At 36.1% G+C, this 115,343-nt stretch carries 106 protein-coding genes, 3 tRNA genes and 1 rRNA gene; 91 read left to right on the plus strand and 19 right to left on the minus strand.

Annotation, left to right across the window (positions count from 1 at the left end; translation table 11 throughout):
* From I5677_RS07230 to I5677_RS07280, 11 genes are all read left to right on the plus strand, one after another.
* Positions 1–111: ribosomal RNA gene (locus I5677_RS07230) — 23S ribosomal RNA — on the plus strand; the annotation flags it as partial.
* A gap of 213 nt (positions 112–324) precedes the next feature.
* Positions 325–396: transfer RNA gene (locus tag I5677_RS07235), tRNA-Asn, on the plus strand.
* Between the two features lie 96 nt (positions 397–492).
* Positions 493–563: transfer RNA gene (locus tag I5677_RS07240), tRNA-Cys, on the plus strand.
* Between the two features lie 217 nt (positions 564–780).
* Entirely contained in the window at positions 781–1,044 is a 264-nt protein-coding gene (locus tag I5677_RS07245) for a CD3324 family protein (RefSeq protein WP_197660909.1), read from the plus strand.
* Between the two features lie 135 nt (positions 1,045–1,179).
* A complete protein-coding gene (locus I5677_RS07250; RefSeq protein WP_197660910.1) occupies positions 1,180–1,638 on the plus strand; it encodes a GNAT family N-acetyltransferase in 459 nt (152 codons plus the stop codon).
* A 393-nt stretch (positions 1,639–2,031) separates the two neighbouring features.
* The gene (locus tag I5677_RS07255) at positions 2,032–2,820 is read left to right on the plus strand and encodes a helix-turn-helix domain-containing protein (protein WP_197660911.1); all 789 of its coding nucleotides are present in this window, start codon (positions 2,032–2,034) and stop codon (positions 2,818–2,820) included.
* A gap of 199 nt (positions 2,821–3,019) precedes the next feature.
* Positions 3,020–3,544 (plus strand): cysteine hydrolase family protein, encoded by a 525-nt coding sequence (locus I5677_RS07260; protein WP_197660912.1) that lies wholly within the window; start codon positions 3,020–3,022, stop codon positions 3,542–3,544.
* 211 nt (positions 3,545–3,755) lie between these two features.
* Positions 3,756–4,295 (plus strand): inorganic diphosphatase, encoded by a 540-nt coding sequence (locus I5677_RS07265; protein ID WP_197660913.1) that lies wholly within the window; start codon positions 3,756–3,758, stop codon positions 4,293–4,295.
* A gap of 101 nt (positions 4,296–4,396) precedes the next feature.
* Positions 4,397–5,254, plus strand: coding sequence for an AraC family transcriptional regulator (locus I5677_RS07270; protein WP_197660914.1), 858 nt, complete (start codon positions 4,397–4,399; stop codon positions 5,252–5,254).
* 478 nt (positions 5,255–5,732) lie between these two features.
* Complete coding sequence (locus tag I5677_RS07275; RefSeq protein WP_197660915.1) at positions 5,733–6,641, plus strand: diacylglycerol/lipid kinase family protein; 909 nt, start codon at positions 5,733–5,735, stop codon at positions 6,639–6,641.
* Between the two features lie 42 nt (positions 6,642–6,683).
* Positions 6,684–7,220: a GNAT family N-acetyltransferase gene (locus tag I5677_RS07280; RefSeq protein WP_197660916.1), complete on the plus strand. Its 537-nt coding sequence runs from the start codon at positions 6,684–6,686 to the stop codon at positions 7,218–7,220.
* A gap of 164 nt (positions 7,221–7,384) precedes the next feature.
* On the opposite strand, the gene I5677_RS07285 is transcribed toward I5677_RS07280, so the two are convergent.
* Both I5677_RS07285 and I5677_RS07290 read right to left on the minus strand, forming a co-directional pair.
* Entirely contained in the window at positions 7,385–8,356 is a 972-nt protein-coding gene (locus I5677_RS07285; protein ID WP_197660917.1) for a permease prefix domain 1-containing protein, read from the minus strand.
* Positions 8,357–8,686 carry a PadR family transcriptional regulator gene (locus I5677_RS07290; protein ID WP_197660918.1) on the minus strand — a complete coding sequence of 110 codons (330 nt, stop codon included), beginning with the start codon at positions 8,684–8,686 and terminating at the stop codon, positions 8,357–8,359.
* 229 nt (positions 8,687–8,915) lie between these two features.
* On the opposite strand from I5677_RS07290, the gene I5677_RS07295 reads away from it, so the two are divergent.
* Genes I5677_RS07295 through I5677_RS07305 form a run of 3 tightly spaced genes read left to right on the plus strand, consistent with a single transcriptional unit; the run spans position 8,916 to position 10,882 of the window.
* Complete coding sequence (locus I5677_RS07295) at positions 8,916–9,284, plus strand: GntR family transcriptional regulator (RefSeq protein ID WP_197660919.1); 369 nt, start codon at positions 8,916–8,918, stop codon at positions 9,282–9,284.
* Entirely contained in the window at positions 9,281–10,129 is an 849-nt protein-coding gene (locus tag I5677_RS07300; RefSeq protein ID WP_197660920.1) for an ABC transporter ATP-binding protein, read from the plus strand. Before I5677_RS07295 ends, I5677_RS07300 begins: the two co-directional genes overlap by 4 nt.
* 18 nt (positions 10,130–10,147) lie before the next feature.
* Positions 10,148–10,882 (plus strand): hypothetical protein, encoded by a 735-nt coding sequence (locus I5677_RS07305; RefSeq protein ID WP_197660921.1) that lies wholly within the window; start codon positions 10,148–10,150, stop codon positions 10,880–10,882.
* 84 nt (positions 10,883–10,966) lie between these two features.
* Here I5677_RS07305 and I5677_RS07310 read toward each other — a convergent pair whose 3' ends face one another.
* Positions 10,967–12,496: a GH39 family glycosyl hydrolase gene (locus tag I5677_RS07310; protein ID WP_197660922.1), complete on the minus strand. Its 1,530-nt coding sequence runs from the start codon at positions 12,494–12,496 to the stop codon at positions 10,967–10,969.
* A 312-nt stretch (positions 12,497–12,808) separates the two neighbouring features.
* Here I5677_RS07310 and I5677_RS07315 point away from each other — a divergent pair, with 312 nt between their 5' ends.
* The 4 genes from I5677_RS07315 (at position 12,809) to rpsR (ending at position 14,666) form a co-directional block, all read left to right on the plus strand.
* Positions 12,809–13,330 carry an STM3941 family protein gene (locus I5677_RS07315; protein WP_197660923.1) on the plus strand — a complete coding sequence of 174 codons (522 nt, stop codon included), beginning with the start codon at positions 12,809–12,811 and terminating at the stop codon, positions 13,328–13,330.
* 228 nt (positions 13,331–13,558) lie between these two features.
* Complete coding sequence (gene rpsF, locus I5677_RS07320; protein ID WP_197660924.1) at positions 13,559–13,846, plus strand: 30S ribosomal protein S6; 288 nt, start codon at positions 13,559–13,561, stop codon at positions 13,844–13,846.
* A 46-nt stretch (positions 13,847–13,892) separates the two neighbouring features.
* A complete protein-coding gene (locus I5677_RS07325) occupies positions 13,893–14,345 on the plus strand; it encodes a single-stranded DNA-binding protein (protein WP_197660925.1) in 453 nt (150 codons plus the stop codon).
* Between the two features lie 51 nt (positions 14,346–14,396).
* A complete protein-coding gene (gene rpsR / locus I5677_RS07330) occupies positions 14,397–14,666 on the plus strand; it encodes a 30S ribosomal protein S18 (protein ID WP_197660926.1) in 270 nt (89 codons plus the stop codon).
* A 115-nt stretch (positions 14,667–14,781) separates the two neighbouring features.
* Here the strand turns inward: rpsR and I5677_RS17515 are convergent, their stop codons facing one another.
* On the minus strand, positions 14,782–14,958 hold the full coding sequence (locus tag I5677_RS17515; RefSeq protein ID WP_197661069.1) for a LytTR family transcriptional regulator DNA-binding domain-containing protein: 177 nt from the start codon (positions 14,956–14,958) through the stop codon (positions 14,782–14,784).
* Here I5677_RS17515 and I5677_RS07340 point away from each other — a divergent pair.
* Entirely contained in the window at positions 14,876–15,202 is a 327-nt protein-coding gene (locus tag I5677_RS07340; RefSeq protein WP_197660927.1) for a hypothetical protein, read from the plus strand. The genes I5677_RS17515 and I5677_RS07340 overlap by 83 nt on opposite strands.
* 102 nt (positions 15,203–15,304) lie before the next feature.
* Here the strand turns inward: I5677_RS07340 and I5677_RS07345 are convergent, their stop codons facing one another.
* On the minus strand, positions 15,305–15,451 hold the full coding sequence (locus tag I5677_RS07345) for a hypothetical protein (RefSeq protein ID WP_197660928.1): 147 nt from the start codon (positions 15,449–15,451) through the stop codon (positions 15,305–15,307).
* A gap of 406 nt (positions 15,452–15,857) precedes the next feature.
* Between I5677_RS07345 and I5677_RS07350 the strand changes: the two genes are divergently transcribed.
* The 4 genes from I5677_RS07350 (at position 15,858) to I5677_RS07365 (ending at position 20,719) form a co-directional block, all read left to right on the plus strand.
* The gene (locus I5677_RS07350) at positions 15,858–17,921 is read left to right on the plus strand and encodes a DHH family phosphoesterase (RefSeq protein ID WP_197660929.1); all 2,064 of its coding nucleotides are present in this window, start codon (positions 15,858–15,860) and stop codon (positions 17,919–17,921) included.
* 32 nt (positions 17,922–17,953) lie between these two features.
* Complete coding sequence (gene rplI, locus I5677_RS07355; RefSeq protein ID WP_197660930.1) at positions 17,954–18,400, plus strand: 50S ribosomal protein L9; 447 nt, start codon at positions 17,954–17,956, stop codon at positions 18,398–18,400.
* Between the two features lie 104 nt (positions 18,401–18,504).
* Entirely contained in the window at positions 18,505–19,833 is a 1,329-nt protein-coding gene (gene dnaB, locus I5677_RS07360; protein WP_197660931.1) for a replicative DNA helicase, read from the plus strand.
* Positions 19,834–20,047: 214 nt separating this feature from the next.
* On the plus strand, positions 20,048–20,719 hold the full coding sequence (locus I5677_RS07365; RefSeq protein ID WP_197660932.1) for a helix-turn-helix domain-containing protein: 672 nt from the start codon (positions 20,048–20,050) through the stop codon (positions 20,717–20,719).
* Positions 20,720–20,792: 73 nt separating this feature from the next.
* Here I5677_RS07365 and I5677_RS07370 read toward each other — a convergent pair whose 3' ends face one another.
* Positions 20,793–20,960, minus strand: a complete 168-nt coding sequence (locus tag I5677_RS07370; protein ID WP_197660933.1) for a DUF362 domain-containing protein — start codon at positions 20,958–20,960, stop codon at positions 20,793–20,795.
* A 349-nt stretch (positions 20,961–21,309) separates the two neighbouring features.
* Here I5677_RS07370 and I5677_RS07375 point away from each other — a divergent pair, with 349 nt between their 5' ends.
* A complete protein-coding gene (locus I5677_RS07375) occupies positions 21,310–21,510 on the plus strand; it encodes a DUF1858 domain-containing protein (protein WP_197660934.1) in 201 nt (66 codons plus the stop codon).
* Positions 21,511–21,599: 89 nt separating this feature from the next.
* Here I5677_RS07375 and I5677_RS07380 read toward each other — a convergent pair whose 3' ends face one another.
* Entirely contained in the window at positions 21,600–22,364 is a 765-nt protein-coding gene (locus tag I5677_RS07380; protein ID WP_197660935.1) for an adaptor protein MecA, read from the minus strand.
* Between the two features lie 315 nt (positions 22,365–22,679).
* On the opposite strand from I5677_RS07380, the gene I5677_RS07385 reads away from it, so the two are divergent.
* From I5677_RS07385 to rpiB, 8 genes are all read left to right on the plus strand, one after another.
* Positions 22,680–24,035, plus strand: a complete 1,356-nt coding sequence (locus tag I5677_RS07385) for a serine/threonine-protein kinase (RefSeq protein WP_197660936.1) — start codon at positions 22,680–22,682, stop codon at positions 24,033–24,035.
* A gap of 15 nt (positions 24,036–24,050) precedes the next feature.
* Entirely contained in the window at positions 24,051–24,674 is a 624-nt protein-coding gene (locus tag I5677_RS07390) for a hypothetical protein (RefSeq protein WP_197660937.1), read from the plus strand.
* Between the two features lie 625 nt (positions 24,675–25,299).
* Positions 25,300–27,006 (plus strand): glycosyl hydrolase family 18 protein, encoded by a 1,707-nt coding sequence (locus tag I5677_RS07395; protein WP_197660938.1) that lies wholly within the window; start codon positions 25,300–25,302, stop codon positions 27,004–27,006.
* Positions 27,007–27,051: 45 nt separating this feature from the next.
* Entirely contained in the window at positions 27,052–27,210 is a 159-nt protein-coding gene (locus I5677_RS17185) for a hypothetical protein (RefSeq protein ID WP_243456521.1), read from the plus strand.
* Complete coding sequence (locus I5677_RS07400) at positions 27,203–27,838, plus strand: N-acetylmuramoyl-L-alanine amidase (RefSeq protein WP_243456522.1); 636 nt, start codon at positions 27,203–27,205, stop codon at positions 27,836–27,838. Before I5677_RS17185 ends, I5677_RS07400 begins: the two co-directional genes overlap by 8 nt.
* Positions 27,839–27,963: 125 nt before the next feature.
* Positions 27,964–29,025, plus strand: a complete 1,062-nt coding sequence (locus I5677_RS07405) for an L-threonylcarbamoyladenylate synthase (RefSeq protein ID WP_197660939.1) — start codon at positions 27,964–27,966, stop codon at positions 29,023–29,025.
* Positions 29,026–29,052: 27 nt separating this feature from the next.
* Positions 29,053–29,505 carry a low molecular weight protein arginine phosphatase gene (locus tag I5677_RS07410; RefSeq protein WP_197660940.1) on the plus strand — a complete coding sequence of 151 codons (453 nt, stop codon included), beginning with the start codon at positions 29,053–29,055 and terminating at the stop codon, positions 29,503–29,505.
* A 14-nt stretch (positions 29,506–29,519) separates the two neighbouring features.
* Positions 29,520–29,948 (plus strand): ribose 5-phosphate isomerase B, encoded by a 429-nt coding sequence (gene rpiB / locus I5677_RS07415; protein WP_197660941.1) that lies wholly within the window; start codon positions 29,520–29,522, stop codon positions 29,946–29,948.
* Here the strand turns inward: rpiB and I5677_RS07420 are convergent.
* Positions 29,930–30,430, minus strand: coding sequence for a DUF402 domain-containing protein (locus I5677_RS07420; RefSeq protein WP_197660942.1), 501 nt, complete (start codon positions 30,428–30,430; stop codon positions 29,930–29,932). The two genes, rpiB and I5677_RS07420, sit on opposite strands and share 19 nt — an antisense overlap.
* Positions 30,431–30,660: 230 nt before the next feature.
* On the opposite strand from I5677_RS07420, the gene I5677_RS07425 reads away from it, so the two are divergent.
* Positions 30,661–31,473 carry a YwmB family TATA-box binding protein gene (locus tag I5677_RS07425; protein WP_197660943.1) on the plus strand — a complete coding sequence of 271 codons (813 nt, stop codon included), beginning with the start codon at positions 30,661–30,663 and terminating at the stop codon, positions 31,471–31,473.
* 208 nt (positions 31,474–31,681) lie between these two features.
* On the opposite strand, the gene I5677_RS07430 is transcribed toward I5677_RS07425, so the two are convergent.
* Positions 31,682–33,217 carry a hypothetical protein gene (locus I5677_RS07430; protein WP_197660944.1) on the minus strand — a complete coding sequence of 512 codons (1,536 nt, stop codon included), beginning with the start codon at positions 33,215–33,217 and terminating at the stop codon, positions 31,682–31,684.
* Positions 33,218–33,861: 644 nt separating this feature from the next.
* Between I5677_RS07430 and I5677_RS07435 the strand changes: the two genes are divergently transcribed.
* The 4 genes from I5677_RS07435 (at position 33,862) to I5677_RS07450 (ending at position 39,841) form a co-directional block, all read left to right on the plus strand.
* Positions 33,862–35,070 (plus strand): class I SAM-dependent methyltransferase, encoded by a 1,209-nt coding sequence (locus I5677_RS07435; protein WP_197660945.1) that lies wholly within the window; start codon positions 33,862–33,864, stop codon positions 35,068–35,070.
* A 1-nt stretch (position 35,071) separates the two neighbouring features.
* A complete protein-coding gene (locus tag I5677_RS07440; RefSeq protein ID WP_197660946.1) occupies positions 35,072–37,621 on the plus strand; it encodes a hypothetical protein in 2,550 nt (849 codons plus the stop codon).
* 68 nt (positions 37,622–37,689) lie between these two features.
* A complete protein-coding gene (locus I5677_RS07445) occupies positions 37,690–38,808 on the plus strand; it encodes an aminopeptidase (protein WP_197660947.1) in 1,119 nt (372 codons plus the stop codon).
* Between the two features lie 16 nt (positions 38,809–38,824).
* Positions 38,825–39,841: a glycosyltransferase family 2 protein gene (locus tag I5677_RS07450; RefSeq protein ID WP_197660948.1), complete on the plus strand. Its 1,017-nt coding sequence runs from the start codon at positions 38,825–38,827 to the stop codon at positions 39,839–39,841.
* A gap of 97 nt (positions 39,842–39,938) precedes the next feature.
* Here I5677_RS07450 and I5677_RS07455 read toward each other — a convergent pair whose 3' ends face one another.
* Positions 39,939–40,628: a phosphatase PAP2 family protein gene (locus I5677_RS07455; RefSeq protein WP_206762682.1), complete on the minus strand. Its 690-nt coding sequence runs from the start codon at positions 40,626–40,628 to the stop codon at positions 39,939–39,941.
* Between the two features lie 366 nt (positions 40,629–40,994).
* Between I5677_RS07455 and I5677_RS07460 the strand changes: the two genes are divergently transcribed.
* From I5677_RS07460 to I5677_RS07560, 21 genes are all read left to right on the plus strand, one after another.
* A complete protein-coding gene (locus I5677_RS07460; RefSeq protein WP_197660949.1) occupies positions 40,995–42,170 on the plus strand; it encodes a phosphopentomutase in 1,176 nt (391 codons plus the stop codon).
* Between the two features lie 14 nt (positions 42,171–42,184).
* Positions 42,185–42,682, plus strand: coding sequence for a DNA-deoxyinosine glycosylase (locus I5677_RS07465; RefSeq protein WP_197660950.1), 498 nt, complete (start codon positions 42,185–42,187; stop codon positions 42,680–42,682).
* A 32-nt stretch (positions 42,683–42,714) separates the two neighbouring features.
* Positions 42,715–43,164: a D-aminoacyl-tRNA deacylase gene (dtd, locus tag I5677_RS07470; RefSeq protein WP_197660951.1), complete on the plus strand. Its 450-nt coding sequence runs from the start codon at positions 42,715–42,717 to the stop codon at positions 43,162–43,164.
* Positions 43,165–43,462: 298 nt separating this feature from the next.
* Positions 43,463–44,239 (plus strand): ABC transporter ATP-binding protein, encoded by a 777-nt coding sequence (locus I5677_RS07475; protein WP_197660952.1) that lies wholly within the window; start codon positions 43,463–43,465, stop codon positions 44,237–44,239.
* Positions 44,240–44,241: 2 nt separating this feature from the next.
* Positions 44,242–45,462 (plus strand): ABC transporter permease, encoded by a 1,221-nt coding sequence (locus I5677_RS07480; protein ID WP_197660953.1) that lies wholly within the window; start codon positions 44,242–44,244, stop codon positions 45,460–45,462.
* 21 nt (positions 45,463–45,483) lie between these two features.
* Positions 45,484–45,777: a hypothetical protein gene (locus tag I5677_RS07485; RefSeq protein WP_197660954.1), complete on the plus strand. Its 294-nt coding sequence runs from the start codon at positions 45,484–45,486 to the stop codon at positions 45,775–45,777.
* Between the two features lie 272 nt (positions 45,778–46,049).
* On the plus strand, positions 46,050–47,756 hold the full coding sequence (locus tag I5677_RS07490) for a S8 family serine peptidase (RefSeq protein ID WP_197660955.1): 1,707 nt from the start codon (positions 46,050–46,052) through the stop codon (positions 47,754–47,756).
* A gap of 31 nt (positions 47,757–47,787) precedes the next feature.
* Positions 47,788–49,488, plus strand: a complete 1,701-nt coding sequence (locus I5677_RS07495; RefSeq protein WP_197660956.1) for a S8 family peptidase — start codon at positions 47,788–47,790, stop codon at positions 49,486–49,488.
* Positions 49,489–49,657: 169 nt separating this feature from the next.
* Positions 49,658–50,206, plus strand: a complete 549-nt coding sequence (gene spoVT, locus I5677_RS07500) for a stage V sporulation protein T (RefSeq protein ID WP_197660957.1) — start codon at positions 49,658–49,660, stop codon at positions 50,204–50,206.
* A 418-nt stretch (positions 50,207–50,624) separates the two neighbouring features.
* Entirely contained in the window at positions 50,625–51,395 is a 771-nt protein-coding gene (gene mazG / locus I5677_RS07505) for a nucleoside triphosphate pyrophosphohydrolase (RefSeq protein WP_197660958.1), read from the plus strand.
* 49 nt (positions 51,396–51,444) lie between these two features.
* Positions 51,445–51,720 carry an HU family DNA-binding protein gene (locus I5677_RS07510; protein WP_197660959.1) on the plus strand — a complete coding sequence of 92 codons (276 nt, stop codon included), beginning with the start codon at positions 51,445–51,447 and terminating at the stop codon, positions 51,718–51,720.
* 139 nt (positions 51,721–51,859) lie between these two features.
* Entirely contained in the window at positions 51,860–52,099 is a 240-nt protein-coding gene (locus I5677_RS07515) for an RNA-binding S4 domain-containing protein (protein WP_197660960.1), read from the plus strand.
* A gap of 133 nt (positions 52,100–52,232) precedes the next feature.
* Entirely contained in the window at positions 52,233–52,520 is a 288-nt protein-coding gene (yabP, locus tag I5677_RS07520) for a sporulation protein YabP (protein ID WP_197660961.1), read from the plus strand.
* A gap of 9 nt (positions 52,521–52,529) precedes the next feature.
* Entirely contained in the window at positions 52,530–53,222 is a 693-nt protein-coding gene (yabQ, locus tag I5677_RS07525) for a spore cortex biosynthesis protein YabQ (RefSeq protein ID WP_197660962.1), read from the plus strand.
* 32 nt (positions 53,223–53,254) lie between these two features.
* Complete coding sequence (locus tag I5677_RS07530; RefSeq protein WP_197660963.1) at positions 53,255–53,542, plus strand: septum formation initiator family protein; 288 nt, start codon at positions 53,255–53,257, stop codon at positions 53,540–53,542.
* Between the two features lie 79 nt (positions 53,543–53,621).
* A tRNA-Met gene (locus I5677_RS07535) sits at positions 53,622–53,695 on the plus strand.
* Between the two features lie 512 nt (positions 53,696–54,207).
* Positions 54,208–56,496: a SpoIIE family protein phosphatase gene (locus I5677_RS07540; protein ID WP_197660964.1), complete on the plus strand. Its 2,289-nt coding sequence runs from the start codon at positions 54,208–54,210 to the stop codon at positions 56,494–56,496.
* A 136-nt stretch (positions 56,497–56,632) separates the two neighbouring features.
* Positions 56,633–58,081, plus strand: coding sequence for a tRNA lysidine(34) synthetase TilS (gene tilS / locus I5677_RS07545; RefSeq protein WP_197660965.1), 1,449 nt, complete (start codon positions 56,633–56,635; stop codon positions 58,079–58,081).
* Entirely contained in the window at positions 58,071–58,589 is a 519-nt protein-coding gene (gene hpt, locus I5677_RS07550) for a hypoxanthine phosphoribosyltransferase (protein ID WP_197660966.1), read from the plus strand. The genes tilS and hpt overlap by 11 nt, the downstream gene beginning before the upstream one ends.
* A gap of 63 nt (positions 58,590–58,652) precedes the next feature.
* Positions 58,653–60,509, plus strand: coding sequence for an ATP-dependent zinc metalloprotease FtsH (gene ftsH / locus I5677_RS07555; RefSeq protein WP_197661072.1), 1,857 nt, complete (start codon positions 58,653–58,655; stop codon positions 60,507–60,509).
* Positions 60,510–61,299: 790 nt separating this feature from the next.
* On the plus strand, positions 61,300–61,728 hold the full coding sequence (locus tag I5677_RS07560; RefSeq protein ID WP_197660967.1) for a putative ABC transporter permease: 429 nt from the start codon (positions 61,300–61,302) through the stop codon (positions 61,726–61,728).
* A 26-nt stretch (positions 61,729–61,754) separates the two neighbouring features.
* On the opposite strand, the gene I5677_RS07565 is transcribed toward I5677_RS07560, so the two are convergent.
* Positions 61,755–62,642 (minus strand): DUF2156 domain-containing protein, encoded by an 888-nt coding sequence (locus I5677_RS07565; protein ID WP_197660968.1) that lies wholly within the window; start codon positions 62,640–62,642, stop codon positions 61,755–61,757.
* Positions 62,643–63,024: 382 nt separating this feature from the next.
* On the opposite strand from I5677_RS07565, the gene I5677_RS07570 reads away from it, so the two are divergent.
* The gene (locus I5677_RS07570; RefSeq protein WP_197660969.1) at positions 63,025–64,767 is read left to right on the plus strand and encodes a B12-binding domain-containing radical SAM protein; all 1,743 of its coding nucleotides are present in this window, start codon (positions 63,025–63,027) and stop codon (positions 64,765–64,767) included.
* A 170-nt stretch (positions 64,768–64,937) separates the two neighbouring features.
* On the plus strand, positions 64,938–65,561 hold the full coding sequence (nth, locus tag I5677_RS07575) for an endonuclease III (RefSeq protein ID WP_408632535.1): 624 nt from the start codon (positions 64,938–64,940) through the stop codon (positions 65,559–65,561).
* Positions 65,562–65,698: 137 nt separating this feature from the next.
* Here nth and I5677_RS07580 read toward each other — a convergent pair whose 3' ends face one another.
* Positions 65,699–66,313 carry a hypothetical protein gene (locus I5677_RS07580; protein ID WP_197660971.1) on the minus strand — a complete coding sequence of 205 codons (615 nt, stop codon included), beginning with the start codon at positions 66,311–66,313 and terminating at the stop codon, positions 65,699–65,701.
* Between the two features lie 302 nt (positions 66,314–66,615).
* Here I5677_RS07580 and I5677_RS07585 point away from each other — a divergent pair, with 302 nt between their 5' ends.
* The 6 genes from I5677_RS07585 to I5677_RS07610 all read left to right on the plus strand — a co-directional run bounded on the left by I5677_RS07585 (position 66,616) and on the right by I5677_RS07610 (position 72,584).
* Positions 66,616–68,235, plus strand: coding sequence for a VanW family protein (locus tag I5677_RS07585; RefSeq protein WP_197660972.1), 1,620 nt, complete (start codon positions 66,616–66,618; stop codon positions 68,233–68,235).
* Positions 68,236–68,404: 169 nt separating this feature from the next.
* Positions 68,405–69,388, plus strand: coding sequence for an AIR synthase family protein (locus tag I5677_RS07590; RefSeq protein WP_197660973.1), 984 nt, complete (start codon positions 68,405–68,407; stop codon positions 69,386–69,388).
* A 187-nt stretch (positions 69,389–69,575) separates the two neighbouring features.
* The gene (locus I5677_RS07595; RefSeq protein WP_197660974.1) at positions 69,576–70,058 is read left to right on the plus strand and encodes an Lrp/AsnC family transcriptional regulator; all 483 of its coding nucleotides are present in this window, start codon (positions 69,576–69,578) and stop codon (positions 70,056–70,058) included.
* Complete coding sequence (locus I5677_RS07600; protein WP_197660975.1) at positions 70,055–71,221, plus strand: pyridoxal phosphate-dependent aminotransferase; 1,167 nt, start codon at positions 70,055–70,057, stop codon at positions 71,219–71,221. Before I5677_RS07595 ends, I5677_RS07600 begins: the two co-directional genes overlap by 4 nt.
* Positions 71,222–71,329: 108 nt before the next feature.
* Entirely contained in the window at positions 71,330–71,800 is a 471-nt protein-coding gene (locus I5677_RS07605; protein WP_197660976.1) for a chemotaxis protein CheX, read from the plus strand.
* A gap of 286 nt (positions 71,801–72,086) precedes the next feature.
* Positions 72,087–72,584 carry a tRNA (cytidine(34)-2'-O)-methyltransferase gene (locus I5677_RS07610; protein WP_197660977.1) on the plus strand — a complete coding sequence of 166 codons (498 nt, stop codon included), beginning with the start codon at positions 72,087–72,089 and terminating at the stop codon, positions 72,582–72,584.
* A 113-nt stretch (positions 72,585–72,697) separates the two neighbouring features.
* On the opposite strand, the gene I5677_RS07615 is transcribed toward I5677_RS07610, so the two are convergent.
* The 3 genes from I5677_RS07615 to I5677_RS07625 all read right to left on the minus strand — a co-directional run bounded on the left by I5677_RS07615 (position 72,698) and on the right by I5677_RS07625 (position 77,291).
* Positions 72,698–74,098 carry a HAMP domain-containing sensor histidine kinase gene (locus tag I5677_RS07615; RefSeq protein ID WP_197660978.1) on the minus strand — a complete coding sequence of 467 codons (1,401 nt, stop codon included), beginning with the start codon at positions 74,096–74,098 and terminating at the stop codon, positions 72,698–72,700.
* Positions 74,099–74,166: 68 nt separating this feature from the next.
* Positions 74,167–74,886, minus strand: coding sequence for a response regulator transcription factor (locus I5677_RS07620; protein WP_197660979.1), 720 nt, complete (start codon positions 74,884–74,886; stop codon positions 74,167–74,169).
* A gap of 29 nt (positions 74,887–74,915) precedes the next feature.
* The gene (locus tag I5677_RS07625) at positions 74,916–77,291 is read right to left on the minus strand and encodes an endonuclease MutS2 (protein ID WP_197660980.1); all 2,376 of its coding nucleotides are present in this window, start codon (positions 77,289–77,291) and stop codon (positions 74,916–74,918) included.
* 270 nt (positions 77,292–77,561) lie between these two features.
* On the opposite strand from I5677_RS07625, the gene I5677_RS07630 reads away from it, so the two are divergent.
* The 15 genes from I5677_RS07630 to I5677_RS07700 all read left to right on the plus strand — a co-directional run bounded on the left by I5677_RS07630 (position 77,562) and on the right by I5677_RS07700 (position 100,475).
* Complete coding sequence (locus tag I5677_RS07630) at positions 77,562–78,785, plus strand: MFS transporter (protein ID WP_197660981.1); 1,224 nt, start codon at positions 77,562–77,564, stop codon at positions 78,783–78,785.
* A gap of 296 nt (positions 78,786–79,081) precedes the next feature.
* Positions 79,082–80,434 carry a S1C family serine protease gene (locus I5677_RS07635; RefSeq protein WP_197660982.1) on the plus strand — a complete coding sequence of 451 codons (1,353 nt, stop codon included), beginning with the start codon at positions 79,082–79,084 and terminating at the stop codon, positions 80,432–80,434.
* Positions 80,435–80,776: 342 nt separating this feature from the next.
* Positions 80,777–81,730, plus strand: a complete 954-nt coding sequence (locus I5677_RS07640; protein WP_197660983.1) for a 3'-5' exoribonuclease YhaM family protein — start codon at positions 80,777–80,779, stop codon at positions 81,728–81,730.
* A 412-nt stretch (positions 81,731–82,142) separates the two neighbouring features.
* A complete protein-coding gene (gene rlmD, locus I5677_RS07645; protein ID WP_197660984.1) occupies positions 82,143–83,513 on the plus strand; it encodes a 23S rRNA (uracil(1939)-C(5))-methyltransferase RlmD in 1,371 nt (456 codons plus the stop codon).
* A gap of 422 nt (positions 83,514–83,935) precedes the next feature.
* Complete coding sequence (locus I5677_RS07650; RefSeq protein ID WP_197660985.1) at positions 83,936–84,445, plus strand: hypothetical protein; 510 nt, start codon at positions 83,936–83,938, stop codon at positions 84,443–84,445.
* Complete coding sequence (locus I5677_RS07655; RefSeq protein ID WP_197660986.1) at positions 84,438–84,662, plus strand: helix-turn-helix transcriptional regulator; 225 nt, start codon at positions 84,438–84,440, stop codon at positions 84,660–84,662. The genes I5677_RS07650 and I5677_RS07655 overlap by 8 nt, the downstream gene beginning before the upstream one ends.
* 4 nt (positions 84,663–84,666) lie before the next feature.
* Positions 84,667–85,626: an NAD(P)-dependent alcohol dehydrogenase gene (locus I5677_RS07660; protein WP_197660987.1), complete on the plus strand. Its 960-nt coding sequence runs from the start codon at positions 84,667–84,669 to the stop codon at positions 85,624–85,626.
* 390 nt (positions 85,627–86,016) lie between these two features.
* Entirely contained in the window at positions 86,017–88,032 is a 2,016-nt protein-coding gene (locus I5677_RS07665) for a leucine-rich repeat domain-containing protein (RefSeq protein ID WP_197660988.1), read from the plus strand.
* A 341-nt stretch (positions 88,033–88,373) separates the two neighbouring features.
* On the plus strand, positions 88,374–89,531 hold the full coding sequence (locus I5677_RS07670) for an aldo/keto reductase (protein ID WP_197660989.1): 1,158 nt from the start codon (positions 88,374–88,376) through the stop codon (positions 89,529–89,531).
* 284 nt (positions 89,532–89,815) lie between these two features.
* Positions 89,816–90,445, plus strand: a complete 630-nt coding sequence (locus I5677_RS07675; protein WP_197660990.1) for a hypothetical protein — start codon at positions 89,816–89,818, stop codon at positions 90,443–90,445.
* A complete protein-coding gene (locus I5677_RS07680) occupies positions 90,442–92,460 on the plus strand; it encodes a flotillin family protein (protein ID WP_197660991.1) in 2,019 nt (672 codons plus the stop codon). Before I5677_RS07675 ends, I5677_RS07680 begins: the two co-directional genes overlap by 4 nt.
* Before the next feature lie 62 nt (positions 92,461–92,522).
* Entirely contained in the window at positions 92,523–97,463 is a 4,941-nt protein-coding gene (locus I5677_RS07685) for a DNA repair ATPase (protein ID WP_243456524.1), read from the plus strand.
* 952 nt (positions 97,464–98,415) lie between these two features.
* Positions 98,416–98,880, plus strand: coding sequence for a LytTR family DNA-binding domain-containing protein (locus I5677_RS07690; protein WP_197660992.1), 465 nt, complete (start codon positions 98,416–98,418; stop codon positions 98,878–98,880).
* Positions 98,877–99,581: a LiaF transmembrane domain-containing protein gene (locus I5677_RS07695; RefSeq protein WP_197660993.1), complete on the plus strand. Its 705-nt coding sequence runs from the start codon at positions 98,877–98,879 to the stop codon at positions 99,579–99,581. Before I5677_RS07690 ends, I5677_RS07695 begins: the two co-directional genes overlap by 4 nt.
* 270 nt (positions 99,582–99,851) lie before the next feature.
* Complete coding sequence (locus I5677_RS07700) at positions 99,852–100,475, plus strand: YczE/YyaS/YitT family protein (protein WP_197660994.1); 624 nt, start codon at positions 99,852–99,854, stop codon at positions 100,473–100,475.
* Positions 100,476–100,576: 101 nt separating this feature from the next.
* On the opposite strand, the gene I5677_RS07705 is transcribed toward I5677_RS07700, so the two are convergent.
* Together I5677_RS07705 and I5677_RS07710 are read right to left on the minus strand one after the other, a co-directional pair.
* The gene (locus I5677_RS07705) at positions 100,577–100,714 is read right to left on the minus strand and encodes a hypothetical protein (protein WP_197660995.1); all 138 of its coding nucleotides are present in this window, start codon (positions 100,712–100,714) and stop codon (positions 100,577–100,579) included.
* Between the two features lie 161 nt (positions 100,715–100,875).
* Complete coding sequence (locus tag I5677_RS07710; RefSeq protein ID WP_197660996.1) at positions 100,876–102,066, minus strand: coenzyme F420-0:L-glutamate ligase; 1,191 nt, start codon at positions 102,064–102,066, stop codon at positions 100,876–100,878.
* Between the two features lie 460 nt (positions 102,067–102,526).
* On the opposite strand from I5677_RS07710, the gene I5677_RS07715 reads away from it, so the two are divergent.
* The 3 genes from I5677_RS07715 to I5677_RS07725 are packed head-to-tail and all read left to right on the plus strand — an operon-like array spanning position 102,527 to position 105,050.
* Positions 102,527–103,186 carry a cobalamin B12-binding domain-containing protein gene (locus I5677_RS07715; protein ID WP_197660997.1) on the plus strand — a complete coding sequence of 220 codons (660 nt, stop codon included), beginning with the start codon at positions 102,527–102,529 and terminating at the stop codon, positions 103,184–103,186.
* Positions 103,183–104,349, plus strand: a complete 1,167-nt coding sequence (locus I5677_RS07720; RefSeq protein WP_197660998.1) for an ABC transporter permease — start codon at positions 103,183–103,185, stop codon at positions 104,347–104,349. Before I5677_RS07715 ends, I5677_RS07720 begins: the two co-directional genes overlap by 4 nt.
* A 14-nt stretch (positions 104,350–104,363) precedes the next feature.
* Positions 104,364–105,050 carry an ABC transporter ATP-binding protein gene (locus I5677_RS07725; protein ID WP_197660999.1) on the plus strand — a complete coding sequence of 229 codons (687 nt, stop codon included), beginning with the start codon at positions 104,364–104,366 and terminating at the stop codon, positions 105,048–105,050.
* 247 nt (positions 105,051–105,297) lie between these two features.
* On the opposite strand, the gene I5677_RS07730 is transcribed toward I5677_RS07725, so the two are convergent.
* A complete protein-coding gene (locus tag I5677_RS07730; protein WP_197661000.1) occupies positions 105,298–105,942 on the minus strand; it encodes an FMN-dependent NADH-azoreductase in 645 nt (214 codons plus the stop codon).
* A gap of 363 nt (positions 105,943–106,305) precedes the next feature.
* Here I5677_RS07730 and tsaA point away from each other — a divergent pair, with 363 nt between their 5' ends.
* From tsaA to I5677_RS07745, 3 genes are all read left to right on the plus strand, one after another.
* Positions 106,306–106,989, plus strand: a complete 684-nt coding sequence (tsaA, locus tag I5677_RS07735; protein ID WP_197661074.1) for a tRNA (N6-threonylcarbamoyladenosine(37)-N6)-methyltransferase TrmO — start codon at positions 106,306–106,308, stop codon at positions 106,987–106,989.
* A gap of 140 nt (positions 106,990–107,129) precedes the next feature.
* Entirely contained in the window at positions 107,130–107,864 is a 735-nt protein-coding gene (locus I5677_RS07740) for an MBL fold metallo-hydrolase (RefSeq protein WP_197661001.1), read from the plus strand.
* A 193-nt stretch (positions 107,865–108,057) separates the two neighbouring features.
* Positions 108,058–108,300, plus strand: coding sequence for a DUF2249 domain-containing protein (locus I5677_RS07745; protein WP_197661002.1), 243 nt, complete (start codon positions 108,058–108,060; stop codon positions 108,298–108,300).
* A gap of 242 nt (positions 108,301–108,542) precedes the next feature.
* Here the strand turns inward: I5677_RS07745 and I5677_RS07750 are convergent, their stop codons facing one another.
* Positions 108,543–109,613: a P-loop domain-containing protein gene (locus I5677_RS07750; RefSeq protein ID WP_197661003.1), complete on the minus strand. Its 1,071-nt coding sequence runs from the start codon at positions 109,611–109,613 to the stop codon at positions 108,543–108,545.
* 206 nt (positions 109,614–109,819) lie between these two features.
* Between I5677_RS07750 and pdaA the strand changes: the two genes are divergently transcribed.
* From pdaA to chrA, 4 genes are all read left to right on the plus strand, one after another.
* A complete protein-coding gene (gene pdaA, locus I5677_RS07755; protein ID WP_330617874.1) occupies positions 109,820–110,635 on the plus strand; it encodes a delta-lactam-biosynthetic de-N-acetylase in 816 nt (271 codons plus the stop codon).
* 229 nt (positions 110,636–110,864) lie between these two features.
* Entirely contained in the window at positions 110,865–113,123 is a 2,259-nt protein-coding gene (locus I5677_RS07760; protein WP_197661005.1) for an LTA synthase family protein, read from the plus strand.
* A gap of 284 nt (positions 113,124–113,407) precedes the next feature.
* Positions 113,408–114,028, plus strand: coding sequence for a uridine kinase (udk, locus tag I5677_RS07765; protein ID WP_197661006.1), 621 nt, complete (start codon positions 113,408–113,410; stop codon positions 114,026–114,028).
* A 46-nt stretch (positions 114,029–114,074) separates the two neighbouring features.
* Positions 114,075–115,277, plus strand: coding sequence for a chromate efflux transporter (chrA, locus tag I5677_RS07770; RefSeq protein ID WP_197661007.1), 1,203 nt, complete (start codon positions 114,075–114,077; stop codon positions 115,275–115,277).
* Positions 115,278–115,343 lie beyond the last annotated feature (66 nt).

A 115,343-nucleotide genomic window follows, 5' to 3' on the forward strand; every position in this document is an offset into this window, starting at 1 on the left:
CATAGCATAAGCTAGTAAGACCCCTGAAAGACGATCAGGTAGATAGGACAGAGGTGGAAGTGTGGTAACACATGTAGCTGACTGTTACTAATAGGTCGAGGGCTTGACCTAAAAAGGTTATACAGTTAAAAAGTTAAAACTCTTAAAGAGATAACTCTTTGGACGAAGTCAAAAGAGTGAACTCAATGGATGAACATTTTCTTGTGTAGGATTTAGTCAATTAAAAGACAGAAAACTCCTTCTCTTTGGATTTCTGTTTTTTCTGTTATTGTGACGCCAGAGTACAGGCACAACTGTTATGTTAGTCATAGTAATAGGTTATATTCCTCGATAGCTCAATGGTAGAGCACACGGCTGTTAACCGTGGGGTTGTAGGTTCGAGCCCTACTCGGGGAGCTTACTTTAAAAAGTAAGAAGTTATTAATACTAATCCTTGACGTATAAAGAATTGGTTGTTATAATATAATAGCTGTATCAAAAAAAATAAAATATGGCGACATAGCCAAGCGGTAAGGCATGGGTCTGCAACACCCTGATCACCAGTTCAAATCTGGTTGTCGCCTTGATAAAGAAAAGATGTATCATGAAAGTGATGCATCTTTTTCTATTCGTAAAAGTGACTTGAAAATGAAACGTGTCTTAGTTATAATATAGAAGATAGGGGGGATGATCCACAAGGAAAAGCAGTAAACATTGTGCATAGCAAAGGCTATTGCATATCACTCAAACAGAATATCAATAGCCTTTGCTATCCTAAAGATTAATTTTTAGGAGGGCACAATGGGCTATGTTCAGGCTTTAGAAATCTTGCCCGAAGGATTAATTGATGAAATCCAAAAATATGTTGATGGGCAAGTTATATACATTCCAAAAATAAAATCAAAAAGATGTAAGTGGGGAGAAAAGACAGATACGAAAACATATTTCAAAAAAAGAAATTTTGAAATATACAATAGTTATAAAAACGGCACGACTATTTTTGAACTGTCAGAGAAATATTTCTTAACCCCCAAAAGTATTCAACGCATTATACGGAATATGTAAATATTATGAGTAGATGTGCCACTTTACAAACTGGCACATCTAATTTTTACAATAATGTGTGTTCCCCTATTTGAAATTGAAAGTGGTATAATGGATTTGTAAAGATAACCAAGAAAAGGAAAGGGGAAATATCGAATGGAAATTGTGAAAATAATAGATAACGATAAAACTAAGTATATGGATTTGCTACTTATTGCAGATGAACAGGTAAATATGATAGAGAAATATCTATATCGTGGTGAAATGTTCGCCCTGTGTGATGATGATGTTAAAGCGATTTGCATTGTTACACAAGAGCAGGCCGGTGTTTATGAAATTAAGAATATTGTTACTGTTCCGGAATATCAACGTCAAGGATATGGACAACATCTAATCTCATTTATTGCTGATTACTACAAAAAGTCCGGTAACGTGCTATATGTTGGAACAGGCGATAGCCCTACAACACTTAATTTTTATGAAAAATGCGGATTTGTAAAATCGCACATCGTTAAAAACTTTTTTATAGACAATTACGACCACCCTATGTATGAAAATAGAAAACAGTTAGTGGATATGATTTATTTGAAAAGACATCTATCTGAAAAAATGTAAGACATGGTATCGGGCGGATTACTTAATAAATAATATTTGATGCTTCGGAGATTGGCGTCAAATATTATAGCGAATTATTTGACGCTAAACCTTTTGTAATAGGGTTTAGCGCCTTTTTTTGTGTAATTGGTAAATTTACTTTGTATCAGAGGTTCAGTGTGATAATATGGAATAAGAAATTAGACTAAAAAAATAGGATGGATTATAATATATTATTACTTTTAGGTAGTTAATTTCAAGAAATAATAGTTATGAGAAGTTAAAATAATGTAGCAAAGAAGATTTAATACGCATCATGACAAATAAACATTTTGTTCACAGACAAATTCATGCAAGCTTTATCAAGAATTTACTAAACAGATCGGTTAATATATGGTTATAGGAGGTGAGAATGTGGATTGGATTAAGATTATTCAAAATACTATTGATGAGATTGAAAATAGGATTAACGATAAAATAGATGCGGATATTTTAGCAGAAAGTCAATTCGTGTCTTCCTTTTATTTTCAAAAGATGTTTTCTGTGTTTTGTAACTGTACCGTAAGTGAGTATATTCGAAACAGACGTATGACCTTAGCTGGCTATGAAATTATAGATACACATATTTCTATATTGGATATCGCCCTTAAGTATGGGTATGATTCTAATGAAAGCTTTACGAAGGCTTTTTCCAGGTTTCATGGTATCACACCGTCAGCTGCAAGGAAAAGTAGAGCAAATCTGAAAGCATTCTCAAAAATATCTCCCATATCTAATTTAACAGGAGGAAGAATAATTATGGGTAGCTTAGGAGAAAGAGGTTATATTGTAAAAGAAACAGGAGCTGTATATTACACCGAAGATATGGATAAGACACTGAATTGGTTTGTTGATGTACTTGGCTGGTATGGACAAATTGAAGAACGTGATGAAAACAACTTAGGACTTTACGGCTGTGTTAACAACATTCCTATGGAAATAGAATCATTACATATTGCTCCATTTACCGGTATTCACATGTTTAAGGGTGAGCCTATGAAAAAAATGATCGGTTTTATGCTTGTTCAAGGGATTGAGCAATTATATACATATGTGAAAAGTCGTGGGTGGAATGATATTTCAGAAGTTGTTACAGAGCATTGGGGCGGTAAAACCTGTGAAATAACCACAATCGATGGAAGTATATTGAAGTTTTTTGAATAGCAATCAAGTTACAACTTAAGAAAAAACTGGATATCATGAAAGCTCCGGCTGTATCCTCTAAAAGCTCTTAGTAAAGCAGGTAAGTGTACTTTTACTAGGAGCTTTATATTTAAATCAATGTTGCATAATGGTATTTTATGGATTATATTATAACACATAGAACAATAATCTATTATAAAAAGATTTGTAGGAGGATTATATGAATAAAACAGCATTGCTTGTGGTTGATGTACAAACGGCACTAGTTAATTGGGAACCTTTTAAAGTGCAGGAGTTAATCGCGAATATTAACGAGCTTCTTACCTATTGCAGGAGTCATAATATTGAAGTGGTTTATGTTAGGCATAACGGAGATAAGGGTACGGAACTTGAAACAGGTACATCTGGCTGGGAGATCTATTCAGATGTAGCACCAATTAAGGAAGAGAAAATCGTTGACAAACACTTTAACAGTGCCTTCAGACAGACGGAATTAAAGGAATATTTGGATAAGCAAGGAATTAAAGATATTATATTAGTCGGAATGCAGTCCGAATACTGTATGGATGTGACCTGTAAAGTAGCATTTGAATATGGTTTTAATGTTATAGTTCCGGAAGGTACAACGACTACATTTGATAATGAATTTATGAAAGCTGAGGATATCAATCGGTTTTATGTATATAAGATGTGGAATAACCGCTATGCAAAAGTAATGAGTATTGATGAGATTAAGTCACGATAACTACTTTCTGTAGCAAGATATGTTTATTATATAAAAATATTAACCTGGAAAATATCTTTAGCAAATGTAAGACATCTATCAATTCATACATATTCATGTTCTCTCTACATAAGAAATCTTTTATATTGGAACGATAATATCTGATGATTGATTATCGTTTAAAATCAAATTAGCAAAGTAAATAAACGACGTAAGTAAAGGAAGGATCTTCATGAATAATATTTGGCATGATATTAACCCGGAGAGGATAAAGCCGGAGGATTTTGTAGCGGTTGTTGAGATCTCTAAAGGAAGTAAGAAGAAATATGAACTGGATAAGGAGACAGGTTTTATTATTCTTGACCGAATTCTATATACTTCAACCCATTATCCGGCAAACTACGGATTTATTCCAAGAACCTATGGAGATGATAAGGATCCCTTGGATGTATTAGTTCTATGTTCGGAGCCGATAGAGCCCCTTTCCTTAGTTCGGTGCTATCCGATTGGTGTTATGAATATGATCGACAACGGTATGGGTGATGAGAAGATCATTGCAATTCCTTTTAATGATCCAACCTACAATATGTTTAAAAGCATTACTGATCTGCCGTCTCATGTTTTTAACGAGATGAAGCACTTCTTCAGTGTATATAAGGAGTTGGAGCATAAAGAAACTGCGGTCAATGAATTTGGCGGACCAAAGGATGCCATGCAGATTATTGATTACTGTATAAAAAATTATGAAGCGATCTTTATTTCTAGCAATTAAATCAAAACGAAAATGTTCACAAAAACTCTCATATAAAAGCATGAAAAGAGAGGAAGATAGTTATTAGTTTTGATAGAATTTAATTGAAAGGAGGGAATACAATGGAATGGCTTGAGAGAATGAATCGTGCAATTGATTACATTGAAGATAATTTAGACAATGAACTGGATATTACTCAAATTGCCAAAGAAGCCTGTTGTTCGGCTTGCCATTTTCAGAGGATATTTGCTTTTGCTGCTGAAATGACCCTGAGTGAATATATCAGATTAAGGCGAATGACACTGGCGGCTTTTGAATTACAAAATCATGACAACAAAGTAATTGATATTGCACTAAAGTATGGCTATAATTCTCCGACTGCTTTCACCAGGGCTTTTACCAATGTCCATGGTGTAACCCCTAAGACTGTAAGAGAAAAGGGAATTTCACTTAAGTCTTTTCCGCGGATTTCCTTCCATATTTCAATTAAAGGAGGAAAAGCAATGAATTATAGGATCGTGGAAAAACCAAGTATGAGGTTTGTCGGTAAGAAGGAAACTGTGTCTACCGTAGGAGGACAGAATTTTCAGAGAATACCGGTAATATGGCAGGAGGTATTCCAAAACGGAATGTTTGATAAGATCTATGCACTTTCAGACGGAAACCCTCCGGGTGTCATGGGTATATGTGCTAATTTTAAGGATGAACAACTGGACTATTATATCGCAAGTGCCTCCGGTGCAAAACCTTTAGAGGGAATGGATGTGTTAGAGGTTCCTGCAGGATTATGGGTTATATTTCAATGTGTAGGTCCTATGCCGCAGGCCATACAGGATGTATGGAAGCGGGTTTATACGGAATGGTTTCCTTCCTCAGGATATGAACATGCAGGAGGAGCCGAAATCGAATGGTATTCCGAGGGGGATTCTTCCTCAGAGGATTATATCAGTGAGATATGGATACCGATTATTAAGAAGTAAGTATAGAAAGTTAATATTTTATGTAAAGTTTATAGCTTTCAATGCCCCAATAGCGCCAGGTAATATTAATCTGTCACTTCATTGGGGCATTATTTGTGAAAAGGTATATAGGAGCAATTTGAATACACTTTTAAATGTGTATCATAATAAACAGGCATAAAAAAAGTGTTGACAATTTTAGTAAGACCATTTTATAACAATAAGATTTACAACGGTTTAACACTGGGAGCCGTTAAGGGTAAATATATACTGAAATAAAAATGGCAGGCTTAACTGGTAGGTATGAAGGGAAAGATATATTATTTATTAATATTGTTATAAGCTTAATCGGTAATATAAAACATCACTGATTTTTTAGAAAAATTATGAAATCAGTGATGTTTTTAGTTGTATCTGATGGTAAGCCATGTTAGAATCGTTATATTAAGGAAATACTAAATGATTAACAGATAAATTAACTTGGGGCAAGGAGTAAATCATGAGAAAGAAAATGCTTTTTATATATAATCCCCACGCGGGCAAAGGAAAGATAAGGCACCTTCTTTCCAATATCATAGAACTTTTCGTAAAAAACGGATATGAGGTAGTTACTTATGCCACCTTGGGAGAAAAGGATGCGAAAAGAATTGTCTTGGATTGTCTGAACAGGGAGAAGTATGATATCGTCGTATGTTCGGGCGGAGATGGAACCTTAAACGAAGTGATTGATGGAATTATGTCTGGCAACAAAAAGATTAAAATTGGTTATATTCCTGCAGGAACCACCAACGATTTTGCTTACAGCCTTGGCCTGCCTAAGAACATGCCGAAATCAGCGCAAGTTGTAGTAAACGGTCAGTCCTTTTTGTGTGATGTTGGGAATCTAAACGGAGAGTATTTTGCTTATACGGCTGCGTTTGGGATATTTACAGATGCATCTTATGCTACTCCCCAGACTTCAAAAAACATGTTGGGTAGACTTGCTTATATTCTTGAAGGGATAAAGAGATTACCGAATTGGAAATCATATCATATAAAGATCACCTGTAAAAATAGAGTAATACAAGATAATTTTATCTATGGAATGGTTGCAAACTCGGATTCTATCGGAGGCTTTAAAGGAATTACAGGTAAGGATGTATTGTTGGATGATGGTTTATTTGAGGGAGTTTTTATTAAGGTACCTCAAAATGTGCTAGATTTACAGAGTATTATTAATGATTTGTTACGGGGAAATGTAAAAAGCAATCATATCTTTTATCTTCCTGTTCAAGAAATTCAGATAACTTCGGAGGAGCCGGTTCCCTGGACGATAGATGGGGAATATGGCGGTGAATTTAAGTCTGTTCATATTAAAAACCTAAAACAGGCTATCTCTATTATTCGTAATAATCCTACGAAAGCATGATCATATGACATAATCAGGAGGAAAAGAGGGGGGTGTAGGTTATTGTATGAAATAGAAACCAATAGGTTATGGATACGAAGATTCAAACCGGAAGACTGGTGGGATTTATATGAATATCTCTCGGATAGGGATGTAATTAAATATGAACCTTATGATGTGTTCACTGAAGATGAGTGTAAAACTGAGGCTATGAAAAGGGCAAAGGATGATGCCTTCCTTGCAGTATGTATAAAGCCTTCTCTTAAACTCATAGGGAATATTTACCTAGGGGAGAGAGAGTTTGATACTTGGGAACTGGGATACGTTTTCCATAAGGACTTTCATGGAAAGGGCTATGCCACAGAAAGCTGTGAGGCAGTGATAAAACATGCTTTTACTAATCTGAAGGCCAGACGTATTATCGCCCATTGTAATCCTGAGAATACTTCAAGCTGGAGTCTATTGGAACGGCTACATATGAGACGGGAAGGTCATCTTAGAAAAAATATTTATTTTAAGACAGATGAACACAATAACCCTATCTGGTTGGATACCTATGAGTATGGAATTTTGGCTGAGGAGTGGGAACTCCGATCATAAACGATTTTATAAAGGTATTAATAATAGAAAAAGGACTGATTAAAGTTAATAACTACTAAGACGATATAGCGGGTAAGGTTGCTTGGTAGTTATTTGACTAAAATCAGTCCTTTTATTTATCACAGGTAAAGTTAGTTTTATTTATATAGCTTATAGCTTATATTCTAGTTTTCATTTCCTTTCAGAATATTATAAACTGCACTGAACATACCAAAGAGTATTCCTGTTACAGGAAATATAATCCAATTGATATGCCAATAGCCGTAAATAAAGCCTGTGAGTAAGAAAATTAAAACAGCCAAAGGCCAGACGATTGAGGCTACCGCTCCGATTACTTTATTCTCCTTTTGTTTCTTCTCGGAATAATCACCTAGTCTTAATAACCGGTTATAGCTTTCTCTAATTGTACCAAAGTATATAAGAATAAATATGGCAACTGCAACGATACCAAGTAAGACTACAACACCGTAACCGGAGTAATCATTATTGAGAAGATTTGTAACAAACAAAGCGATGGGTGATAAAATTAATAAGCAAACGCCCAGTATAACACTTAAGTAATAAGGCTGAGTATAATTCTCATGCTGCCTTTTTAGGTTTGCTTCAACGCTGCTTGGAAGATTGACACCCTCTTCAATATATTTGTATCGTTCAAAATTCATACCGGAATAGATAAAGATAGCAACAGCAATTGTAATAAGTAAAAAGAGAGGGATTAATCCTAAAAGGCTTCCTGCTTTTTCAGATAAGCCTCCGGTTATCAGCCCATCCGACTGTAATTTAGTAATTAGTATCAATGCAGCCGGCGCTAATGCACATAAGAATACACCAATTCCAATTTGTAGACCCATGGTCTTTTTCACTGTCAGATAAGCATCCGTTTCTGACTGTGAAATCATTGGTTTATTGTCTGTAGTCGTATCTTTTTTGATTCCTAGTTCGTTAATGAGTTCATCGATGTTACCAAACTCAGAGATAACGATGCCGATTGCTTCATTCTCAGATTTGCCGGAAGCTTTCAACTCGTTATACTTATCCTCCATGTTGGAGAGCATATTATGCTTCAGATCTTTCATTTGTTCCGTATTTGGCAAGCCTGCAAACATATTATCCAGATAGTTTTTAATAGTTTCCATTCACATTCCACTCCTTATAAATCGATTGATAACATCTTTTGTAATTTCCCATTCTTTACATTTTTCCTTATAATAAGCAAGGCCGGCAGGGGTGATTCTATAATAGGTACGACGTTTGCCGAAGGTCTCATCTCCATAAAAGGATTCGATATACCCGTTATTCTCAAGCCTGTTGAAGGCAGAGTACAGGGTCGTTTCTTTCATAATATATTTCCCCTCGGATTTTTCTTTGATATTCTTGGAAATCTCGTATCCATAGGATGCCCCCTCCAGGAGGAAAAAAAGAATAATCGTATCATTATATCCCCGTATTACATCGCTACTGATCATTTTGATCCCTCCTATTATGATGTTAGGATGGATGCGCAAGCCATCCTAACAACTCTACTTCATCTGTCGTAGTAAAATGAGTATAACATAATTACTACGACAGGTAAAGTACTTTGTGAAAAATTTTATTTTTACTATTGACAGAAATAATATTAGTGTATATTATGTATTTAAATGGTTAACTACTAGACTAACTAACCAATAAACATATCAAGAAAGGAGGATCGACTTGATGATAGATTTTAACGATGACAGACCTATATTTATTCAGATAGCAGAAGGTATTGAGGACGCTATTCTTTCCGGGGCTTTTCCTGAGGAAAGCCAAATACCATCTATTACGGAGTTCTCAGTTAATTATAGAATTAATCCAGCAACCGCCTTAAAAGGAATTACGATGCTGGTTGATAGCGGAATTGTTTATAAGAAGCGGGGTCTTGGAATGTTCGTTAGTAAAGGAGCGGTGGAAAAGTTGAAAAACAGTCGAAAAGAGCAATTTTACGATCATTACATTAAGAATATGTTGGAAGAAGCAAAGCGTCTTCAATTAACAAGGGAAGATATTATATTAATGATAGAAAGAGGGTTTATAAAATGAGTATTGAAATTAAAAACTTAAGTAAAAATTATAAAAGTGTTCAAGCATTGGATGATGTAAGTATCCGTTTTGAAGAGAATAAGATATATGGCTTATTAGGTAGAAACGGTGCTGGAAAAACAACGCTCCTTAATATTATTACAAATCGGATTTTTGCAGATAGAGGAGAGGTTTTTATTGATGATATACCGTCCAAAGAAAATGATCAGGCTTTACAAAAAGTCTATCTGATGAGTGAAAAGAATTTCTATCCTGATAAGATGAAGATTAAAGATATCTTTCGTTGGACAGGAGAGTTTTACGGTAAATTTGATATGGAGTCAGCCATGAATATGGCAGAAAAGTTCGAACTTAGTACGAATAAAGTGGTTAAGGGTTTATCAACGGGATATACCTCTATTTTTAAAGTAATTATTGCTTTGTCCGTGAATACGCCATATGTTTTGCTGGATGAACCGGTTCTAGGTTTGGATGCGAATCATAGGGATTTATTTTATAAGCTTTTAATTGAGAAATATAGTGAAAAGCCCAGTACTATTATTGTATCTACTCACTTAATTGAAGAAGTATCCAATGTGATCGAAAATGTTGTGGTTATAAAAAAGGGAAAAATAATAAAGGATGAAACCAGGGAAGAGTTATTAACCGCCGGATATACCATTTCAGGAAGTGCTTCGTTAGTTGATCAATATATCTTAGGTAAGAGTGTAATTGGTCTGGATGTTCTTGGTGGATTAAAATCTGCCTACATCTTGGGTGAACTAGAGAAAGACAAATTGCCGGAAGGGTTAGAAGTGTCTCGGATGGATCTGCAGAAGCTGTTCATTCAGATGACAAACGCGTAGAGGAGGGAGAGTATTCTTATGAAAGCAGCATTAAAATATCAGATATTGGAATTTAAAAAATCAACTGTAATATTTTATATTATCGTTTTACTCGTACATGTTTTCTTCGCTTCTATTATAACTGTAAATGATACAACTTTTAGAAGCGATGGGGGATTTGAGGTGGCAACAATCATCTATCTGTTTATTTCCGGCTTAAATTCGTTCAAGGAAACATTTGGTATGTTTATACAGAATGGGGTCTCCAGAAAAACCATGTTCCTCAGCAGGACGGTGTCTTTTTTGGTAATTAGTTTAATTATGGTTTTTATGAATTTTATTTTTGTCAGAGTTCTTGGATTACTTAACAGCAGTAGATTTAGCGTGACTGATATGTATGAGAATATATTTGAAAAACGGGTAGACACAATCAACGGATTGACTCGTGGTTTTGAGAGTCTAATGTTATCCTTAGGGGTATATCTGATAGCGATTTCGCTTGGCTACCTGATTACGGTTGCATATTATAGGATGAATAAAGCTGGGAAGCTGGCAGTATCTGTTGGAGTACCTGTAAGTGTTTTTGTATTATTACCGATGATAGATCTTACTTTAGATGGCAGAATTACAAGTTTTATGGCAAAAATTCTCACAACTATTATCGGAATTAGGAGTGGATATCCATATTATATGTACATCACCAGTATTATAGCATTTGCCTTGTTTATCATGCTCAGTTGGTTTTTAATGAGAAAGGCAGTAGATAAAAACTAAATTATAGTGAAGTAATAAGGAGTTGCACCAATTATTTACTATATTTGGTACAGCTCCTTATTACGTTAAGGCCTATGATAGATACTATTTCGTTTCCAGCTTATGTGCTCCCTGGATACGCTCCGGCTGAAAGCCTCGATCAACCTGAGGATGGATTTTTTTCACTTCAAAATAAAGCAGAGCATTTCTTTTTAAAAGAAAGGATAAGTCTAGTTTCTTATCGCTTATTGTTTTTCTTTGTGTAGAGGTAAGTGGATTGGCACAGGATTTGATAAGCGCAAGCTCCTTCTCAGAAGGATAATTAGGAGATCCGATATCAAGCCAGGTTTTTAAAGGATTACAGGTGTTTTCATCGACCAGCTTGCTTATGATAACATATTTACCGTTATCTAAAGGAAGTTGAAAGGAAAGGTCAATATCTGCTTCTCCATGTATCTCCTCTACCGGATTCCAGACTATGCCTCTAATTACATCGTTCTCGTCTTTTGTAAGTATGTAGTTTTTGTCACGGGCAATACAGGATCCGGTTAACTGTTTAAAGAAAGAAAAGGTCCAGAAGGTAGGCTTTGGTATCATACCGTTCGCTACTAATCCGAAGCAACCGGAGAAGGGGGTGAAGGCTACTCCCTGTTCTTCGAAAATATCTCCAAAGGTCCAATAGGAATAGGAGGCACAGGTGTCGCCCATCTCGCTTAGTAAGCGAGCGGTATAAGCAGCATTCAAATTCGTATCGTGAATCGGGTTTTTCGGTGTATAGGAGGTGTTAAACTCTGTGATATGCATCTCCATTCCCTTGTATTCAGGGAAACTGTCAATGATTTCTCTGCTTATCTTTAATTCATCTAAGAAAACCTCCGGTGCCCGAAGCTTCTGATAATCATAATGACCAACACGATCGGGAAGTTCAGTAGCATAGGCATGTCTGGTAACAATATCAAGCGGCAACTTGTTCTTGGAGCAATAGGATAAGAACTCTTTTAGCCAACGTTCATCATCGACACCACAGATGGCAGGCCCGCCAATCCGAATTCGGGAATCCACTTCTTTCACAGCTTTAGCGGATATTTCATATAGCTTAAAATACTCCTGCATGTCAGCATTCTTCCAAAAGGAGGTTAAGTTTGGTTCGTTCCATACCTCAAAAGGCCATGTGATTACCTCTTCTAATCCATAGCGGTCAATCCAATGGAGTAGGGTTGCTTTAATAAGATTTGCCCATTTTTCATAATCCTTTGGAGGTGTGACATTTCCCTTCCAATAAAAGACCGTTTGGGTATCGGATGCCATTTTGTGGGGCATAAAGCCTAACTCTACAAAAGGCTTTAAACCAAGGGAGATATAATCATCGATTACCATGTCTAAATAAGTGAAATTATATTCGGTTTTTACGACACCGTTTTCTTCATATTGCTGATAGATTGCCATATCATCGCAAAACAACCCATGACCACGGATATGTGAAAAACCGATTTCATCCTGTACCATCTTGAGTTGATCATGATAAGCTTTCTGCAAGGCCAGTCCCATTCTACCGGTACCTATACAGAAACTGGCATTGTTATTAAATGGGAACGATGTGTCCTTAGCGATATTGCATTTGATTTTGTTTATCATTCCTTTACTCCTTTCATTAATATATCCTTTCATATTGAAATTAATAATCTGTAATTAAAATGTTATATTCTTATAATAAAAACAATTTATTGTTACTGGAGCATTTAATATAAAAACATATTAATACAAATGGTAAAACTTATCAAGAAAATAGTATTTAATCTAATTTGTCGCTTGAAATATATGGTTAAAACGGCTAAAATGAATTTAGTTAAAGACCCGAGTTCAACATAAAGTAAAAATATTAAATCATGAAAACATACAAATACAATGGGGTTATAATGAAAAATTAATGGGTAGGGGGAACACTCCATGGGGGATATAGTAATTGAAGAATCCAATTATAGGGCGTTTGCCTTATCATTGGCAAGCTTATTTCTGCTTCTGGCAGCAATAGCAATTATGGTTTATGGAATTATCCGTTACCAGCAAGTGTATTACGTAATCGGCATTTTCGTGTCATTAGCCTTTTTTATTGTTTTTGTGGTTAATGTTCTAAAAGCCACAAAGGTTAAAGTACTGCTTACTATTACAGTAGAGGGAATTATTGACAATTCATCCATCAGTGGTCTGGGCTTTATCTCTTTTGACGATATTAAGGAATTTCAGATTATAGATCAATATAAAACCAGAGTAATTGCAGTCATACCTAAAAACATGAATAATTTTCTAGAAAAACAATCCATAACAAAAAGAAGGCAGATTAAAAGAAATATTTATATGAATCTACCTCCGGTATCAATTAATGCTTATATGGCAAAGGATATGGAACCGGAAGATATTCTATCTCTACTTCAGAAAAGACTGGTGGATTATAACCGATTATATGATTAAAAACAGATAAATTGAACAACCGGATATTGTAACAGATTGTTAATTTGTATATGGATGAGATAAAATATTGTGAAAAAAGTGGGTTGTATTATTAACAAAGCTATGGTATCATAGTTAATTGTGATATGTTATACTATAAATTCCTTGCTCTTTAAATACATTTTAATTACTTCGTCGGTTGAATGTATTAGAAAAGGGCCAGAGACCAGAAGGAGGTGCTAAACAACTATGAATCAATATGAATTAGCCTTAGTTGTAAATGCAAAAATCGAGGATGAAGCCAGATTAGCTACATTGGAAGCAGTGAAAGAACTTGTGACCAGATTCGGTGGAGCAATTACCAATGTTGATGACTGGGGAAAGAAAAGATTAGCTTATGAAATTCAGAAAATGAAAGAAGGCTTCTACTATTTCATCCATTTCGACGCTGATTCTACAGTTCCTAGCGAAATCGAACAGAGAATTCGTATTATGGAAAATGTAATCAGATATCTGTGCATAAGAAAAGATGCCTAACTAATTTTTACTACCCTAAGGCGAATGAAAAGGGAGGTAGTTATTTATGAATAAAGCAATGTTAATTGGCCGTTTGACCAGAGATCCCGAAGTGAGGTATTCACAGGGAGAGAACCAGACAGCAGTAGCGAGATTTACCTTAGCGGTAGATCGCAGATTCAGAAGAGCCGGCGAGAATAGTGAAGCAGATTTTATCGGTTGTGTTGCTTTCGGCAAACAAGCGGAATTTGTAGAGAGATATTTTAAGCAGGGCATGAAGATGGTGGCTGTGGGAAGAATTCAAACAGGCAGTTATACGAATAAAGATGGACAGAAGGTCTACACTACGGACGTGGTTGTAGAAGAAGTAGAGTTTGCTGAAAGCAAAGGAAGTAACCCTGATTCCGGTTACCAGTCAAATGGTTCCCAGAAAGAGTTTAGACCGGAGCCCAGTTCAGCAATGGGGGATGGATTTATGAATATCCCGGACGGTATTGACGAAGAATTACCGTTTAACTAGAACTAAACAGAGAATTATAATAGAAAAATAATCGGATAAGGAGGTTGTGACATGGCATTTAACAGAAGTGATAGAGGCGATGGACCTATGAAGAGAAAATCTTTCGGACGCAGAAGAAAGAAAGTATGCGTATTCTGTGCTGATAAGAATCATACTGGCATTGATTATAAAGATGTGAATAAGTTAAAAAGATATGTATCCGAAAGAGGTAAAATTCTTCCAAGAAGAATTACCGGAAACTGTGCAAAGCATCAGAGAGCATTAACTGTAGCAGTTAAGCGTTCAAGACATATTGCACTTATGCCCTATACAGTAGATTAAGTATTAAATTAGGAGCCGTTACATGACATTTGAGTCGTGTAGCGGCTTATATTTATTCAGATCAGCATATATGGATAATCTAATTTCTTAGTAGTATAAAGTGCAGAGCAATTAACTATAATTCCAACAATTCTTTTAAATCTTTTATTTTTGCTCTGCTAATTGGGACAAAATCGTTAATTCCATCAAAACTTATATCATAGGAATAATTGATTCTTGATGATATTCGAGTAACCTTATCAAGATTTATGGAGGTTACTATTAATGGCGGTTTTTCAGAGTTTATTAGTATTAATTTCCCAAGGGCCGGTAGATATAGGTTTGAGGTATACTTTCCACAGACAAATTCCTATCTAGCCTACGGTTTATATAATTCATCAGGAATTATTATATATCAGGAATATGATGAAAACACCTCACAAAGCCCACTAATTGGAATTGCCGAGCTTGGAAGTTCGGGAACATTCGACTTTATAATAAATTATGATAATGGAAGTGCGAATACAACATGTCAACTTGTTATTTATCAATTATAACCAACTTATCTATTAAGTAAATCAATTAATAAAAAACCCTTATAGCCTTTATGCTTATAAGGGTTTTTTATACTTCATAGTGTGAGTCGGCTAGCCGTCTCATCATATATATTTACATCCGATTTTAACAATATGGTCCAGGTCCTTTCCCGCATGGAGGAACCGGTCTTTGTTGGCAGCAGCATAAGAGAAGAAGAATAATAACCCAGCAGCTACATCCACCACCAAAGCCAAATCCATAAGGTTCATGCATAATATCACCTCCTATAGTAACATAATATGCAGCAACCCTTTATTCGTTCTTTAGTTCTATAAATATTCTTAAGATGACAAAGGTATATAATTAAGTCAGCATAAAATGTATGAAAAGATGGTGTAGTGTAAACCGATTAGAGATAAAGTCTTTCAAAGTAGGCGTAACAGAATTCAATGAAATACTTATATCCTAATTCTGTATGTATTTATTGTAACAGTCACGCCAAGCAGTATGTATAATCAGATATCGGTCTTGTATAATTTAAACAGGCAACGGGTCCCTAGAAATAAATCTTTTAATTAAGCGATATTAGTGGTATAATGTTATAACATATAACGGTATAAACTGGATGCAGTATGAAAATTTTTGAGAGACTGTATCAATAAAGGAGCTTTTTATATGAGTAAAAAACTCAAAATTAGTGGTACATTAAAAGGATATCTTTTCTGGCCGATCATATTGACCGGGCTATTACTTAGCATGAATCTAAGTATCTATGTGATTAACAGGAAAGCCGGGTTTGTAATGACCGGATATGTACTGGTTTATTTTCTCTTTGCAATCACAATCTATTATATAAAAAGACATAAAATTGCTACAGAGTTGGTACGTTATGCCATGGACTACGGTCAGGTACAGAAACGGCTTTTGAAGGAGTTGGCACTCCCATACGCAATTCTTGATGTGGATGGAAGAATGCAGTGGGGAAACAATGAATTTATGGATATTATTCATGAAAAGCATGGGTCTAGACATGTAATATCGAATATATTTCCTGAGATAACCACAGATCTATTCCCGAAAGCAGAAAAGGATGAGGAGATTCATATCACCTTTAATAAAAGGAACTATCGTGTTCTCCTAAGAAAGATTATAGCGCCCAGTTTTGACGATGAGGATATAAATTGGAGCTATTATGAATCTGAAAGCTCATGGGATGGTAGAAACAGCTTAATCGCGCTCTATTTATATGACGAGACGGAGATTATTACATTACTTCGGGTAAACAAGGAACAGAAGCTGATTACGGGGCTACTTTATATCGACAATTATGAAGAAGCCTTAGAAAGTATTGATGAAGTAAGACGTTCTCTGTTAACTGCTCTTGTTGACCGAAAAATTAACAAATATATGCAGGGGATTGATGCTGTAATTAAAAAACTGGAGAAGGATAAGTATATTTTTGTGTTCCAGCAAAAGTATCTTTCTACACTTCAGAATAATAAATTCTCCATTCTTGAAGAGGTTCGTGGGGTAAATATCGGTAATGAGATGGCAGTAACGATCAGTATTGGCCTTGGAGTGAATGCGGACAGTTATGTAATAAGCTATGAATACGCAAGAGCGGCAATTGACCTTGCTCTCGGTAGAGGCGGGGATCAGGCAGTTGTTAAGGACAGAGAGAAGATATCCTATTATGGAGGTAAGAGCATTCAAGTTGAGAAAAGTACCCGTGTTAAGGCAAGGGTGAAAGCTCATGCTTTCCGAGAGTTTGTTGAAGGAAAAGATAAGATTATTATAATGGGACATAAGATTGGTGATGTAGATTCCTTTGGTGCGGCTATTGGTATCTATCGAATAGCGAAAACCTTCAATAAAAAGGCACATATCGTAATCAATGAGGTTACAACCTCCTTAAGGCCTATGATGAACCGTTTTGTTGGAAATCCTGATTATGATGAGGATATGTTCCTTAAGAATGAACAGGCAAAGGAAATTGCAGATATCAATACGCTATTGGTTATCGTGGATGTAAACAGGCCAAGCTTATTGGAATGTGAAGAGTTATTGGAATATTGTAAGACAATTGTAATATTTGATCATCACCGACAAACCAATGAGGCGATTGACAGTGCCGTATTATCTTACGTAGAGCCGTATGCTTCTTCAACCTGTGAAATGGTTGCAGAAATTCTGCAATATATCGGAGGTAATTTAAAACTTAAGCCCTTAGAAGCAGATGCGTTATACTCAGGAATTATGATTGATACAAATAACTTCCTGACAAAGGCCGGTGTCAGAACCTTTGAGGCAGCAGCATATTTAAGAAGAAACGGTGCAGATATAACAAGGATTCGAAAATCCTTTCGAAGTGAAATGTCAGAATTTAAAACCAAAGCCGATGCGATCAGCAGTACAGAAGTTTATCTTGATCATTATGCGATTGCAGTTTGTGCCAGTACCGAGGTGGATAGTCCGACCGTGCTGGGTGCACAGATCGCCAATGAATTATTAAATATTTCAGATATGAAGGCTTCTTTTGTGCTTACGGATTTTAACAATAAAATTTATATCAGTGCCAGATCCATTGATGAGGTCAATGTTCAGGTTATTATGGAGAAATTGGGCGGAGGCGGACATTTAAGTGTCGCTGGAAGCCAATTGGAGAATTGTACGATACAGGAAGCGATTAAGATGTTGAAAAAGACTTTGTCATCAATGATAGAAGAAGGAGAACTGTAAAAAGTTATTCTGTAGTAAAGGAGAGAAATAAAATGGAAGTCATATTAATTCAAGATGTAAAATCATTAGGGAAAAAAGGTGAAATCGTTAAAGTCAATGACGGTTATGCAAGGAACTTTATTCTACCGAAAAAGTTGGGACTGGAAGCAACTAAACAAAACTTAAACGATTTAAAATTACAAAAAGCAGCAGAAGAGAAGAAGCAAAAAGAGCTTCTTGATGAAGCAAAAGAGCAGGCTAAGAAATTGGAAGAAATCACAGTTAAATTATCGATTAAGGCAGGAGAAGGTGGTAAAACCTTCGGCTCTGTATCTACGAAGGAAATCGCTTCGGCAGTGAAGGAGCAATATGGATTTGATTTGGATAAGAAAAAGCTTCAATTATCCGATCCGATAAAAAATGCCGGTTCTTATACTGTACCGGTAAAATTACATCCGCAAGTAACTGCTGAGATGAAGGTGAAAGTTGAAGCAGTATAAATAGGATGTGTTTTACTATTGTAATACCTGATTTATGGAGATAAAATAGTGACTTACAGTGGTTAACTGATAGACTTTTAGTTAACAGTCGGGGAGGATTTACAATGGATGAGGCTTTTGTGAAAAAAATACTACCACATAGCGCTGAAGCTGAGCAATCTGTCATTGGATCCATGATTATGGATCGTGACGCCATTGTTTCAGCCTCTGAAATTATAAACAGTAATGATTTTTATGAGCAGCAATACGCTATACTATTCGATACGATGCTTGAGTTGTTCAATGAGGGGAAACCGGTGGATTTGGTTACTCTTCAGGACCGCTTAAAGGAAAAGGATGTCCCGCAGCAGGTCTGCAGTCTGGAGTTTATTAGAGATTTGGTAACAGCGGTACCCACCTCTGCCAATGTCAGATACTATGCTCAAATTGTAAGAGATAAGGCAGTACTTCGAAGACTGATCAAAGTAACAGAAGAAACAGCCAATGACTGTTACCTTGATAAAGAAAAATTGGATGTAATTTTAGAAAAGACAGAAAAGCAGGTATTTAATATCGTTCAAAATAGGGGAACTAAGGAGTTTACTGATATCAAAGAGGTAGTGCTCCGCTCCATTGACAGTATTGAAGCTGCAGCGAAAAATCAAGGGAGTGTTACCGGTATTGCTACTGGCTTTTATGACCTCGATTATAAAACAGCAGGTTTCCAACCGTCAGACTTAATCTTAATTGCAGCAAGGCCTTCCATGGGTAAGACGGCATTTGTATTAAATATAGCAGAATATGTAGCCTTAAAATCCAATGTAACCACAGCAATATTCAGCTTGGAGATGTCACAGGATCAGCTGGTAAAACGTATTCTGGCAATGAATTCCCGAGTAGATTCTCAGAATATCAGAACCGGTAATTTGTCTGCAGATGAATGGGCCAGCTTAATGGAAAGTGCAAGACTAGTCGGTAATTCTAATTTGGTAATTGATGACACTTCAGCTATATCGGTAAGCGAGTTAAGATCCAAGTGCAGAAAGCTTAAATTGGAGAAAAATCTCGGACTGGTTATCATTGACTACCTACAATTAATGTCTGGAAGTAAAAAATCAGAATCCAGGCAGCAGGAGATATCAGAGATATCCAGATCTTTGAAATCCTTGGCAAGGGAAATCAATGTCCCTGTCATTGCCTTATCACAGCTTAGCCGTGCGGTAGAGCAAAGACCGGATAAAAGACCAATGTTATCCGATCTTAGAGAATCCGGAGCCATAGAGCAGGATGCCGATGTGGTTATGTTTATATACCGAGATGATTATTATAATCATGATACAGAAGAACCCGGTGTATCGGAAATCATAATCGGTAAGCAAAGAAACGGTCCGATTGGAACTGTTAAGCTGGCATGGCTTGCAAATTATACGAAATTTGCGAATTTAGAAAGATAGAAAATACAATAAATAAAAACTTTATGATACATAAATAAGAACAAATCGAAACGATTGAATGATATTTGTGTAGAAAAGGGGAAACTTCTTTGAGGTTTCCCCTTTTTGTGTCGACAACTTGTACAAGAATATGTGGAAATAATATTGCAATTGAAGTTTGCTATGTTATAATGTAAAAAGTGGAAAATAATTACAATTACGGGGAGGGCAATCGATGGACGAAGTTAGATATATGATTTCTGAAGCCTCAAAAAGGATAGAAGTTGAAGCCCACGTTCTTAGGTATTGGGAGGACGAGCTTGAGCTTCCGATCAGCAGAAATGAAATGGGGCACCGATATTACAAAGCTGCTGATATTGAACTGCTGAAGACGGTTAAGCATCTGAAAGAGCAGGGTTTTCAGCTGAAGGCGGTTAAGATGCTTCTACCGAATATACATAAGTTAGATTCGCTTGATTCTCAAACAGTAATCAGACTAAGAGACAAATTAAATGGGAAGGTGTTTGAAATGTTAAACGATGATAAGCAGCAGGAGAATATAGAGGGGACAAGCCTAATTACAAATGAGAAAAAACATGAAATCAAGGAAGAAACGAATGATAAGATGGGCCAATTTAAAGCAATTATGAATCAGATTATTATGTCAGCCTTAAAGGAAAATAATACTCTGCTTTCCGAAGAAATCAGTATGAATGTAACGGATGGAGTAATTAAAGAAATGAATTATCTTATGAGGTTACAGGAAGAGAAAGAAGAAGAGCGGTACAAGAAATTCGATGCAACCTTAAGAGATTATCAGAAAAGCCGAATGCAAGCCGCTGCATCCATGGATCGTAGAGGACGAAAAAAATCCAAGTTTTTTAAAAAAAATAAGGTATATATATAAAAAAAAGAAAAGTACTGTTGCAGTGATAGGTTTTCACCTTGTGTAACAGTGCTTTTCTTTATGTAGAATTAAATTATGCTGAGATGGCACCTGTAGGGCAGGTGTCCTCACATGCTCCGCAGTCAATGCAAGTGTCGGGATCAATAACATATTGAGTTGCTCCCTCGGAAATTGCTCCAGTCGGGCATTCTCCGGCACAAGCGCCGCAGCTGATACATTCTTCATTAATTGTATAAGCCATGACTCACTACCTCCTTTTTTAAACAATCGATTACATTTTAATATAATAAGAACAAGAATGCAAGAATTATTTACATGAATTAGTATACATAAAAATATGTTTAGAATAAAAGAATGAGTTAAATGATAACCTAGTTAAGAAGTAGTGTCTATTGTATATACTCACATTAACCATTTTATGTCATATCACCTTTTATGAGAGCTTAAATATGCGTATCTTTAAACCTTGACGATATGGTTAGAATGGAATATAATAGTGCCTAAGCTTTATGCATTAAGTATAAAAGCTATTACGCGGTATAACCGCTTCATTGCTATTATGATAAACAGAAATAAAGGAGGAATTGATTATGGCTAATATAACGAAGGACATGACAATTGCACAAGCAATTGCTGCAGATCAAAATATAATCCCGGTTTTATTGGATATCGGCATGCACTGCCTCGGTTGCCCTTCTGCACAAGGTGAGACCTTAGAAGAAGCAGCACTCGTTCATGGTTTGGATCCGCAGGATCTTATGGATAGAATTCATGAGCAAATTGGTGAATAAAGCAAAAGCATTCATCATAGAACATAAAAAAGTGATGAGGTAAACCCTCATCACTTTTTTATGTTAATAGATTATTAATTCATCTTATATTACATTACGGAAAGGATTTGCAATGCATGATTTTTTACGATGACTTCATAATGCTCTTCATAATAAGTTGAGCTTGCATAAGTAGACTTTTCCGCTTTCCCAAATTCTGAAATGATATTGCAGATTTTATTAAATTCTTCCGGCGTATGGTGTGATTTACTTATTACCAGATAATAAGTGGAATTTACAGGGTTTTTATATAGAGTATTTACTCCGTTATAATATCCAAGTAAAATATTGGACAATTCAGTAACTTCACGCAAAGTCCGGAAGGAATATATCTTTGTCAGATTTGATGAAATCTGAAATACAGATTTATTGTCTTCGTTCATGGATTCATTTACGTCCGATATATCCTTAGAGCTTTCCTCTGAATCATCCGAATCAGAAAGATCATCCATTTGCTCAAAGGTATTAATGATTTCATCTGCATAGGAATCATCATCCTCTGACTTATCGGAGTTATCCTTGGTATTGAAGGATGAGAATTTGGAGAAACGGGTATCCAATTCATCCGGGTCCTCCACTTTAGTTATTACTAATATAAGACACTCTGTAGAAACAGGAATTGCTTCTATCATTAATGGTATATCATCTACTTCAAAACCGAACTCATAAAAAGCTTGTTGGATCATATCACGGAAAAGAGCTTTCGCTTTCTCGGTACCGTATGCCAATTCGCTTATTCTTAACTCGCGGTCAATTAAATCACTCTTATTCAAGGTACACCTTATCTGGCTGTCACTAATTTTCTCAATCTTCATAGAGTACACCCCTTTCTATACTAAGCAGGAACTGATCTTTAAGTTACAACTTAAATGAATCTTCCATCGGTGTAAAAAAAGTATAATTTAAAAAGCACACAAAGTCAATATCCCCAGATATGAAATTTCAAGATATAAATGCCCAATATCTACAAGAAAAAGCACGTTTTGACACTATCGATTCCTACAAAAAAAAATAAAAAAATTAGTAATTTGGCTGATGAAAAAACATTTGAAAAACTTCCATTATATGGATATAATATAAGTGGATGACTTGTTCTCACATTTTTTGTATTACTGATAGGAAAGGAGAGAATGCAACAGGAAATATGGTTTCAAAAGTATCGCATCGTTAAACTTCTTGGGACAGGAGGCACAGCAAAGGTATATCTTGCAGAACACATTCTATTAAATTCTTATCGTGCAATTAAATTCATATCTAAAAATCATCCCTTATACAATTTACAACAAAAAGAAGCAAAAATACTAAAAAATCTTAGCCATTCATCTATTCCTATAATTTATGATATTGAAGAAAACGAAAAAGGTTCCTATATTGTCGAAGAATATCTTGAAGGAGATACCTTAAAGGATTATGTTCGAATTAAGGGATTACTACTTGAGGATAACATAATACGGTTCTCACTTCAACTCTGTGATTTAATTAAGTATCTTCATTCCTTAGAAAGGCCAATTTTATATTTAGACTTGAAACCTGAGAACATTATTGTTGCAGGTAATACATTAAAGTTAATTGATTTTGGCAGTGCCATATACCTTGATGAATTATGCAATCAAAAAGGGTTATGTGGTACCAAGGGTTTCGCAGCACCTGAACTTTATCATCGGGGTAAGATAGATGAGCGCTGCGATGTATATGGAATTGGGAAACTAATTTATTTTATGGTAGCAGGTAATTCCTTTAAAAGAGAGCTAACCTACATGGATTATAGTGATCTTCGAAAAAGTTGTTCAAAACCTATGGTTAGAATTATTAACAAGTGTCTCAAATATAATCCTACCCAAAGATATGCATCTGTAACACATCTTAGTAAACAATTATCAGTAATTAATAAAAAGAAGAAATTTCAAAATGAAACGAGTCAATCCATAAGATTCGCTGTTGCAGGAGCACAAACCAGAATTGGAACAACACATTTATCCATACGATTATGTAGATATTTTATTCATCAGAATATCAAGAGCTTATATCAAGAGAATAATACCAGTAGATGTGTTGAAACCATAAAAAAAAGGTATCAAGGGTTAAGGGGAGATAACGGCATTTATATAATAAACGGAATACCAATGCTTCCTAACGAACGAAGTACCAATGAGATACCATTAAATTATCCGGTTATTATCAAGGATTTTGGCTGCTTAACCCAAAGTAATATAAGAGAATTTCTGGAGGCAGAAGTTAAAATCTTGATTCTTGGAGCTAAGGATTGGGAGCTTCATCACTCGGAACAGGTTTTACAGATGGTTGCAGAATATAAAGATATTGTATACTTGTTCAATTACGTGGATGGCAAACAACTCCACCAGCTAATGAGTAGTATGGATCGGAGAATATGTTATCGGATTCCTTATGAGCCGGACCCTTTTAAACAACCGGACATTAACTGTCAGGAATTGTTTCAAGAGATACTGGGGCTTACTGTTTTCTAAGAAAGGGTAAATTGCATGAGAAAAAAACCTATGTTGCTTCATAAGGTATTACATGGTAGAAACAATATTGTCAGAGAAGTCATCGGCCTCGTTGGTACTCATCACGGAGCTGGAGTTACACATACCGGCCTTATGTTGGCATTTTATTTGGGAGAGGAATTGGGTAAAAAGACTGCTTTTCTGGAGTGCAATAACCATCAGGATCTAAGTTTGTTACAGCATTCTTATGAATGGAGCGAAGAAGAGGCAGACCATTACTCGTATCAAAATGTAACCTTATTTAAGAGTGTAATCTCAAAGCAAATTCCAGATATATTCAGTGATGAATATGAATGCTGTGTTCTGGATTTTGGAACAGGTTATTCTGCCAATCGGGAAGAGTTTTTAAGATGTGACAGAAAGGTAGTGGTCGGGGACCGGGCTGATTGGAATAAACAGAAGCTAATACGTTTTATCGAAACTGTTAAGGCAGTTCCCGGATATGATACGTGGAATTACTTAATTCCCTTCGCCTCACACACTGAAGTGAAAGAGCTAAGAAAAAGGTTATTTATGAAGAACTTAATGTCGGTTCCTTTTCATAGGAATCCCATAGAGCTTTCGAAAGATATTAACGTATGGATGCGTAAGTCGTTTTAAGTGCGCCGTATCGGTAAGTTGTAATTAGATATAAAATACATTGGGTATGGTCTGGATCTCATGGGAGGATAAGTATAACATATCACAAAATCTCTTCTTATCCGATTAGATAATAATTATAAGAATAAAGATAGCATCAAAGCCGTTCTCAATCAGCTTTTATATCTAGTGTAATGAAGAGTTGTAGTATAAGAAATAAATTATCGGGATATTGTAAGGTAAGGATAAGGACTTAAAATTACCCTCTATACATTATGATTAATTGAATCATAATAACAGTTCTTAATATCTGCTTTTCAATATTTCCGGTTTTAAATTAAGGCTTATGATAAAGATAGGCCAGGATGATTTTACTGGGGTTGCTGCAAATGAATGCAGCAACCCCTTCCATATGTAAGGGTCTTGTTTCATAATTATATCGGTGCTATAATGTAAGGAACATTAACGAATGAAATATCAGTCATTATGACAGATAAACTAACAATATATTTTTCATAAAGTAAGTTTCTTGGATTGGTTTTACTAAGTTAAAAGCACGAAGTGTTCTTGTTAACTAACAGGTGATATTTTGTTAGTAGTACACTGGGTATATGAGCTGTCGAAGGAGACAGTATGGAGGAGCATAATGGATAAAAGGGTTAAGATAACAATTATCGGTTCGGTGATTATGGTTGTTGCCATAGCAATTAGCTTAGGAGTAGTTATTAAGAATAAACTGACTCCCAGTAATGAGGTCATGTTATTAACGGAATATTATCCGATAGAAAATTCAGAGGTTATGTTGATTGTCCAGGATGAGATATATCAAAAAAATGGGAAGATGATTGAGGATACGATATATATTGATTACGAAACTGTAGTAGAGCTGTTTAACCATAGGTTTTATTGGGATGAGCAAGAAGAGGTTCTTACCTATACTACACCAACGGATATTATAAGGGCAGAGCCTGACAGGGTTGAGTATACTATCGAATCCATTGACAAGACAAATGAAAATGCAGATTATCCCATAGTTCGAATGATAGACACTGAGCTATATTTGGCACTGGATTTTGTAAAGCAGTATTCGGATATTGATGTTCGGATATATGAGGAGCCTAATCGTGTCATTATTACTTACCGTTGGGGTGAATTCTTATATACAGAAGTAACAAAAGATACGAAACTTCGGTTGGAACCCAGCATAAAAAGCCCTATTTTAACGGAATTAATTACCGGGATGGAATTGCTTTATGTGAATCTTGAAGAACCGCCTAAGAATGGGTTTTTTAAAGTTATGACACAGGATGGAATTATAGGCTATGTAAGAGATAGATTTGTAAAGGAATCTTATTATAAAACGCTAACCAGTCCGAATAACATGCCGGAATATACAACTCAAAAAAGACAAGAAAAGATAAATCTTGTTTTTCATCAGGTGTTTGGTCAAAATGAAGCAGATAATTTAGAAACATTAATTAATGCCACAAAAGGAGTGAATGTTGTTTCCCCGACCTGGTTTAGTATTACCGATAACCAGGGGACAATTTCATCCTTGGCAAGTCAGGATTATATGGAGAAGGCATCTGAGCTGGGGTTAGAAGTATGGGCATTGGTTGACGATTTTAATCCGGAGGTTGATATGAAGGAACTCCTTTCTCATACAACAAGGCGTGATAAATTATCGGGTGCATTAATGGAAGCAGTAAAACAGTTTAAGCTTGACGGAATTAATATTGACTTCGAGGTAATACCAACAGATGCAGGCAAGGATTATGTTCAATTTTTACGTGAGCTTTCCGTTAAATGCAGGAATAACAATATTGTATTATCGGTAGATAATTTTGTTCCACCTTTTAAGAAGCATTATGACAGAGAAGAGCAGGGAAAGATTGTTGATTATGTAATAATTATGGCCTATGATGAGTATTATTCCGGATCGGCTGATGCCGGACCCAATTCTTCGATTGGTTTTGTTGAAGATGCAGTACGAAATACATTAAAGGAAGTGCCTCAGGACAAGTTGATTATAGCGATACCGTTCTATACAAGGCTATGGAAGGAAATGCCGGATGGAGATGTGTCCAGAGAAAAAGACTATGCTATGACTCCGGCAGCCCAGGTCCTTGAAGATAATGGGGTTGAAGCTTTGTGGGATGAAACTTACGGCAGTTATTATGCTGAGTATGAAAAGGATGGGGCACTCTATCGGATGTGGCAGGAAGAAGAAAGATCCATTGAAGAGAAAATGAAAGTAATTCATGAGGCGGATTTAGCCGGAATAGCTGCTTGGAAGCTGGGTCTCGAGAAAGAAAGTGTTTGGGATATTATAATAAAGTATTTAGAAAACTAATATTGTTTGAAATAGAGCATAACAGTCTGTTTTGTAGATTTAGAATTGAAACACAAGAATAGGACGCTTTTCTATCTCATAAGATGTAATGAACTTAAGATTTGGAAGTATGTCTATGAAGAAATATTTTACCGTCTTATTCTTGTTTTTGGTGTTATTGGTACGGATTCTATCGACGGACCAAACCGTCCGGGTAATGAATAATATTTTTCATACGTTGGTTGGAGATGAGGATAAAGCTAAGATTGTTATAGTGATTGACCCCGGCCATGGTGGAAGGGATCCCGGAAAAGTCGGGGTAAATAAAGCTCTGGAGAAGGATATTAATTTAAACATAGCCTTTAAGTTAAAAGCGCTATTGGAATTAAATGACATTAAAGTAATCATGACCAGGGAAGAGGATATAGGCCTATATTCGGAGACAGATTCGAATAAAAAAATGGCGGATTTACGTAAAAGAATCGAAATCATACATTCCTCCAAGGCAGATATTGCGATTAGTATTCATCAGAATAGTTTTACACAGGAGTATGTAAAAGGAGCGCAGGTTTTTTATCACTCTCAATCGGACGCAGGCAGACGATTATCTATCATAATTCAGGAGCAGATTAAGGAGGCCTTGAAGGATGATAACCATAGAAAAGCAAAATCGAATTCAAATTACTATATGTTAAAAAAGACGGAATGCCCTTTAGTCATAGTAGAATGCGGTTATATGTCGAATCAGAAAGAAGCTGCCTTACTGATAGATGAAGCTTATCAGGAAAAACTGGCATGGGGAATCCATATGGGTATTATGAAATATATCAATGAGGCGGGAATTGGAAAGTAAAGACATCGGTGATATAAAAGGTCGAGTTTCGTTAACTGATGAAAACTCTATAAGGTATGGATTTTAAATAAATTTCGTGGTATAATGTGGCTTGGCTAAGATCTGACGACAAGGAGAAATTGTTCATGAATACGATAATGATAAAATTAGATAAAGACGAAATTCGTAAGGAAGATCTTGAAACGGCCGCTACGGTATTAAAAAACGGAGGGCTGGTAGCCTTCCCCACGGAAACAGTATATGGTCTAGGGGCCAATGCCCTTGATGCGCAAGCATCCAGTAAGATATATAAAGCGAAGGGAAGGCCCTCCGACAATCCTTTGATAGTTCATATAGCAAAAATAGAGGATATGGAAAGTCTTGCAAAAGATATTCCGGATACGGCCTATCGTTTGGCGCAAGTATTCTGGCCGGGGCCATTAACCATTATTATGAAGAAAAAAGATTGCGTACCCTATGGTACCACGGGGGGACTGGAGACTGTCGGGATACGTCTTCCGGCCAATAAGATAGCCCGGGATTTGATTTTACATTCCGGAGTGTTTATTGCCGCACCGAGTGCCAATGTATCCGGCAAGCCTAGTCCTACCAAAGCAGAACATGTACAAAAGGATCTCTCGGGAAGGGTGGATCTAATTTTGGATGGTGGGGATGCGACCTTAGGGCTGGAATCAACCATCGTTGACTTATCCGGTGATCTTCCTATGATTTTACGTCCGGGATGTATTACGAAAACGATGTTGGAGAATGTTATTGGTCCGATCGAATATGATCCTGTTATTTTTTCCGAGGAACCTTCTGGAGTTATAAAACCCAAAGCTCCCGGTATGAAATATCGACACTACGCACCGGAAGGGACACTTGTTATATATTCCGGAAGTATGGATAAGGTAACAGAAGAAATCAACAGACAGGCAAAAGAAAAAATAGAAGAAGGTATTAGCGTTGGAATAATAGCAACTAAGGAAACGAAGGATTATTATAAGTACGGAATTATAAAAGCTATTGGAACAAGAAAAGATGAAGCATCTATAGCTGCCGGACTTTATCGTATTCTAAGAGAGTTTGATGAGCTTCACACTGAGTATATCTATTCGGAAAGTTTTTCTGATAATGAATTAGGACAGGCCATTATGAACAGGCTGTTGAAGGCAGCAGGATATCGTATTATTAAATTAGAGGAATAAACAGGCTACCTTAAAAGGGAGGAAATCATGGGTAAATATCAAAAACTTATATTTGTATGTACCGGAAATACCTGTAGAAGTCCTATGGCAGAAGCCATCTACAAAAACATGGAAAAAATCAGTGATATTCGAGTGTTATCCAGAGGATTGGTAGTTCTTTTTAGTGAACCGATTAATCCAAAAGCAGAAATTGTACTTCATAAACATGATTTAGAGTTACCCAACCATGTTTCGAAAGGGCTTAAAGCTTCTGATATGAATGAAAATACTATTATACTAACTATGACAGCTGACCAAAAGAGGAAGATTGCAGAAAAATATCCGGAAACAACAGACCTTTACACCATCAAAGAGTTTGCCGGGGAGAGTGGTGATGTGGTTGACCCTTACGGAGGCACCTTGATTGATTATGAAGAATGCTATTCGGAGTTAGCTCGTCTTGTAAAAAAAACAGTATATAAATTAAATGAAGAAAATTGATTGGAGGAAACCACATGATAGCGATTGGAAATGATCATACAGGATACGCTTTAAAGAAAGCAATTATCGAATATTTAGAAGAAAGAAACATAGCGTATAAGGATTTTGGTTGTGGTGATATTACATCCAGTGATTATCCCGAATATGCTCATGAAGTAGGGAAAGCAATTCAAAATAAAGAATGTGAGCTGGGAATATTAATCTGTGGAACTGGGATTGGTATCTCCATTGCAGCCAATAAGATGAAAGGAATCAGGGCTGCTTTATGCCACGACTGTTTTAGTGCAGAAGCAACCAGGTTACATAATGATGCCAATGTACTGGCATTGGGAGCAAGAGTCGTAGGAATAGGCCATGCCATAAAAATTGTAGATACGTTTTTAAATACTGATTTTTCGCAAAATGAAAGACATATCAGACGAATTCAGATGTTAGAGGAGTAATCCATAAGTTCAGCGTTATTAACAGGTTCTTGTAAAATGCCAAAACGTCCTTGATAAATTATTTTTAATAAGGTATCGAGTGTGCGTAAGGCATTTTTTGATTCCTTTTCTGTGATTAGGTGTAGGTCCATGGCATCTGCTAATTCATCCAGATCCAATATTCTTACAGTACCATCTTCATAGACTAAAACATCAATCAATAAATCTTCTATGATTAGTGAATTGGTATCCATTTCTTTTTTATATTGAATGATATCACAATACCAATACACTAATTTATTATCATTGTCGTATATTTTACTGATTTTAAAACCTTGGTCAAGATAAAATGCAGAATATCCTCTAGAGATATCCTCACGGGGATGAAGTTTATTCCATTTCGTTATAATCAAATCTTCTTCCTGCACCAATATAATATCTTTTTTTAGATGTATCAGTTCGTCAGGAATAAATCGTCTACGATATAATTGTAATTCCTTCATGGAAGAAAGTCCCCCTTTCATTTAATGCTTTCGTGAAGCTATGTAAGTTAGTCCGTTTGTTTAAATTTGAGGTTATTAAGACATTTAATAAACTATATGTTTTTTTTATTGGTATGTATATTATATCATGAAATAATGAGAACGTATAGTAGATTGTACAATACGGAATAAAGCATCATAGTTTGGGTAATACTAACAGGTAACAGATACCCCGAAACGGAGGTGCAATTATGGATAACAAAAAATTAAAATATATATATGATTTAGTGAAACAAACATTATCACTAAAACGTACAAAATTCACTCTTTATATAGCGGTTGTGCTATGGTTAGCTTTTGCCACACAAATTATAGTTAACCGTGTATTCCATGAGAGCTTTCAGATTACCCAGGCTTTTGTAAAAACAAATGCGATTGGACAACAAAGCAGTATAGAGATAATCGCAGAGTGTAAAAATGACTTCTTAAGTGAAGAAGATAAGAAATTAATAATTCATAAAATAGCAGATTCGATTGGACTAACCATAGATAAGGATATTTCTGTATCCAGAGAAGGAGCCCGAAGTGAATATTCCTTCGAGAAACAGGCTAAAAGTGCGAATACTATGATTAAGATAGTAAGTCTGGAGCAGAAACAAGAGGATGCGATAAAAATTAATCATTATATTGTTGTAAGACTAAGTATATTACGAGGTATGCAAAGTATAGACCAATATAAGACTGTTCTTAACAAAACTTTGGATTCTGTAGGCATTGATCAAAAACAAGTTACATTACAATATGAGGGAAGCCTTAACGGACGTCTTACGCTAAATGAAAAAGATCGGATAGCGAACCTTTTGGTAGAGGAACTTAAGGGAGATATAGCAATCAAATATGATGAGGAAGATTTATATACAGTATATGGGTATACCGGCTTAATTAACGAATTTGTTACATCGACTGGGAGTAAGGTTAATATCCACATTGCAATAACCTATGATGAAAAGGAAGATAAAACCAAAGTTTTACTTGCTACTCCTATCATAAATCAAAGTTGGTAATTGGAATGGCAGAGAAAAGTATGAATGAGAGAAAGAAGAAAGAGAAGCGCATATTATTAGAGATTTTTTACAACTTTATGAATAGAGATAAGTGAAATAGCCGGGTAAGTCTGATCTATATTTCATTTTTTAATATAGGGTGTGGCAAGATTCGCAGTAAACATTTTGAATCAATGCTACACCCTTATATAACTTAACAATTGGCAATTTACCAATACCAACGTCTCCTGTGATAACGTCTTCTTCTACGGTTAAATATTTCACCTAATAATATCAGTGAAACAATATCGCGAAGAAAATTCGGACGCCGTCTTGGATAATAATAGATACTGTTAACCTCTAATTGAGGTTCTTCCTCCAAGTGTTTAATTCTATCGTAAATACGGTCAACTATCTTATCCAAAGTAATCTTATCGGGATATTCATCAAACATAAAACTTCCGTCATATTCATACTTATCGCATTCTTCATCTACTTCTCTTTGTATCTGCTTTGCAGTGTTAGGATAAAGCTGTCTCATATACTCCAAATCTTTGTCTAGATCTTCACTGTTATCATATCCATAAAGAGGGTACATAGGAATTCCCATGGGAGCCTGATATGGCGTAGTACCTGGCATATAAACCCCGGGATAATATGGGCATAGCATGTAAGGCATCTGACCAGGCATCATACCTTTACCCATCGGAGTAGGCATTTGGCCCGGCATAGTACCTTTGCCCATAGGTGTAGGCATAGGAGTACCCGGCATGGTTCCGCGATTTAAAGGTGTTGCCATAGGGGGTTCAGGAACCGGAGCCTGATTTGGGGGATACATTCTTTGGTTTGGTAACATCATACCGTTCGTGGGGACTTGAGTATTCGGTGCAACTCTGTTATTCATTGGCATCTGATTAGGTGCGCCGGTCGTATTAGGAGTCCTAGGGGTGGTCATAGGAGCGCCCGGGGTAGTAGGAGTTCTAGGGGTAGTCATAGGTGCGCCGGTCGTATTAGGAGTCCTAGGGGTGGTCATAGGAGCGCCCGGAGTAGTAGGAGTCCTAGGGGTGGTCATAGGAGCGCCTGGGGTAGTAGGAGTTCTAGGGGTGGTCATAGGAGCGCCTGGGGTAGTAGGAGTTCTAGGGGTGGTCATAGGAGCGCCTGGGGTAGTAGGAGTTCTAGGGGTGGTCATAGGAGCGCCCGGGGTAGTAGGAGTTCTAGGGGTGGTCATAGGAGCGCCCGGAGTAGTGGGAGTTCTAGGGGTGGTCATAGGAGTGCCCGGGGTAGTGGGAGTCCTAGGGGTGGTCATAGGAGCGCCCGGAGTAGTGGGAGTTCTAGGGGTGGTCATAGGAGTGCCCGGGGTAGTGGGAGTCCTAGGAGTAGTCATTGGAGTTCTTTGATTTCTTTGTGTATTACCGTTATCTGTATTGGGAGTTTGATTATTCATGTTTTGAGATCCCTCCATATTATTTGGTGTAGTACCATATATATAAGGTGCTTCGGGTCCAAGCCCGTTGTTATTATTTGGTCTGCTACTCATATTGTTTTGACGGTAATCATTATTACTTCTTGGCATTTGGACAGCATTACATTGGGAGTGAGGATCTTTTGTGTTGGGTCTGTCCGAATTACTTTTTGGTAAGGTGGTGCCATGGATGCGATCATCCTGACTGGATAGAGCATTATTGGGGGAATTCTCTATACAACTTTTTAGTTCTTTGTTTTCTGTATTCGGTTCATTCTGTTGTGTGTTATCAGATTTAGACATTTTGGTACTCCTATATATTTTTATAACCAATATATGCAGGATCACACTGATTGTGAAATATAGTATAAAACAGATAAGATAAAGCTTAGAAATTACAATATAATTATTAATAAAAGATAAAAACTACAGAATAATAAAAAACAAGCCTATAAAAAATTCATAATATGTGGTAAAATGTACGCGATAAGCGAAGCTCACTGAAAATAATACCGTGAGGGAAACCAATAGGTTTCAAACACGGTAGTGTTTTCAGTGAGCGAGTAACGCGAGCGAAGATACGAAAGTATCGAGCTACGCTTATCGCGTTAAAGATAGAACGCGAGCGAAGATACGAAAGTATCGAGCTACGCTTATCGCGGTAAAGATAGAATGCGAGCGAAGATACGCAGTATCGAGCTACGCTTATCGCGTTAAAGATAGAACGCGAGCGAAGATACGAAAGTATCGAGCTACGCTTATCGCGGTAAAGATAGAACGCGAGCGAAGATACGAAAGTATCGAGCTACGCTTATCGCGGTAAAGATAGAACGCGAGCGAAGATACGAAAGTATCGAGCTACGCTTATCGCGTTAAAGATAGAACGCGAGCGAAGATACGAAAGTAACGCTTATCGCTTCCAATTAACTTTAAAGACGGGATGAATTATGGATCAGCAGATAATTAAGGTATTTGAAGAAAATCTAAATAAAGATTTGATTGGTGTTGTAATCAGTAATTCAACAGATAAGGAGAATATATCAAAAGTCAAAATAAGACCAATTCTTCTAAAAGGTGATTTGCTATTTCAAGCATCGGAATTTAAAGGTCAAAAGATCTTTCATAGTAACTATACGAAAGAAGAGTTATTAAATCATCTTATACAATGGTTAAACGGTTTGTTTCGTCAGGTTGAAATTAAGAGTCATAGCAGTCAGACGGTTGTCCTTATAAGTAAAAAAGGAAAAGTAACAGTAAACCGTAAAATGAAACAAACGAATACAGAAAGTTCAGAGCAGAATAGGAAGGATACCATCATTCCGGAAAATCTGTTCCACAACAAGAAAAAGAACTATATTTTGGAAGAAGGAAAACCATTACCTTTTTTAATTGATTTAGGAGTAATGACACAGGAAGGTGCAGTTATAAAGTCCAAGTTTGATAAATTCCGTCAGATTAACCGATTTCTTGAATTTATTGAAGATGTACTTTCCTATCTGGATAGAGATAAAGAAGTAACAATCTTGGACTTCGGATGCGGAAAATCCTATCTGACCTTTGCTCTGTATTATTACCTGAAAGAGTTAAAGGGTTATCAGATTAATGTTATAGGTCTGGATCTGAAAGCAGATGTAATTGAAAAATGTAATAAACTAAGTAATAAATACGGCTATGACAAACTCCAATTTTTACAAGGGGATATTGCGTCTTATAACAAAAATAGCAAGGTGGATATGGTTGTATCCCTGCACGCTTGTGATACTGCTACGGATTATGCAATCTACAAAGCAGTGGGTTGGGAGGCGAAGGTAATCTTATCTGTGCCCTGCTGTCAGCATGAGTTGAATAACCAGATTCAGTGTGAAACATTAAATCCAGTTCTTAAATATGGAATTATAAAAGAAAGAATGGCAGCTTTAATAACAGATGCACTCAGAGCTGAAGTTTTAGAGGCGCAAGGATACCGTGTACAACTCTTGGAGTTTATTGATATGGAGCATACACCTAAAAATATTCTAATTAGAGCTGTTAAAAGAACAAAGGGAAACGAAGTCTATGAGGACACCGAAAGTCTAGACAAGTGTATGAACTTTCTTGGGGTTTCTCCTCGCCTTAATGATCTTTTAAAAATAAAAATAACAGAAGAAGGGAAGTAAAGTGTTAAAGCATATATATAGAATCATTATTTTAATAGGTATATTTATTGCTTCCATTCTCTATTTTAGTAGGGATATTAAGGAGGTTGTCTTTGATATTGACATTACTACGGTAATGGAGGAGACAACCCTGCCCTTGGTTACAATAAAAGTTAGTGACAATAAAATTAACCTGTTGCGTGCTTATAGTACGAATCTAAATGCAAATACAATCAGGGAAGCAGTTACTCCTCTTGATTCAGAGCAGACCTTTGAGATATTAATAAATGAAGAGGAATATGAAATAAAAAAGCTAAATTATGAACTGAGAGAGTTCGTTGGAAATGATTTAATTGAAACAGATTCCATAAGTGTTTTCAACGAAGTCGATAATGTGAAAGCGGCTAAAATTAAACTTGATACAAGGCTGGAACCTGGAAAAGAATATGCATGTAAGATTACGCTTATTACAGATGAAAGTAAGAAGATGTATTTTTACCATAGAGTAAAAAAATATGAGAATGCCTATGTAACAGAGAAACTGTCCTTTGTTATGGATTTTCATAATGCTATTAAGGATAAGGATACCGCACAGAAAATCATTAAAAATCTTGAGACAAAAAAGAATGCGGATAACTCTACGTTGGCTTATGTCAACATTCATTCCAGTTTTGAGTTAGTAACATGGGGCAATATAAAACCTGTTTTTCTAACAGAAATTATTCCGACGGTGAAAGAAATCAATCCGGAAACAGGGTCAGTAGAACTGGATTATATTATCGAGGCTGAAATTGCCGGTGTAAAGGAACTTTTTCGCATAAAAGAGTTTTACAGAGTCCGTTATACAAAAGATAGAATGTACTTATTGAATTATGAACGTAAAATGGAATCTATCTTTGATGTAAACCTGGCAAGTGTATCAAAAAGTCAGTTTAAATTAGGAATATCTTCTGATTATGAGGTACCTTATCTGGCCAGTGCAGATAAAAAAAAGCTGGCATTTGTTCGAAACAGAGAGTTATGGTTTTATAACTTAGAGGTCAATGAACTTGTTAAAGTATTTTCTTTCAGACAGGAAGATACGGACTATATAAGAGATATCTATGATCAACATGATATTCGTATCTTAAATATGGATGCGGAAGGTAATATTAATTTTCTGGTATATGGTTATATGAACAGAGGGCAATATGAAGGAAGGGTTGGTCTACTTCTCTATCAGTATATCCGTGATGAGAACAGAATTGAGGAAATGGTTTATATTCCGATTGATGAGTCTTATCAGAAACTGAAAGAAAATATCGGCGATCTTACTTATATGAATGCCTTGGATGTATTTTATTTGCACTTATATAATAACATATATTCCTATAATACAATTACAAAGCAACTGTCTTTACTGGCAGAGAATATAAGTAATGAAAATGTTGAATTTTTAAAGAACTTAAATCATGTCGTATGGCAAGATAATTCCGATCCACGTTTATCAAAGCGCATCAAAATAATGGACTTAGAAACCGGTGAAATTGAAACCATTGATACACAGTCCGGATATAATATTATATTGATGGATAAGATTAATTCGAATCTGATCTATGGCTTAACTGCTGAGGAAGATATAACAACCTTAATTGATGGTAAGGTAATAGCACCTCTCAATATCCTTGAGATAACAACCTTAGATAAAAAAGTTCTGAAAAAATACAGTAAGGCGGGTTATTATATAACGGATGTAGAAGTAAAAGACAATATCATTGAATTAAGCCGTGTCCGAAAAGAAAATGATAATGGAAGATTGGTTTTCCCGACAGTACCAAAGGACTATATCATGAATCAAATAAAAAATGAGCCAACGATTATAGAAGTAACAACAAGAGTAACAGAACAGGCCCTAACAGAAATTTACCTTACCATGCCGAAAGGTTTTGTTATGAATACAATACCTAAGGTATCAAACACGATTCATACGGTAATTTCTGACGATCCAACTGTGAGATTACCGAAATATGAGAACACAGAAACAGTATATTATCCCTATGTTTTTGGTGGTATTAAGGGCTTATATAAAGAGTCATCTGAAGCAATCCAAATTGCCGGAAAATCTATAGGGGTAGTATTAAACGATAGAAATCAACTGGTATGGGAGCGCGGTGTTAAAGCATCGAAGAGCCTTTTATCAAAGTTTGACACCATGAACTGGTCGGCATCATCAAACCAAAGTATGGAGAACTGCTTAAGACTGATGCTTCTATATCAAGGAATTAGTGTAAGTTTGGAACAGGTTAATGTGAATAACCAATCAGCAATTGATGTACTCAATATGTACTCAAAGCATACCCCGGTCCGTTTAACCGGTATTACACTGGAGGATGCGTTATATTTTGTATCGGAGGGCCGTCCGATAATTGCAATGACGAATAGCCGGGATGCTGTTCTCATCTATGGTTACGATGCGTTTAATATTATGATAATTGACCCGAAGTTAAATAAATCAATGAAAATGGGTATACAAGACAGTACAAAATTATTTGAAGAGGCAGGTAATGTATTTATATCTTACCTGAGAGAATAAAGAAGGATAATTTATTTTTCAATTGATAAAATTATAATAAAAATAATACATTTTAAGGAGACAAAAGTATGGATGAAAGAGTTAAAGTATTAGCGAATAATTTGGTTAATTATTCAATGCAGGTAAAAAAGGGAGATAAGGTATATGTGCATTATATTGGTAAATCGACGCAGGATTTAGCTCGCCAACTGGTTAAGGAGGTTTATAAAGCCGGAGGGGTTCCGTTTGTACATTATACAGAACCATCACTTCTTCGGGAAGTGCTTCTGGATTGTACGGAGGAACAGATGTCTTTATCTGCGAAAATAGATGCGGCAGAGATGGCTCAAATGGACTGTTATGTCGCTGTCCGTGGTTCCGATAATGTTTCTGAGAATGCGGATGTTCCGGCTAATAAAATGAAGATTTATGAGACTTATTATCAGACCCCGGTTCATCATGATATTCGTGTAAAGAAGACCCGTTGGGTTGTTTTGCGTTATCCGAATGCATCCATGGCACAGCTGGCTAATATGAGCGTAGAATGTTTTGAAGATTTTTACTTTAGAGTATGTAATTTGGATTATGCTAAGATGGGCAAAGCAATGCAAAATCTAATTAAGTTTATGGATCGAACGGATATGGTACGAATTGTAGGACCCGGAACGGATCTAAGCTTTTCCATAAAAAATATCCCATCCGTTGCCTGCGATGGAAAACGCAATATACCGGATGGTGAGGTGTACACTGCACCGGTTAGAGAATCTGTCAATGGAACCTTAACTTATAATACACCGGCAGTATTCCAAGGCTTTACTTATGAAAATATCTCTTTCCGCTTCGAAAACGGCAAAATCGTTGAAGCAACAGCCAATGATACAGAGCGTATTAATCATGTACTTGATACAGATGAAGGAGCCCGTTATATCGGTGAATTTGCAATTGGTGTAAATCCCTATATACTCAAACCCATGAAGGACACTTTGTTTGATGAAAAGATAATGGGATCCTTCCATTTTACACCCGGTAATTGTTATGAGGAAGAGGCACCCAATGGTAATGTTTCTGCAATTCATTGGGACTTGGTATGTATACAGACACCGGAGTACGGTGGCGGAGAAATCTACTTTGATGATGTCTTAATCCGAAAGGATGGCCGTTTTGTAGTGAAAGAATTAGAGTGCTTAAATCCTGAGAACTTAATATAAAGGGGGAACTAAAAACATGAAGTTATTGACAGCGGCAATACCCTGCTATAACTCGGCAGCGTATATGGGTCATGCAATTGACACCTTATTAACAGGCGGGGAAGAGATAGAAATCATTATAGTGAATGACGGTTCATCGGATGATACCTTAAAAATAGCAGAAGAATATCGTCAAAGACATCCAAGTATCATCAAGGTAATCAGCCAGGAGAACGGAGGTCATGGTGAAGCTGTGAATACCGGTCTGGCTAATGCACAGGGTTTATATTTTAAAGTTGTTGACAGCGATGACTGGGTGAATGAAAAAGCTTTGTTGCAGGTGATGGAAAGACTTAAGAATCTCATAGCAGATGGCAACAGCCCGGATTTATTCTTGGCGAATTATGTATATGAAAAGGTAGATGCTAAAAAGAAAAAAGTTATTAATTATAATTGGGCATTACCTAAGGAGCAGATCTTTACTTGGGATGAAATCATGCATTTTAAGCAAAGTCAGAATATTCTGATGCATTCAACGATTTACCGTACAAAACTGTTAAAGGATTGTGGAATTGTTCTTCCAAAACACACTTTCTATGTGGATAACATATTTGTATATCAGCCGCTGCCATTTGTAAAAACGTTATACTATATGGACGTTAATCTGTACCGTTATTTTATCGGAAGAGCGGATCAGTCTGTAAACGAACAGATTATGATAAAGCGGATTGATCAACAACTAAAAATAACCAAGATTATGATAGAATCCCATAATCTGATGCAGATAAAGAGTAAAAAGCTTCAAAATTATATGATAAAATACCTCTCGATGATGATGGCGATCTGCTCTGTATTTCTCATAAAAGAAGGTAGCGATGAGAGCATAGCTAAGAAACAGGATTTGTGGGATTATCTTAAAAACTACGATAAATGGTTATACAAGAAAATCCGCTCCCAAATTCTTGGGCGTTCCATGAACCTTCCCGGTAAATTCGGGCGCAGAGTTGTTGAGGTGGGCTATAATATTACAAGAAGAATTTACGGATTTAACTAGAGTGGTAAAATAAAAAGAACATATAATTCGTTTTTCAAAGCGGAATTATATGTTCTTTTTATTTAATGTTTTATATTGTCCAATTTCATAATATTGGTTACTGAGATACTTTTGAAAGCTCCGGATTTTCTTTGCGGAAGACTTTCGCCCAATCCGGTACGTATACGACTACATACATAATGATACTGAGTGCGACAGCTCCGAAAATATCTAATACAGAATGTTGTTTTAAGTATACGGTTGATAAGCTGATTAAAACCGTTAAAACGATTACAAAGACTTGTAGCCACTTTTTACTATGAAGTTTTTCGCTTTTATAGATAGCAATCATAGCACCAATGGAGTTATACACGTGAATACTGGGAAATACATTGGTTGCCGTATCTACACTATATATTTTAGCAAGCATATCAATAAAGATATTGCTGCGACCCAAAGAGTCTAAATCGACTCTCAGATAATGTCCATTGGGCCAAACGGTATAGATAATCAGACATATGGTCATACCAATAAATAAGTATGCACAGGTCTTAAAAAAATCCGTCTTTGATGTCAGAAAGAAGTATGCAATTGTTATAAAGATATACAAAAACCAAACGGTATAAGGGATGATAAATATCTCACGAAACGGAATATAGTCATCTAGTCTGGAGTAAACTGGGGTAAACTCTGTTGTTACGGTTCGTTCCAGATACGTAAACCATAGCATGTATATAATTCCATAGAATAATACAACCCCATGCTTATATTTTGATATAAATTGCTTTATGGCATTTTGTTGCCTCATTTTTACACTACCTTTCTAATGGTGATAAGTCATACATGAAAAGCTTAGTAAATTATATCACATTATTCATATGAGAACAATATACAGTAAATTACTTTTTATAACCTCTTTTAAATTACCTTTATAACCTTTTAACGTTTTTTACTGCTTGGATACATTAGCTGAAACAATCTAATTGTACTACGAATAAACCATAGACATATTATGAAAAAATAACTATAATACAAGTATAGAAGCATTATGGTAATAATTAGAAGAATATCTGATGTTTCTCGATAGAGAATTAGTATTATTTAATTTTCATTTTTTTTATTTGATAGAATATATAAATTCAAGGAGAGGAAAGCTCACGTAAGGAGGTATAATATGAAGAGAGTATTTTTAGTTGTTCTTGACAGTGTAGGTATTGGTGAACTGCCGGATGCAAATTTATATGGTGATGAAGGCAGCCATACTTTATATGCCGCATCAAAGAGTCCATATTTTAATATGCCCAATATGAAACGGCTTGGACTTTTTCATATAGACGGTGTGAAAGAGAAATTTGAAAATGAAGTAAACGATAGTTCATTTGAAGGAACCGTTATGAGATTAGCAGAAAGTTCTAAGGGAAAAGATACGACAACAGGCCATTGGGAGATAGCAGGTATTATCTCTGAAAAACCTTTTCCGACTTATCCTGAAGGATTTCCTGACAGTGTTATCAGAGAATTTGAAGAAAGAACGGGGAGGAAAGCAATCTGCAATCTACCTTATTCGGGTACGGAAGTAATCAAAGATTATGGAAAAGAGCATATGGAGACAGGTGCTTTGATCGTTTATACTTCTGCAGACAGTGTGTTCCAGATTGCGGCCCATGAGGAGGTTGTTCCGCTTAAAGAGCTTTACCGTTATTGTGAAATAGCCAGAGATATACTACAAGGGGAGCATGGGGTTGGAAGAGTAATTGCCAGGCCCTTTATGGGGGAATATCCTGACTTTAAACGGACCTCTAATCGTCATGATTATTCACTGGCACCTTCTAGGACTATGATGGATCAGTTAAAGGAGACCGGTCTTGAGGTGCTAGCTGTGGGTAAGATTTATGATATATTTGCCGGTAAAGGAGTTACCGATACGGTTAGAACAGAGAATAATGAAGCTGGAATTGAAAGGCTGATCGAACGGACCAAGAAAGATTTTAACGGACTATGTTTCGTTAATCTTGTAGATTTTGATATGGTATATGGGCACCGTAATGACGTGGATGGTTATGCAAGGGCCTTGACCTATTTTGATGAACAGTTACCAAGAATATTGGAGGGAATACAAGAGGAGGATATTCTTATGATTACCGCCGATCATGGTTGTGACCCCTCCACACCGTCTACGGATCATTCCAGGGAATATATTCCGTTAGTTATCTATGGTGATAAGATTAAGAAAGGTATAAATGCCGGAACCAGAACGACTTTTTCAGATATTGCAGCAACCATTTTGGAATACTTTGATATAAAACCGCAGACTGCAGGTAGCTCGTTTTTAAATGATATTTTAAATTAATTCAAGGTATTATTATGGAGGTATCTATTATAGAACAAAATGTGCATCCCTTTCCTCCAATCTATGACAGTAAATCGAAAGTACTAATTCTGGGTACTTTTCCGTCCGTAAAATCAAGGGAAGGGGAGTTCTATTATCATCACCCACAAAATAGGTTTTGGAAGGTGTTGAGTGAAATCTGTAGGGATTCATTACCTGATACAATTGAGGAAAAAAAACAACTTCTTCTACGTAACGGTATTGCTGTTTGGGATGTTATAAAAAGTTGTGAGATAACCGGATCAGCTGACAGTAGTATAAAAAATGTTACTGTGAACGATTTAGAAGATATTTTGTCATATGCAGAGATTAGACAGATATATGCCAATGGAAGCAAAGCTTATCAGCTTTATATGAAGTATATTTATCCAGAAATAAAGAGGGAGATAATTAAGCTGCCTTCTACCAGTCCGGCGAACGCTTCCTACTCATTGGAGAAGCTGATTGAGTTTTGGAGTTGCATATTGATATAATAAATACTTGAATAGATGCGAGAGGATAAGAAATGAGGATTGTTATTCAAAGAGTGAAAGAAGCAGAAGTGATTGTAGATGATATTTGTGTGGGCTCCATTGGCAAGGGTTATTTGGTTTTTCTAGGTATCGGAAAAGAAGATGATAAAGATGTAGTGGACCGATATCTTGATAAAATAATTAAATTAAGATTATTTTCAGATGAAAATGGCAAAACCAATCTGTCCTTGCAGGAGGTACAAGGGGAAATGCTGGTAGTTTCTCAGTTTACTCTCTATGCGGACTGTAAAAAAGGCAATCGTCCGGACTTTATTCATGCGGCTGGTGCAGTAAAAGCCAAAGAGCTCTATGAATATTTTCTAAGTAGTACCAGACAGAGGCTGGGTAAGGTAGAGGCAGGAGAGTTTGGTGCGGATATGAAAGTTAAGTTATTAAATGACGGACCCTTTACCATTGTACTTGACGAAACACTGTTACCGTAATTGGTAGAATAAATAAATTAAGATTTTGATTGGAAGACTGTTCCATGAACCAAATAAATATCTCGAATCATTATGATGTGAAAAGATATTTATATACAGGTTTATTGGGACGGTTTTTTAATCTGTTTTTAAGAAAGCTATAGCAACGATTTAATCTTATCATAGTATAATCAAAGCAGTGGGAATTAATGGTTGACAAATATATGGTATACTTTATACTGAAACTGTATATTTGCTTAAACAAATTATTTCATAACTTAAAAAACACACAAACTGAAAAAGGATTGGTGGGGATTGTATGATTATTATCAATGATTTGACGAAAGTCTATAAGCTGTCAAAAAAGCAGATGCTGGAACAAAAGACGAAAAAGAATATGAAAAAAGCAGTGGATCAGTTGAGTCTTACATCGAAACCTGGTGAAATCTATGGGTTATTAGGTCCTAACGGTGCCGGTAAGACAACAGCTCTTCGCTGTATCGCTACTTTACTTAAGCCTACGCAGGGGAAAATATCGGTTAGTGGTTTAGATACGGTTAAGGATTCCGAAAAGGTAAGGGAAAAAATCAGTTTTCTTACCAATGAGATTAAGTTGGATCCTCAGTTTTCTCCAAAGTATATGTTTAATTTCTTTGGAAGACTACATGGACAGGATGAAGCTACCATAAAAAGAAGACGGGAAGAATTATTTTCTTATTTTGGTATTAAGGACTTTGAAGATAAAAAGATTGAAGAGCTTTCTACTGGTATGAAACAAAAGGCTTCTATCGCTGTAAGTTTGGTACATGATCCGGAGGTAGTCATCTTTGATGAGCCTACAAACGGACTGGATATTGTAACGGCCAGAAGCGTAACAGATTATCTGAGGCTTTTAAAAGAGCAGGGAAAAACCGTTATCATATCAACACATATTATGTCGGAAGCAGAGAAGCTGTGTGATCGCATCGGAATCATCATCAACGGTATTCTGGTTAAGGAAGGAACCTTACCACAGATATTAGAACAAACGCAAACAGATGAATTAGAAGATGCGTTTTTTGAGCTATATAAGCAGCATAATAAGGAGGAGGCATAATTATGAACGGAACAAAGAATATAATTATCAAGGAATTAACCAGAGTTTTTACAGATAAAAAACTGATATTTAGTTTATTTATCATGCCCGGTGTTATGATCATGGTTATGTATTCCATCATGGGTAATTTGATGAAGAACATGATGACGGATATTGAAGAGAATATTCCTACTGTTTATATACAGAATGCTCCTGAGGATTTACAGCAGACGATGGAAGCAGTTGAATATATTGCTGATATCAGCTATCTTTCATCTACGGACCAGACTGATTCTATTAAAAATGATATTTTGTATGGAAATGTGGATCTTTTAGTAGTTTTTGATGAAGGATTTCGTGATACAATAAATGCATATAAGGAGCAAGGGGATGCGATACCGGAGGTAAAAACCTTCTATAATACAGCAGAGGACTACTCCAATGCGGCACGAAGTAATTTCGTAAACAATGTACTTTCTACCTATCAGCAGACACTACTTGCAAAACGCTTGGGGAACATGGAGCTGTTACAGGTATTTTATATAGACAAAGACCCAGAAAGCTCTGTTATCGTTGATCAAAAGAAAGAAGACGGAAGATTTATATCCATGTTGTTACCGCTTCTTATGAATATTATGTTATTCTCCGGTGCCATGGCGCTTGGTGTGGACGCCATAACCGGTGAAAAGGAGAGAGGAACCTTGTCCAGTATGCTTCTATCTCCTATTAAAAGAAGTGAAATTGTATTTGGTAAATTGGTTTCCCTGGCGATATTATCCAGTATATCTGCCGTAATTTACGCTGTTTCGGCGATTATAGGAATACAGAGGTTAAATGCCGGGCAGGCGGGAGGAGATATGGGAAGTATTAGCCTTGCTCCTTTAGAAATGGTTCAATTATTTGTAATCTTATTGGTAGTGGTATATCTTTATGTAGGGTTGGTTTCTTTGGTAGCTGTATATGCCAGAACTGCAAAAGAAGCGAATACATATGTTGCACCGCTTATGATTTTTGTTATGCTTGGAAGCATAATGACTATGTTCTCCGGCGGTTCCGATCGAGGGCTAACCTATTTTGCAATTCCCATTTATAACAGCGCCATTAGTATTCAGAATTTAATTATGGGCGAACTTACTATGGCTCAGTTTGGAATAACGGTGGGCACAATTATGATATTGGCTGCATTTGTTACAGCATTGATTACGAAAGCATTCAACAGTGAAAAAGTAATGTTTAACGCATAAGGAAAGGGATAGGTAAATCATATGTCAGACGCTTTTCTTAATACAATTGTAATTCTAACTTTTACTTTAGTTCCGATTACCATGATATTGCTACAGATTTTCTTAGCTAAGAGAAAAAAACTGGTGTGGGGATTTGTGGTACCTGTTTTATGGTCGGTTATAGGAGCGACATGGATTATAAAATCAAATCAGAAAGAAGATGCAAAATATTTATTTGGACTCTTTCTGTTATTTATAATCGGAGATTTGGTGCTTCTTGGTATCTTAGCCTTAATGAGGCAGTTGAAAAAGAAGAAAGAACAAAGCAGAAGATAAATTAATATAATTTTGTATATCATTATAGTGAGTAAAATATGCTGCGAAAAAATCGACTCTTAAAAACTTAGGAGAAGGATTTGACGCAGCATATTTTTTATTCACTATAGGATGAAGCTGATTTTTGTTTATGAAAGTAAAAGTAAGTAGATATTTATAATGCATATTTCTTACTCAGATTCATAACAAATAGTAATCTTATGAACGAAATTTCATAAATAATTATTATTACAATATATATAGTAATAAGATAGAAAAATTAAGGAACGAATATGATACCGGAAGAAAGAGAGAGAATCTATAGTGAAGAATATGCCGATTTATTAATAGAGTATAATGGGGATTTTACGGTATTTGATGAGTTTCCGAATGCTACAGTGCAAATTATTAATTATATCTATGCAGTTGTTCGTATACCTGTAGAATTGGTTAATCCTTTAATAATCACAGAACGGGGATATTCAGTACTACCGTTTCTGTTAGGATTGGTAAGCCAAGCCAGTTTAGAAGCCTCCGGTGTATTAAGAATAAGGGGAATTCCAGGTTTTGACTTAAGAGGTCAGGGGGTTCTAATTGGGATCATCGATACGGGAATTGATTACCTAAATCCTATCTTTCAATATGCGGATAATACCACAAGAATTGCTTCCATATGGGATCAGACAATTATCAGTGATGATTTTCCTCCCGATTTTGGTTATGGTACCGTGTATAGCAAGGAACAGATTAATGAGGCGTTACAAAGCGAGAATCCATTGCAAATTGTTCCCAGTATGGATTTGATCGGACATGGTACGATGTTGGCTGGAATAGCCGGTGGTAATGAGGTGGCAGACAGTAACTTCTATGGAGTTGCACCGGAAGCTGAGTTTGTAGTTGTAAAGTTAAAACCTGCAAAACAGTTTCTGAAAAACTTCTTTTTTATATCGGAAGATGCAGTGGCTTACCAATCTACCGATGTTTTGTTTGGGATACAATATCTTCTAAATGAAACGGTTAGACTGGATAGGCCCATGGCGATCTGTATGGCTCTTGGATCATCAATGGGTGGACATGACGGAAGAGGTATTTTAGCTAATTATCTATCACTGATATCATCCAGGCAGGGTGTTGCTGTGTTATGTGCTGCCGGTAATGAAGGTAATGCACGAAGGCATTATTTTGGAAGGGTAGATCAAAATATTGGATACGATACCGTTGAATTAAATGTTAGTGAAGGCGAAACCGGCTTTACTATGGAGATATGGGGACAGTCGCCCAGTATATTTTCAGTTGATATCACTACACCCACGGGGGAATATGTTCCAAGAATTGCCGCTAGTTTAGATGAAAATAGAGAAATAACTTTTGTTTTGGAGCAAACCGTCATATATCTAGACTATATCATGGTGGAGTCCCAGTCCGGAGATCAGCTTATCTTGATCCGTTTTCAAAATCCGACTTCCGGAATATGGAGATTTAATGTCTATGAACGGGGGGATATAAATCTGGGATTTCACATCTGGTTACCTATGGCAAATTTTATATCTAATAATACCTATTTTATTCGACCGGATCCTTATACTACAGTATTGGCACTAGGCAATGCCCTTGTTCCCATTACCGTAACAGCATACAATCATGAGGATGACAGTCTTTATCTGGATGCCAGTAGAGGATATACGAGGACCGGAAGAATAAAGCCGGAGATTGCAGCTCCCGGAGTCGGGATTATTGGTCCGACTTTAGAACAGGGGTTTACAGAGTATACCGGTACCAGTGTAGCTACAGCCCATACTACAGGAGTGACAGCGTTAATGTTGGAGTGGGGGATTGTCCGAGGTAACCTTCCGGGATTGAGTACAGTGGAAATAAAAAAGCTATTTATCAGAGGGGCACGAAGAGATATTGATATTGTTTATCCTAATCGCGATTGGGGCTATGGAATTTTGGATATATATAATGTGTTTGACCGTTTGAGGACCGGTGCGGTCGTATGAGTATAATAAATTAGATTGGTTGGGGTGCAATATGCTTGAAGAGGAAAGAGCAAGAATTCATAGCGAAGATTACGCTGATTTAATTATTGAATATAGAAGAAATCCAAAACTGTTGGAGGGTTTTACTGATGCCACGATTCATATTATGAATGATGCATTTGCTATAGTTCATGTTCCTGCCACGCAGATAACAGATAGAACAATTGAGCAGTTTGGGTTTTCTGTAATACCGAATTTATTCGGTTTAATCAGTGAAACTAGTTTAGAAGCATCCCGTGTAGATCGACTAAGAACGATACCGGCCTTTGATCTTAGGGGAGAGGGTGTATTAGTAGGTATTGTTGATACCGGCATAGATTATACTAATCCGGTATTTCGAAGAGAAGACGGTACCACGAAAGTAATGGCCATCTGGGATCAGACGATTGATAGTGCTCAGGAATATCCCTATAATTATTATTTTGGAACACAGTATCAGGCGGAACAGATTAATCAGGCTCTGGCATCGGAAAATCCTCTGGAGATTGTTCCAAGTACAGACGAAATCGGCCATGGGACTATGCTGGCCAGCATCGCTGCAGGGATGGATATCCCGGAGGATGATTTCTATGGTGTAGCACCGGAAGCAGATCTGGTGGTGGTAAAGCTTCTTCCGGCGAAAATGGTATATCGGGATTTCTTTTTTATTCCTGAAGGGGTACCCAGTTACCAGGAAAACAAAATTATGTGGGGCGTACAATATTGTATTGCTAAGGCAAGAGAATTGGGGCGGCCCATAGCAATCTGTATTGGTCTGGGAACCTCCCAGGAGGCTCACGATGGAAGATCTCATTTAAGTACATTTTTAGATATTGTTGCAGACTTTTCTAATACAGCCGTGGTGGTAGCAGTAGGAAACGAAGGTAATACAGGTAGACATTTTTTTGGAATTGTTGATCCCGAAGTTGGGAATACTAGGGTTGAACTTAATGTTAGTGAGAATGATCCAAATTTTACAATGGAGTTGTGGGGGGATGCTCCCGGTATATTCTCTATTGATATATTATCTCCAAGCGGAGAATATATCCCTAGGATTCCCCCGGGCCTAAAAGTCAGTAGAGTTATTTCTTTTATCTTTGAAAACGCAGTTATATATTTAGATTATCAAACCGTTGAGTCAGAAACCGGAGATCAGTTAATATTTCTACGGCTCGAGAATATGACGCCCGGAATCTGGCAATTTAATGTATATGGGCAGGGAGATTTAGTTACTGCTTTTCATATTTGGCTTCCAATGGGAGAATTTATATCGAATGAGACCTATTTTATACAACCGAACATTTATACAACCATATTAGCTCCGGGAACGGCCATGATACCAATCTCAATCACGGCATACAACCCGTTAAATGAAAACCTATATGTTAATTCTAGCAGGGGTTATACCAGAGCGGGTATCATTAAACCGGATCTGGCTGCTCCCGGTGTCAATTATATCGCACCCGTATTAGGAGGTGGTTACACGGCCTATACCGGAACAAGCGTAGCAGCTGCTCATGCAACTGGTATAGCTGCAATGGTTTTGGAGTGGGGAGTGATAAGAGGAAATCAACCGGGAATGGATACAACAGTGATCAAAAAGTTCCTCATCAGGGGCGCAAGAAGGAGGCCTAACCTTACATATCCCAATCGGGACTGGGGTTACGGAATTTTAGATGTTTTTAATGTTTTTGACATATTAAGGGGTGACTAGTGACGATATTTGCCAAATTTATAGTTTTTTTACAACAAAATTGATTGAAGTAAAATAAATATCATAATCAAATGTATAAACTTTCCCATTTTACAAACAATATAAGTAGATTAAAACTTTATATTAGAAACCGAGTAATAAAATTACGTAAAATGGAGGAAGATCATATATGAAAGCAACCGGTATAGTAAGAAGAATAGATGATTTGGGTCGAGTAGTAGTTCCAAAGGAAATTAGACGTACATTAAGAATTAGAGAAGGAGATCCGTTGGAGATCTTTACGGATAGAGAAGGAGAAATAATATTAAAAAAATATTCACCGATAGGAGAACTTGGACAGTTTGCAAAACAATATGCTGATTCTTTAAATCAAACCACAGGTCACATAGTAGCAATTACAGATAAAGACCAATTTATTGCCGCATCCGGTCCTACGAAAAAAGATCTTATGACAAAAAGTATCAGTCATGAATTAGAAGAAGTAATAAATGAAAGAGAAAGCATAGTTGCTGCGAAAGAGGATAAGAATTATGTAAAGATAATGAATGATGACGAAGGTGAATTCACGTATCAGGTAATATATCCGATTATAAGTGAAGGAGATGCTATCGGTTCGGTTATCCTTTTGACGAAGGATAGTAAAATAAAATTCGGTGATTTGGAAACAAAACTTGCCGGTACAGCAGCAGCTTTCCTTGGCAGACAAATGGAGCAATAGTAGTTTCTAGGTGAAAAGATTACTTTAAACATTATCTACATGCAAGTTCGGCTACGAATACCCGAACTTGCATGTTTTATATTAATTAATGAGTAAGGGGATGTCGAGGAGTGATGGATAAGCGGGGAGTATGACTCACCATAATGCACTGTTTGACGGACAGGCTGAAGATTTTGTGTGCCTAGAGCGAACAAACTTGTACGATCATGGCATACAAAATCAATTGCATGTCCTTCAATCTGTGTGTGAGGTGAGTCATGTTTTCCGCTTATCTATTACAAACAGGCCCATTAACGAAGAATTACCCTTGCTATGAGGAGTGCAAATTTGTTATAATATGGTAGTCGTTACGATAAAAGTATTGGTTATGTATATGCTGTTGAGAGGAATTATTAGTCAGCATAAGAATGGAGTAGACATGCCGAAATATAGCTTTAATGATTTTTATGAAATTATCCAAAAACTAAGAAGTAAGGATGGATGTCCCTGGGACAGGGAACAGACTCATGATAGCTTAAAGACCTGCCTGATTGAGGAATGTTATGAAACCATTGAAGCAATCGATAATCAGGATATGAAGAATCTGTGCGAAGAGTTGGGAGACATCTTATTACAGGTGGTTATGCATAGTGTTATTGCGCAGGAAAATCATGAGTTTACCTTAGACGATGTGATATCGGAGGTAAGTGAAAAGATGATTCGAAGGCATCCACATGTGTTTGGTGATGTAACTGTTCATAATTCGGAGGATGTGGTTACTAACTGGGAAAAAATAAAACAGGTAGAGAAAAAGGAAGGTACAATCGCTGATGAGATCATAAGGGTTCCAAAAGCTTTGCCGGCGAATATCAGAGCAGAAAAAGTTCAGAAGAAAGCGGCAAAAGCAGGGATGGATTTTGAGAACCAGGAGCAGGTTTTCTCTAAGATTAACGAAGAGCTTAATGAGCTTCAGGATGCTATAAAAATAGGGGATAAAAGCATTATTAATGAAGAATTTGGCGATGTGCTGTTTTCTGTGATAAATTTATCGAGGTTTTTACAATTAAATGCAGAAAATTCCTTGACAAATGCCACTAATAAGTTTATAAATAGATTCGTAGATGTCTTTTCCCTAGCCGAGAGAAGAGGCCAAAATCTATGCGATATGACCCCTGCAGAGCAAGAGGTTCTGTGGAGGGAAATAAAATAATCGTAAGATTATTGAAAAATAACAAATACTTTAGAGGAGGAGCAAATCCATGAACAAAGCAGAATTAGTTGCAGCGATTGCAGAGAAAACAGAATTTTCAAAGAAAGATTCAGAGAAGGCTTTAAAAGCTTTTATCGATGTAGTTACAGAGGAGTTGACAAAAGGTGAAAAGGTACAGTTAGTTGGTTTCGGTACATTCGAGGTAGCTGACAGACCCGCAAGAACAGGAAGAAATCCTTTGACTAATGAGCCTATGACGATTGCTGCTTCTAAAGCACCTAAGTTCAAAGCAGGTAAAGCTTTAAAGGACGTTATCAACGCATAGTAATTAGATCAAAAGAGGCTGTTTTAAATTCCGGATCTCAGGAGGGGTGTAGGGTTTTTAAAACAGTCTTTTTATATGCTTTGCAGGTAGGATGCGCACTCGCGTGTAAAGAATTTGTTAATAGTAGAAAGGTAGTGTTATGAGGTTAGACAAATTTTTAAAGATTTCCAGACTTATTAAACGAAGAACTGTTGCTAATGAGGCTTGCGACGCAGGAAGAGTAACGATTAACGGGAAACCGGCTAAGGCATCGGCCACAGTTAAAGTAGGAGATGTTATAGAAATCGGATTTGGAGGTAAATCTGTTAAGGTAGAGGTTTTAGATATAGCGGAAACCGTTAGAAAAGATGAAGCAAAAGAGCTTATTAAGTATCTTTAAAATCGTCATTAAGTCAGGAGTCTTCTCATATATTTAACTAGCACAACGTACTTTTATTTAAATGAAACGTTGTAATTGGTACCTTGGTCTTCTTAGAGCAAGTGCCTTTTATATTATATGAGGAGGCTTTTTTATGGATGAAAAACAACAGATACTGAAAGGTCACAAATTAAATATTAATGCCAGAAAAACAGCAAATATAACCGGAGTAAATGATGTGCTGTCCTTTGATGCAGATGAAGTTCTCTTACAAACAGAACAGGGCATCCTTATGATTCGGGGCAATGAACTACATGTTAACAGATTAACCCTGGAAAAGGGAGAGGTAGATATTGATGGTAGGATTGACAGCCTGACTTATTCAGATAATACCGGTTACGGTAAATCAGGAGAATCCTTATTTGGCAGACTCTTTAAATAGGAGGCTGACATGAATATAGCAATTACAGTTGAGCTGCAATTTTTCTTAATATCTATCCTATGGGGAGTTATACTATTATTTGCTTATGATATTCTAAGAGTGATACGAAGGCTGATAAAACATAACAGCTTCTTTCTCGCTTTTGAGGATTTAATTTTTTGGGTTATTGCCAGTGTATTTATATTTGCCATGCTATATGTCAAAAACAATGGGATTATCCGTGGATTCTCAGTTATGGGTATGGGTATCGGTATGGTCGTGTATCATTATATTCTCAGTGATTGGATGGTAAAAACGGTTACCAAACTCATTTATATTCTTTTAAAACCAATTAAGTTACTTATGAAACAGTTACATAGAATTCTTCGATTAATCAAGTTGAAAGTTATGAAGATAATCCGTTTCCTGTTAATCCGATTGAAAAAGCGGACAAAATCAGCTAAAATATTCTTAGATAAGAAGAAACAAAGAAGAAAAGAAAAGATAGAGCAACAAAGGCAGAGAAAAGCGGAGATGAAGCAAAAAAAAGCTGAGTTAAAGCCAAAGAAAGCAAAAGCAAATAAGAAGGATAACAAAAGAAGACAAACCTCTTTTAAGAAAAGTAAATCCTCTGATGATGAAAAAAAGACAGATGTAAATGAAAAAGCATATGTAAATAATGGGAGAAGGAGAACCGTAGAAATACAGCCGATTAAGAAATAATTTGAACTTTATTTTTTAGGAGATGATCAAGTATGGCAAGAAGATATAAAAAAAGGACAGGCATTGGTATCATTATATTTATTGTTCTTAATATATGCGGTATTTTAGTATATGGTAGACTTAACCTGGAGAAACAAAGAGATGATCTGGATGACAAAATAAAGAGCCTGGAGACTAAAATTGAAGAGCAAAAGGAACGAGAGATAGACATAAAAAACCTGGAAGCATATGTTCAGACAAAAAAGTATATTGAAGAGGTAGCAAGAGAAAAATTGGGTCTGGTATATGAATATGAGTTAATTTTTCAAAGAGAAGAATAATGTAAAAGGTCTTTGGTTAATATGAAAATAAATGATTGACAAGCAGTAAGAAAGCAGATATAATGTAATTCGTCACTTCGGCGAAGTAGCTCAGTTGGCGAGAGCACACGGTTCATACCCGTGGTGTCGGCGGTTCAAATCCGTCCTTCGCTATTAAAAATGAAAAAAGTTCCTAATTATAGGAGCATGAGAGAAAAGGGAGGCAGTTCATACAGAACTGTCTCCCTTTTTCGTTGACAAGAAACGATACCTTTGAATATATCGTTAACATATGCAATTATCGGATTACAAAAGATGAATTCTGAATGTGATCGATATAAGATTGATGTAATGCGAATATATTATGTAAAGACGCGGTGATTGTTAAAAATGAAAATCCTTAGCGGAATCTAATGTGATACGATACGGGTTAAGTTGTGTGGATTTGATAGAAAGAGGAGGAGAAAATTATGGTGTTATCTACTACCCCCTTAGAGTTTACTCGAGGGGGTTTATTTTTATGCTCTTAATATGACTGAGGTGCCTATATTCGATGGATTCGTGGTTTCTATGGAGGATTTGTCAAAAAGTTTTTATGTAAACGATTGTTTTTATGACAAAGATTGCATCATTGTCTGCCTATAATAACAACACAATCATCGATACAACAAAAGGAGCGAAACAAAATGAGAGACAACAGGAAAAGGTCTATATTAGTTCATGGAATTGGATTGTTTGTAGCTAGGGCAGTTTTTTTTAGTATAAATCCTCTGGCTATTGGATATTTTACCGCGGCTTATTTGGAGAGGGCCGGGGGAGGATTAATTTTTATAGCGGTATTTATAGGAATTGCCACAGTGATGACGCCGACTATAGTACTTAAATATCTTCTCACTATGATTATCACAGTAGTTATTATCGAAGCACCATACATAAAAAAGAAAAACATTCCAAAGCAGGTGCTGTATATCCTGCCGGCTATCTTTTTGGGATTACTTTCTCTAATGGATGTAGCGATTGGAGGTTGGCAACTTAGTGAAACTTTAATCGCTATATTAGAATCAGCCCTTGCTTTTATATCGGGTATGGTATTTAGGAGTGGAATTGATTTTTTATATCATGGTAAGAGGGGAAACAGATTAACGAATGAACAATCGGTTAGTCTGGCCTTAATGGTTGCAGTTGTGATCTTTACAATTCCCGACTACAACAATGCATACATTGCCCCCGTTGAGACAGTTGTTTATTTTGTTGTGTTATTCTTTACTTATAAGTATGGAATTGGACAAGGGGCTGTTGCAGGAGCAGTTTCCGGATTTGCCCTTAGTCTTAGGGGAGCTTCGTTCACGGATATTGGTATTTTATCATTAATGGGTATTGTACCTTCCATTTTTCGTGAATTAGGAAGAATTCCCACAGCAACGGTGTTTACGGTTACAGCAGCAATCACAGGACTAATGTTTGAAGAGATGGCACTTGCCCCAAGAGATATAGGGGCGCTGGCATCCGCTGTTATTATATTTTTGTTGTTACCCCGCAGTCTAATCTACAGGATTGATTTTAATGAAAGCTATGGGGGATGGGACTATCTGGCATCTGTTAATTTGAAGAAAGTAGCTAATACAAGAATGAAAATTTTCTCTGATTCTTTTCTAAAACTTTCCAAAACATTAAATACGATTTCGGAAAGGCAGACGAATATAAAACAGCAGGATATTAATTACATATTTGAGGATATATCCGATAAACTCTGTAAAAATTGTAGAAACTGCAGTATATGCTGGGAGCAAAATTTCCAAGAGACATATCAGGCTGCCTGTAAAATGTTTGATATTGCTGAAAAGAATGGTTTTATTAAGAAAGAAGAAATTCCGGAAAGTTTTCTGGATATCTGTATCTGCACGGACCAATTTGTAACCGAAACGAACCGCGGCTTTGAGATTGCTAAGCTAAACTATATCTGGAATAGTCGTTTGGCGGAGAGCAGAGAGGTAATAGCAGAGCAGTTAAAAGAAGTCTCCGGTGTAATTCAAAATATCACCGGAGACATCTACGGGGCGGCTCAAACTTTACGAATGGAAGAGGATTTGGTTGTACGAAAATTAAGATCGGCATACATACATGCCAAGAACGTAACAATCATTGAAAGAAAGGATAAACGAAAGGAAGTATATTTAAGCGCGGCGGTGGGCAAGGATCGATGTGTTACAGCGAAAGAAGCAGCCGTTCTTGTGGGTGAAGCATTGGGGGTTAAAATGAGACTTTCCGATGCATCAAAAACCGTTATAACCAGAGAGATTGAGAATTTTATTTTTGTGGAGGATACAAAATTTAAGGTTCTGACCGGTGTGGCTAGAGCTATGAAGGATAACGTATCCGGTGATAATTTCTCTATTCTGAAACTGGAAACCGGTGAAATTATGGTTGCTTTGGCTGATGGAATGGGTACCGGGAAAGAAGCGGGAGATGAAAGTGAGACGGTTATGGGGCTTCTGGAACAGTTAATAGAAGCCGGGTTTAAAACGGAGACAGCGATTAAATTAATAAATTCAAGCTTGGTTTTAAAGGCTGATAAACAAATTTTTACTACCATTGATATGAGTATTATCAATCTTTTTACCGGTATGTGTGAATTTATAAAAATTGGAGCTGCATCTGCCTTTATAAAACGGGATAATTGGGTAGAAACCATAAGCTCAACCACATTACCAATCGGTATGTTTGGAAATGTGGATTATGATGCTGTCACAAAGAAGCTTTATGAAGGCGATATTGTGATAATGGTTACAGATGGTGTTTTAGACAGTATAAAAGGAGACCATAAAGAAGAATTTATTGAAAAGCTAATTATGGAGATAAAAAGTAATAATCCTCAGGAAATAGCGAATCGTATCCTGGATCATACGCTTGCACAAAGTAATTATACTCCCATGGATGATATGACCGTTATAACTGCCGGAATATGGTTAAAATAGAATTATAGCGAAATTTTCGTTGAAATAATATAGGGAAAGGGTTAGAATACAATTTATAAAGCAGAATAAATATTTATGGGATTTATAAGTGAAAGTTGGAGTGTTTTACATACATCAGATTAGGTTAGGGGACGTAATGATAAATAAGGTATCTGATTATCTAAAAAAGTATCATATGATTGAGAAGGGAGATAGATTAATCGTTGGAGTATCCGGTGGTGCTGATTCTGTCTGCCTTTTGTATGTATTATATGAGATTTGTAAGAATTATGAAGCAGAGATAATCGTAGTTCACATCAATCATGGGATACGCGGATCAGAAGCCGACCAGGACGAAGGATTTGTTAGGGAACTTTGCATAGACTTAGGCATATTATATGATAGCTATAAAATTGATGTAAAAAAGATTGCAAAAGAGGATAAACTCTCGGAGGAGGAGGCCGGTCGTAAAGCGCGTTATCAACTATTTTATCAAGCTTGTCAAAAATTTGTGTGTAATAAGATAGCAATTGCGCATAATAGAAATGATAATGCAGAAACCGTTTTGTTCCATCTATTTCGGGGTAGCGGGATAAAAGGTCTGACCGGAATAGATGCTTCGAAAGAAATGAGCTGTCATCAAGATATAAAAATTATCCGTCCGCTTTTATGCGTTAGCAGACAAGAGATTGAAGCGTATCTGCAAAGAAATAACATTTCATACCGGATTGACGCCACCAATCTGACGGATGCATACAGCAGAAACAAGATCAGAAATCAGGTAATTACGTATGTAACAAGGGAAATCAATTCCAATGCCGTGGAGCATATAGCTAACGCGGCCACGCGATTGAGTGAAATAGAACGGTTTCTTGATGAACATATACATCGCTGTTATGATGAGCTGGTAATAGAGAAGGACAAAACTTACTCATTTTCAGTTGAAAAGATGAAAAATGAGGATGTGGTCTTACAAAGAGGTATCCTATTTAAAATAATGGAGAACCTCAACCGGTCGTTAAAGGACATTGAAGCAAAGCATGTAGAACAGGTAAGGTCTTTGTATGAAAAACAGGTAGGAAAGCAGATACACCTGCCATATGGTATGGTAGCCTTGCGTGGATATAAAGATATTGTTTTATATAAAGATAGGCAGGAACTTGTTCAGGCAAGACCCTTAAATGATGTAGTAATAGCAAAACCGATAGAAATACCGGGAAGCACACTTATGCCTCAACATCAGCTTCGAATTACAACTGAGTTGATTAATAATGGAGAAAATGTATCAATTTGCAAAAATAGTTGTACGAAGTGGTTTGATTATGATAAAATAAAAAATGCTGTTGAAATACGAACCAGGCGGGAGGGAGACTATATTCAGATTAACCGTCTAGGGGGTAGAAAAAAACTAAAAGATTATTTTATTGATCATAAGATTCCAAAGGCTGAAAGGAACAATCGTCTTTTGATTGCAGACGGAAGCCATATTATGTGGATTATAGGAGATGGGGACCGTATCAGTGAACAATATAAAGTAGACGAACATACGAAAACCATACTTTTGATGAAATTGATTGATGCAAAGGAGAATAAAAATGACAGATAAAATAAAAGTCATGATTTCAGAAGAACAGGTAAATCAAAGAATAAGAGAATTAGCAGAGGAAATTAGCAAGGACTATGAAGGAAAAAGCATACACTTAATCTGTATATTAAAGGGCAGTATTTTCTTTTTCTGTGATTTGGCTAAGAGAATTAAAGTGCCTGTTACATTGGACTTTATGTCTGTTTCCAGTTATGGTAATGAGACAGTAAGCTCGGGAAGAGTCAGGATCGTGAAGGATTTGGATGAAACCGTACAGGGACAGAATGTTCTTATAGTGGAAGACATTATAGATTCCGGCAGGACATTGTCATATCTGATGGATCTGCTGGGAACCAGGGCACCGGAAAGCTTAGAAATATGTACCTTACTTGATAAACCTGATCGAAGGGTGACGGATGTGAATGTTAAGTACGTAGGTTTTGAGATACCGGATGAATTTGTTGTCGGCTATGGATTGGATTATCAACAAAAGTATAGAAATTTGCCCTATGTAGGTGTTATTGAGTAATTAATTACCATAAAATAAACATAAATAATAACTGGTAAAGGAGGTTGTTTGGTGAGAAAACAAATGAAAGGATATGGCTTTTTTTTGGTTATATTAGCCATTGCATTATTGACTGTATTCGTATCCGATAATATTGATATAAGTAATAAAGATGCATATTCGCATCAACGGTTTATACAGGATATTGAAGCGAATAAAATTAAGTCCATTGATATATATCAGAATGTTGAGGTGCCATCCGGAGAAGTGAAAGTAACTTTATCCGATAACAGTAAAGAAAGCTTCTATGTATCTGATGTAACATTGTACGAAAACATAGCGAGGGAAGCAGATATTGTTTATCATACCCATAATATATCGAAACCCAGTTGGTTTTTAACTACGGTACTTCCCTATATACTTGTATTTATTGTAATCATAGCATTATTCTCATTTCTATCCAATCAGGCGTCCGTGGGCGGAGGTAATAACAAGGTGATGAACTTCGGTAAAAGCCGTGCCAAGATGACGACAGAGGAGAATAAGACCACAACTTTTAAGAATGTAGCGGGTCTTGATGAGGAAAAGGATGAATTAAAGGAAATCGTAGATTTTTTGAAATCTCCGAAAAAATACATTCAGGTTGGAGCCAGAATTCCCAAGGGTGTTCTTTTGGTAGGCCCTCCCGGTACAGGAAAAACTCTTTTGGCGAAAGCAGTTGCAGGGGAAGCTGGAGTACCCTTTTTCTCAATCTCCGGTTCGGATTTTGTAGAGATGTTCGTCGGTGTCGGAGCTTCAAGAGTCAGGGACTTGTTCGAAGAGGCTAAGAAGAATTCACCCTGTATAGTATTTATTGATGAAATCGATGCTGTAGCCAGACGCAGAGGTACCGGTATGGGTGGCGGACATGATGAGAGGGAACAGACCTTGAATCAGTTACTGGTAGAGATGGATGGTTTTGGAGTAAATGAAGGTATTATCGTAATGGCTGCAACCAACCGCGTTGATATACTTGACCCGGCTATTTTAAGACCGGGCCGATTTGACCGAAAGGTATCGGTGGGTCGTCCGGATGTCAAAGGCAGGGAGGAAATCCTGCAGGTACATGCTAAAGGGAAGCCACTGGGTGACGATGTAGATTTAAAACAAATTGCTCAGACAACCGCCGGATTTACCGGGGCTGATTTAGAAAACTTAATGAACGAAGCAGCTATTGGAGCTGCCAGAGACAATCGAAGCTTTGTTATCAGTGAAGATATCAAAAGAGCATTTATTAAGGTTGGTATCGGAACTGAAAAGAAGAGCAAGGTTATAACAGAGAAAGAAAAGAAAATTACTGCATATCATGAAGCAGGGCATGCAATATTGTTCCATCTTCTGCCGGATGTCGGCCCGGTATATACTGTATCCATAATTCCTACCGGAACAGGGGCAGCAGGCTTTACTATGCCTCTTCCTGAAAAGGATGAAATGTTCCATACGAAGGGAAGAATGCGCCAGGAGATTATAGTAGATCTTGGTGGAAGAGCGGCAGAAGAATTAATTTTGGAGGATATCACAACCGGAGCATCTCAGGATATCAAAGTAGCAACTAAGATGGCCAGAGCTATGATTACCCGTTATGGATTTTCAGATGCCATCGGTATGGTTAATTATGATAATGATGATGATGAAGTATTTATCGGAAGAGATCTTGCTCACACCAGAAGTTACAGTGAAAGTGTTGCGAATAAGATCGATGATGAAGTAAGAGCCATCATAGATGACTGTTATAAAGAAGCGAAAAGAATTCTTATGGAGAATAAGGAAACTCTGGAAGCCTGTGCGGATCTCTTAATAGAAAAAGAGAGAATTAGCAGGGAAGAATTTGAGGCTTTATTTTCCGATAACAATTCTCGACAGGAAGACAGTATAACAGAGGGTGAATCGACAGAAGTATAAATGCTTTGTGCATTATGACGAAAAATTGTGTTTTAATTTGTAAAGTTTGTGCACACTTATTTTGAAATACATGGTATACTATGCATGTAAACCCCAATACATTATATAGTTTTTGCTACACCCCCATAAGTAACAAAAATACCTTCTCCGAAAAAGGACAGCTCGTAACTGTCCTTTTTCATATGTAAAAAAATAATAAAATCTTAAAATATAGAAGGCTGTTTCATTACAATAACGATTCATATTTAGTCAAAATATAGGGATCCTCACACCTTTTTTGAATTAAAAAAAGTTATAATAAGAAAAGTTATAATAGGATGAAGCTTAAGGGAGTATAACCCATCTCACACACAGGTTGATGGACACATTATCCATTATGTATGCCTTAATCGAACATATATGTTCACTACTAGTCATACATAATCAATAATATGTCCGTCAAACAGTGCATTACGGTGAGTTATACTTCCTTAAACTTCATCTTACTAACATTTATGAATTCCAGTGAGTGTGTGAGGGACCCCTATATTCTGACTTAATATGAGGTGACAATGTCATGAAACAGCCTTTATTTTCATTGTAAATTATCGTGTTATTTTACGGATTTTTTGGAAAGGGTACGATGAAAATGTAGTTTGTGACATATGCATTACGACGATATATTTCGTATTTGATGTGCGTATACTGAGTGTAGAAGAAGCGCTATAACCCCAATAAGCTTGGTTCTTGAGGAAATGTAAGGTATGTATTACGGTACTTGGAGATGCTTAAAGAAAGGTAAGCGACGATTATGCTAATTAGAAACAATCGATTTTTTAAATATTTAATACTTTTTCTGATCGGAGGATTTGTATACGGAGGAGTTGAAATACTATCCAGAGGCTATTCCCATATCTCGATGTTAATAGCCGGTGGAATTAGTTTTATATGCATTGGTCAGTTAAATGAAGGATACTCTTGGCGCCTATCTTTAGTCAGCCAGATGGTGATTTCTGCCGGTATCATAACTTTAATTGAATTTATATCCGGCCTGATTGTTAATGTATGGCTTGGTCTTGGTGTATGGGATTATTCCGACAAGCCATACAATATTCTTGGTCAGGTATGCTTATTATATACAAATTTCTGGTTCTTTTTATCATTGCCCGGTATTCTATTGGATGATTATCTAAGGTATTATTTACTTGGAGAGGAAAAACCCCAATATAAGATATTCTAAGAGTATACTTAGGATATCATATAAGTTTAAGGTATTAGAACACAGTACTTTTCCAGTAATTCTACCGGATGATAGGATAATTTAGAAGTACGTAGTCCTTCATCACCTACATCCTCTTCCCTGTTGATATATTTAATGTTCTCTTTCCCGTTATGCATTGCGAATTCTTTGACAATCATCTGATAAGAACCGGGATATTCTCGGTCTGCTTTTTCAATATGACAGTATAATGTATCATTTACAATCTCCCCTACCGCCATAGCAACGATTTTACCGTCTACTTCAATAAAACCTCCCGGTAGACGAAACATCTTAAGATAAGGCATCAGCTCTAAGGATCTGGAAAGCTCCTCCTGTGCCAGAGCACTCCCTTTTGCAAAGTTAACCTGATATTCCATTAAGAAGTTAATCACCCGATGGACATTATCTTCTGTTATTACATGATATTGATAATCGGGAAACAATTTTTTAAACTTATTAATGTGATTTCTCTGTCCGCTATATCTTCGACCGGCTAAGGTGGAAAGATCTTCATAGTGGTATAAATAATCAGACCAGTCCCGGCTAGGGGTACCTGGTATAGTTCCTTTATATCCATCCACCAAAATAGGAAGGCCTTCTTTTGGGACGGTGCAAAACCATAATGGGATTTCCTGTGCACGACAATATTCTTTTAATGCATCCATTGCCTTATCAAGAGAACCGGTTCCAACCGGAATGGTAAAGGATGTTCGGTTTAAGAATTTAACTTTAAACAAAAGCATATTATCATAAATTGCATAACTAGTATTATAAAAATCACGCCACATATACATAGCACCAATGGTGTAATCACTGGTTCTGCTTATTTTATACTTAAAAAATTCTGCTGTTTTCAAAAGATTATCAGCATTAATTTTTTCAAATGTTAACATAATAGCCTCCTAAAATATCAAGTTTCAGAACCAACTATATCATAAGGCGTTCGGTCTGTCCAGTTTTTCTCAAATGGTATCAATGCTAAATACGTACTTTTTAATGCTTTAGTGTTAGTCGTATTTTCATAAACGACTAATCCTTCAAAGAGGTATACACCCAAAAATGCCTCGTGTCCATATGACAGACAATAGATTTATGAATCATCATAAGTCTATTATCCGCGTTAAGTGAAAAGTTATTTCTTTAAGTATAAAAGCAATAGCTAAATCAAGTAAAAAATACATATGGTTGAAGTGGTTAATCTGTGGTAAAATAATTAAATATATATTTATAAATGTATTATTATATACGTTATTGTTGTATTGGAAAGGTATAAAAATGAAGATTTTACTAGTGGCAATTAATGCTAAATATATTCATTCGAATCTTGCTGTTTACAGTCTACGGACTTTTGCAAGTAAGTATAGAGATAATATAGGCATAGTGGAATATACAATAAATAATCAAATGGAAGATATAATGAAAAAAATTTATCTAGAAAAGGCGGATGTCGTAGCATTCTCCTGTTATATCTGGAATATAGATATCGTGCTTCGGGTTTCAAAGGAGTTAAATAAGATACTTCCTGATGTGAAAATATGGCTTGGGGGCCCAGAAGTAAGTTATAATCCCATTGAATATCTGAAAAAAAATCCTCAATTATATGGAATTGTAGTTGGTGAGGGAGAACAAACTTTTCTGGAGCTTTCTGAGTATTACTTAGAGCACGGTAAAGACTTAAGCAAAATATGTGGGATAGTTTATCGGGAAAATCTTGTTTCTAATGATATAAACAAAGAAAGTGAAAAATTTCATGTCTCAGGGCCCAGAAAACAGCTTTCATTGGATAGTATCCCTTTTCCTTACGAGGACATGGAAGTATTTAAAAACAAAATTATATACTATGAAAGCAGTAGAGGATGTCCTTTTTCCTGCAGTTATTGTCTATCTTCCATAGAGAAAGGAATACGCCTAAGAAGTATAGAATTGGTAAAAAAAGAGTTAAAAGTATTTTTGGATTATGGGGTTCCTCAGATTAAATTCGTGGATCGCACCTTTAATTGTAACAAAAAACATGCCATGGATATTTGGCAATTTATCAAAGACAATGATAATGGCATAACGAATTTTCATTTTGAGATATCAGCGGATTTATTAAGTCAAGAAGAGCTTAAGCTGCTTGCTACTTTAAGGCCGGGACAAGTCCAGTTTGAAATAGGGGTTCAGACAACGAATCCTGATACAATTAAGGCTATTCAAAGAAATATGAATCTGGAAAAATTGTTCCATAATGTAGAGCTGATTCGTAAGGCTAAAAATATCCATCAACATCTGGATCTGATTGCAGGCCTACCTTTCGAGGGATATGATTCTTTTAAAACCTCCTTTAATGATGTTTACCTTCAAGAGCCGGATCAACTACAGTTAGGATTTTTAAAGGTATTAAACGGTTCTCTTATAGATGTGGAAAGTGAGCAATATGGTATCGTATATCAGGAAAAAGCCCCTTATGAGGTACTTTTTACAAATCACCTTAGTTTTTCCGAGCTATTAAAGCTTAAGGGAGTTTGTGAGATGGTAGAAGCTTACTATAATAGCGGACAATTTAAGTATTCCATAAAATATCTGGAGCATTTCTTTCAAACACCCTTTGATCTGTATAGTGAGCTTTCCGGTTATTACACAGATAATAAGCTGGATGAAGTTGCGCACACCAAACTACGTCGATATGAAATTCTTCTGGATTTTTTATCAGAGAAAATGTTACAATTGAGTATAAAGAATAAGACCACACTAGCTGTATTTTCCGAGATTTTATTGTTGGATTTGTGTCTAAGAGAAAATATAAAAAGCAGGCCAAAGTTTGTATCCAGTCCATTACTATCGTATCAAGAGATACGAGCTATCTGTGAAGCACAGGGCTTAGATCGAAAAAACATTCGGGTTGAACAGTTTGCTTATGATGTGATTACTTCTGCATATGAGGGAAAGGCAATACAAAAGGATACCACGATATTATTTGATTACAGCTTAAGAGACCCTCTCAGCTATGGCGCTAAGATTACCGTAATAGAAAAATAAAAGTAATATACGGAGGATATTCAAAGGTCAAGTGAATATAGGTATGGTTACTGATTTATAGATTATAAGCGGTGTCAGTTGTTTTATAATCTGATAGTAGTTATTTATTAGATATTAGAAAGGTGAAATAAGTGAAAAAAAGAAAAGTTTCCAAAAAGGAACAAGAAAGAATAGATAAGATATTACAGGCGTTTAATCGGGAATATGGACTAGAGTACCGTTGCTTTCTCAATTACGAAACACCTTGGCAGCTTTTGTTTGCTACCATATTAAGTGCACAATGTACCGATGAACGGGTAAACATTGTAACGAAGGATTTGTTTCAGAAATATAAAAGTATTGAGGATTTCGCCCAAGCGGATCAACTGGAATTGGAACGAGATATTCATTCAACAGGTTTTTTTAAGAATAAGGCGAAAAACATCATCGAATGTGCGAAACGATTATTATATGAATACAATGGTGAAGTACCAAAGGATATTAATGAGCTGGTCAGTCTGGCGGGGGTAGGAAGGAAAACAGCCAATGTAATTAGGGGAAACATCTATAAGGAACCCAGTATTGTGGTTGATACCCATGTGAAAAGAATCTCACAAAGACTTGGACTTACCAAGGAAGAGGATCCGGTTAAAATTGAATTTGAACTAATGTATAAATTGCCAAGAGAACAATGGATATTATATAATATCCAAGTGATTACCTTTGGAAGAAGTATCTGTACAGCCAGAAGTCCAAAATGTACAGAATGTTTTTTGAGAGAGTACTGTAAATATTATATAAATCATCAGAAGTAGTATTAGCGTTTGAAAGTTACTTAAAAAAGAAAAAAGCCCTTGAAGGTTTTCGTAAAATATCATAGAATAGGTTTTAATTCCAATCGTCAGAAAAATACACTTGATAGTATAGGATATAACATTCATTGGTATAATAATTATTCAGAAATCCTAACATGAGTTAACTCATGAAGGATGGCATCTTTATTGTAAATATTGGTCTTTCTAAGTCTTTCAATCAGAAAGTCAATTTTTTCAGGGGTATTTTCTTCCATATAAATCTTTTTTAAGAGTTGATAAGTTTTACGAACATCGGTAGAGCAGGTAACCGCATATTCTAATACATTAACGGCGTCAGATCGATAACCTAAGGTATATAATCGATCGCCCCATCTATGGAGAATACTTACAAGAGTGGTATAATTATTGTCCGCTTCCGAAAGAAGAGTAATATTGGCAGCGCCATATTTTAATTTAAGCTCTGTATTCGTAATTCCGGTCAGATTTAAAATTTTCTTTTCGTTAAGACTTAGAATTAAATCACGATAGGAATTAAGAGTTGCATCTGCTTTATCTGACATAGGTAATTGCTCTATCGGAATTTTGATATAATTTAAAAAGGATATATCTACTTTTCTGGTAGCGTTCGCACTGTTTTCTATATGCCAAAAATGATCTGAGGTTTTTTTGGATTGTTTATTTGATTTTCGGATTTCTACTTGTAGCCAGACTACAAATATGATAACAATACTAAACAAAACAGGTATTTGCATATATTACAACCTTTCTTAATACCAATGGAAAGAGGTGAAATGATGAATTTTCATAACAGAAAAACCAAGAAAATGATTTCAACTGTAATAATCGTTATGGTTATCCTGGCAATGATCATACCAAGTGTTATAGGTATATTTAATTTATTCTAATTAAATATACATAATGAATGCTGAAATGTCAATCTGCCAAAGATTATCTTGAATAATCTGATTCATATGTTACAATAGGAAGAAATTAATGGAAGACAATAGCTTAAATAAAAAACAGCTAAGGTTAGCAAGTTTAAGGAGGATGAAGAATGAGCAGGAGAAGATTTATACTATCCGCGATATTTTTATCGCTTTCCTTTTTATTGCCGGGAGATAGACTCTTTGCAACTGCTGAAGAAAATAATATAATTCCCAAGGGTGTTTTCATAGATGAAGTGGATGTAAGTGGGATGACAAGAGGGGAAGCAGAGGCAGCTATAGATGATTTTGTAGAGAGCTTACAAAGTAGAGGGATTGCTATATTAGTCGGTGAGGGAATGGTCACGACTACCTTAGGCGATTTAGGCTATACAGTCCAGGAAAATGATAATATAGATAATGCATTATCACTAGGGAAATCCGGTAATTTGATTAAAAGATATAAGGACTTAAAGGATATCGAACAGGGAAATATCGTATACCCTTTATCATTTACACTGAATGAAAGTAAGCTAAGAGATATTATTGTTACACAGGTTAGTACTTATAATATTGAACCGGTGAATGCAACCATAGCAAGGAAGAATAAAGAGTTTGTTTATACGGATCATATCGTAGGAAAAAAGGTAGATATAGAAGAAACAACAGGGATTATTACCAATAGTATCTTGAATAATTGGAATCGCAAAGATATTGTTGTTGAAGCAGCTATGGAAGATGATATGCCTATATTTACAAGGGAAGTAGTGGAAAGATGTAATACATTGTTAGGAACTTTTACTACGGAATATGCGGATTCGGCAGAAGGAAGAGCTGCTAATCTGGCCAATGGAGCCAGATTAATCAACAATGCGGTTATATATCCGGGGGAGGTGTTCTCCAGTTATAAATATCTGACTCCTTTTACCGTGGAGAACGGATATTATGTCGCGGGTGCTTATCTGCAAGGTAGGGTAATCGACAGTGTCGGTGGTGGTGCCTGTCAGGTGACAACGACCCTTTATAATGCGGTATTAAATGCTGAACTGGAGATTGTAGAGAGACAACCTCATTCCATGACGATCAGCTATGTTGATTTAGCAAGAGATGCGGCGATAGCAGGAACTTACAAGGATTTTAAATTCAAAAACAATACGGATGTTCCCATTGTAATAGAAGCATATACCAAAGGCAGAAGAATTACATTTAATATCTGGGGTGAAGAAACAAGAGATACGAAGAACAGAAGGGTAGAATATGTAACGGTTGTTTTATCAGAAACACCGCCTCCGGCTGATGTTATTACAGAAGATCCTACACAGCCTACAACCTATCGAAAGGTTACCCAATCTGCCCATACCGGTTATAAGTCAGAATTATATAAAGTAGTATATGAAAATGATGTAGAAGTAAGCAGAACCCTGATTAATAAAAGCAATTATGCAGCTGCTCCGAGGTACGTGACAGTAGGAACTAAGGTAGTGGAAGAAGAACCTGAGAAGCCCGATGATTCGGAGGAAGCTAATAATCCGGAGGATAACGATCCATCAGAAGATCAGGAACCAAAGGAAGATGAGGACCAGGATCAGGAAGAAGAGCAGGAACCGGAGCAAAATCAGGTGGATGAAAGTGAAGCGAATGAAGAGGTAGAAAGTCAATCGGTTATACCGGAGAATAAGACGAATCCGAATGGTCATTTGCAGAGTGATATTTATTGGGATTCTACATGGGATATGGAAGATCCGGAATAGTAAGAATTAATTTAACAAGTATGTTTTACCTTTATAAAATATAGACGTGCGAAAGAAAAAATTACAATGGTATACTGCTAGATATTTAGAGATCAAATCCATTACATTAATGGAATAGGATCATGATGGCAGATATATTACGGACAGTAATGAATAGTTGGAGAATAAAATGAACCTTGGTAAAATACCCGAAACAGTCCTTAAAAGGTCTGTATTAAACCAAATAAAGCATCGGCGAAATGAAGTTCTTGTAGGCCCTTCTGTTGGCGAAGATTGCAGTGTTCTCGCTATAGCAGAGGATGAGGTTATTGTTATGTCTACGGACCCGATTACAGGAACCATAAAGGACATAGGAACCTTTGCCGTCCATATCACAGCCAATGATATTGCCTCGGAGGGAGCACAAATAATTGGAATTATGCTTTCTATTCTATTGCCGGAGCAAACACAGGAACAAGAATTAAAGACAATAATGAAAGATATAGAAGCTGTATGCGAAACATTGGATATTGAAGTTATCGGCGGCCATACGGAGGTTACAAAAGCCGTTAATCAACCAATTATCACAGTGACCGGTGTAGGTAAAATGAAACGGTCAGAAATCATAAAAACTTCTGGTGCGATACCCGGCCATGAAATAGTCATGACTAAATGGGCAGGACTGGAAGGAACTGCAATTATAGCGGCTGAGAAAGAGCAGGAATTGCTATCGAAATATACAGCCGGATTTCTTGAGGGAGCTAAGCGAATGCTTGATCATATATCTGTCGTTCGTGAGTCGGTAATAGCGAGAGAGGTTGGAGTGACATCAATGCATGATGTAACCGAAGGAGGTGTCTTCGGAGCATTATGGGAAATGGGCGCTGCCTCTAAGGTAGGTATGGAAGTGGATTTAACAAAAATTCTTCTAAAGCAGGAAACGGTAGAAATCTGTGAGTTCTATGATATAAATCCATATATGTTGATTTCCAGCGGATGCATGCTTATCGTTACGGATAAAGCTAACAGGTTGGTAGATAGTTTAAAAGCGGAAGGCATACCTGCAGCTGTGATTGGACATATTACGCAGGGAAATGAACGAATTGTGATGAATGGTGATGAAAAACGTTACCTGGAGCCTCCTAAAGGTGATGAGCTTTATAAAGTAGTATAAAATCCCTAGATAATAAGGAATTGTATTTACATGTTGCTTTGTTTTTAGACAGTTATAGATTAATTTGAAAAGCTCACATAAGAATAGTATTGTCATATTATTAGTTATAGTAAATTTTGTTTCCGGCTGAATAAATGGCAGTCTCAGAATTTACTTTAAAATTGGATAGAAAAGAGAGGGATTGTGGATGAGAGAAAAGATCTTGGCAGCTATTGATAAAAACAGTAAACTGACGGCAGCAGATTTAGCAATCATGTTAGGTTCTACAGAGGATGAAATTAAATCAATTATCAGTGAGATGGAAAAAGAGCATATCATATGTGGTTACCCGACCCTGATTAATTGGGATAAGGTGGAGTGTGAGAGAGTAACAGCTTTAATTGAAGTAAAAGTAACTCCACAACGGGGACTGGGTTTTGATAAGATTGCTGAAAGAATTTATCAGTTTGCAGAAGTGCAATCTGTATATCTGATGTCGGGCGGATTTGATCTTACGGTTTTGATTGAAGGGAAAACCATGAGAGAAGTTGCGAGTTTTGTGTCTGAAAAACTGGCACCAATGGATGCCGTTCTTAGTACGGCCACTCATTTTGTATTAAAAAAATACAAAGAGCACGGTCTGCCACTCGTTCAAATCAAACATGATGAAAGGATGTTGATTACCCCTTGAGAAACCCATTATCAAAAAAAGTAGTTAGTATACAACCCTCAGGTATTCGAAAATTTTTTGACATTGTCAGTGAAATGAAGGATGCAATATCCCTTGGTGTAGGAGAACCTGATTTTGATACACCCTGGCATATTAGAGAAGAGGGGATCTATTCCTTAGAGAAGGGAAGAACCTTCTATACCTCTAACGCAGGTTTAAAGGATCTAAAAGTTGAAATCTGCAAATATTTAAAAAGAAGATTTGGTTTAGAATATCAACCGGACAAAGAAACATTAGTAACCGTAGGAGGAAGTGAGGCTATTGATATTGCTCTTCGTGCCATGCTGGAGCCGGGTGATGAAGTATTAATACCTCAGCCTTGTTATGTATCCTACCACCCATGTACTATTCTAGCCGGTGGTGTACCGGTTGTTATCGAATTAAAGGGAGAAAATGAATTTAAACTTACCAAGGATCAGCTTTTAGATGCAATTACCGATAAGACCAAAGTTATCATTCTTGCATACCCGAATAATCCAACCGGTGCTACAATGGATTATGATGATTTAAAACAGATCGCAGACGTTATTGTTGAAAAAGATCTTTATGTTATATCAGATGAGATATATTCAGAACTGACCTATGGCAGAAAACATGTTTCTATTTCATCCTTACCGGGACTTAGGGATCGTACCATTGTAATTAACGGATTCTCTAAATCATATGCTATGACAGGCTGGAGACTTGGCTATGCGGTGGGCCCGGCTTTGATTATTGAACAGATGACGAAGATACATCAGTTTGCTATTATGTGTGCTCCTACAACCAGTCAGTATGCCGGTGTAGAAGCTTTAAAGAACGGTGATGCCGATGTTGAAATGATGAAGGATGCTTATGATAAACGCAGAAGATACTTAGTTCATGCATTTCGTAGTATGGGAATTGAGTGTTTTGAACCGTTTGGTGCTTTTTATGTATTCCCATGTATTAAATCACTGGGAATGACCTCCGAAGAATTTGCAACAAAATTACTTGAGGAAGAGAAAGTGGCTGTAGTACCGGGAACTGCTTTTGGAGATTGTGGTGAAGGTTATTTAAGAATTTCTTATGCATATTCTATCGAGAACCTTAAGATAGCAATTGAGCGTATTGAACGATTTGTGAAAAGGTATAAAGACCGTTGATAAACGCTAATCTATTTTGGTGTAAAAGTACATTTTAAGTAGCTTTTACTTGAAATATAGGGACTACCTGTGATAGAATGCTTATAGGATACATAGGAGGTAACTTAAATGGCCACATTGAATGCAGACCACATTAATCCGTTCTTGATGGCTTCGACAAAAATACTAAAGGAAATGTGCTTTGTTGATGCCAAATTAGGAAAACCACATGTAAAGGATCCTGTTTTTTTAGATAATACGTTAGTGATATTAATTGGCTTTACCGGCGAGATGAAAGGGCAAGTAATGATAGCCTTTGAACATGATATTGCCTGTGATATCGCTTCTAAAATGATAATGATGCCGGTTACTCAACTGGATGAATTGGCAAGAAGTGCTATATGTGAATTGGGAAATATGATACTTGGTAATACGGCCACGGTGTTTTCTACCAAAGGAATTGAAATAGATATAACACCGCCGACAGTAGGAAGCGGAACAATGTCTTTTAGCAATAACTATGCAAAAAATATCTGTATTCCTTTAGAGTATGATGATAACAAAAAAATAGAAATAAATGTAGCAATAAAAGGTGATTAATTCACCTTTTTTCTTTATAAGGATTAGTATGCCAAAAGCCCAGAAGTAAAATAATATACGTAAATTTGCACAATTTTAGCTATTGAATTCGTGATACAAACATAGTTTATTCCGGGCACGCTCTCGCTTGGATGAAGTACGTAGTGGTACATAACAGTTGCTCACTAAACTATGTTTGCATCACTCTGTATAAAAAAGAGTAAGTAAAATTGACGAATCTAAGTTTAAAGAAAGGCTTTGACGTCCAAAATAGTGTGAGAAGAATAAAAGGAAAGAGGTTTTTGTAATGAATATTGTATTATTAGAGCCCGAAATACCTGCGAATACAGGTAACATTGGCAGGACCTGTGTAGCAACAGGAACCAGATTACATCTAATAGAGCCAATGGGATTTCGATTAACTGAAAAGGAAATCAAGCGTGCCGGTTTGGATTACTGGAAGGACCTTGATGTAACGGTATATGATAACTATCAGGATTTTTTGGACAAAAATCCAGGGGCTAAAATCTACATGGCAACGACCAAGGCACAAAAAACTTATACCCATGTGGAATACGAACCGGATTGCTACATTATGTTTGGGAAAGAGAGCGCGGGTATACCGGAAGAGCTTCTTCTGGCGAATAAGGAGAATACAATCCGTATTCCCATGGTAGGAGATATCCGTTCCCTAAACCTTGGAAATTCAGTCGCCATTGTGCTTTATGAGGCTTTGAGACAAAATAACTTTGAAGGCATGAAGCTGGAGGGTAAGCTGCATCACCATAGCTGGGATGAGGCGTAAGGGATACAAATATATACCTATAATATATGTACAAAATCACAGAAGTTTACGGTTTACAGTCGAGCAAAGCTTCTGTGATTTTACGATAGGAACATTATATTATTATCAATAGATTACTCAGGAGATTTTTTTAATGAAAAGATAAACTCGGTTCCAACCCCTTCGGTTGAAATTACGTTAATGTTTTCATTGTGGGACTGGATTATCTCCTTAGCTATGGACAGACCAAGTCCGGTACCCTTTTTATCTTTACCTCTGGATGCGTCGGTTTTATAGAAACGATCCCATATCTTTTTAATAGAGTCCTTCGGTATTCCAATTCCATAATCTTTCACGGAGATAAATACCTTGTCCCCCTTTTCTTCTGTTGAAACCTTGATTTTAGAATTGTTATGACTGAATTTAATGGCATTGTCGATCAAATTATAAAGCACCTGTTGGATTTTACTCATATCGGCATCTACATAGGTTTCCTTAGAGGAGAAAACCAAGTTTAAGGTAATTTTCTTGTCTCGGCAGACTCCTTCAAAGCTTTCGGAGGTCTTCTTGATAATATGGTTAATGTCAAAGGAGATAATATCAAGAAAAGCACCATGGTTTTCAAAGCTGTTAAGCTCCAGAAGGCTGGAGGTAAGCTTATTAAGCCGCTCAGTCTCAAATAATATGATATTAAGGTATTTATCCTGCATCTCATAGGGGATAGTACCATCTAAGATAGCTTCGGCAAACCCCTTAATTGAAGTAAGCGGTGAACGAAAATCATGGGAGATGTTAGCTACAAATTTCTTCTGATAATCATCCAGTTTATTTAGCTCCCCTGCCATATAAGCGACTGCATGTCCAAGCTCCTGATATTCACTTAAGCCCTTGACGATCAAGTTGTAGTTAAAATTACCGGCACTATATTCCATAGAAGCCTTAATCAGCCTTTTCATCGGGCTTGCAGTGATATAATAGATGTATAGGAATATCAGTAATAATAAAGGAAAGAAAATCAGGAAACAGATGTTGATTACATCAATATATAATAAGGCATTATTACGGATTTCACTATGGGGCGTGAAAAGAACAATATATCCCATGATGCGATAGTCATACGTTACGGTCTTCGTATAGCTTAACATGGGTTCGTTAATAACACCTCTGATTATAATATTTTCAGAGGTAGACTTGTCTAAAAAGGATGGATCATATTCAGTTAGATTGAACTGTGGAGGGTTTTTATAAGCAGAGTCGACAATGATGTCACCGGCTGCATTAACAATCCATACCCGTATATCAAGGTATGTATCAATGGATTTTAACTGCTCATGTAGATTAATCGTAGTATCATCATAAAAGTTACCCATATATTCATTGGATATCAGGTTCGCCTGCTTATATAATTGTGTTTCCTTGTCCCTTTGGAGTTCTTTTTCAAGGAGATTCATACCATATGTATTCAGAAGTACAAAAACTAATACAACTGAAATTAAATAGCAGAGAATAAGCCTTGACCACAAGGTTTTTTTCATGGTATGCACCGTCCTTTCATAGGTTAAGATTTTTATTATAGGTTGTGTTTACCAATTATGTGCATCTTTTATCTTCTGGAGGTTTTGGCTTCAAACTTATACCCGATACCCCATACCGTGGAAAGGCTCCAGTCTTTATGATCTTTAATCTTTTCTCTAAGCCTCTTGATATGAACATCAACCGTTCTGGTATCACCATAGTATTCATAACCCCAGATATGATCGAGAAGCTGTTCTCTTGTAAATACCTGATTGGGATTGGAGGCAAGAAAATATAATAGTTCCAGCTCTTTTGGCGGCATTTCTATCTCTTCCCCATAATATTGAACAGAATAATTGCTAAGATTAATTAACAAATCAGGATAATTAACATATTCACCGGTTTGCTTGGGAGCTTCTTCCTGGGTTTCATTCGTAGGATGAAACCTTCTGAGAACAGCGCGAACGCGGGCCACCAGCTCCTTAGAATCAAATGGTTTAATAATATAGTCATCTGCTCCCAGTTCAAGTCCTAGGACCTTATCAAAGATTTCTCCCTTCGCAGATAACATAATAATAGGGACGGTGGAGGTCTTGCGAATCTCCCTACATACTTCATATCCGTCAATTCCTGGAAGCATAAGATCTAAAAGCACCAGGTTTGGTTGGTAGGAGCGAAACTCCCGGATTGCAGCCTCCCCATCATGAACAATAAAGGTATCAAAACACTCTTTCGTCAAGTAGAGAGATATTAGCTCAGCGATATTTACATCATCATCCACAATCAAAACTTTTTGTTTTGCAATCATGGTAGTCTCCTTTCGAATGTACATTTTATTTACTTAAATTCTACGATAGTTACACCGTGATCACCTTCGCCGAAACCGCCAACACGATAGGATTTTACGTATTTTAGTTTCTTAAGGTGGGCATGCACGGCGTTCTTTAACGCCCCGGTTCCCCGGCCATGAATTACGGTTACCTGAGGAAGATGTGCCAGATAAGCATCGTCCAGATACTTGTCTAGCTCCGCGATCGCTTCACTTACGGTTTTACCGATTAGGTTGATATCGGGATGAATGGATGCGGATTTAGACATCTTGATTTTACCGCTCTGAGTCTTGTTAAAGTTTGGAGCCTTGATTACTTCCTCATCCACCAGTTCTAAATCTTTAATATTAACCTGAGATCGTAGGATTCCCATCTGAACAAAGAGATCTCCTTTGGCATTGGGAAGGGTACTGACGGTTCCTTTTAAACCAAGGCTGATTACATGAACCGTATCCCCAATTCGAAGATCCTTAGAAGCCACTTTCTTTCCTTGTTTTTTAGGCTTTTGAAGGGAAGTGTCGCTGTTACTGATTTTTTCTCTAAGGGAGTTACGCTCAGATTCCATATCCTTAATATTACCGCCTTCCAAAAGCCACTTGTTATATTTTTTGATACTTTCATCTGCAAATGCTTTTGCCTCCTGAAGAACTTTGGCGGCCTCTTCTTTGGCCTCTTTGAGAATTCGGTCCCGATTGGTATCTAAGGTTTCGTTCTTTTTGGCTAAGTTTTTCTTTAACTTCTCTATCTCTTCCTTATATCTTGTGATTTCTTCCTGCTCTTTCTCAATTGTAATCCGGCTTTCCTCTAAGTCGCTGATTAAGTCCTCAAAGCTTCGGTCCTGTTTACCAATGCGCTCTTTTGCATCTTCTATGATATAATCGGGAAGCCCCAGTTTAGAGGATATGGCAAAAGCATTACTCTTACCGGGAATACCGATTAATAGGCGGTAGGTAGGTCGAAGGGTCTCTACATCAAATTCGCAGGAGGCATTCATTACACCTTCGGTGGATAGGGCATAAACCTTTAATTCGCTGTAATGCGTAGTTGCCAGGGTACGTATCTTTCTTTTGTGAAGAGAAGAAAGAATTGACATCGCCAGGGCAGCGCCTTCCGTCGGATCCGTACCGGCGCCCAGCTCATCAAAGAGTACTAAGGAACGGCTGTCGGCTTTTTCTAGAATGGATACAATATTGGTCATATGGGAAGAAAAAGTACTGAGGCTTTGTTCTATGCTCTGCTCATCCCCAATGTCTGCATAAACTTCTTCAAAAACCGCTAATTCCGAATTATCAAAGGCAGGGATATGAAGACCGGCTTGCCCCATCAGAGTAAGAAGGCCCACTGTTTTTAAGGTCACTGTCTTACCACCGGTGTTTGGACCGGTGATGATTAACATGCTAAAATCTCTACCGGTCATAATGTCAATCGGGACTACATTCTTAGGATCAATTAATGGATGACGCCCTTTCTTGATATGAATGATTCCTGATTTATTAAACCTAGGCTCAGAGCCCTTCATTTGTTTTGATAAAAGTGCTCTGGCAAAGATAAAGTCTAATTCGGTAAGGGTATAAAAATCATATTCCAGGCTTTCGGCATGTTCTGCGGCCAGATTGGATAGCTCGGCTAAGACTTTCTCTATCTCTTCCTGCTCTTTGATGGATAACTCCTTTAACTCATTGTTTAACCTGACAATAGCCATTGGCTCTATAAATAAAGTTGATCCTGTAGAGGATTGATCATGCACCATACCCTGGAACTGATTTTTAAATTCAGCACGAACCGGAAGACAATATCTACCGTTACGCATAGTTATGATGTTCTCCTGTAACATAGTTCGGGAGGAATTTAGTATAGATGACAAATCACTGTGAATGCGGTCATTGGTATTCTTCATGGAGCGTCTCACATTCTTTAAGGCAGGACTGGCATCATCTGCAATCTCTTCCTCAGAGATAATACAGCGTTTGATTTCATTATTTAGAGGTGTTAAGGGTTCCAGACCGGCGAAATACTCGGTGAGGGAATCCTCTGTCTGTTCTTCTCCTTCTTTGCCGGTATAACCGCCATACGCTTTCAGGCGAAGAGTGGCATCCAGATCGGAGCTGATATGAAGTAACTCCAAAGCACCTAGAGAGGAGCCTATCTTTAACCTCATAATAGAGGGACGGATGTCGTGGATACCGTTAAAGGATACACTGCCTTTTCTTAAAATTCTTGAGAGGGCATCCGTGGTTTGGCTTTGCAGTTGTTTGATTTTATCCAGATCTGTTATGGGCTGCAGACGGCTACATAGGTCCTTGCCATAACCTGTTCCTGCCAAGGCGCTTAATTTATCAATTATTTTATTATATTCTAAGGTTTTTAGTGCTTTTTCGTTCATATATTCTAACCAAGCCTTTCAAAATAGTGTATAAGTTCATAATGTTGATTGTCCTATTAATTTGTTAGTACTATATGCTGTAGGATTATATACGTATCTATTTTACCTTATCTTGTAAGAAAATAAAACAATTAATTATAATTAATGGGGGTTTCTATCCTTAAGACAAGATTAAATTTTTGATTGCTATTATTCATTATTCGTATTATGATACATAAGGATGCAATTGGTCATATTTTCATATAAAAATTTAGAATAAAGGAATTTTCCATGAACAAAAGAATTTCGCAGACGAATGTATATCTGATATATTCCGGTGCTACAGCTTTCTTTTTTACATTAATTTTTACAATAAATCAGGTATATTATATTGATATGATAAAATTAAATCCCCTTCAATTGGTGCTGGTGGGGACAGTATTAGAATTGTCAGCATTTTTATTTGAAATACCGACTGGAATTGTTGCTGATATGAAAAGCAGAAAAATGTCTGTGATAATAGGAACAACAATCATGGGTTTGGCTTTCTTGTTGGAAGGTCTTGTACCTATGTTTATTGCTGTTATCATAAGTCAGGTCTTATGGGGACTTGGTTACACCTTTACCAGTGGAGCAGATGAGGCATGGATTGCTGATGAAACAGGGGAAGAGGGGTTGGATACCCTTTATCTAAGAGGGGCCCAGATTGGACAATTTTTAAGTTTTGCAGGAATTTTGATAAGTACGATTATAGGTTCCTATATGGTAAATCTGCCTATTATAGCAGGAGGAGCACTATTTTTATTACTTGCAGTTTTTTTATTATGTTTTATGACAGAGGAAAACTTTAGTCCGGCTCCCCAAGAAGAACGTAATTCCTGGAGACAGATGAAACATACCTTTTTACAAGGTATTAAATTCATAAAATCAAATATGTTGCTCAAAATTATATTTTTTATGTCCTTGCTCTATGGTTTATACAGTGAAGGTTTTGATCGTCTATGGACTGCACATTTTATATCAGATATTGGATTTTGGAAGTCTATGGATCTAAAACCGGTCGTATGGATTGGAATTATAGACGGTACTGCAATGATTTTAAGCATTCTGTCTGTAGAATATATAAAAAGAGTTTTAAAGAAGACGGGAAAACTTCAAAAAGTTTGGTTACTGACCGGAGTTAATTTATTTATGGTTGCAGCGATTATTGTATTCGCATTCGCAGGGAATTTTAGTGTGGCATTATCATCATATTTAATGTTTTATATTCTTAGAAGAATAAATGATCCTATTTTCAGTGCTTGGAAAAATCGTAATTTAAAATCCGAAGTAAGAGCAACTGTTTTATCAACCTATGGTCAGTTGGATGCACTGGGGCAAATCATTGGGGGACCGGTAATTGGATTTATTGCACTTAAAGCATCAATATCTGTTGCTATATTTATATCGAGTATTTTTTTAGTACCTATTTTAGGATTGTATCTCTTAGCAATAAAAAAACACCGAGATATGTAACAATGGAGTCTTATACAATAGGGTTTTGTTTACAAATAATTCATAATATGTTCATAACTGAGTGATAAAATAGGACTTATGTATTACATTGATAATATGATTATGTGTTTAAAGGTCTTTTCATGCTATCCGGTTACAATATATTGATGGGATACGAGGTTTCAAATAGCTATATAGTATATGGAACTATGCGACACAACCTTAGACATGTTAATCAGAATTTTTCGGTACTTAAAGCATTCCTATAGTTTTGTGATCTTAGATGATAATTTAGAGCTTCTATAAGGAGAAATAAAATGTCTGAGGCAGATAAGGACAATAAACAATTTGAGTTTATTAAAGAACAAGTAATACAAAAGAAACGGAAAAAATACAAAAAGTGGCTAATACCATTTTTAATGACCATTGTAATGGCGATTTTATTTGGTTTGGTTGCTGCAGTTACTTTTTGTATCGCTGAACCGAGGTTGTATAACTTTTTTAATGAAGAAGAGGATGTAAAAACGCCGATTACTTTTCCGACAACTTACCCTGATGAGGTAAAAGAAGATAATCAAGACCGTGAAGATAAGCAGGAAGATAACGGGGATGCAGAACAAGGACAAGCTGATCTGCAGCGTGAAGAGGATCAACAAGTTGATCCTAATCCTGTTATTGTAGAAACAATTAATGCCGACAGCGGTGATTATATCAGTATTTACGATGATATTCGTACCATTGCTTACCGGGCTAAAAAATCCTTGGTTACAATATCAAGTATCATTAATGGTAGAGATATTTTTGGAAATCCGGTGGAAAAGAAGATAACTACCAGCGGGGTTGTATTTTCAGATGAAAATGAGGAATTACTGATATTGGTGAGCTTAGACCGCGTGAAGAATGCAAGCAGTATTAAGATGGAGCTAACCGAAAAATTGGTTGTAGATGCTGTGCTTCAGGATTATGATGGGGAGATTAATCTGGCTGTTATTTCTGTAAAGCAGGAAGACATACCGGATACATTTCTCAATAGTATCACGGTGGCAAATCTGGGTGAATCCTATACAATAGCGGTAGGTAATCCTATCATGGCACTTGGTAATCCGAATGGATATCCGGGATCTATGGATACCGGTATCATTACCAGCAGAGGTAGTTGGGCATCTATTACGGATAATAAGCTGGATTTATTTAATACAAGCATTAGAGATAATAGTAACAGTGACGGTGTTATCGTTAACTTTAAGGGTGAAATTATCGGTGTGATTACCCGTACTTTGAAAAAAGGACTTAACGAAAATCTTAATACAGTGATTGGCATCAGCAAAATTAAACCGATTATTGCAAAGATGGCAAATCAAGAACCAAGGATTTATTTTGGTATCTTGGCGGAAGACATGACAGAAGCAGCTAAGCTTGATCATAATATATTAAATGGCGTATTTGTCAATGAAGTAAAAACAAAATCCCCTGCATTTAAAGCCGGATTAAAGAGCGGCGACATCATCTTGCAAATAGGGGAACAAACCATAACCAATATGAATTATTTTAATAATACTATATCCGGGTATCAACCCGAAGATGAGGTTATAGTTAAGATAAAGAGAACTTCTGGAACAACCGAGAAAGAGCTGGATCTGAAGGTGACACTGGAGGAGAAGGATAAGTAGCAATAAATAATGTAACGAAATGATATATTTTTATAAATGATAATACGGCTGTTTTAATATCAGGTTAACGGTATATAAAACAGTCGTATTTCTGTGTTTATGTTAAAAAACAGCTCTATCTTATTCTAGAGATATATCCCTGTGTTTAGGCAACGGTAATATACGCAATAATATGTTCCATCCTATGAAAAGCTTTACCAGGTGGGGTAGTAAGGTTATTATGATGCTGTTAAAGTGTTATTTGAAACGTATATAATTATTTTATGCTTTATATATCCCAAGGGGTAGGGTATAATAAATGAGTAAATGTGTTCCGAAAAGGATAGAAAGGTTAAGTATAATATGAAATATATTCAGGATCTTCGAGAAGGAGATATCATAAGAAATGAAATATATCTGTGTAAGACGAAGCAGACTTTGACAGGAAAGAGCGGGAAAAACTATGTCTCTTTAATACTACAGGACAAGACAGGTACGATAGACGGTAAGATATGGGATTTTAATAATGAAATAGAGCAATATGAAGCAATGGACTTCGTACATATTGATGCGAGGGTTACAAGCTTTCAGGATGCGCTTCAATTAAATATCAGCAGAATATATAAAAGTCGGGAGGGTGAGTATTATCCGGAGGATTATTTTCCTACGACCAATAAAAATGTGGAAGAGATGTATCGTGAAATTAAAAATATAATTGTAGCAATTAAGGAACCGAACTTAAAAGCATTGGCAGAGCACTTCTTTATAAACGATACGGAATTTGTTAAAGCATTTAAAAAGCATTCGGCAGCGAAGAGTGTACATCACGGCTTTATGGGGGGATTATTGGAGCATACCTTAAGCGTAGTAAGGCTTTGTGAGTATTTTTCATCGACCTATCCCATAATAAATAGGGATCTATTAATCACAGCGGCATTGTTTCATGATATCGGTAAAATGGAGGAGTTGTCTTCTTTCCCCGAGAATGACTATACAGACGATGGGCAGCTGCTGGGACATATCTTTATCGGTACCAACAAAGTAAGTAATTATATCAATAAAGCAGGTAAATTCCCCGCAAAACTGGCGAATGAATTGTTACACTGTATACTTGCCCATCATGGAGAGCTGGAATATGGTTCGCCGAAAAAGCCGGCAACGATTGAGGCAATGGCGCTGCATCATGCAGATAATGCCGATGCGAAGCTGCAGACCATGACGGAATTGTTAAGCTCCGGGGACCCTAAGATAGAATGGATGGGATACCAGAGAATGTTTGAATCAAATATTATGCGAAGTACGAAGAGTAAGGAATAATTAGGTAAGCTCTACGATATTCTTTATTAAATATTAAGTGCAGTATGGCTTATTGATTTATATTAAACAGCAGATCCTCTATTAATTTATTATCTGAAACAATACGAGTTATTCAGTTAGCTTGCAGCGTGTAAATAATCGTACCTAAGAATGATTGAATAAACAATGAAAAGGTTTTGCAATGGATAATCATAAAATTTGTGGATTTCCTCTCATTATTTTAACATATGTGTGGATAGACGAATCAGATTATCAGAGGAAAGCATGTAATTAATTAGAGCAGTAATAGAAGTAAATATATGAGAAGATAAGAATATAAAAAAGTTAGTAATATAAAATCACGCTTTTCGTATATTTAATTTGATATTTAGATAGCTTAGATATAATTGAAGTTGAACGGTTGGTGAGTAACATGGAGGCAGCAGTTAAGAAAAATGATCAGGTAGAGGTTACGATTGAAGACATTGGATCTGACGGAGAAGGTATCGGTAAATATAAGGGATATACACTGTTTATCAAAGACACCGTTGTTGGGGATAAAGCTTTAGTCAAAGTTATGAAGACAGGGAAGACCTATGGCTATGCAAGATTAGTGGAACTAATTACACCATCAGGCTCCCGCATACAGCCCCGATGTCCAATCGCTGATAAGTGTGGCGGTTGTCAGTTGCAGCACATGGATTATAAGAAGCAGTTAGAATATAAAGAAAATAAAGTTAGGAACTGCCTTACACGGATTGGGGGCTTTACAAAGATACCTATGGAACCAATCTGTGGCATGGAGGAACCTTATTATTATCGTAATAAATCCCAGTTTCCGGTTGGTAGGAAAAAAGACGGAACATTGTCCATTGGCTTTTATGCCGGGAGAACTCATTCCATTATTGATACGCAGCATTGCTATATTGGGGCAAAGGTTAATGTAGATATCCTAAAGTTTATGCGGACTTTTATCGAGCAATATCACATAGAACCTTATGATGAGGAAACCCATAAGGGCTTGCTAAGACATATCCTGACCCGGGTTGGATTTCAGACCGGCGAAATTATGGTATGTCTGGTGATCAACGGTAATAATTTACCCCACAGGGAAAAACTTGTGGAGGGACTTAAGAATATTCAGGGTATGAAAAGTATCTGTCTGAATATTAATACCTCAAAAACGAATGTTATTCTTGGGGATAAGGTTATACCGATTTGGGGAGAACCTTATATAACTGATAGTATAGGTCCGATCAAATATCAGATATCTCCTCTTTCTTTTTACCAGGTGAATCCGGAGCAGACCAAGAAGCTATATGAGTTGGCGCTACAGTATGCTGATTTACACGGGGATGAAATCGTATGGGATCTATATTGCGGTATTGGAACGATATCTTTATTCCTCGCTCAGAAGGCTAAGAAGGTATATGGAGTAGAGATTATACCCCAAGCTATTGAGGATGCGAAAACCAATGCCAGAATTAATGGAATAGATAATGCAGAGTTTTATGTAGGGGCAGCAGAAGAGGTGCTTCCCAGAATGTATAAAGAGAAAAAAGTCAAAGCAGATGTAATCGTTGTAGATCCTCCAAGGAAGGGCTGCGATCAGAGTCTTCTGGATACCATTCTGGAAATGGGTCCCAAAAGAGTAGTATATGTATCCTGTGACCCGGCTACCCTAGCGAGGGATTTGAAATATCTGTGTGAGAAGGATTACGACCTGGTGAAGGTGCAGGCGGTAGATCAGTTTGGCCATAGTGTGCACGTTGAGACGGTCGTACTTTTGAGCAAAAAGAACTAGCAAAAACCCAGTAAAATCAATGGGTTTAACTATTTCTTCTTACCCACCCTTAAATTGAGAGTTTATGTATTTAGTGCCAAATTGATGCTCCGATAAACCAGGGGTAAACAATTTGGCATTAATCATATGATTTGGCAAAAAACAATAACCTTTTGGCATATTTGCTTACTTTTTACAAAAAAATACTTTGTCTCCTTTTTTAGGAGTACAAAAACGCAGCATGAACTTAGTATTATTACACTTTATAATATACCATCATGGTTACAAGGTGGCATCTCATGTTACATTTAGACTGAACCTCTAGGTATACTTTTATTTTGGATCACAATGTAAAAAAATGGTTTACATGTAAAAAATATTTGACATATGGTAAAATGTAGCTTACAATATGTATATAAATTAATACACAAGGAGTGTTGAGTATGTCATATCAGGAAAAAAGAACTATAGTATCGATAATTACAGGACTATTTATACTAGTGGCTTACGGCATCTATGCTTTTGAGAAATATCAATCTGGAGTCATTGCCGCAGATGATATAAAAGCCTGGGCAGGTATAATGCTGGTTTTTATCGGTATAGGCGTAGTATTAGCAATTGTCATTCAAATCGTTTTCCATATACTGCTATCCATAACAATAGCTATACAGGAAAGAGCTAGAACTGGCAGATGTGGTGATGATAAGGAAATTGAAAAAACAATTAGTGCCAAAATGGTAACTGATGAAATGGATAAGCTTATTGAGTTAAAGTCAATGCGAGTTAGTTTTATAATAGCAGGCATAGGCTTTGTAACAGCATTGGTAACACAGCTTTTCAACTATCCACCCGCAGTACTTCTTAATGTACTGTTCATATCCTTCAGTGCAGGATCATTGCTTGAGGGATTAGCGCAGATATACTTTTACAGAAGGGGGATTAAAAATGGCTAAGAAGATTCTGATAACAAACAACATCAGACAGTTCCGTTTCTTTGCCAATGAAATGACACAGCAGCAGCTGGCCGAAAAAGTCGGAGTATCAAGGCAGACGATATTGGCAATAGAGGCTGGTAAGTATTCTCCTTCTTTGGAGCTTGCTTTTCGGATAGCAGATGCATTTGGGGTAAAGATTGGGGAAGTATTCGATTATGAAGTAAAAGGGGAGTAATAAGATGAAAGCAGTTGTATATGATAAAAGTAAAGCTCCTGAAGTTCTTGTATTAAGGGAAGTGGAAAAGCCTATTCCTGGTGACAATGAAGTCCTGGTTAGAATCTTTGCAGTTTCTTTAAATGCCGCTGATTACCGTTCAATGAGGATGGGGATTATACCCAAACGGAAAATCTTTGGTTCCGATATTGCTGGTTGTATAGAAGCGACGGGTAAGAATGTAATAAAGCTTGCAGTAGGAGATGAAGTATTTGGAGATTTATCTTCCTGTGGCTTCGGGGGTTTTGCTGAATATGTTGTCGTACCTGAAAGATTATTAGCATTAAAGCCGAAGGATGTTTCCTTTGAAGTTGCGGCTGCTGTCCCAATGGCGGCGGTTACTGCTCTCCAGGCTGTGCGCAGTAAAGGAAATATTCAACAGGGAAAAAGAGTTTTGATTTATGGTGCCGGGGGAGGCGTAGGTACTTTTGCCGTACAGCTATCCAAATATTTTGGAGCTGAAGTAACAGCTGTTTGCAGTGAGAATAAAGTACAACTGGTAAAGGATCTCGGAGCAGACCATGTTATTAACTATAATGAACAGGATTTTACCAAAGGCGGAAAAAAGTATGACCTTGTGCTAGCTGTAAATGGAAAAAATTCACTTACTGAATATAAGCATATTTTAACAAAAAGAGGTATTTTTGTAGTGGTGGGAGGAGCATTATCTCAGCTTATTAAAACTATGCTGTTTGGAGCATTCATGTCAATTGGTGGTAAGAAAATGACATTCCTAGCAGCGAAACCAAATATGGAGGATTTGGAATTTATAATCAAGCTTGTGCAAGAGGGTAAGATTAATCCAGTCATGGACAGACGATATTCACTTCATGAAACCGCTGAAGCAATGCGGTATCTTAGTGAAGGCCATGCTAGGGGAAAAGTTGTAATCAATGTTGTCCATAGTACTCATGCATTTTATTAGTGATAAGGGATTACCTTCCTACAAAGACACTGCGTTATTATGCTGAAATAGGATTAACTCTTCTTTTTGGAAGCAGTTCTGAAACGATGGTTTTCTCAATAAAATTATACAATAGTTTAAAGAATTATATACTAGTTATGTTTGCAACCTAAATTAAGTTCAGATGTATAACTATAACATATCATATATAGAGGTAAAGGGATTAAACTGCTAACGCAATTTAACCCCTTTACCTTTTATTATGTAGTATTTATAAATTCATTAACAAAAAAATACTAGAGCTACTATAAGCAGGTGGTGAATTTTTCTAATTAGCACTGGTAAAATAATGAAAACTAATTTATTATAGGTATTGAGTGTAATTAAAATGAAAAATTGGAGGATCTTCTCATGAAATTAAAACAGAAACAAGTTATAATAATAATTTCCCTATTCGTATTGATTGGCTTAGGCTTTCTTTTATATAAATCAAATAACCAACCTGAGGCTAATCCTACTGATAAACAAGAAGGACAAAAAAGTACTCAGGCAGAAGATAATAACAAGCAAAAAGAGATTAGCAACTCAAAGGAAGATGACGAAAAACACACAGATGACAATACGGAGCAAGAAAATGAAAACAACCTTCCAAAAGAAAATGAATCCCAAGAGAATATAGAAAAACTTTCCGGGGCAGAGGAAAGCACTTCATCAGCAGGAGATAAAGCCGAACAGACGGACGATAACAAAGCACCGACAGAAGATAATTCACAACAAACTGAGAATAATGCAGAACAAGTTAACGAAAAAACAAAGACAGAAGTTAATACACCGGTAGCAGAGGGTGGTTCGTTTCAAGTAAAGGAACATACCTACCGGGTTTTATCCACCTCACAGAAATCAGTAGCATTAATTAACACAACGCAGCAAAATGGTGATTTTATTGTACCCTCGGAAGTTACCTATAACAATAATACTTACGTAGTTACTCAAATTGGTGGAGATTTTAAGGAAGTTAGCAGGCTGGATGCCGATGAAAGCAGATACTATTCTTATTATATAGGATCTTTTTCAGACAATGAATTTAGTAGTATAACTATCCCGAAATCTGTAACGAGAATTGCTGACTATTCCTTTTATGGTATCACAAATTTACAAAAAGTTACGATTAACAGTGATGAAATTACAATAGGTAAATACGCGATAAGTAATCTATCTGGTCTTATGTTTAAGGAACGTACCTTAAATATCAATGCGAAAAAAGTTACACTGGAGGAGGGAGCCTTATCTAACGCTCTCATGACCTCTATAACCATTCATGCTGACCAGTTATCCGTTGGTGACTATGCTTTGGCTTTAGCACCAAAAGGTACTAAGTTACCCCAGGGAACTACAAATATCGGTAATTATGCTTTTGATGGATGTATTGGTACCTTTACCATACCCAAAGATGTAAGCTCCATCGGAGAAGGAGCATTTTATAAGATGAAGCTTAAATTAGAGGAAGGTAATAAATACTACAAAATATCAAACGGTGTTCTTTATAATATGGAAGGGACTGAATTAATACGAGCATTTGATTTATCAGGAGCATTTACCATTCCTTCCAAGGTAACATCTATAAAACAATATGCTTTTGCTTATTCCAATGTAACAGAGATTACTACTTCTGAAAACATGAAAGAATTACCTGAGTATGCATTTTATCAATGTCCTAAACTTACTAAGGTTATAGTCACGGAGGGTATTGAAGCGATAGGAAATAGTTCTTTTTATGATACAAAGTTATCCGATGTGACTTTACCGGACTCTTTAATAACAATTGGAGATTATGCATTTTTCAACAACAAATCGTTAAAAAGTATTAATTTACCACCTAAGATTATGTCCATAGGAACAAAAGCTTTCTATCGCACCGGTATTTCAAAAGTTCGAGTACCTGCTTCTGTAAAAGAGATTCGTAGAGAAGCCTTTGGTTTATATTCGACAGGGGATAACTCAGGGGTCACTATTACCTTTGAAGAAGGCAATGATTACTTTGAGCAAATAGATAATATTGTCTATAAAAAGGGTACTTCTAGAGTCCTTATGATAATTCTTGATCCTAACTCCGAAACCATAGTACTTCCTGAGGGATTAAAAGAAGTTGATGAAATAAACTTTATAAACTTTAATCAAGCTATGCAATTAGTTATTCCAGATACTGTTACAGTTATAAATGGCAAGATATTTAATTATTATTTAGATAGAGAAGATGTAGGTACTGTTCGCTTTAGCGGGATTGAAGCACCAGAGATTAAACTTGATGATGCTACTATATTTCATATTCATGCATTTGTTCCTAACGAAGGAAAGGCTAGTTATGAGGAGGCATTTTCTATCTCGCCAAATAATGAAATACAAACAGTGAGATTCATTGGGTATTAAGAGTAGACGAGCTCTGTAATTAAGATTATCAAGAAATTGTACGAAAATACTGAATAGTAAAACGAATTGTAAACGGCGGTCACTTAGTTGAATCTTTTATCTTATTATTTTAGTATATCAAAGAAAATATCTGCTGTATTTTAATGTTTCTAAAGTTTTATGGATAAATCATGGAATTTACTGGTACTCTATGCGTCATATTTATGATAAAATTATCTCATTAATCATGGATGAAAACAATCAATTAAGGATAGTAATTATTACTAATACATCAAATTCATAGTTCTGAGATATTACGGATCATCCTAATTAAAATCATATAAAAATATGGAAGGTGCAGTATGAAATACAGAAAATTAGGTAAGACCGGACTAATGGTAAGCGAATTAGCACTAGGATGTGAATATGTTTGGCACTCCGATGAAAAGGATGTCGTTGATCTCGTTCATGCTGCAATTGATGCAGGCATAAATTATATCGATATTTTTGTCGGTACTCCTTCTACCAGAGATTATTTTGGTAGAGCCTTAAAGGGTATTCGTGAAAAGGTGATTCTTGCCGGCCATTTTGGTTGTATCGATATTAATAAACAATATGTTCGAACTAGAGATATGAAGCTTTGTGAAGATTTCATACAACAATTCTATACAAGGCTTCAAACTGATTATATTGATATATTATTCTTACATAATTGTGATGAGGAAAATGATTTTAACCTTATCTTTGAGGGTGAGATGTACCGGAGGGCCCTAGAGTTAAAGAATGAGGGAAAAGCAAAATTTATAGGCTTTAGTACCCACAATACAAAGATTGCCCTTAAGGCCGTAAAAAGTGGTAAGATTGATGTTCTGATGTTTCCGGTAAATCCACTGTTTAATCATATGCCAAGAGATACAGGTATGGAGAAACTATTTAACTTAGAAATTGACGGAGCTCGTTCGGAGGAGGAAAAGTCTAATTATCCCACAAAGCAGGAGCTATATGAGGAATGTATCACCAGGGAAATAGGAATCATAGCGATGAAACCGTTTGCAGCAGGTAATGTTTTGAAAAATTATGAGGGCGGTGTACTTCAAGGCTTAATATCCCTGACTCCAGTTCAATGTATCAGTTATGTTCTGGACCAAAATCAAGCCACCATAGCACTTCCCGGTTTTAAAAATGTAAAGGAATTAAATGAGTCATTAGCTTATTTCACTGCAACTGACGAGGAAAAGGATTATAAGAAGGAACTGGAGAATAGTGATGTATATAAATTTAAGAATCAGTGTATGTACTGTAATCACTGCCAGCCCTGCCCCAACAAAATTGATATTGCTGAGGTAACTAAACTGAAGGATATGGCAGAAAAAGAAATGACGGATGAGATTGAATCAAGATATCTTGCATTAGAAGCAAACGCCGGAGACTGCCTGTTTTGTGGAGCTTGTTCTAAGCGGTGTCCGTTTGGTATTGATGTAAGTAAAAATATGAAACGTGCCTTAGAATTATTTGCCTAGTTATACATATCACGGGGTTGTCGCACTAATAGTGTGACGCCCTTTTTAATTGATGAGATAGGATCGTAGCTGAAAAGTCAAATTTCCTTAACCCAATATTTAATGTCTTTTTATTTACATTTTAATCCTATTATAATAATATTTATCTATATTTAATCTACAGGTGTTAAGATTGAGATACATCCTTTTGGAGTATGTAAAGAAAATACAGATGAGAAGGAGGTGTATATAGGAAGAGTGAACGAAGTATTTTGTGCTAATGAAGGGGGGAAAGGAAGGTTATTATGTCAGAATTATTAAAGAATGCTTTTACAGGAGGAAATCTGATACCTACCGTACTGTTAATATTAGTCGTCTTGTATTGGATTGTTGTAATTATTGGAGTCCTAGATTTTGATTTTCTGGACTTTGATTTTGATGTAGGTGACACCTCCGGTCCGTTCTATGCTCTATTAGCCTTTTTAAAGGTAGGGGAAATTCCCTTTATGTTTGTCTTTAGCATATTAATACTGAATTTTTGGATTATCGCTATGCTAATGTATTACTTGCCCATATCTCCCGGTGGAACAGTGAATACCATATTACTGTTACCTACAATGATATTAAGTATATTTATTACGAAATTCGAATGCATTCCTCTAAAGGCTATGCTAAAGAACAGTAGTATTCACAGCAACAGAGAGATCGAAACAATCGTAATTGGGCAATTTTGTACACTTAAGTGTGATGTTGAAAACGGACGACTGGGACAGGCAGAGATAAAAAGAGAAGGGGAAGGGGCTACCTTGATTATTAATGTAAAGCCCGAATTTGACGGAGTAGCATTTCATAAAGATGAAGTTGCATATGTTTACAGAAAAGATACGATTAAAGATATCTATTATATTGTTAAAATTGAAGGAGTGTTATCATGAGTTATTCAGTTCAGGTTATGTTAGTTAGTATAGGAGTAATTGTAGTAATCGTTATTGGACTACTGGCGCTGTTCTCTAGTTTCTACCATAAGGTGGAGCAAAGTAAGGTTATCATAAGAAACGGTGTTAGCGGTAATAAAGTGAGCTTTGAGGGTATTTTTGTAGTACCTATCATACATAGATATGAGGTTATGGATATCTCAGTTAAGAGAGTGGAGATTGCCAGAGAAGGAAAAGACGGTCTCATCTGTAAAGACAATCTAAGAGCGGATATCCGGGTTGCATTCTTTGTGCGAGTGAATCAAACTAGGGAGGATGTACTGAAAGTAGCGCAGTTACTTGGTTGTCAAAAGGCATCGGACCCTAAGACTTTAATGGAGTTTTTTGATGCGAAATTTTCGGAAGCATTAAAAACCGTTGGTAAAAAATTCGATTTTGTTCAGCTATATACAGAAAGAGAGACCTTTAAAAGCGAAATTCTTCAGATCATCGGAACAGACTTAAATGGTTATGTATTAGATGATGCTGCAATTGATTTTCTTGAACAGACAGATATCAATCTTCTAAATAGCAACAATATCTTAGATGCTGAGGGTATTAAGAAGATTACGGAGCTTACTGCAAAGCAGTTGGTATTAGCCAATGAGATACAAAGAGAAAAAGAAAAGACGATAAAGCAACAGGATGTAGCTGCAAGAGAGGCTATCCTAGAGCTTGAAAAGCAGAATGCGGAAGCAGAAGCGAAGCAGAAAAGAGAAATCGCAATTATCAACTCCAGAGAAACAGCGGAAGCGGAAAAGATAGCTCAGGAGGAAAGATTAAAGGCTGAGTTGGCAAGGGTGAAAACTGATGAAGAAGTTGAAGTAGCCGAACAGAATAAACAAAGACAGGTTATTGTTGCATTGAAAGCAAAGGAAAGCACGGATGCGGTTGAGACAGAACGAGTTGACAGGAAAAAATTACTGGAAAGAACAGAGAAAGAAAAATTAATTGAATTGGCTAATATTGAAAAAGAGAAAGCAGTTGAGATTGAAAGGAAAAATATTCAGGCTGTTATTAGAGAAAGAGTTACAGTTGAGAAAGATACGGTTGTTGAAGAAGAGAGAATTAAGGATACCCGTGCGGTGGCTGAGGCAGAACGTGCTAAGACGGTAGCCCTTAAAAAAGCAGAAGAAGAGGCAGAAAAAGAGCGTATTATTAAGGTTAAGACAGCAGAAGCTTCCAAACAAGCAGCGGAAAGCTTAGCAGAGAAAGCAATTATTGATGCGGATGCCAAACTGAAAGCATCTCAAAAAGAAGCTGAGGCGATTAAAATTATTGTTGATGCTAAAATTCTTGAGGAATCCACCAGTGGTATCGCTGAGTCTAAAGTAATCGAGGCAAAAGCGTTAGCAGAGGCCAAAGGAGAAACAGCGAAGATTGAGGTAAAAGAGAAAGACGGTACCGTGGAAGCGGAAGTATTAAAGAAAAAATATCTGGCTGAAGCAGAAGGAATCAAGGAAAAAGCCAACAGTATGAAAGCCTTAGACGAAGTTGGCAGAGGCCATGAAGAATTCAAGCTTAAACTGGAGAAAGAGAAAGAGATTGAGCTTGCCTCAATTAATATCCAAAAAGATATTGCGCAGTCACAAGCATCTGTGATTCAAGAAGCACTGAAATCAGCCAAAATTGATATTGTTGGCGGAGAAACCATGTTCTTTGATAAGATTATCGGTTCCATAGCACAAGGTAAATCCTATGATCGATTAGTTAATAACAGTGAAGTGCTAACGGATATTAAAGAGACATTCATAACCGGTGATCCGGAATACTTTAAGAAACAATTACAAGAATTAATCGGTCGATTTAATATAACCTCGGAAGATTTGAAGAATCTATCAATCGCAGGAGCTGTTAATAAAATGATAAACAGTGCAGAGGGTTCCGATAAAACAATGTTAGGTAAATTGCTAGAGACTGTAAATAAGGCAGGGGTTGGTAACTTACCGGCGGGAACCGTGATAGAGGGTAAGTAACTATTATATCATTCGAAGTGACAAAGCAGTTAAGAAACTTCACGTAAATGAGGTAGGTAAAGTTGGAGGATAGAGAGAAGAAAGAAATAGAGAATAAAGCAGTAGAGAACAAAAATAAAGATATGGAAAACAGTACCTATGAGGTAATTAAAAACCGTCTTACAAAACAAGGCGATGACTTAAAGGATCGGGTTGATAAGTTAAATTTATCCAGAAAAGAAGTCTTTGGTTCCATTGAAACGAAGCTTCTTAGTAGCGAGCGAATTATAACGGAGAATAATTGTATCCCCAGGGATATGGCACCGATAAATGATACTTTCCTATTTGGATACAATGTCAATGTTGGTCTTAAGTCGAAGGTTGAGCTTAGTGATGTGTTTTCAATTTATAAATATAGCGAACATACCTTCCATAAAGAAACCTTGAATATCATTCAGGATGAGCAATTTATTAAGGATTTTGAGGATCTTTATAAATATTATAAGAACACATTCTTTGCTAAGTTTACGATAATCGAACCCTATCTTTATATGATTTTCCAGACGGGAAAGTCAGCTACAGATATCAAAGCGTTCAAATGGCTCATAAAAGGGGATAAGCTAATCTATGTGGATTGCAGAAGTGAGCATGAAGTTAAGTTTGAGAATAAGAATGAATTTAACTACGTGAAAGCAACGCGGGATGATCAACGGGGTGGTGCCCATCCCCATGTATCAATTCTTGATAAAGTATTTGTAGAAACCATCGGCGGAGATTTAACGATTAAGGTTGAGGATAATACGAAGACCGGTAAGGGAATTTATACGGAAGCGGTAGAGGATAAGGATCAGAGCCTTGACGATGCAGAAATCTTTTATGCTGATTTTGGTGAAATCGTAATCCTTAAGATTCGGCCCTATAAGGAAAATGATTATCGATATTTTATATTTAATAATAAGTTAAAGAATGTTGTAAGAATTGATTGGGTGAAAGATACCTGTATGCTTTTACCGGGAAATCATGGTCTCATTTTCCCCAAAGGTTATTATCTGCAAAACGGTGAATATAAGATATTCGATGTTCCGGTAAATCACTGCGTATTTGATCAGATGATTAGTTCCGCTAACGGTGAAGATTATCAATATATTTTTTATAATATTGAAAGCGGTATTTATTTAGTATATTCCTATAATATCATTGAGCAGACAATTGATACACCCATTGTCTGCAGCGGCTATTCCCATTTTAATAACGGGGAAATGATTGTATTTAAACCGGAGAATGAACCCAGAAAGAATCATATGATACAGATATGGCAGACACCTTATGTGGGGAAAAACTATGTAAGGGAAAGTCATAGTGATTCGATACTTTTCAATATCGGTAATAAGGATATCGTTAAGTGTATGGCTGATTGTATGATCGTATATAAGCTCATTCAAAAGGGTGAGAGCTATCAGAGCATCTATCTTGATATTGTAAAAGAAGCACAACTTATCATTGATACGTATTTTTGGTTAGATAAAGAAGAAGCTTTTCATCTAAAGGAAGTACTCATTCGCATTAAAGAGACATCAACGTTTGCGATTGGGGAGTTTGAGAAAGTAATAAGAATAAAGAACGCAACCAAGAAGCAGATTACCGATGTACAAAATGAAGCAGAAGAGCTCATTAAAAAACTGGATTATGGAACCTTTGATACCGTGAATGATTATGTCAAGGTATTAGCGAATATTCGTAATCTAAGAGGTAAAATAGCTTCCCTTAGGGATTTAAGCTATACGGATCTTACGATTGTGGATACACTTGACACCGAAGTAAGAGAAAAAAACGAGGAATTTTCACAAAAATGTATTGAGTTCTTAATCCGACCTGATGGTCTTAAAGTATATTCCGATAAGGTACTTGAACTGCAAGAGGGTATATCCAAGGTTAACAAATCAAAAGAAGGGAAAGAGCTTACGCAGAGGATGAATGAAACCTCAGGCGAATTAGAACTTCTTATGGATATTGTTAGTAACTTTAAGATTGAAGATCCTACCATGACAACTGAGATCATAGAGAAAATTTCCTCCTTATTCTCTCTCTTGAATAATGCGAAAGCAAAAGTTAAATCAAGAGTTGAGGAATTTGCAAAGAGTGAGATGACGATACAGTTTAACTCGCAGATGAAACTTCTTAGTCAAGCTGTAGTTAATTATCTGGATGTCTCGGATACGGTGGATAAATGCGAGCTATACCTTAATAAGGTTATGGTTCAGATTCAAGAACTGGAAGGAAAGTTCGCTGAATTTGATGAATATGTAGTAAAACTCAGTGAAAAAAGAGAAGAATTATATAATACCTTTGAGGGTAAGAAACAATCAATTTTAGATAAATTAAATAAGCGTATTGTTAGTTTATTTGATTCCTCCGAACGTATCATGAATGGAATCGCAAATAGAATACAGGGTTTTGAAACTGTTGAAGAGATTAACGGATATATTGCAACTGATATCATGGCTGAGAAAGTTAGAGATATTATCTCCACCCTCAGAGATCTTGGCGATAATGTAAAGGCCGATGAGATTAGTTCAAAACTAAAGACCCTAAAAGAGGATACCATTCGCCAGTTAAAGGATAAGAAAGAATTATATATCAGCGGCGAGAACGTGATTAAACTGGGAAAACATCACTTCTCGGTAAATACGAAAGCAATTGATCTATCCATCGTACAAAAAGAAAATGAACTATATTATCATATCACAGGTACGGACTTCTGGGATAAGGTAGTGTATAAGGATCTGGATAAGTATCGTTATGTGTTTGATCAGAGTCTCTTATCTGAAAATACAGAGGTTTATAGAGGGGAATATCTTGCATATTCTGTTTTTGAAGCGGCAAGAAAGAAGAAATTTGAAAGTCTGGATATACTATATTCTAAGACAGAGGCAGGATTAGTGGAGCTTATTCAAAGGTTTATGGAGCCCAGATACCAAGAGGGATACACAAAAGGTGTCCATGATGTCGACGGTGCAAAGCTTCTAAAAGGGATACTGGATTTACATTATAATATTGATTTATTAATATACGGCAGTCAGGTTAGGGCTCTAGCCAGATTGTTCTGGAATTGTCTTTCCGATGCGAAAACGAAGGAGCTTTTATCCGTTCGATTAAAAGAATTGGCTAAGGTTTCGTTATATTTTAACTCTTTACCGAATCTAGATAACTATATTCCCTTTATTACCGATAAGCTTATAAAAGCGTATCAAAACATTACCTTCTTTGATAGCAAACTTATCCCTTTATCTGCAGAGTATCTTTGTAAAGAGATTATGAAAGATAAGGATTTTGTAGTCAGTAAAGAGGCGAAATATATTTATGATGGGTTTATAAAATACTTAAAAGAAAAGAAAGCTTTTGATGAGTTTTCATCATCGATGAAAAACAGCTTAAATGATATCGAAGGAGCTTTCTATCTTATCAAAGAATGGGTAAACGCGTATCGCACTGCAGTATTAGATCACGCCGATGCCTTGAAAGGACGGGATGAAGAGGAGCTGTTAGGCTTTCTGGACGAAGTAATAGTTATACTGCTTGAGAATAATTCCGGCTTAGGTAGAGTGATCAATATAGAAACAAAAACTACGATAAACGGACTGGTTGGAACGCATGGTGTAATAAAGGAAGGTAACTATACATTAGATTATTCTAAATTTATACACAAGCTAAAATATTATAGTGAAGTGATTGTCCATGATTTTCTAGAGTTTCAAAAAATAAAAAAGGAGTTGATACAGCAGTTTAAAGAGGAAATTCATTTAGATGACTTTAAACCCAAGGTACTTTCCTCCTTTGTAAGAAATAAGCTGATTGATCAGGTGTATTTGCCATTAATCGGTGATAATCTGGCAAAACAAATAGGTGTAGTCGGAGAAAATAAGCGAACCGATCTCATGGGGATGTTACTCCTCGTATCACCTCCTGGCTATGGTAAAACAACGCTGATGGAGTATGTTGCCAGTCGTCTGGGTATCATTTTAGTTAAGGTAAATGGCCCTTCCCTAGGGTATGATGTTACCTCCCTAGATCCGGAGAAGGCCAATAATTCCGGCGCAAGAGAAGAACTGAAAAAACTCAATCTTGCCCTAAAGATGGGTAACAATGTCATGATATATGTAGATGACATTCAGCATTGTAATCCGGAGTTCTTACAAAAGTTCATATCCTTATGTGACGGACAACGAAAGATTGATGGCGTATACAATGGAACAGGACAGACCTATGATTTAAGAGGCAAGAAGGTAGCTGTGGTTATGGCCGGCAATCCTTATACGGAAAGTGGTGATAAATTTAAAATACCGGATATGCTATCGAACAGAGCGGATGTATATAATCTTGGTGATATGCTCAAAGAGAATGAAGAAGCCTTTAAGCTCAGTTATATTGAAAATAGCTTAACCTCTAACCCTGTGCTTAACAAGCTATCCAACAAAAGCCAACAGGATCTATATGGAATGGTTGAGATGGCGAAGGGAGCAGATAGAGAAAGCGTTAACTTTGAGGGTACGTATTCAATCGATGAACTAGGTGAGTATATCAGTGTTATTAAAAAGCTATTTAGAGTAAGGGATATTGTACTTAAGGTTAACATGGAATATATATATTCAGCTGCTCAGGCCGATGAATACAGAAACGAACCACCGTTTAAGCTGCAGGGATCTTATAGAAATATGAATAAGATTGCAGAAAAGATTGTTTCTATTTTGAATGACGATGAATTGTTTCGTATAATCGTTGCAAGCTATGAGAATGACTGTCAGACTTTGACAACGGGAGCTGAGGCAAATATGCTCAAGTGGAAAGAAATTGTTGGTTGTTTAAATAGCGCGGAACAAACACGATGGAATGAGATTAAAAAAATATTCGTGAAAAACAAGTTGGTCAAAGGTGATGACAAGATGGGGCAGGCAGTCATGGCTCTAAGTAATCTTACAGAAAGTATAGAGATGATTAAGGATATTATGGAGAAAGGGATAAAATAATTCGAAATATTCTAATCCTTGCTGTATGCATACCCTTATTCGCATACAATATTTACTGATGAATGGAACAAAAGGAACATAAGTAGTTCTTTTAGTGAGTATGGAGTGGCAAAAAGTAAATATAAAACTGTTATATAATAAAAATGATGAAGTATGACTTACCGTAATACACTGTTGACGGGCACATTGTTGACTATATATGCTAATTAACGTTCAAATATGTTCGCTAGGGGCAGATATAATCAATAATGTGTCCGTTTGTCTGTTAGAGAGAAGTATATCTCCTATGCTTATATGTATAACATTTGAGTATACTTAAGTCATACTCCAAAATATCTTTTGTAGTAGCCCATAATTTTTTGACAGTTTCTTTTGGTAAGAGAAGGTTTATATACAAGGAGTTAAGGTAGGAAAATGAAAATAATACATTGCGAATGACAAAAATATACATATGTTTTCCAAACACGACATGTTAAATGTAAAAAAATGGTATATAATATAATTAGTTGTAACAATATTCACTGCTTTTGATAGGATTATCTGTAAATGATTATCTATTATTAGAGATAGAGATAATGATTCTTGGTTTATTCGTCTTTATTCTATATTCCCATCTTATATGTGTTTCTTATATGTGTGTACAAGATCACACAGTTACTTATGAATTAACTCTTCTTATTAATCTCAAACATATCTTCTATTAAAGATGTTAGAAACCAGGGATTTAATTATTCATGAAAGGTAAGTCTTTTTCAAAATAGTATTTGCTATTTCGAAAAAGACTTACCTTTTCGAACATTTAGGGCTATCAGTGGTATAAGCCTATAATTGAAGATGAGGCTTTCATGTCATTATGAAAAAGTTACCACTTAGGTTAAAAAACTAACCACTTACTACGCAGCTATTTACATTATCCATTTATTCATTATAATGGGATTATGGAGATGAGGAAATGAAAGTAAGAATCGAGATTAACGAAAATAATAATGATGAAGATGAAGTAATTATCCGTTGCAGCAAATTGGAGGAGAGAATCCAAAGGGTGTATGACACGGTTATGGATATTGCCAAGGGTTCAAGACACCTGATACTTAATAAAGGGAATGTGGAATATTATCTGCCACTGGATAGTATTTTGTTTTTCGAAACCTCTGATAACTGTATTAGTGCACATACAGTGAATGATGTATACGAAACCACATACCGTTTATATGAGCTGGAGGAATTACTTCCGGGTAATTTCATGAGAGTCTCAAAGTCAACCATTATAAACTTAAACCATATTTATTCAATTTCTCGAAATCTTACTGCTTCCAGTGAAATACAGTTTATAAATTCACACAAACAAGTATTTGTCTCGAGACATTACTATAAATCATTAAAATTTAGATTAGAAGAAAAGAGGAATCGTATATGAAGAAACAAAATTTATTCTGGGGACTGCTTTTAATTCTTGCTGCTGTACTTATTATTATGAATCAATTTGGATTTTTTACGGCAGGGATAAGCATGATCGATATCTTACTGACGGTCATTTTGAGTGGAATTATATTAATCAGTATTCGACATATTAATTTTTGGGGAATTTTATTTCCTCTGGCAATCATAGGTACGATATATGCTGAGGAACTAAACATCACAGAATTTACTCCATGGCCTGCTTTGCTGACAGCATTTCTATTTAGTATAGGACTCTCCCTGATATTCAACAGACATCATCATTGTTTTGCCTTTCATACCGGTAAGAGTGACTATTTTGGTAGCAGTGTTGTGAATGAACAGGATGATAATATAGTTCAATGCTCTACCAGTTTTGGTGAATGCATCAAATATGTGAATAGTGAAAATTTTGAACGGGCTAATATTAGATGTTCCTTCGGGGAAGCAAAGGTGTATTTTGATAATGCCAAAATTCCTTCCGGCAAGGCGGATATCTATTTAGATGTGTCATTTGGCGAAGCAAAGCTTTATATTCCCAAAACGTGGAAAGTGATAAATGAAGTACATGTTTTCTTAGGAGATATGAATGAAAAATACAGAGGAACCAATTCAGATACTCCTGTAGTAACCATACATGGAAATATAAGCTTTGGAGATGCAAAGATTATATATGTATAATTTTGATTATAGAAAGAGGCTGTTACAAAATGAGTTTTCGGGATATGACTCCCGACATATTCATTTTGCAATAGTCTCTTTTTATATGGTATCAAATATCGATATATTATAATTGCCGGTGAGATAGGGTATATATAGAAAAATCAAACTGAAACTGCCAATGAAAATATACTAATTTTTATAGCAAAAGACATTGAAAACCAACTAAAGTTATGGTAAAGTTATTAAACTTGACTTAATATATAACAAAATAAAAGGCGGAGAAATGATATGAAAGAAAAATATCGAAGAATTATAATGACGGTTTTTGGTGTGCTGGTAGCGGGATTTAGTGTGGGAATGTTTAATTTCTCCGCTTTTGGAATGGATCCTTTCCAGGTATTGGCCCATGGTGCTTGGATGCATATACCGATAGGTTTTGGTACGTTTTATGCAATTCTTAACTTGATTATGTTAGTAGCTATATTTTTTATTGATCGACATAAAATTGGTCTTGGAACGGTTATTAATATATTTTTATTAGGATATGTAGTGGAGTATTCCTCTTGGTTATTTCAGACGAGAATACCGGACCCTACGATTGGAATTAGAGTTACTTTTTTAATCATAGGTCTAATTATTCTATGTTTTGGATCTTCATTATATTTTATAGGCGATTTGGGAGTATCAACTTATGATGCGGTTGCACTTATTTTATCTGAAAAGAAAGTTGCACGCTTTCAATATTGTAGAATAGGTTCTGACCTAATTTGTACAACAGTAGGATTTTTACTGGGTGCTACGGTTGGAATAGGAACCGTTGTTACCGCGTTTTTTATGGGACCAATTATTACATTTTTTAATAACAGAGTATCGATTCCCTTACGTTATGGTAAAAGAAATAAAGATTTATAGTACAGAATAGTATAGGGGTTCAGAGGAATACAGGAAGGGCAGTTGCATAATGGACAAAGTTTCATTATACTACTGCCCTTCCTGATTTATAGGTGGTTCCGTTATTCATCTTTGTTTTTCGTATTGTTAGCAGAAGTATTCGTAGTGATATTCATATTGTTACTATTCGTGTTTTTTGCCCGCTCCTTATGATTTAATCCTCGTTCTTTTCGATATTTTTGGTTTGATTGCTTACTCATACACTCACATCCTTTCTTATATATTAAATATTGTCTTATACAGGTTTAAATTATTCATAACATAAAAGATGCTCCCTTCCAGATAAACAACTTTTTAACACTTGTCTACCTAGAAGGGAGCATATCATTTAGTGCGACAGCCCCATATTGAAATAAATTAATTATTTTGTATAATTATCAAAATATCCCTGTACTAAAACGATCGGAGTTCCCTTATCACCACTACCAGAGGTCAGATCACATAAAGATCCGATAAGATCGGTCAAACGTCGGGGGGTAGTACCCTGGGATAACATATTTCCCATTAAATCATTATCTTTATTTTTAATAAAATCGGAGATAGCTTTTTTTAATTCCTCTCCCTTTAAATCAGAGAAGTTATTATCGGCTAGATATTTTAGTTTCACTTCGTTCGGTTGTCCTTCTAAGCCATCGGTATAGGCAGGCGCCACCACCGGATCTGCCAACTCCCATATCTTTCCCACAGGGTCTTTAAAGGCACCGTCTCCGTAAATCATTGCTTCAATGTTCTTCCCGGTTTTTTCAAACATAATTTTTTTGATTTTATCCACAACAGGTTGACAGTCGCGAGGGAAAAGTTTAACGGTATTTTCAGTAGCTTTGTTGCTGCCAAGAAGACCAAAATTCTCATTATAGCCACTGCCGTCAAGAGGTGAAGTCATAATATCATCAAGACCTAAAACTTTATTTGCGCCGGCGGTTTTTAAGAGACGTTTAGTACGTTCTCTTGTATGAATATCACAGCAAAGAACATTCTTGGTGTATTTTAATATAGCTCTGCTATCATTCGCAAGAATAATCTCGACATCACAGCCCTCATTAGAAATCAGTTCTTTATAGTATTCGATATAATCTACACCGGTAAAGGTGTGTTTTCTATATCCGAATAGTTTACGATACATGGCCTCCGTTAACACATCGGTCCAAGGATTTATTCCTTTTTCATCCAGTAAATCTATATCAACAAGATGGTTACCAACCTCGTCGGAGGGGTAACTAAGCATTAATACGATCTTTTTTACGCCGCGTGCAATACCCTTTAAACAGATGGAAAATCTATTACGACTTAAGATAGGGAAAATTACGCCAAGCGTATCCTCGCCAAATTTATTATGAATGTCAGAAGCGATGTGGTCTATTGTAACATAATTTCCTTGTGCTCTTGCAACAACCGCTTCTGTAACAGCGATAACATCTTTGTCATTTAAATCAATATTTTCTTCTTTTGTAGCATCAAGGACACTGTTTACAACAATTTCAACGATATCATCCCCTGTACGGATAATAGGAGCACGAACTCCTCTAGATACAGTACCAATCATTCTTTCCATAACATACACTCCTTTAATGTGATTTTGTCTTTTAGAATATTTTCATTGCAGCACTAGATTTATCTAAATCAAATGTTGTAACTTGTGTACTGCTTGAAGCAACTAAACTATAATATCTTAATGTTAGTAAGGTTACCAAAGTAATTATAGCATTACATTTATGATTAGTAAAACGGTTGCTATTTATGGGTAGTATAAGCTATACTTATGCATTTGTATTTCGGTATGAATTAAATAACCAAATAGAATTATTAATTGTATTGTAGATAGGATATGTTAGATAGTCGAATGAGATAAACTACTTTATTTAATAAAATATCGCTTGTAATTTTTGGAACAAATAATTATAATAGCGGTAGATATTAATAATAATTACTATTATTAATATAAATGATTGATAAAAGTCAATAAGATTAGGTTTATTACTGATAATAGCCAAACTGGATAAGAGGAGGTATTTATGGAACAAATACTACGGGAGTTCGAAGTTTATTTTGAAGAAGAGGATAAGGAGAAAGCAGTTCAATACGTATTAAAAAAGCTTCAGGACAAAGAAATTGATGTGATTAATCTTTACAGCAATGTATTAACCCCTTTACTAAATAATATGAAATGCAGGATGGAGGATCAGAGTATCCGTATATGGAAGGAACATGTGAAAACGGCTATTATTAGAACCATAGTAGAATGCAGTTATCCTTATGTAATTGAAAAACGGGATTTAATCAATCAACCGAAACGAGGAAACGTTACAGTTTTGTGCCCACCTGACGAATATCATGATTTGGGTGCCAGAATGGTAGCTGACTTTTTTACAATATGCGGATATAATGCAATTTTTGTAGGAAGTGCCACACCGTATAGGGATTTTTATAATGCAATACCGTTAATCAAACCTGAAGTTGTGGCAATTAGTGTGAGTAATTATTATAACCTGGTCTCAGCGAAAAGAATGATTGATGAAATAAAAAAGGTTGTAAACTACCCATTAAAAATAATGGTAGGAGGATATGCTTTCCATGATGATGAGATCAGTAAGCTTAAAACAGTCGGCGCTGATTATTATGCAAAGACTTTTACAGAAATATTGAAACTGACAGAGGATGAGGTGAGTATATGAAATTAGGATTTCGTATTGCATTAAGATTTTTAAAGTCAAATAAAGGTCAAACCTTATTAATTATACTTGGTATTGCAATTGGTGTATCTGTACAGATCTTTATTGGTTCATTAATTCAAGGACTACAAAAAGGATTGATAGATAAAACCATTGGAACATCCTCTCAGATAACGATATCATCGCAAGACGGTAATCTTAATACAAAAGACTATGAGGAATTTATCGAAGTCATCCGTAAAGAGGATAGGGAAATGGAAGCGATTTCGGTGGCACTGGATAATGCAGCCTTAATGGACTATAAAGAAAATTCACAGTCTTTGTTGGTGAGAGGCTTTGAACTAAACGTGGCGGACGGCATATATGATATCTTTGACCGAATTGTTGAGGGAACCTATCCTAAGAATGATAACGAAATCATACTTGGTATAGATTTAAAAGAGGAATATGATATGGCATTACAGGAGGAGGTAACGATTAACACAGCAGAACAAAAGGTTCATTCCTTCAAAGTTGTAGGTTTTTTTGATTTTAAAGTTTCCAGCTTAAATACAGGATGGGGTATAACAACCCTTCAAACGGCACAAAACATATTTGCTACAGGTGATGTTATCTCATCAATCGAATTACAATTAAAGGAAGATTCGGTGTTTTTAGCAGATGAGATAGCAGAAAATATAAAAAAAGACATAAATCGGGAGGATATTAAGATTGTAAACTGGAAGGAGCAAAACGAATCACTTCTTAGTGGACTTCAGGGACAGAGCATATCCAGTTATATGATTCAAGTATTTGTAATGATATCGGTAGTACTGGGTATTGCCAGTGTTCTTGCAATCACCGTAATTCAGAAATCGAAACAGATTGGTATTTTAAAAGCAATGGGTATCCGCAATGTTTCTTCCAGCTATATATTTTTATTCGAGGGTCTAATCTTAGGTTTCTTTGGAGCCATACTTGGGATTGTATTGGGACTTGGACTTTCCTTTGCTTTTACAAAGTTTGCACTTAATCCGGACGGGACACCGGTTATAGATTTATACATCAATTATTCTTTTATTATGATATCGGGAATAATAGCGCTACTGGCATCTGCGTTTGCAGCAATGATACCGGCTGCGAAATCCTCTAGGCTTAACCCCATTGATATTATTCGTAACAATTAGAAAGGTGGTGTAGTATGAGTAAAATTCTTGAGTTACGCAATGTGAATAAAATATATGGAACCGAAATTAAAAATCAAGTTCTTTACGATATCAATTTATCCTTTGAGGAAGGTTCCTTTAATTCGATTATTGGTCAATCAGGTAGTGGTAAGAGCACATTGCTGAATATTATCGGAACCCTTGATAAAGCCACCTCAGGAGATGTTTATATCGAAGGTAGGGATATCAAAAAGATGTCTATAAACCAGTTAGCAGATTACAGGAACAAAACCATTGGTTTTGTATTCCAGTTCCATTATTTACTGCCGGAATTCACAGCTCTGGAAAATGTACTTATGCCTTATCGTATACAAAACGGTAAGGTGTCCAAAGAAATAGTAAGAAAAGCAGAAGAAATTATGAATCTGGTCGGATTAGAAAAAGTAAAGAATAACATGGCAACGAAGATGTCTGGTGGACAGCAACAAAGAACGGCTATAGCAAGAGCCTTAATCAATAACCCTAGAATAATACTTGCTGATGAGCCGACCGGCAATCTGGACTCAGACTCAACAGAAACCATATATGAATTACTTCGTAATATTAATGAGGAATACAAAACCACCTTTTTAATCATTACGCATGACAGACGAATAGCAGAAAAAGCAGACAGAATTGTTGAGATTAAGGATGGAAAAATTAATCTTGATATCAAGAAATAATTCGTACTGTAATGAAGAAACATAATATTATGAGAGTAAAAAATATCGATATGGGATTTGGCGTTGAAGATGTTATACTGGAAGGACAATCCTTATTTAATACTGGATGGTTAGAATGAAACGAAATACATTGAGATTGTGAAAGAATAAAAGAATTTAACAAAGATAGAGGGGGCTAAGTAAAGGTAGTAAAATTCCTTTTTATTCCCCTCTATCTTAAATAATATGCATCTGATTTCTTATAGCTTTAAGCTATCTTTTCAGCAATCGTTTTGGCGTCCTGTTTTCCTTTTTCTACAGCATCGTGCAATTCTTCCTTCGTAAATCCGGTGCTGTCAACCAAAACTTCATAAAAATTTTTAATACCGATAAATTTAAAGATGTCTTTTAAATAGGTTCCGCCATGATTCATTTTTCTTTCCAGAAACCAGGGAATACCTCCGCCGGAAGACTGAATATATACCATGTTTCTTTCTTTGTCATCCAATAAACCACCAATATCACCCGGTCCCATTTTAATTGAGATATCCTTTTGGATAATACAATCTAGATATTCTTTTAACGGAGCAGGAAACATAAGGCTCCACATAGGGGCCGCAATTACATAAGTATCTGCCTTTGTAAACTCCGTCGCAAGTTCTTTTATTCGGTCTACTTCAATTTTCTCATCCTGTGTTAAACGATTATAGTCATCTCCGTCTACTAAAGAGTTTCGGTCCTTATAATACTTATAATTTAATCTGGGAAGATGCAGATCAAAAAGATCGATTTCTTTCAGTTCATAATCTCTGTGATTTTTCAAAAAAGAATCAACAAACGCTCTACCGACTGTCTTGCTGGCTGACATATTCTCTGGTTTAGAATTGCAGGTAATATAAAGTAACTGTTTCATTAAAACACCTCTTTCTGATTATTTAATGATAGCTTTTACGAAAATAAAAGTCTTATTCGTTTCTAAAGGTTAGTTAAAACATCGTAATAATTTATAAACATAGGATTGCATGGTTGTAATAAGATTTATTGGTCATACTGCGATATAGTGCTATTATAAAAGAATAAGAGTATTTTTTATGATTTAAATAGTAAAAGTAATGCTTGAATATTGACAAGCATTCAAAAGTATCAGTATCATATTACATATCGAATAAGAGATTATATTGGTATTCTAACAGAAGGGAGATATATAATGACTTCATATAATGAGATTAAAAAACATAGAAGAGAACAACGTCTGAACCATTCAAGCGATCAAGCGATGGATTTATCTTTGAAAGTCATTGCCAGAATTCGTACGGACTTTCCATCCAAGTTTGGAATACCGCGCCAAAGCGGCCTTATTGAGGCCTTAAAAGCAGTCATCGTATTCGAGCCGGAATACCGCAATCCGGATGCATTACGCGGATTGGAGGACTTCTCTCATATCTGGATGATTTGGGGATTTTCTGAAAATGTACGTGAAACATGGTCCCCTACGGTGAAACCCCCTCGTCTTGGGGGAAATCAGCGGATGGGAGTATTCGCAACCCGCTCTCCGTTTCGTCCGAATCCTATCGGACTTTCCAGTGTTAAATTAGATAGAATTGAGATAGATAATAATCATGGCCCGGTACTATATGTTTCAGGAGCTGACATGATGGATAATACCCCCATCTATGATATCAAACCCTATATTCCCTATGCCGATAGCCATCCTGGAGCAATGGCCGGATTTGTCGATACCTATAAATACGAGAAATTAAAGGTGGAATTTTCAGATCATTTACTTGGCTTGCTTCCGGAGGATAAGAGAGAGGCAATTGTGGGTGTTCTGGCTTGTGATCCAAGACCCTCGTATCAAAATGATCCTGAGAGAATTTATGGCGTTGAATTTGCCGGATTTGATGTGAGATTTAAGGTGAAGGAAGCTGTGTTAACCGTACTTGAAGTAATACCGCTTTGATCCTAATGTGGATGAGTTTTTAACCTAAAGATATAGTTAATTTGCATTTGTTATATGGAATAAGAGAAACCTATGTAAAGAATAATTTCAAAGGCGACGATAAAATTCCATAAGATATAATTAAGAAAGGTGGTAGATGAATGAAGATAACCTACATTAATCATAGCGGTTTTCTAATAGAGTGGGACACCTGCTATTGGCTGTTTGATTATTATAAAGGGAACATTCCTGATCTGGATACCGAGAAGAAGATATTTGTATTTGCAAGCCATAATCACGGAGATCATTATAATCCTGATATTTTTAAGTTATGTAATAAATATAAGGATATTGTCTATATCTTATCCTCTGACATAAAACTTAAAAAAACAGATATATTAAATGAAGTTAATTCACCGGATCGATCGGACAGTATCCTCTCTGTTAAACCAAACAATCAATACGAATTATATGACAAAAATAACAATACAATTGTGCTTAAGACACTAAAGTCTACAGATAGCGGGGTGGCTTTCTTATTACATTACCAAGGAAAAACCATATACCATGCCGGAGATTTAAACCTTTGGATGTGGAAGGGAGAAACCAAACAATATAACAATAATATGAAAGCGATGTTTCTTAAGGAAATGAATTATTTAAAAGACATTCCTATTGACATAGCCTTTGTTCCCTTGGACCCCAGACAGGAAGAGTATTATGATATGGGGCTTAACAGTCTTTTAGAAACGGCAAAGGTAAGATATGTATTTCCAATGCATTTTTGGGAGAAACCATCTGTTATTAAGCAATTTAAAGAAAAATGGCCTGTTAATACGAATCATACACAGATCATGGATGTCTCTACAGATGGGCAAGAGTGGCAGATAGAATAATAGTGTTTTATTTTAGCAATTTAAACTACAATTTGAGATCAATTAAAATTCATTGTTTACCTTAAAGGGAAAATAATGGATTTTTTTATACAGCCTATTACTTCTAGCTACATTATATCAATTATAAATTGAATAATCTTTGTTAAAAGTTCTTATTATAATGATAGTTTTACAAACTAAGGAGGTGTTACGTATGATAGAATTTGCAGATACTGTGGATATTCGTGATATATTTCCGCATCAAGACAAGTATCCAACGGTACAAAGAACTTTTACTGCTCTTAGTATAGGAGATAAAATGGAACTTATTAATGATCATGATTTTCGCCCTTTATTTGAATATAAATTTCCTTATGATTTTCCGGGTCAATACGAATGGGAATATTTAGAGGAAGGACCAGAGGTATGGAGAGTAGCCGTTACGAGGATTAAATGATACAAAATTTTTAACTATATTCGTTGTTAAAGATACAACTTGGAATAAACTAATGCTAAAATAAATTAAATGTCAAAATGGTTAAAGCGAAAAGTAAATACTAATAATCGATAAATTTATGGTTTGTCTGTCCTTTAATGTATGGGATAGACAAACCATAAATATGATTATATAGATATAAAACCCACATTTTGGTATCAAAGAAAGCCACAAACATGTTACTTCCAGGTTAAGATTAATTGTTACAAGACATTGATCTCGCTCATTATCTGTTTATATATGGTATCTACTTTTGAAAAGTCCATAGCCGAGATATAATAAGCTTCCAAATCATCGTGAAGTTCCTTTGCTCTTAATACATGTTGACTTGCGGTTTCGATTAACTGCTGTGCGATGCTCAAATGTTTTGTCATGGAATCAAGATCTGATTCTTTTAATGATCTCATCAGCCCATTTATTAGAACACAGTTTTTGATGCTTGAGGGATGAAATGAGTTTGATGTTATTATGCCAGTTTTAGCCGAAGGGAATAACAGATGATCGATTTTCTCCGGAGTATGCACCGAGCAGTAACAGGTTATAACATCTATTTGGTTTAATATAGCAAACTCCCGCAATTCGGATAAGAGTGTATCAGAAGCAGCGCCCCATTCATCCTCTATTACATATACTTTCGTACAAAGGGCTTTCACAGTATCTTCAAAGAATACAGTTCTACCTACAGATACAGCACTTAAAAGTCTTTTATGTTCTTTCCCGGAAGAAGTGTAAGGCTTTAATTTATCACATATCATTGAAGCGGTTTCTTGAATAGAATCATAGTCTATGTAGCATTTTGCCATAGTTTTATTTCGGTCAAGTAATGCAGCTGCCGATGCAATACAGGAGGTAGCCATGGAATGGCAAGCAGATATTTCATCGGATAGTTCAATTATTTTATGCTTTTTTTTCGTAAGTGTATCAGCATCCCAAGCGTCTCCAACATTAATAATTGTATCATATGTACCGGGATATTTTGGGTCCAGGGTGTGAGGGGCAGTACCGTCCACCATAGCTATCTTTATATTATAGTCTATGAATGCATCTAAAGACTGTGGATCACTGGCGCAGGGTATGTACTCAATCCTATGACTATGCTCCTCCAAGGTTTTTGCAATTCTTCGCATTAGTGAACTTTTCCCGCTACCGGGGCCTCCTTTCAGTATATACAGGCGATTACTGTTAACAGGGTCTCTGATATCATCAAATAACGGAACAAATCCCTGTTTTGTATTGCTTCCTAAAAAGAATTGTATCTCATTTGAATGTGGCATGTAGGATACTCCTTATTTATTGTATTCTTCTATCATAATATGAAGGAGATAAGGTATACTATGATGATTTATTTTACAGGATAATTTATCATTAGAACTAATCATAACATCTTATTATTATTTATATAAAATGGACAACGATATACAGGAATTATGGATTACTCCAACAAATATATTTTAATAATTAGTATTGGATGGAGTATTTTATGAAACAATTGAAATGGAAAAAAGTTATAATGTATGTATTGATTTTTACACTTGCTTATTTTTTTGGCGGTGGTATTGCTATACTGGCCAACGCTTATGAGAAAGATAATGCAAAGGAGGCCGGGGAAAACTGGGGTCTGGGTTTTTCTACAGAAGGACAGCCGCCTACCGGTAATGCCACAGTAGATGAATTAAAACAATATGATGCTTATTATATAGGAGATACGAATAAGAAGATAATATACATTACCTTTGATGCCGGTTACGAGAACGGATATACGACACCCATATTGGATGCATTAAAAAAACACAATGCCCCTGCAGCTTTTTTTCTTGTAGGGAATTATCTAAATACAAGTCCTGAATTGGTTAAGCGAATGGTGGAAGAAGGGCATTTTGTTGTCAATCATACATACAATCATCCCAATATGTCCAAGATTTCATCAAAGGATGTATTTCGTAAGGAACTGGAGGAGTTGGAGAAGGCGTATGAAGAAATTACTGGTCAAAAGATGATGAAATATTACAGACCTCCGCAAGGAATCTATAGTGAGAACAATCTAAAAATGGCAAAAGAATTGGGATATAAGACATTCTTCTGGAGTCTGGCTTATGTGGATTGGTATAACGACAAGCAGCCTACGAGGGAAGAAGCATTTAAAAAACTATTAGGAAGAATACATCCGGGAGCAATAGTTCTTCTTCATAGTACATCGAAAACAAATGCTGAAATATTAGATGAGTTACTGACAAAATGGGAGGAAATGGGGTACACTTTTGGTTCTATAGATGAATTGGCCATACGAGGAGAGTGATATCAGAACAGACTTCTTAATAAATTCTTACAATTGTTAATTTAAGCTTGCTTTTTCCGGTGCAAATGGTAATATATGGACATAATAATATCTTGATTATAGAAAGAGTTTTTTCCCAAATTGATTTAATTGACGGCAATAAAGGGGAGTGCTATAATCGTTCTTAAATTCAATATTGATAGGAACTACTTCTATTTAACCATGTTCATTTAGAGAAAGTGAGTAATTTATGTTTAAAATAATAGATGATACATTTAAGTATGTAAAAACTAAATTGCCGAATATAAGTACAAAATTAGGGCAGCGGGATAAGAATAAGATAATGCCAATCATTGTAGTATCTTTTCTAATTATCATAATCTTAGAGATGCTTAGCCGTCGCTCTATTTTTGCCGGTCTTGGGTTTATAATAACAAATCCACTTATGTTCTTTTTTAATGTGCTTATTGTATTAGTAACAATGTCAGCGACTATGATGTTTTCAAGAAGACTTTTTATGATGACATTAGTAAGTGTTATGTGGCTAAGCCTTGGTTTAATTAATTTTATTCTTATGAGTTATAGGTCCACACCTTTAACCTCAATGGATTTTTTTATGCTCAAGTCCGTGATTGGAATTATCCCACTCTATCTTAGTATTGTGCAAATCATATTAATAGCTATAATGATTGTTATTGTCATAGCCGCTATGTTTTATTTATGGAAAAAGTTAAAGAAAAACCGCGTAATATTTAAAATTCCATTGTTCATTATAGGTATCTCGGCCATATTAATGCTTGTGATATCGAGTATTGCATTGAAGATAAATGCACTATCGAATAGTTTTGGTAATTTACCGGATGCATTCTCTAATTATGGTTTTGCTTATTGTTTTTCAAACAGTATATTTGACTTAGGGATTAAAGAACCGGATGAGTATTCAGAAGAATACGTGCACGAAGTGAAAGAAAAGATTGAGAAGGAACCTGTAAATAACAATTCTGATATAGATACTGTAACGAATGATAAGATAACGGATGATAGTGAAACCGGTGATTTAAATGAGCAGGGAGAGATAGAGGTTACTCCGAAGGTTAATGTTAATGTGCAGCGAAAACCGAATATCATCATGGTGCAGCTGGAATCTTTTTTTGATGTGAACCTTTTATTGGATTACAGTTTTTCCGAAAACCCTGTACCAAATTTTACTCTGCTGAAAGAACAATATTCTTCCGGTTTTCTTACGGTACCATCCTTTGGCGCAGGAACGGCAAATACGGAATTTGAAGTTCTTACCGGTATGAATAATGATCATTTTGGAACCGGTGAATACCCTTATAAAACCATATTACAGAGTACTACCAGCGAGAGTATACCTTATAACCTGGCAGAACGGGGTTACCACAGTCATGTAATTCATAATAATACAGCAATATTTTATGATAGACATAAGGTATTCCCTAAACTTGGTTTTGACAGCTTCAATTCAATTGAATATATGAATGATATTGAATACAATCACTCAGGGTGGGCAAAGGATAAAGTTTTAACAGTTGAAATTATGAAAGCGCTTCAAGCGTTCTATAAAAGAGACTTTATCTACACTATTTCAGTTCAACCCCATGGGAAATATCCGGAAACAGCGGTGGAAGATGATCAAAAGATAACCGTAAGAATCGATGCCGAAAAGAGATTACAATTAGAGAAAATTTATAATGAGAACAAAAATAGCGACCAAGAAAGTACCTCTAGTATAAATGAGACCGAAGCATATGGAATTGAGGAATTCGGAGAGCAAGATGATAAAGTAGATGTTTCTGATTTTACCAAAAGTCATAAAAACCGAGTTGAATATTTCGTAAATCAACTGGCAGAGACCGATCAATTTATAGGAGAATTGGTAGAAGAATTATCTGATTTCGCAGAGCCTACGGTTGTTGTATTTTTTGGGGATCATTTACCCTCTTTATCCATCGAGAATGAAGATTTACTGAATCATAATGTATTCCAAACAGAGTATGTATTATGGAGTAACTTTCCGATGGAAAATAAGAAGCGAGACCTAGAATCATACCAATTATCAGCCTATGTCATGGAGCGCTTAAACTACGATAATGGAGTTTTAACAAAGTTTCATCAAAGGTGTAGTGATGAACCGAATTATCAAGAGGAACTGATGTTATTGCAATATGATATGCTTTACGGTAATAGAACGGTATATGAGGGAATCAACCCATATATTGAAAAAACAATGCAAATGGGTATTATTAATACTTCAATAGCAGATGTATATGAAAAAGGGGAAGCCGTTTTTATTATTGGAGATAACTTTACGCCTTGGAGTGTTGTATATATGGATGATGAACCGAAAGAAACGATATATGTGGATAAGAATACATTGATTGTACCTTATGAAAAACTAAAAGAAAAAGAGATTTTTGTGGGGCAGGTGACTGATACGAAAATTCTTCTAAGTAAAAGTGAAATATGGAATGAGAATAATGAATAAGATATAAATAGGGTAAATTGGGCTGTTGCATAATATAAATGGTAAAGAGAGTGTGGTACATGCATGATCTATGACATTATGTTATGTAATAGCCCTATTTTAATGTTATAGTAGGCTTGTTGTAGTATTTTATGATATAATACGAAATGTTAAGGATATGATGAAGCAAGAAGTAAAGTAAGAAAATCAGGATTTTTATAAAGTGGAATATTTTATTTTAAAACAACATGTAAATATTGCGTGGATGTATACTTTTGCGGTGTATAGGCAGAATGGAGGTTATTATGAAAAATGTGATTGTGATTGGAGTATCGGGAGGTTCTGCTTCCGGGAAGACAACCGTAGCGAATCGAATTAAAGAGGAATATAAGGACAGTGTGGAGCTATTAAGCCATGATTTTTATTATCTGCCGCATGATGATTTACCCATTAGTGAGAGGGTGAAGTTAAACTATGATCACCCCAATGCATTTGATACCGGAAAGCTCATCAATGATATAAAGCAATTAAAACAATTGAATGCAATTGAACGACCGGTATATTCATATACGGAACATACCAGACTTGCCGAGACAGTAAAAGTAAATCCGGCCAAGGTAATTATTGTGGAAGGTTTTATGATTTTTGAAAATACAGAGCTTAGAGAACTGATGGACATAAAGATTTTTGTAGATACGGATGCCGATGAGAGGTTAATGCGACGTATTATCAGAGATGTAAATGAGAGGGGAAGAACTCTTGAATCGGTAATTACACAATATGCGAATACGGTTAAACCTATGCATGAATTGTTTGTTGAACCCTATAAAAAGTATGCAGATATCATCATACCTAGGGGTGGCATGAATGATATCGCTATCGATTTGTTGATACACAGAATAAAAGCCATTTTAGCAGAGGATTAATGGGTAAAGTATATCTAAAAGGCTGTATGGATGAAAGGATATTTTTATGAATGGTGATAAGAAGTTAAATGCCGTGAAAAAGGTGCGATGGAGCACGTTTCTAAAGGACGTATTTATCTGTTCTTTGGGTGCGTATGGAGGACCCGAGGCTCATTATGGTGTATTCACGGATCAATTGGTAATAAAGAAAAAATATCTGCAAGAGGAGGAGATGGTTGAGCTCATAGCTTTGTGCAGTATTCTACCAGGTCCAACTAGTACGCAGACGATTGTATCTATAGGATATAAAACGGGAGGACCCTTATTAGCATTCTTAACGATGTTAGTATGGGCACTACCGGTACTTACGGTTATGACATTACTTTCTTTTTTATATCAGTTCCTAGAAAATATGAATGTATCCCAAGAGGGTCTGCGTTATATCGGTCCAATGGCAGTTGGCTTTATTATTGTTGCTGCGTTTCGTATCGGGAAAAAGGTAGTTACAGATAGGATTACCATAATACTTTTACTGTTTGGCGGAATTACGACATATTTTATTCGTGAACCTTGGATATTTCCTCTAGTATTAATTTTAGGTGGACTAGTAAGCATTATAACATCAAAAGAGAGAAATTTATGGAATCGGGTTAAGTTAAATCCGCCATGGTTATATTTTATTGTTTTTGCTATTTTTGCTTTAGGAAGTCTGGTTATTATTATGATTTGGGATAACCGAATTCTGCATCTATTTGAAAGCTTTTATCGCTATGGTTATTTGGTTTTTGGCGGTGGACAAGTCGTGGTGCCGGTTATGCATAGTGAATTGGTACAAGTGAATAGGTATATGACAAATCAGGAGTTTCTTACGGGATATGGACTTGTTCAGGGTCTTCCGGGACCGATGTTTAGTTTCAGTGCTTATGCTGGTGGTATGGTAGCCCGAGGAGGAAGTGTATTAACTCAAGTTTTAGGTTCTGTAGCAGGAGGAATTGGTATCTTCTTACCGGGGTTATTATTAATCTATTTTATTTATCCAATCTGGGAGAATTTAAAGAAAATCAAGGCTATTAAAATATCTTTAAAAGGTATCAACGCGGTAGCCGGTGGTTTGATTACGGTAGCTGCAGTTATCTTAATGCAAAAGAGCGGATTTAGCATTGATAATATCCTGGTTACTTTCATCACAGTAGTATTGTTATTAACAAGAAAAATACCGGCACCAATTATCGTGATTATTGCACTCATAGCCGGATTTATTATCAGATAAAATGCTTGCTTTGTAAAATTTATACATGCTAATTTATGATAGAGGGGCTAATGCAAAATGGATTTG

It is taken from the genome of Mobilitalea sibirica (assembly GCF_015999265.1).
In the GTDB taxonomy this organism is placed as follows: Bacteria; Bacillota; Clostridia; order Lachnospirales; family Lachnospiraceae; genus Mobilitalea; species Mobilitalea sibirica.

Excerpts from the sequence above, each read along its gene's own strand:
- I5677_RS07245 (WP_197660909.1), top strand. The coding sequence starts at position 781 with ATGGGCTATGTTCAGGCTTTAGAAATCTTGCCCGAAGGATTAATTGAT.
- I5677_RS07250 (WP_197660910.1), top strand. The coding sequence starts at position 1,180 with ATGGAAATTGTGAAAATAATAGATAACGATAAAACTAAGTATATGGAT.
- I5677_RS07260 (WP_197660912.1), top strand. The coding sequence starts at position 3,020 with ATGAATAAAACAGCATTGCTTGTGGTTGATGTACAAACGGCACTAGTT.
- I5677_RS07265 (WP_197660913.1), top strand. The coding sequence starts at position 3,756 with ATGAATAATATTTGGCATGATATTAACCCGGAGAGGATAAAGCCGGAG.
- I5677_RS07270 (WP_197660914.1), top strand. The coding sequence starts at position 4,397 with ATGGAATGGCTTGAGAGAATGAATCGTGCAATTGATTACATTGAAGAT.
- I5677_RS07275 (WP_197660915.1), top strand. The coding sequence starts at position 5,733 with ATGAGAAAGAAAATGCTTTTTATATATAATCCCCACGCGGGCAAAGGA.
- I5677_RS07285 (WP_197660917.1), bottom strand. The coding sequence starts at position 8,356 with ATGGAAACTATTAAAAACTATCTGGATAATATGTTTGCAGGCTTGCCA.
- I5677_RS07290 (WP_197660918.1), bottom strand. The coding sequence starts at position 8,686 with ATGATCAGTAGCGATGTAATACGGGGATATAATGATACGATTATTCTT.
- I5677_RS07300 (WP_197660920.1), top strand. The coding sequence starts at position 9,281 with ATGAGTATTGAAATTAAAAACTTAAGTAAAAATTATAAAAGTGTTCAA.
- I5677_RS07305 (WP_197660921.1), top strand. The coding sequence starts at position 10,148 with ATGAAAGCAGCATTAAAATATCAGATATTGGAATTTAAAAAATCAACT.
- I5677_RS07310 (WP_197660922.1), bottom strand. The coding sequence starts at position 12,496 with ATGATAAACAAAATCAAATGCAATATCGCTAAGGACACATCGTTCCCA.
- I5677_RS07315 (WP_197660923.1), top strand. The coding sequence starts at position 12,809 with ATGGGGGATATAGTAATTGAAGAATCCAATTATAGGGCGTTTGCCTTA.
- rpsF (WP_197660924.1), top strand. The coding sequence starts at position 13,559 with ATGAATCAATATGAATTAGCCTTAGTTGTAAATGCAAAAATCGAGGAT.
- I5677_RS07325 (WP_197660925.1), top strand. The coding sequence starts at position 13,893 with ATGAATAAAGCAATGTTAATTGGCCGTTTGACCAGAGATCCCGAAGTG.
- rpsR (WP_197660926.1), top strand. The coding sequence starts at position 14,397 with ATGGCATTTAACAGAAGTGATAGAGGCGATGGACCTATGAAGAGAAAA.
- I5677_RS07345 (WP_197660928.1), bottom strand. The coding sequence starts at position 15,451 with ATGAACCTTATGGATTTGGCTTTGGTGGTGGATGTAGCTGCTGGGTTA.
- I5677_RS07350 (WP_197660929.1), top strand. The coding sequence starts at position 15,858 with ATGAGTAAAAAACTCAAAATTAGTGGTACATTAAAAGGATATCTTTTC.
- rplI (WP_197660930.1), top strand. The coding sequence starts at position 17,954 with ATGGAAGTCATATTAATTCAAGATGTAAAATCATTAGGGAAAAAAGGT.
- dnaB (WP_197660931.1), top strand. The coding sequence starts at position 18,505 with ATGGATGAGGCTTTTGTGAAAAAAATACTACCACATAGCGCTGAAGCT.
- I5677_RS07365 (WP_197660932.1), top strand. The coding sequence starts at position 20,048 with ATGGACGAAGTTAGATATATGATTTCTGAAGCCTCAAAAAGGATAGAA.
- I5677_RS07370 (WP_197660933.1), bottom strand. The coding sequence starts at position 20,960 with ATGGCTTATACAATTAATGAAGAATGTATCAGCTGCGGCGCTTGTGCC.
- I5677_RS07375 (WP_197660934.1), top strand. The coding sequence starts at position 21,310 with ATGGCTAATATAACGAAGGACATGACAATTGCACAAGCAATTGCTGCA.
- I5677_RS07380 (WP_197660935.1), bottom strand. The coding sequence starts at position 22,364 with ATGAAGATTGAGAAAATTAGTGACAGCCAGATAAGGTGTACCTTGAAT.
- I5677_RS07385 (WP_197660936.1), top strand. The coding sequence starts at position 22,680 with ATGCAACAGGAAATATGGTTTCAAAAGTATCGCATCGTTAAACTTCTT.
- I5677_RS07390 (WP_197660937.1), top strand. The coding sequence starts at position 24,051 with ATGAGAAAAAAACCTATGTTGCTTCATAAGGTATTACATGGTAGAAAC.
- I5677_RS07395 (WP_197660938.1), top strand. The coding sequence starts at position 25,300 with ATGGATAAAAGGGTTAAGATAACAATTATCGGTTCGGTGATTATGGTT.
- I5677_RS07400 (WP_243456522.1), top strand. The coding sequence starts at position 27,203 with ATGAATAATATTTTTCATACGTTGGTTGGAGATGAGGATAAAGCTAAG.
- I5677_RS07405 (WP_197660939.1), top strand. The coding sequence starts at position 27,964 with ATGAATACGATAATGATAAAATTAGATAAAGACGAAATTCGTAAGGAA.
- I5677_RS07410 (WP_197660940.1), top strand. The coding sequence starts at position 29,053 with ATGGGTAAATATCAAAAACTTATATTTGTATGTACCGGAAATACCTGT.
- rpiB (WP_197660941.1), top strand. The coding sequence starts at position 29,520 with ATGATAGCGATTGGAAATGATCATACAGGATACGCTTTAAAGAAAGCA.
- I5677_RS07420 (WP_197660942.1), bottom strand. The coding sequence starts at position 30,430 with ATGAAGGAATTACAATTATATCGTAGACGATTTATTCCTGACGAACTG.
- I5677_RS07425 (WP_197660943.1), top strand. The coding sequence starts at position 30,661 with ATGGATAACAAAAAATTAAAATATATATATGATTTAGTGAAACAAACA.
- I5677_RS07430 (WP_197660944.1), bottom strand. The coding sequence starts at position 33,217 with ATGTCTAAATCTGATAACACACAACAGAATGAACCGAATACAGAAAAC.
- I5677_RS07435 (WP_197660945.1), top strand. The coding sequence starts at position 33,862 with ATGGATCAGCAGATAATTAAGGTATTTGAAGAAAATCTAAATAAAGAT.
- I5677_RS07445 (WP_197660947.1), top strand. The coding sequence starts at position 37,690 with ATGGATGAAAGAGTTAAAGTATTAGCGAATAATTTGGTTAATTATTCA.
- I5677_RS07450 (WP_197660948.1), top strand. The coding sequence starts at position 38,825 with ATGAAGTTATTGACAGCGGCAATACCCTGCTATAACTCGGCAGCGTAT.
- I5677_RS07455 (WP_206762682.1), bottom strand. The coding sequence starts at position 40,628 with ATGAGGCAACAAAATGCCATAAAGCAATTTATATCAAAATATAAGCAT.
- I5677_RS07460 (WP_197660949.1), top strand. The coding sequence starts at position 40,995 with ATGAAGAGAGTATTTTTAGTTGTTCTTGACAGTGTAGGTATTGGTGAA.
- I5677_RS07465 (WP_197660950.1), top strand. The coding sequence starts at position 42,185 with ATGGAGGTATCTATTATAGAACAAAATGTGCATCCCTTTCCTCCAATC.
- dtd (WP_197660951.1), top strand. The coding sequence starts at position 42,715 with ATGAGGATTGTTATTCAAAGAGTGAAAGAAGCAGAAGTGATTGTAGAT.
- I5677_RS07475 (WP_197660952.1), top strand. The coding sequence starts at position 43,463 with ATGATTATTATCAATGATTTGACGAAAGTCTATAAGCTGTCAAAAAAG.
- I5677_RS07480 (WP_197660953.1), top strand. The coding sequence starts at position 44,242 with ATGAACGGAACAAAGAATATAATTATCAAGGAATTAACCAGAGTTTTT.
- I5677_RS07485 (WP_197660954.1), top strand. The coding sequence starts at position 45,484 with ATGTCAGACGCTTTTCTTAATACAATTGTAATTCTAACTTTTACTTTA.
- I5677_RS07490 (WP_197660955.1), top strand. The coding sequence starts at position 46,050 with ATGATACCGGAAGAAAGAGAGAGAATCTATAGTGAAGAATATGCCGAT.
- I5677_RS07495 (WP_197660956.1), top strand. The coding sequence starts at position 47,788 with ATGCTTGAAGAGGAAAGAGCAAGAATTCATAGCGAAGATTACGCTGAT.
- spoVT (WP_197660957.1), top strand. The coding sequence starts at position 49,658 with ATGAAAGCAACCGGTATAGTAAGAAGAATAGATGATTTGGGTCGAGTA.
- mazG (WP_197660958.1), top strand. The coding sequence starts at position 50,625 with ATGCCGAAATATAGCTTTAATGATTTTTATGAAATTATCCAAAAACTA.
- I5677_RS07510 (WP_197660959.1), top strand. The coding sequence starts at position 51,445 with ATGAACAAAGCAGAATTAGTTGCAGCGATTGCAGAGAAAACAGAATTT.
- I5677_RS07515 (WP_197660960.1), top strand. The coding sequence starts at position 51,860 with ATGAGGTTAGACAAATTTTTAAAGATTTCCAGACTTATTAAACGAAGA.
- yabP (WP_197660961.1), top strand. The coding sequence starts at position 52,233 with ATGGATGAAAAACAACAGATACTGAAAGGTCACAAATTAAATATTAAT.
- yabQ (WP_197660962.1), top strand. The coding sequence starts at position 52,530 with ATGAATATAGCAATTACAGTTGAGCTGCAATTTTTCTTAATATCTATC.
- I5677_RS07530 (WP_197660963.1), top strand. The coding sequence starts at position 53,255 with ATGGCAAGAAGATATAAAAAAAGGACAGGCATTGGTATCATTATATTT.
- I5677_RS07540 (WP_197660964.1), top strand. The coding sequence starts at position 54,208 with ATGAGAGACAACAGGAAAAGGTCTATATTAGTTCATGGAATTGGATTG.
- tilS (WP_197660965.1), top strand. The coding sequence starts at position 56,633 with ATGATAAATAAGGTATCTGATTATCTAAAAAAGTATCATATGATTGAG.
- hpt (WP_197660966.1), top strand. The coding sequence starts at position 58,071 with ATGACAGATAAAATAAAAGTCATGATTTCAGAAGAACAGGTAAATCAA.
- ftsH (WP_197661072.1), top strand. The coding sequence starts at position 58,653 with ATGAAAGGATATGGCTTTTTTTTGGTTATATTAGCCATTGCATTATTG.
- I5677_RS07560 (WP_197660967.1), top strand. The coding sequence starts at position 61,300 with ATGCTAATTAGAAACAATCGATTTTTTAAATATTTAATACTTTTTCTG.
- I5677_RS07565 (WP_197660968.1), bottom strand. The coding sequence starts at position 62,642 with ATGTTAACATTTGAAAAAATTAATGCTGATAATCTTTTGAAAACAGCA.
- I5677_RS07570 (WP_197660969.1), top strand. The coding sequence starts at position 63,025 with ATGAAGATTTTACTAGTGGCAATTAATGCTAAATATATTCATTCGAAT.
- I5677_RS07580 (WP_197660971.1), bottom strand. The coding sequence starts at position 66,313 with ATGCAAATACCTGTTTTGTTTAGTATTGTTATCATATTTGTAGTCTGG.
- I5677_RS07585 (WP_197660972.1), top strand. The coding sequence starts at position 66,616 with ATGAGCAGGAGAAGATTTATACTATCCGCGATATTTTTATCGCTTTCC.
- I5677_RS07590 (WP_197660973.1), top strand. The coding sequence starts at position 68,405 with ATGAACCTTGGTAAAATACCCGAAACAGTCCTTAAAAGGTCTGTATTA.
- I5677_RS07595 (WP_197660974.1), top strand. The coding sequence starts at position 69,576 with ATGAGAGAAAAGATCTTGGCAGCTATTGATAAAAACAGTAAACTGACG.
- I5677_RS07605 (WP_197660976.1), top strand. The coding sequence starts at position 71,330 with ATGGCCACATTGAATGCAGACCACATTAATCCGTTCTTGATGGCTTCG.
- I5677_RS07610 (WP_197660977.1), top strand. The coding sequence starts at position 72,087 with ATGAATATTGTATTATTAGAGCCCGAAATACCTGCGAATACAGGTAAC.
- I5677_RS07615 (WP_197660978.1), bottom strand. The coding sequence starts at position 74,098 with ATGAAAAAAACCTTGTGGTCAAGGCTTATTCTCTGCTATTTAATTTCA.
- I5677_RS07620 (WP_197660979.1), bottom strand. The coding sequence starts at position 74,886 with ATGATTGCAAAACAAAAAGTTTTGATTGTGGATGATGATGTAAATATC.
- I5677_RS07625 (WP_197660980.1), bottom strand. The coding sequence starts at position 77,291 with ATGAACGAAAAAGCACTAAAAACCTTAGAATATAATAAAATAATTGAT.
- I5677_RS07630 (WP_197660981.1), top strand. The coding sequence starts at position 77,562 with ATGAACAAAAGAATTTCGCAGACGAATGTATATCTGATATATTCCGGT.
- I5677_RS07635 (WP_197660982.1), top strand. The coding sequence starts at position 79,082 with ATGTCTGAGGCAGATAAGGACAATAAACAATTTGAGTTTATTAAAGAA.
- I5677_RS07640 (WP_197660983.1), top strand. The coding sequence starts at position 80,777 with ATGAAATATATTCAGGATCTTCGAGAAGGAGATATCATAAGAAATGAA.
- rlmD (WP_197660984.1), top strand. The coding sequence starts at position 82,143 with ATGGAGGCAGCAGTTAAGAAAAATGATCAGGTAGAGGTTACGATTGAA.
- I5677_RS07650 (WP_197660985.1), top strand. The coding sequence starts at position 83,936 with ATGTCATATCAGGAAAAAAGAACTATAGTATCGATAATTACAGGACTA.
- I5677_RS07655 (WP_197660986.1), top strand. The coding sequence starts at position 84,438 with ATGGCTAAGAAGATTCTGATAACAAACAACATCAGACAGTTCCGTTTC.
- I5677_RS07660 (WP_197660987.1), top strand. The coding sequence starts at position 84,667 with ATGAAAGCAGTTGTATATGATAAAAGTAAAGCTCCTGAAGTTCTTGTA.
- I5677_RS07665 (WP_197660988.1), top strand. The coding sequence starts at position 86,017 with ATGAAATTAAAACAGAAACAAGTTATAATAATAATTTCCCTATTCGTA.
- I5677_RS07670 (WP_197660989.1), top strand. The coding sequence starts at position 88,374 with ATGAAATACAGAAAATTAGGTAAGACCGGACTAATGGTAAGCGAATTA.
- I5677_RS07675 (WP_197660990.1), top strand. The coding sequence starts at position 89,816 with ATGTCAGAATTATTAAAGAATGCTTTTACAGGAGGAAATCTGATACCT.
- I5677_RS07680 (WP_197660991.1), top strand. The coding sequence starts at position 90,442 with ATGAGTTATTCAGTTCAGGTTATGTTAGTTAGTATAGGAGTAATTGTA.
- I5677_RS07690 (WP_197660992.1), top strand. The coding sequence starts at position 98,416 with ATGAAAGTAAGAATCGAGATTAACGAAAATAATAATGATGAAGATGAA.
- I5677_RS07695 (WP_197660993.1), top strand. The coding sequence starts at position 98,877 with ATGAAGAAACAAAATTTATTCTGGGGACTGCTTTTAATTCTTGCTGCT.
- I5677_RS07700 (WP_197660994.1), top strand. The coding sequence starts at position 99,852 with ATGAAAGAAAAATATCGAAGAATTATAATGACGGTTTTTGGTGTGCTG.
- I5677_RS07705 (WP_197660995.1), bottom strand. The coding sequence starts at position 100,714 with ATGAGTAAGCAATCAAACCAAAAATATCGAAAAGAACGAGGATTAAAT.
- I5677_RS07710 (WP_197660996.1), bottom strand. The coding sequence starts at position 102,066 with ATGGAAAGAATGATTGGTACTGTATCTAGAGGAGTTCGTGCTCCTATT.
- I5677_RS07715 (WP_197660997.1), top strand. The coding sequence starts at position 102,527 with ATGGAACAAATACTACGGGAGTTCGAAGTTTATTTTGAAGAAGAGGAT.
- I5677_RS07720 (WP_197660998.1), top strand. The coding sequence starts at position 103,183 with ATGAAATTAGGATTTCGTATTGCATTAAGATTTTTAAAGTCAAATAAA.
- I5677_RS07725 (WP_197660999.1), top strand. The coding sequence starts at position 104,364 with ATGAGTAAAATTCTTGAGTTACGCAATGTGAATAAAATATATGGAACC.
- I5677_RS07730 (WP_197661000.1), bottom strand. The coding sequence starts at position 105,942 with ATGAAACAGTTACTTTATATTACCTGCAATTCTAAACCAGAGAATATG.
- tsaA (WP_197661074.1), top strand. The coding sequence starts at position 106,306 with ATGGATTTATCTTTGAAAGTCATTGCCAGAATTCGTACGGACTTTCCA.
- I5677_RS07740 (WP_197661001.1), top strand. The coding sequence starts at position 107,130 with ATGAAGATAACCTACATTAATCATAGCGGTTTTCTAATAGAGTGGGAC.
- I5677_RS07745 (WP_197661002.1), top strand. The coding sequence starts at position 108,058 with ATGATAGAATTTGCAGATACTGTGGATATTCGTGATATATTTCCGCAT.
- I5677_RS07750 (WP_197661003.1), bottom strand. The coding sequence starts at position 109,613 with ATGCCACATTCAAATGAGATACAATTCTTTTTAGGAAGCAATACAAAA.
- pdaA (WP_330617874.1), top strand. The coding sequence starts at position 109,820 with ATGAAACAATTGAAATGGAAAAAAGTTATAATGTATGTATTGATTTTT.
- I5677_RS07760 (WP_197661005.1), top strand. The coding sequence starts at position 110,865 with ATGTTTAAAATAATAGATGATACATTTAAGTATGTAAAAACTAAATTG.
- udk (WP_197661006.1), top strand. The coding sequence starts at position 113,408 with ATGAAAAATGTGATTGTGATTGGAGTATCGGGAGGTTCTGCTTCCGGG.
- chrA (WP_197661007.1), top strand. The coding sequence starts at position 114,075 with ATGAATGGTGATAAGAAGTTAAATGCCGTGAAAAAGGTGCGATGGAGC.